The sequence below is a fragment of the Streptomyces sp. Z26 genome, from assembly GCF_003665095.1.
GTDB lineage: Bacteria > Actinomycetota > Actinomycetes > Streptomycetales > Streptomycetaceae > Streptomyces > Streptomyces phytohabitans.
Window position 1 is genome coordinate 2907672 of record NZ_RCHV01000002.1, and the last position, 114380, is coordinate 3022051.

Annotated in this window: 97 protein-coding genes, 11 tRNA genes and 2 pseudogenes (2 of these 110 cut by a window edge); 67 read left to right on the forward strand and 43 right to left on the reverse strand. The window is 72.6% G+C overall.

Features of this window, described 5'->3' with window-relative positions; genetic code table 11:
- Positions 1 to 783: the 3' portion of a tyrosine--tRNA ligase gene (tyrS, locus tag D7M15_RS12855; RefSeq protein ID WP_121517637.1), read on the forward strand. The gene continues 486 nt to the left of window position 1, outside the view; the window shows 783 of its 1269 coding nt (coding positions 487-1269); its start codon lies beyond the left edge, outside the window; its stop codon occupies positions 781 to 783.
- Positions 784 to 875: 92 nt separating this feature from the next.
- Here tyrS and D7M15_RS12860 read toward each other — a convergent pair.
- The 4 genes from D7M15_RS12860 to D7M15_RS12875 all read right to left on the reverse strand — a co-directional run bounded on the left by D7M15_RS12860 (position 876) and on the right by D7M15_RS12875 (position 4799).
- Positions 876 to 948: transfer RNA gene (locus D7M15_RS12860), tRNA-Lys, on the reverse strand.
- A gap of 73 nt (positions 949 to 1021) precedes the next feature.
- Positions 1022 to 2974: a DEAD/DEAH box helicase gene (locus D7M15_RS12865; RefSeq protein WP_121517638.1), complete on the reverse strand. Its 1953-nt coding sequence runs from the start codon at positions 2972 to 2974 to the stop codon at positions 1022 to 1024.
- A gap of 614 nt (positions 2975 to 3588) precedes the next feature.
- A complete protein-coding gene (locus D7M15_RS12870; RefSeq protein WP_121517639.1) occupies positions 3589 to 4338 on the reverse strand; it encodes a hypothetical protein in 750 nt (249 codons plus the stop codon).
- 98 nt (positions 4339 to 4436) lie between these two features.
- Positions 4437 to 4799 carry a metallopeptidase family protein gene (locus D7M15_RS12875; RefSeq protein ID WP_206337361.1) on the reverse strand — a complete coding sequence of 121 codons (363 nt, stop codon included), beginning with the start codon at positions 4797 to 4799 and terminating at the stop codon, positions 4437 to 4439.
- 408 nt (positions 4800 to 5207) lie between these two features.
- Here D7M15_RS12875 and D7M15_RS12880 point away from each other — a divergent pair, with 408 nt between their 5' ends.
- The 4 genes from D7M15_RS12880 (at position 5208) to D7M15_RS12895 (ending at position 7067) form a co-directional block, all read left to right on the forward strand.
- On the forward strand, positions 5208 to 6635 hold the full coding sequence (locus D7M15_RS12880) for a metallophosphoesterase (RefSeq protein ID WP_240649634.1): 1428 nt from the start codon (positions 5208 to 5210) through the stop codon (positions 6633 to 6635).
- Positions 6636 to 6775: 140 nt separating this feature from the next.
- A tRNA-Glu gene (locus D7M15_RS12885) sits at positions 6776 to 6848 on the forward strand.
- A gap of 43 nt (positions 6849 to 6891) precedes the next feature.
- A tRNA-Asp gene (locus tag D7M15_RS12890) sits at positions 6892 to 6966 on the forward strand.
- Positions 6967 to 6993: 27 nt separating this feature from the next.
- A tRNA-Phe gene (locus tag D7M15_RS12895) sits at positions 6994 to 7067 on the forward strand.
- An 874-nt stretch (positions 7068 to 7941) separates the two neighbouring features.
- Here the strand turns inward: D7M15_RS12895 and D7M15_RS12905 are convergent.
- A complete protein-coding gene (locus D7M15_RS12905; RefSeq protein ID WP_121517642.1) occupies positions 7942 to 9591 on the reverse strand; it encodes a bifunctional NAD(P)/FAD-dependent oxidoreductase/class I SAM-dependent methyltransferase in 1650 nt (549 codons plus the stop codon).
- A gap of 173 nt (positions 9592 to 9764) precedes the next feature.
- Here D7M15_RS12905 and rpmF point away from each other — a divergent pair, with 173 nt between their 5' ends.
- The 3 genes from rpmF to D7M15_RS12920 all read left to right on the forward strand — a co-directional run bounded on the left by rpmF (position 9765) and on the right by D7M15_RS12920 (position 12037).
- A complete protein-coding gene (gene rpmF / locus D7M15_RS12910; protein ID WP_121517643.1) occupies positions 9765 to 9935 on the forward strand; it encodes a 50S ribosomal protein L32 in 171 nt (56 codons plus the stop codon).
- A gap of 7 nt (positions 9936 to 9942) precedes the next feature.
- Positions 9943 to 11130: a GTP-binding protein gene (locus tag D7M15_RS12915; RefSeq protein ID WP_121517644.1), complete on the forward strand. Its 1188-nt coding sequence runs from the start codon at positions 9943 to 9945 to the stop codon at positions 11128 to 11130.
- Between the two features lie 79 nt (positions 11131 to 11209).
- Positions 11210 to 12037, forward strand: a complete 828-nt coding sequence (locus D7M15_RS12920; protein ID WP_121517645.1) for a class I SAM-dependent methyltransferase — start codon at positions 11210 to 11212, stop codon at positions 12035 to 12037.
- 67 nt (positions 12038 to 12104) lie between these two features.
- Here the strand turns inward: D7M15_RS12920 and rpsN are convergent, their stop codons facing one another.
- Together rpsN and rpmB are read right to left on the reverse strand one after the other, a co-directional pair.
- Positions 12105 to 12410 carry a 30S ribosomal protein S14 gene (gene rpsN / locus D7M15_RS12925; RefSeq protein WP_121517646.1) on the reverse strand — a complete coding sequence of 102 codons (306 nt, stop codon included), beginning with the start codon at positions 12408 to 12410 and terminating at the stop codon, positions 12105 to 12107.
- Positions 12410 to 12646 (reverse strand): 50S ribosomal protein L28, encoded by a 237-nt coding sequence (gene rpmB, locus D7M15_RS12930; RefSeq protein WP_121517647.1) that lies wholly within the window; start codon positions 12644 to 12646, stop codon positions 12410 to 12412. Before rpmB ends, rpsN begins: the two co-directional genes overlap by 1 nt.
- A gap of 66 nt (positions 12647 to 12712) precedes the next feature.
- Between rpmB and rpmG the strand changes: the two genes are divergently transcribed.
- From rpmG to D7M15_RS29515, 6 genes and pseudogenes are all read left to right on the forward strand, one after another.
- A complete protein-coding gene (gene rpmG, locus D7M15_RS12935; RefSeq protein ID WP_121517648.1) occupies positions 12713 to 12877 on the forward strand; it encodes a 50S ribosomal protein L33 in 165 nt (54 codons plus the stop codon).
- A gap of 35 nt (positions 12878 to 12912) precedes the next feature.
- Positions 12913 to 13167 (forward strand): type B 50S ribosomal protein L31, encoded by a 255-nt coding sequence (locus tag D7M15_RS12940; RefSeq protein ID WP_121517649.1) that lies wholly within the window; start codon positions 12913 to 12915, stop codon positions 13165 to 13167.
- Positions 13167 to 14321, forward strand: a complete 1155-nt coding sequence (locus tag D7M15_RS12945) for a GTP-binding protein (RefSeq protein WP_121517650.1) — start codon at positions 13167 to 13169, stop codon at positions 14319 to 14321. Before D7M15_RS12940 ends, D7M15_RS12945 begins: the two co-directional genes overlap by 1 nt.
- Before the next feature lie 36 nt (positions 14322 to 14357).
- Positions 14358 to 14594 carry a 30S ribosomal protein S18 gene (rpsR, locus tag D7M15_RS12950; protein WP_121517651.1) on the forward strand — a complete coding sequence of 79 codons (237 nt, stop codon included), beginning with the start codon at positions 14358 to 14360 and terminating at the stop codon, positions 14592 to 14594.
- A 471-nt stretch (positions 14595 to 15065) separates the two neighbouring features.
- Complete coding sequence (locus D7M15_RS12955; RefSeq protein ID WP_121517652.1) at positions 15066 to 16025, forward strand: ATP-binding protein; 960 nt, start codon at positions 15066 to 15068, stop codon at positions 16023 to 16025.
- A 79-nt stretch (positions 16026 to 16104) separates the two neighbouring features.
- Positions 16105 to 16256: pseudogene (locus D7M15_RS29515) on the forward strand (hypothetical protein); the annotation flags it as partial.
- A gap of 79 nt (positions 16257 to 16335) precedes the next feature.
- Here the strand turns inward: D7M15_RS29515 and aztD are convergent.
- From aztD to aztB, 4 genes are all read right to left on the reverse strand, one after another.
- A complete protein-coding gene (gene aztD / locus D7M15_RS12960; RefSeq protein WP_121517653.1) occupies positions 16336 to 17538 on the reverse strand; it encodes a zinc metallochaperone AztD in 1203 nt (400 codons plus the stop codon).
- A gap of 78 nt (positions 17539 to 17616) precedes the next feature.
- Positions 17617 to 18567, reverse strand: a complete 951-nt coding sequence (aztC, locus tag D7M15_RS12965) for a zinc ABC transporter substrate-binding protein AztC (RefSeq protein WP_121517654.1) — start codon at positions 18565 to 18567, stop codon at positions 17617 to 17619.
- Positions 18564 to 19751 carry a hypothetical protein gene (locus D7M15_RS12970; RefSeq protein WP_276314487.1) on the reverse strand — a complete coding sequence of 396 codons (1188 nt, stop codon included), beginning with the start codon at positions 19749 to 19751 and terminating at the stop codon, positions 18564 to 18566. Before D7M15_RS12970 ends, aztC begins: the two co-directional genes overlap by 4 nt.
- Positions 19752 to 19816: 65 nt before the next feature.
- Positions 19817 to 20713, reverse strand: a complete 897-nt coding sequence (aztB, locus tag D7M15_RS12975) for a zinc ABC transporter permease AztB (protein WP_121517655.1) — start codon at positions 20711 to 20713, stop codon at positions 19817 to 19819.
- Between aztB and aztA the strand changes: the two genes are divergently transcribed.
- The 4 genes from aztA to D7M15_RS13000 all read left to right on the forward strand — a co-directional run bounded on the left by aztA (position 20598) and on the right by D7M15_RS13000 (position 24615).
- Positions 20598 to 21470, forward strand: a complete 873-nt coding sequence (aztA, locus tag D7M15_RS12980; RefSeq protein WP_121520711.1) for a zinc ABC transporter ATP-binding protein AztA — start codon at positions 20598 to 20600, stop codon at positions 21468 to 21470. The genes aztB and aztA overlap by 116 nt on opposite strands.
- A gap of 885 nt (positions 21471 to 22355) precedes the next feature.
- Positions 22356 to 22991, forward strand: coding sequence for an ATP-binding cassette domain-containing protein (locus D7M15_RS12990; RefSeq protein WP_121517657.1), 636 nt, complete (start codon positions 22356 to 22358; stop codon positions 22989 to 22991).
- Entirely contained in the window at positions 22988 to 23854 is an 867-nt protein-coding gene (locus D7M15_RS12995; protein ID WP_121517658.1) for a metal ABC transporter permease, read from the forward strand. The genes D7M15_RS12990 and D7M15_RS12995 overlap by 4 nt, the downstream gene beginning before the upstream one ends.
- The gene (locus D7M15_RS13000) at positions 23815 to 24615 is read left to right on the forward strand and encodes a zinc ABC transporter substrate-binding protein (protein ID WP_121517659.1); all 801 of its coding nucleotides are present in this window, start codon (positions 23815 to 23817) and stop codon (positions 24613 to 24615) included. The genes D7M15_RS12995 and D7M15_RS13000 overlap by 40 nt, the downstream gene beginning before the upstream one ends.
- Before the next feature lie 46 nt (positions 24616 to 24661).
- Here D7M15_RS13000 and D7M15_RS13005 read toward each other — a convergent pair whose 3' ends face one another.
- Positions 24662 to 26338, reverse strand: coding sequence for a class I adenylate-forming enzyme family protein (locus D7M15_RS13005; RefSeq protein WP_121517660.1), 1677 nt, complete (start codon positions 26336 to 26338; stop codon positions 24662 to 24664).
- Positions 26335 to 28083 carry a CoA transferase gene (locus D7M15_RS13010; RefSeq protein ID WP_121517661.1) on the reverse strand — a complete coding sequence of 583 codons (1749 nt, stop codon included), beginning with the start codon at positions 28081 to 28083 and terminating at the stop codon, positions 26335 to 26337. Before D7M15_RS13010 ends, D7M15_RS13005 begins: the two co-directional genes overlap by 4 nt.
- A 117-nt stretch (positions 28084 to 28200) precedes the next feature.
- On the opposite strand from D7M15_RS13010, the gene D7M15_RS13015 reads away from it, so the two are divergent.
- Positions 28201 to 29400, forward strand: coding sequence for an acyl-CoA dehydrogenase family protein (locus D7M15_RS13015; protein ID WP_121517662.1), 1200 nt, complete (start codon positions 28201 to 28203; stop codon positions 29398 to 29400).
- Positions 29401 to 29411: 11 nt separating this feature from the next.
- Here the strand turns inward: D7M15_RS13015 and D7M15_RS13020 are convergent, their stop codons facing one another.
- The 3 genes from D7M15_RS13020 to D7M15_RS13030 form a co-directional block, all read right to left on the reverse strand.
- Complete coding sequence (locus tag D7M15_RS13020; protein ID WP_121517663.1) at positions 29412 to 30296, reverse strand: IS982 family transposase; 885 nt, start codon at positions 30294 to 30296, stop codon at positions 29412 to 29414.
- Between the two features lie 88 nt (positions 30297 to 30384).
- Complete coding sequence (locus tag D7M15_RS29520; RefSeq protein WP_346428800.1) at positions 30385 to 31125, reverse strand: hypothetical protein; 741 nt, start codon at positions 31123 to 31125, stop codon at positions 30385 to 30387.
- 338 nt (positions 31126 to 31463) lie between these two features.
- Positions 31464 to 32678: an MFS transporter gene (locus D7M15_RS13030; protein ID WP_346428801.1), complete on the reverse strand. Its 1215-nt coding sequence runs from the start codon at positions 32676 to 32678 to the stop codon at positions 31464 to 31466.
- A 183-nt stretch (positions 32679 to 32861) separates the two neighbouring features.
- On the opposite strand from D7M15_RS13030, the gene D7M15_RS13035 reads away from it, so the two are divergent.
- From D7M15_RS13035 to D7M15_RS13045, 3 genes are all read left to right on the forward strand, one after another.
- Positions 32862 to 33620, forward strand: a complete 759-nt coding sequence (locus D7M15_RS13035) for a hypothetical protein (protein ID WP_121517666.1) — start codon at positions 32862 to 32864, stop codon at positions 33618 to 33620.
- A gap of 175 nt (positions 33621 to 33795) precedes the next feature.
- Entirely contained in the window at positions 33796 to 34392 is a 597-nt protein-coding gene (locus D7M15_RS13040; protein ID WP_240649289.1) for a sigma-70 family RNA polymerase sigma factor, read from the forward strand.
- Between the two features lie 305 nt (positions 34393 to 34697).
- Complete coding sequence (locus D7M15_RS13045; RefSeq protein ID WP_121517667.1) at positions 34698 to 35789, forward strand: ABC transporter substrate-binding protein; 1092 nt, start codon at positions 34698 to 34700, stop codon at positions 35787 to 35789.
- A gap of 123 nt (positions 35790 to 35912) precedes the next feature.
- Here the strand turns inward: D7M15_RS13045 and D7M15_RS13050 are convergent.
- A pseudogene (locus D7M15_RS13050) lies at positions 35913 to 36833 on the reverse strand (citrate/2-methylcitrate synthase); the annotation flags it as partial.
- A gap of 135 nt (positions 36834 to 36968) precedes the next feature.
- Here D7M15_RS13050 and tsaD point away from each other — a divergent pair.
- The 4 genes from tsaD to D7M15_RS13070 all read left to right on the forward strand — a co-directional run bounded on the left by tsaD (position 36969) and on the right by D7M15_RS13070 (position 41735).
- Positions 36969 to 38030, forward strand: a complete 1062-nt coding sequence (gene tsaD, locus D7M15_RS13055; RefSeq protein WP_121517669.1) for a tRNA (adenosine(37)-N6)-threonylcarbamoyltransferase complex transferase subunit TsaD — start codon at positions 36969 to 36971, stop codon at positions 38028 to 38030.
- Positions 38031 to 38041: 11 nt separating this feature from the next.
- Positions 38042 to 41260 (forward strand): alanine--tRNA ligase, encoded by a 3219-nt coding sequence (gene alaS / locus D7M15_RS13060; protein WP_240649290.1) that lies wholly within the window; start codon positions 38042 to 38044, stop codon positions 41258 to 41260.
- A gap of 319 nt (positions 41261 to 41579) precedes the next feature.
- Positions 41580 to 41654, forward strand: a tRNA-Asp gene (locus D7M15_RS13065).
- A 4-nt stretch (positions 41655 to 41658) separates the two neighbouring features.
- Positions 41659 to 41735: transfer RNA gene (locus D7M15_RS13070), tRNA-Phe, on the forward strand.
- A 223-nt stretch (positions 41736 to 41958) separates the two neighbouring features.
- On the opposite strand, the gene D7M15_RS13075 is transcribed toward D7M15_RS13070, so the two are convergent.
- From D7M15_RS13075 to D7M15_RS13090, 4 genes are all read right to left on the reverse strand, one after another.
- Positions 41959 to 42834 carry a hypothetical protein gene (locus D7M15_RS13075; RefSeq protein WP_121517671.1) on the reverse strand — a complete coding sequence of 292 codons (876 nt, stop codon included), beginning with the start codon at positions 42832 to 42834 and terminating at the stop codon, positions 41959 to 41961.
- Position 42835: 1 nt separating this feature from the next.
- Positions 42836 to 43555: an alpha/beta hydrolase gene (locus D7M15_RS13080; protein ID WP_121517672.1), complete on the reverse strand. Its 720-nt coding sequence runs from the start codon at positions 43553 to 43555 to the stop codon at positions 42836 to 42838.
- 102 nt (positions 43556 to 43657) lie between these two features.
- Positions 43658 to 45649 (reverse strand): pyridoxamine 5'-phosphate oxidase family protein, encoded by a 1992-nt coding sequence (locus D7M15_RS13085; protein WP_127201746.1) that lies wholly within the window; start codon positions 45647 to 45649, stop codon positions 43658 to 43660.
- A 166-nt stretch (positions 45650 to 45815) separates the two neighbouring features.
- Positions 45816 to 46391, reverse strand: coding sequence for a TetR/AcrR family transcriptional regulator (locus D7M15_RS13090; RefSeq protein WP_240649291.1), 576 nt, complete (start codon positions 46389 to 46391; stop codon positions 45816 to 45818).
- A gap of 465 nt (positions 46392 to 46856) precedes the next feature.
- On the opposite strand from D7M15_RS13090, the gene D7M15_RS13095 reads away from it, so the two are divergent.
- A tRNA-Asp gene (locus tag D7M15_RS13095) sits at positions 46857 to 46931 on the forward strand.
- A 4-nt stretch (positions 46932 to 46935) separates the two neighbouring features.
- Positions 46936 to 47009: transfer RNA gene (locus D7M15_RS13100), tRNA-Phe, on the forward strand.
- Positions 47010 to 47255: 246 nt separating this feature from the next.
- Here D7M15_RS13100 and D7M15_RS13105 read toward each other — a convergent pair.
- Positions 47256 to 47567, reverse strand: a complete 312-nt coding sequence (locus D7M15_RS13105) for a hypothetical protein (protein WP_127201747.1) — start codon at positions 47565 to 47567, stop codon at positions 47256 to 47258.
- A 250-nt stretch (positions 47568 to 47817) separates the two neighbouring features.
- Here D7M15_RS13105 and D7M15_RS28990 point away from each other — a divergent pair, with 250 nt between their 5' ends.
- From D7M15_RS28990 to D7M15_RS13145, 9 genes are all read left to right on the forward strand, one after another.
- On the forward strand, positions 47818 to 48060 hold the full coding sequence (locus tag D7M15_RS28990) for a DUF2945 domain-containing protein (RefSeq protein WP_240649292.1): 243 nt from the start codon (positions 47818 to 47820) through the stop codon (positions 48058 to 48060).
- A complete protein-coding gene (locus D7M15_RS28995; RefSeq protein ID WP_276314450.1) occupies positions 48044 to 48379 on the forward strand; it encodes a DUF3140 domain-containing protein in 336 nt (111 codons plus the stop codon). The genes D7M15_RS28990 and D7M15_RS28995 overlap by 17 nt, the downstream gene beginning before the upstream one ends.
- Before the next feature lie 185 nt (positions 48380 to 48564).
- The gene (locus tag D7M15_RS13115; protein ID WP_276314451.1) at positions 48565 to 49878 is read left to right on the forward strand and encodes a cation:proton antiporter; all 1314 of its coding nucleotides are present in this window, start codon (positions 48565 to 48567) and stop codon (positions 49876 to 49878) included.
- A gap of 138 nt (positions 49879 to 50016) precedes the next feature.
- Complete coding sequence (locus D7M15_RS13120) at positions 50017 to 50580, forward strand: hemerythrin domain-containing protein (RefSeq protein ID WP_121517676.1); 564 nt, start codon at positions 50017 to 50019, stop codon at positions 50578 to 50580.
- A 92-nt stretch (positions 50581 to 50672) separates the two neighbouring features.
- Positions 50673 to 51671 carry a Ppx/GppA family phosphatase gene (locus D7M15_RS13125; RefSeq protein WP_346428831.1) on the forward strand — a complete coding sequence of 333 codons (999 nt, stop codon included), beginning with the start codon at positions 50673 to 50675 and terminating at the stop codon, positions 51669 to 51671.
- Positions 51672 to 51981: 310 nt separating this feature from the next.
- Positions 51982 to 53373 (forward strand): MFS transporter, encoded by a 1392-nt coding sequence (locus D7M15_RS13130; protein WP_240649293.1) that lies wholly within the window; start codon positions 51982 to 51984, stop codon positions 53371 to 53373.
- On the forward strand, positions 53370 to 54590 hold the full coding sequence (locus tag D7M15_RS13135; protein WP_121517679.1) for an FAD-dependent monooxygenase: 1221 nt from the start codon (positions 53370 to 53372) through the stop codon (positions 54588 to 54590). Before D7M15_RS13130 ends, D7M15_RS13135 begins: the two co-directional genes overlap by 4 nt.
- A 179-nt stretch (positions 54591 to 54769) precedes the next feature.
- Positions 54770 to 55519, forward strand: a complete 750-nt coding sequence (locus D7M15_RS13140) for an SDR family oxidoreductase (protein ID WP_121517680.1) — start codon at positions 54770 to 54772, stop codon at positions 55517 to 55519.
- A 61-nt stretch (positions 55520 to 55580) separates the two neighbouring features.
- Complete coding sequence (locus D7M15_RS13145) at positions 55581 to 56486, forward strand: LysR family transcriptional regulator (RefSeq protein ID WP_121517681.1); 906 nt, start codon at positions 55581 to 55583, stop codon at positions 56484 to 56486.
- Between the two features lie 49 nt (positions 56487 to 56535).
- Here the strand turns inward: D7M15_RS13145 and D7M15_RS13150 are convergent, their stop codons facing one another.
- Positions 56536 to 57150 (reverse strand): TetR/AcrR family transcriptional regulator, encoded by a 615-nt coding sequence (locus D7M15_RS13150; RefSeq protein ID WP_121517682.1) that lies wholly within the window; start codon positions 57148 to 57150, stop codon positions 56536 to 56538.
- A 92-nt stretch (positions 57151 to 57242) separates the two neighbouring features.
- On the opposite strand from D7M15_RS13150, the gene D7M15_RS13155 reads away from it, so the two are divergent.
- On the forward strand, positions 57243 to 57992 hold the full coding sequence (locus tag D7M15_RS13155; protein WP_121517683.1) for an SDR family oxidoreductase: 750 nt from the start codon (positions 57243 to 57245) through the stop codon (positions 57990 to 57992).
- Between the two features lie 175 nt (positions 57993 to 58167).
- Here the strand turns inward: D7M15_RS13155 and D7M15_RS28750 are convergent, their stop codons facing one another.
- The 3 genes from D7M15_RS28750 to D7M15_RS13170 form a co-directional block, all read right to left on the reverse strand.
- Positions 58168 to 58401 carry a hypothetical protein gene (locus D7M15_RS28750; RefSeq protein ID WP_206337362.1) on the reverse strand — a complete coding sequence of 78 codons (234 nt, stop codon included), beginning with the start codon at positions 58399 to 58401 and terminating at the stop codon, positions 58168 to 58170.
- 170 nt (positions 58402 to 58571) lie between these two features.
- Positions 58572 to 59048, reverse strand: a complete 477-nt coding sequence (locus tag D7M15_RS13165; protein WP_121517684.1) for a VOC family protein — start codon at positions 59046 to 59048, stop codon at positions 58572 to 58574.
- A gap of 143 nt (positions 59049 to 59191) precedes the next feature.
- Positions 59192 to 60349 carry an ABC transporter permease gene (locus D7M15_RS13170; RefSeq protein WP_240649294.1) on the reverse strand — a complete coding sequence of 386 codons (1158 nt, stop codon included), beginning with the start codon at positions 60347 to 60349 and terminating at the stop codon, positions 59192 to 59194.
- Positions 60350 to 60524: 175 nt separating this feature from the next.
- On the opposite strand from D7M15_RS13170, the gene hrpA reads away from it, so the two are divergent.
- From hrpA to D7M15_RS13185, 3 genes are all read left to right on the forward strand, one after another.
- Positions 60525 to 64610, forward strand: coding sequence for an ATP-dependent RNA helicase HrpA (gene hrpA, locus D7M15_RS13175; protein WP_121517685.1), 4086 nt, complete (start codon positions 60525 to 60527; stop codon positions 64608 to 64610).
- An 81-nt stretch (positions 64611 to 64691) separates the two neighbouring features.
- Positions 64692 to 64766, forward strand: a tRNA-Asp gene (locus D7M15_RS13180).
- Between the two features lie 108 nt (positions 64767 to 64874).
- A complete protein-coding gene (locus tag D7M15_RS13185) occupies positions 64875 to 65075 on the forward strand; it encodes a DUF6274 family protein (protein ID WP_121520719.1) in 201 nt (66 codons plus the stop codon).
- A gap of 766 nt (positions 65076 to 65841) precedes the next feature.
- On the opposite strand, the gene bldC is transcribed toward D7M15_RS13185, so the two are convergent.
- Together bldC and D7M15_RS13195 are read right to left on the reverse strand one after the other, a co-directional pair.
- Positions 65842 to 66048, reverse strand: coding sequence for a developmental transcriptional regulator BldC (bldC, locus tag D7M15_RS13190; RefSeq protein ID WP_027749187.1), 207 nt, complete (start codon positions 66046 to 66048; stop codon positions 65842 to 65844).
- Positions 66049 to 66563: 515 nt separating this feature from the next.
- Positions 66564 to 67472, reverse strand: a complete 909-nt coding sequence (locus D7M15_RS13195; RefSeq protein ID WP_121517686.1) for a hypothetical protein — start codon at positions 67470 to 67472, stop codon at positions 66564 to 66566.
- Between the two features lie 250 nt (positions 67473 to 67722).
- Here D7M15_RS13195 and D7M15_RS13200 point away from each other — a divergent pair, with 250 nt between their 5' ends.
- Positions 67723 to 68820 carry a Glu/Leu/Phe/Val dehydrogenase dimerization domain-containing protein gene (locus D7M15_RS13200; protein WP_121520721.1) on the forward strand — a complete coding sequence of 366 codons (1098 nt, stop codon included), beginning with the start codon at positions 67723 to 67725 and terminating at the stop codon, positions 68818 to 68820.
- Between the two features lie 312 nt (positions 68821 to 69132).
- Positions 69133 to 69393 (forward strand): DUF3073 domain-containing protein, encoded by a 261-nt coding sequence (locus tag D7M15_RS13205; protein WP_121517687.1) that lies wholly within the window; start codon positions 69133 to 69135, stop codon positions 69391 to 69393.
- A gap of 96 nt (positions 69394 to 69489) precedes the next feature.
- On the opposite strand, the gene purM is transcribed toward D7M15_RS13205, so the two are convergent.
- From purM to D7M15_RS13225, 4 genes are all read right to left on the reverse strand, one after another.
- Entirely contained in the window at positions 69490 to 70605 is a 1116-nt protein-coding gene (gene purM / locus D7M15_RS13210) for a phosphoribosylformylglycinamidine cyclo-ligase (RefSeq protein ID WP_121517688.1), read from the reverse strand.
- A 113-nt stretch (positions 70606 to 70718) separates the two neighbouring features.
- Complete coding sequence (gene purF / locus D7M15_RS13215) at positions 70719 to 72338, reverse strand: amidophosphoribosyltransferase (RefSeq protein WP_121517689.1); 1620 nt, start codon at positions 72336 to 72338, stop codon at positions 70719 to 70721.
- A gap of 112 nt (positions 72339 to 72450) precedes the next feature.
- Positions 72451 to 73257: a maleylpyruvate isomerase family mycothiol-dependent enzyme gene (locus tag D7M15_RS13220; protein WP_121517690.1), complete on the reverse strand. Its 807-nt coding sequence runs from the start codon at positions 73255 to 73257 to the stop codon at positions 72451 to 72453.
- 99 nt (positions 73258 to 73356) lie between these two features.
- Entirely contained in the window at positions 73357 to 74463 is a 1107-nt protein-coding gene (locus D7M15_RS13225) for a LacI family DNA-binding transcriptional regulator (RefSeq protein ID WP_346428802.1), read from the reverse strand.
- A 116-nt stretch (positions 74464 to 74579) separates the two neighbouring features.
- Between D7M15_RS13225 and D7M15_RS13230 the strand changes: the two genes are divergently transcribed.
- From D7M15_RS13230 to D7M15_RS13240, 3 genes are all read left to right on the forward strand, one after another.
- On the forward strand, positions 74580 to 75974 hold the full coding sequence (locus D7M15_RS13230; RefSeq protein WP_121520723.1) for an extracellular solute-binding protein: 1395 nt from the start codon (positions 74580 to 74582) through the stop codon (positions 75972 to 75974).
- A 138-nt stretch (positions 75975 to 76112) separates the two neighbouring features.
- Positions 76113 to 77084 carry a sugar ABC transporter permease gene (locus tag D7M15_RS13235; RefSeq protein WP_240649295.1) on the forward strand — a complete coding sequence of 324 codons (972 nt, stop codon included), beginning with the start codon at positions 76113 to 76115 and terminating at the stop codon, positions 77082 to 77084.
- Between the two features lie 3 nt (positions 77085 to 77087).
- Positions 77088 to 78101 carry a carbohydrate ABC transporter permease gene (locus D7M15_RS13240; RefSeq protein ID WP_240649296.1) on the forward strand — a complete coding sequence of 338 codons (1014 nt, stop codon included), beginning with the start codon at positions 77088 to 77090 and terminating at the stop codon, positions 78099 to 78101.
- 171 nt (positions 78102 to 78272) lie between these two features.
- Here D7M15_RS13240 and purL read toward each other — a convergent pair whose 3' ends face one another.
- From purL to purS, 3 genes are read right to left on the reverse strand one after another with little or no spacing between them, the layout of a single operon-like run.
- Positions 78273 to 80525, reverse strand: coding sequence for a phosphoribosylformylglycinamidine synthase subunit PurL (gene purL / locus D7M15_RS13245; protein ID WP_121517692.1), 2253 nt, complete (start codon positions 80523 to 80525; stop codon positions 78273 to 78275).
- A gap of 23 nt (positions 80526 to 80548) precedes the next feature.
- Positions 80549 to 81280, reverse strand: coding sequence for a phosphoribosylformylglycinamidine synthase subunit PurQ (gene purQ, locus D7M15_RS13250; RefSeq protein WP_121517693.1), 732 nt, complete (start codon positions 81278 to 81280; stop codon positions 80549 to 80551).
- The gene (purS, locus tag D7M15_RS13255; protein ID WP_121517694.1) at positions 81277 to 81555 is read right to left on the reverse strand and encodes a phosphoribosylformylglycinamidine synthase subunit PurS; all 279 of its coding nucleotides are present in this window, start codon (positions 81553 to 81555) and stop codon (positions 81277 to 81279) included. Before purS ends, purQ begins: the two co-directional genes overlap by 4 nt.
- Before the next feature lie 303 nt (positions 81556 to 81858).
- On the opposite strand from purS, the gene D7M15_RS13260 reads away from it, so the two are divergent.
- From D7M15_RS13260 to D7M15_RS13325, 14 genes are all read left to right on the forward strand, one after another.
- Complete coding sequence (locus tag D7M15_RS13260; RefSeq protein ID WP_121517695.1) at positions 81859 to 82176, forward strand: Lsr2 family protein; 318 nt, start codon at positions 81859 to 81861, stop codon at positions 82174 to 82176.
- A gap of 78 nt (positions 82177 to 82254) precedes the next feature.
- Positions 82255 to 82326 (forward strand) — tRNA-Gly (locus tag D7M15_RS13265).
- A gap of 72 nt (positions 82327 to 82398) precedes the next feature.
- Positions 82399 to 82471, forward strand: a tRNA-Gly gene (locus D7M15_RS13270).
- Positions 82472 to 82648: 177 nt separating this feature from the next.
- Positions 82649 to 83629, forward strand: a complete 981-nt coding sequence (locus D7M15_RS13275; RefSeq protein ID WP_121517696.1) for an ABC transporter ATP-binding protein — start codon at positions 82649 to 82651, stop codon at positions 83627 to 83629.
- Positions 83626 to 84465 (forward strand): ABC transporter permease, encoded by an 840-nt coding sequence (locus tag D7M15_RS13280; RefSeq protein WP_165906249.1) that lies wholly within the window; start codon positions 83626 to 83628, stop codon positions 84463 to 84465. The genes D7M15_RS13275 and D7M15_RS13280 overlap by 4 nt, the downstream gene beginning before the upstream one ends.
- Positions 84466 to 84640: 175 nt before the next feature.
- Positions 84641 to 86149 carry a histidine kinase gene (locus D7M15_RS29395; protein ID WP_276314453.1) on the forward strand — a complete coding sequence of 503 codons (1509 nt, stop codon included), beginning with the start codon at positions 84641 to 84643 and terminating at the stop codon, positions 86147 to 86149.
- Between the two features lie 83 nt (positions 86150 to 86232).
- The gene (locus D7M15_RS13290) at positions 86233 to 86835 is read left to right on the forward strand and encodes a response regulator transcription factor (protein WP_346428832.1); all 603 of its coding nucleotides are present in this window, start codon (positions 86233 to 86235) and stop codon (positions 86833 to 86835) included.
- Positions 86836 to 86899: 64 nt separating this feature from the next.
- Positions 86900 to 88240: a phosphoribosylamine--glycine ligase gene (gene purD, locus D7M15_RS13295; protein WP_121517699.1), complete on the forward strand. Its 1341-nt coding sequence runs from the start codon at positions 86900 to 86902 to the stop codon at positions 88238 to 88240.
- A gap of 415 nt (positions 88241 to 88655) precedes the next feature.
- Positions 88656 to 90800 carry a hypothetical protein gene (locus tag D7M15_RS13300; RefSeq protein WP_121517700.1) on the forward strand — a complete coding sequence of 715 codons (2145 nt, stop codon included), beginning with the start codon at positions 88656 to 88658 and terminating at the stop codon, positions 90798 to 90800.
- A 297-nt stretch (positions 90801 to 91097) separates the two neighbouring features.
- Positions 91098 to 92696: a N,N-dimethylformamidase beta subunit family domain-containing protein gene (locus D7M15_RS13305; protein ID WP_121517701.1), complete on the forward strand. Its 1599-nt coding sequence runs from the start codon at positions 91098 to 91100 to the stop codon at positions 92694 to 92696.
- A 200-nt stretch (positions 92697 to 92896) separates the two neighbouring features.
- The gene (locus D7M15_RS13310; RefSeq protein ID WP_121517702.1) at positions 92897 to 93856 is read left to right on the forward strand and encodes a phosphoribosylaminoimidazolesuccinocarboxamide synthase; all 960 of its coding nucleotides are present in this window, start codon (positions 92897 to 92899) and stop codon (positions 93854 to 93856) included.
- A gap of 444 nt (positions 93857 to 94300) precedes the next feature.
- On the forward strand, positions 94301 to 95056 hold the full coding sequence (locus D7M15_RS13315; RefSeq protein WP_240649637.1) for an SLATT domain-containing protein: 756 nt from the start codon (positions 94301 to 94303) through the stop codon (positions 95054 to 95056).
- Positions 95057 to 95130: 74 nt separating this feature from the next.
- Entirely contained in the window at positions 95131 to 95673 is a 543-nt protein-coding gene (locus D7M15_RS13320) for a DUF4440 domain-containing protein (protein WP_346428803.1), read from the forward strand.
- Positions 95674 to 95722: 49 nt separating this feature from the next.
- Positions 95723 to 96436, forward strand: coding sequence for an SDR family NAD(P)-dependent oxidoreductase (locus D7M15_RS13325; RefSeq protein ID WP_121517704.1), 714 nt, complete (start codon positions 95723 to 95725; stop codon positions 96434 to 96436).
- A gap of 229 nt (positions 96437 to 96665) precedes the next feature.
- Here the strand turns inward: D7M15_RS13325 and D7M15_RS13330 are convergent, their stop codons facing one another.
- From D7M15_RS13330 to D7M15_RS13340, 3 genes are all read right to left on the reverse strand, one after another.
- Positions 96666 to 97316, reverse strand: coding sequence for a hypothetical protein (locus D7M15_RS13330; RefSeq protein WP_121517705.1), 651 nt, complete (start codon positions 97314 to 97316; stop codon positions 96666 to 96668).
- Between the two features lie 196 nt (positions 97317 to 97512).
- Positions 97513 to 98181: a GntR family transcriptional regulator gene (locus D7M15_RS13335; RefSeq protein ID WP_206337363.1), complete on the reverse strand. Its 669-nt coding sequence runs from the start codon at positions 98179 to 98181 to the stop codon at positions 97513 to 97515.
- On the reverse strand, positions 98178 to 99626 hold the full coding sequence (locus D7M15_RS13340) for an aspartate aminotransferase family protein (RefSeq protein WP_121517706.1): 1449 nt from the start codon (positions 99624 to 99626) through the stop codon (positions 98178 to 98180). The genes D7M15_RS13335 and D7M15_RS13340 overlap by 4 nt, the downstream gene beginning before the upstream one ends.
- Before the next feature lie 420 nt (positions 99627 to 100046).
- On the opposite strand from D7M15_RS13340, the gene D7M15_RS13345 reads away from it, so the two are divergent.
- From D7M15_RS13345 to D7M15_RS13360, 4 genes are all read left to right on the forward strand, one after another.
- A complete protein-coding gene (locus tag D7M15_RS13345) occupies positions 100047 to 100544 on the forward strand; it encodes a MarR family transcriptional regulator (RefSeq protein ID WP_121520734.1) in 498 nt (165 codons plus the stop codon).
- A 72-nt stretch (positions 100545 to 100616) separates the two neighbouring features.
- Positions 100617 to 102680: a serine/threonine-protein kinase gene (locus D7M15_RS13350; RefSeq protein WP_121517707.1), complete on the forward strand. Its 2064-nt coding sequence runs from the start codon at positions 100617 to 100619 to the stop codon at positions 102678 to 102680.
- A 250-nt stretch (positions 102681 to 102930) separates the two neighbouring features.
- The gene (locus D7M15_RS13355; RefSeq protein ID WP_121517708.1) at positions 102931 to 104829 is read left to right on the forward strand and encodes a DUF4328 domain-containing protein; all 1899 of its coding nucleotides are present in this window, start codon (positions 102931 to 102933) and stop codon (positions 104827 to 104829) included.
- A gap of 124 nt (positions 104830 to 104953) precedes the next feature.
- Entirely contained in the window at positions 104954 to 105826 is an 873-nt protein-coding gene (locus D7M15_RS13360; RefSeq protein ID WP_121517709.1) for a methyltransferase domain-containing protein, read from the forward strand.
- A gap of 96 nt (positions 105827 to 105922) precedes the next feature.
- Here the strand turns inward: D7M15_RS13360 and D7M15_RS13365 are convergent, their stop codons facing one another.
- The 4 genes from D7M15_RS13365 to D7M15_RS13380 form a co-directional block, all read right to left on the reverse strand.
- Positions 105923 to 106690, reverse strand: a complete 768-nt coding sequence (locus D7M15_RS13365; protein ID WP_121517710.1) for a class F sortase — start codon at positions 106688 to 106690, stop codon at positions 105923 to 105925.
- Positions 106687 to 107502: a hypothetical protein gene (locus D7M15_RS13370; protein WP_121517711.1), complete on the reverse strand. Its 816-nt coding sequence runs from the start codon at positions 107500 to 107502 to the stop codon at positions 106687 to 106689. Before D7M15_RS13370 ends, D7M15_RS13365 begins: the two co-directional genes overlap by 4 nt.
- 148 nt (positions 107503 to 107650) lie before the next feature.
- A complete protein-coding gene (locus D7M15_RS13375; protein WP_121517712.1) occupies positions 107651 to 109318 on the reverse strand; it encodes an ABC transporter permease in 1668 nt (555 codons plus the stop codon).
- Positions 109315 to 110289 carry an ABC transporter ATP-binding protein gene (locus D7M15_RS13380; protein ID WP_121517713.1) on the reverse strand — a complete coding sequence of 325 codons (975 nt, stop codon included), beginning with the start codon at positions 110287 to 110289 and terminating at the stop codon, positions 109315 to 109317. The genes D7M15_RS13375 and D7M15_RS13380 overlap by 4 nt, the downstream gene beginning before the upstream one ends.
- 92 nt (positions 110290 to 110381) lie before the next feature.
- On the opposite strand from D7M15_RS13380, the gene D7M15_RS13385 reads away from it, so the two are divergent.
- Positions 110382 to 110921 (forward strand): MarR family transcriptional regulator, encoded by a 540-nt coding sequence (locus D7M15_RS13385; protein WP_121517714.1) that lies wholly within the window; start codon positions 110382 to 110384, stop codon positions 110919 to 110921.
- Between the two features lie 106 nt (positions 110922 to 111027).
- Here the strand turns inward: D7M15_RS13385 and D7M15_RS13390 are convergent, their stop codons facing one another.
- Positions 111028 to 112107: a diacylglycerol kinase gene (locus tag D7M15_RS13390; protein ID WP_121517715.1), complete on the reverse strand. Its 1080-nt coding sequence runs from the start codon at positions 112105 to 112107 to the stop codon at positions 111028 to 111030.
- A 263-nt stretch (positions 112108 to 112370) separates the two neighbouring features.
- Here D7M15_RS13390 and D7M15_RS13395 point away from each other — a divergent pair, with 263 nt between their 5' ends.
- Together D7M15_RS13395 and D7M15_RS13400 are read left to right on the forward strand one after the other, a co-directional pair.
- A complete protein-coding gene (locus tag D7M15_RS13395) occupies positions 112371 to 113654 on the forward strand; it encodes an adenylosuccinate synthase (RefSeq protein WP_121517716.1) in 1284 nt (427 codons plus the stop codon).
- A gap of 370 nt (positions 113655 to 114024) precedes the next feature.
- A protein-coding gene (locus D7M15_RS13400; RefSeq protein ID WP_121517717.1) for a M23 family metallopeptidase crosses the window boundary here: on the forward strand, positions 114025 to 114380 show its 5' portion. 157 nt of this gene lie beyond the right edge of the window; 356 of the gene's 513 nt are visible here — the first part of the coding sequence; the start codon lies at positions 114025 to 114027; its stop codon lies off the right edge, out of view.

Genomic DNA, 114380 nt, shown 5'->3' on the forward strand with positions numbered 1-114380 from the left:
ATCAGCTACACGGAGTTCAGCTACCAGCTGCTCCAGGCCATGGACTTCCTGGAGCTGTACCGGCGGTACGGCTGCACCCTCCAGACCGGCGGCAGCGACCAGTGGGGGAACCTCACCGCCGGGCTCGACCTGCTGCACCGGCTGGAGCCGGACGCCGTCGCGCACGCGCTGTCGACACCGCTGATGACGAAGGCGGACGGCACCAAGTTCGGCAAGACGGAGACCGGCACGCTCTGGCTCGACCCGGAGATGACCACGCCGTACGCGTTCTACCAGTTCTGGCTGAACACCGACGACCGCGACATCTCCCGTTACCTGCGCATCCTCTCGTTCAAGTCCCGTACGGAACTGGAGGAGTTGGAGCAGCTGACCGAGGAACGGCCGCAGGCACGTACCGCGCAGCGCGCGCTCGCGGAGGAGCTGACCACCCTGGTGCACGGCGCCGATCAGTGCGCCGCGGTGATCGCCGCGTCGCGGGCGCTGTTCGGACAGGGCGACCTGCCCGGTCTCGACGAGGCCACCCTGGCCGCCGCGCTCTCCGAGCTGCCGCACGCCCGTACCGACGAACTCGGCCCGGTCACCGACCTGTTCGCCGAGGTCGGGCTCGTCGCCAGCAAGTCGGCCGCGCGCCGCACGGTGAAGGAGGGCGGCGCGTACGTGAACAACGCCAAGGTCACCGCCGAGGACGCCGTCGTCACCCGCGACGACCTGCTCCACGGCCGCTGGCTGGTGCTGCGGCGCGGCAAGCGGAACCTGGCGGCGATCGAGTACACCGGCGCCTGAACCCGCGCACGCGCGGCGGGGCCACAGCCCGCCCGCCCCGCACGACGAGGAGCCCGGGACGACACGAGGTCGTCCCGGGCTCCCGTTCGCGGTAGGCCGTGTGGGACTCGAACCCACAACCAACGGATTAAAAGTCCGGTGCTCTGCCAATTGAGCTAACGGCCCGCCCCCGCAGCATAGCCCGCCGCGGGCCGCCCCTCGAAGGCATTGTGCCTTGTCGGCGCGGGGTTCTCAGCCGTCAGCCGTTGCGCTTCCAACGGGGCTTGTCCGTACGGCGGTCCATGCCGCGCCCGGCGCCGTCACGGTTGAACGAGCCCGTGGTGCCGCTGCGGTGGTCGTCGCGACGGTGGTCGTCACGACGGCCCTGCGGGCCGCGGTCGTTGGTGTCGCGGCGGTCGCGGCCGTACGGGCGACGGTCGTTGTCGCGGCGGTCGTCACGGCGGAAGCCGCCCCGCTCGCCGCCGCCCTCGCGCCGGTCCCGGCCGTACGGCCGGGCGCCGCCACGGGCGCCACCGCCGTCACCGCCGCGCTCGTCGCGCCGGACGTACGGGCGGCGCTCGCCGCGCGCGTCGTTGCCGCGCGGCCCGCGGCCCTCGCCGCCACGGAACCCGCCACGGTCACCGCGGTCGCCGCCGTGGTCGCGGCGCTCGTACGAGCCGCGCTCGTCACGCCGTTCGCGGTCCCGCTCCTCCTGCTTGCGCTCGCGCCGCTCCGCGCGCCGACGCTCCGCGGCGGCCTCGGCCTCGGCCTCGGCGGCCAGTTCGGCCGCCAGCGCCTCCGCCGCCTGGGCCAGCGCCTCGTCCGGGTCGTCGCCGCGCTCGCGGGCGGCGCGCACGGTCAGCCGGTCGGCCTCCTCGCGCAGCTCCGTCGCGTGCCGCTGCGCGCGCTCCAACTGCCGCTCCAGGTCCTTGACCTCGCGCTCGGCCTGCCGCGCGGTGTTCGCCGTCGACTCGGCCTGCACCTCGGTGAGGGAGCGGGCGCCGGTGATGCGCGCCACGTCGTCGTCGAAGACGTCGCCGCGCCCGATGATGTGGCGCGAGGCGTCCACGCCCGCGTCCTCCATCAGCCGGAAGATCTGCCGCCGCTGGTGCGGCAGGGCCAGCGACACGACGGTGCCGGACTCGCCCGCCCGCGCCGTACGGCCGGAACGGTGCAGGTAGTCCTTGTGGTCGCCCGCCGGGTCGACGTTCAGCACCAGGTCGATGCCGTCGACGTGGATGCCGCGCGCGGCGACGTCCGTCGCGACCAGGGTGTTGACCTGGCCGCCCTTGAAGTCGTCCAGGGTGCGCGTACGGGCGCCCTGCGTCATGCCGCCGTGCAGCGCGTCGGCCTTCACGCCGGACTCGCGGAGCTGCTCGGCGACGCGGTCGGCGCCGAGCTGGGTGCGGACGAAGATGATCGTGCGGCCCTTGCGCGCCGCGATCGCCGCCGTGACGGGCGCCTTGTCGCGCGGCTTCACGACCAGCACGTGGTGCGTCATCGTCGTGACGGCGCCCTGTGCGGCGTCGACCTCGTGGCTCACCGGGTCGACCAGGTAACGCGAGACGAGGGTGCCGATCTCCTTCTCCATCGTGGCGGAGAAGAGCATGCGCTGGCCGCCCTGCGGGATGAGGTCGAGCAGCTCGATGACCTCGGGCAGGAAGCCCAGGTCGGACATCTGGTCGGCCTCGTCGAGGACGGCGACCTCGACGTCGTCGAGGGAGCACGCGCCACGGTTGACCAGGTCGCGCAGGCGGCCGGGCGTGGCCACCAGGATGTCGACGCCGCGGTCGAGCGCGTACATCTGGTTGCTCATCGAGGTGCCGCCGCAGACGACCTTGAACTTGAGGCCGAGCGTGTCCCCGTACGGCTGGAGCGCGTCGGACACCTGCATCGCCAACTCGCGGGTGGGCGTGAGGATCAGGCCGCGCGGGCGGCGCTTCGCGGTCTGGCCGCCGGCCAGCCGGGTCAGCAGGGGCAGGCCGAACGAGAGGGTCTTGCCGGAGCCGGTACGGCCGCGGCCGAGGATGTCCTTGCCCGCCAGCGCGTCCGGGATGGTCGCGGCCTGGATGGGGAAGGGGGTGGTGACGCCGTTCTGGGCGAGCTTGGCGACGAGCTGCTCGGCGAGACCGAGGTCACCGAAGGTGACGGTCTTCTCGTCCTCGGGCAGCTGGTCCTCGGGCAGGACTGCGTCAATGGCGGAAACGGACATGCGAAATGTGAACCTTCCGGAGTCACGGCACGCGCCCATAACTCCGTGTTGCACACACGATCGCCTCAGTGCGATCAGGCCACGGCTGGAAAGGAACGCGCCACACGGCGCGCTCTGCGATGGCGCCGGGCAAATGGGATCAAACGATCTACCACCATACGCACCCCAGGCCGTAGTGCGCAAATGACCTCTCACGCGCCGGAGCGGTCCCGGCGCGCGTCCCCGTCCCCGTACCGTACCCGCCTCGACGGCTGCGCCGCAGGTCGGGCCGTACGGGGAGGGGTGACGCGTACGGGGGCGGGTGGCGCGGGGGGCGCCGGGGGGGCGGTGGACCGTCACGGAATGTGGTGACGATCACGGTGCGGACGGGCGCGGGCTCGCGCGGACGGCGGGCACGGAACGGGCACCGGGGCCGTACGGGGCGGCGTACGGCGGGGACCGTCGGAGCGTCAACCGCCTTACGGGCGCGCGCCCTTGCCCGTACGCGCCCCGCGCACCCCCGTCCGCCCGCGCGCACACCGCACCGCACGCCCGCGCACGCCACCGGGGGCTCCGGGGCTGCGGGGCTGCGGGGCTGCGGGGCTGCGGGGCTCCGAGGTTCTGGGGCTCCGGGGTCAGCCCGCGCCCGACGTGCCGCCCGCACCGGCGTCCCCGCCGCCGGACGACGGGTCCGGCGGGGGCGTGTCCGTCGGCACCGGCGGGTCGACGGGCGGCGACGGCTGCGGGCCGTCACCCCCGGACCCGCCGCTGCTCGCCGTCGGCCCGGAGCCCGGGGGCTGCGCCGTCGACCCGCCGGACGCGGCTCCGCCGTCGCCGCCACCGTTCGCCGCGCCGCCGCCCCCGCTCGTACCGGCCGCCGCACCCGTACCCGAGGCGCCGTCCGTACCGCCGCGCCGTCCGCCGTCCTCCCCGGCGCCGCCCTCGCGCGCGCCCCCGTCCGCGTCGGCGCCCCGGCTCCCGGCGCCGCCGTGGCGCGCCCCTCCGGCGCTCTCGCGCGCGCCGGGCCCGTGCCCGAAGTCCGGGTGCCAACGACCGTCGCGGTGCCGCACCGTGCTGGACGGGGCGTCCACGCGGCGCGCGTCGTCGCGGACGTCGGGCGCCGTACGGGCGGGGCGTCCCTCCGCGTCCGCCTGCCGGTCGCCGCCCCCGCCGACGGACACGCAGCCGGTGGCGGTGGCCGCCACCACGAGCGCGGCACCGACGACCGCGGCGAGCCGGACGGCACGGCCGTACGGACGCGCGTGCGTACGGACGCGGGTACGGACGTCGGTACGGGCCGCGGCGGGCGCGGTGGCGGCGCGTACGGCCGGGAGGGGAACGGTTTCGTCGCTTCGGGCACGGGTTCGGGCACGGGCTCTGCGCACGGCGGGACCTCCGGGGCTGCGGCGCGGATGCGGGCCTCCTGCCCAACTCCCGCCGTCAGCCGGAGGACACGCGCCGCGGTGGGACGCGCGCCGGGCGGTCAGCCGTAGCCGAGGGCGTGCAGGCGCTCGTCGTCCATGCCGAAGTGGTGCGCGATCTCGTGCACGACCGTCACCTCGACCTCCTCGACGACCAGTTCGCGGTCGCCGCCCTCGGCCGCGACCATGCGCAGCGTCGGGCCGCGGTAGACGGTGATCCGGTCCGGCAGCACCCCGGCGTACCACTCGCCGCGCTCGGTCAGCGGCGTCCCCTCGTACAGGCCCAGCAGTTCCGGGTCCTCGGGCGGTGGCTCCTCCTCGACGAAGACGGCCACGTTGTCCATGAGCCGCGTCAGTTCGGGCGGAATCCGGTCGAGGGCCCGGGACACCAGTTCCTCGAACTCCTCACGCGTCATCTCCAGCACCCGCCCATTGTCGGTCACCCGGCCCCGGAGGCGCACCGCCCGTACGCCACACCATGCCGCGCGCCTCCACGCGGTGCCGTACGCCGCGCGCCCCGCGCGGACGCCCGTACGGGCCCGCGCGCGTCCCGCTCCCCCACCCGGGGGCAACGGGCATGAATCCACGCGGCACAGGGCATACGGGGCGACATGGCCGGAAGGCAAGGAAGGCATCCGCTCCCGTCCCTCCAGACCGCCACCGCCCGCACCACCCGCACCGCCCGTACCGCGTTCCGCGCCGCCCGCTCCGCCGCGCACGCCCTGACCGCCCGCGCGGGACGCCGTACGGACGCCCGGCGCGCGACGGCGCGCGCTCCCGCGCCCGCCCTGTCCCTGGCCCGCGCCCCGCACCCGTTCGTGCGCGCCCTGGGGATGGCGGCGGTGGCGCTGCTCGGCGCGTACCTCGGCCTGCTGGTCGTCGGCAACGTCCGTACGACCGTCGGGCCGATGGAGACGACGATGACGCTGCGCCCGTCGTTCACCGGCGGCACGAAGATCAACGTGTCGCCGCTCGGCTCGCTGCGCCTCCAGAGCCACTACGCGCCCGTACGTCTCGACGTGGACGTCGACCAGCTCGACCCCGTGCGCTCGACCGCGCTCGTCGACCACCCGGAACGGCTGGAGGGTCTGGAGGAGGAGGTCGCCCGGGACGTCGTCGCGGGCACCGCCGACCTGGCGCTGCGCTCCGTCGTCGCCGTGGTCTCCGGCGCGACGGCGCTCGGCCTCGTCGTCTACCGGCGCCCGGGGCGCGCGCTCGGGGCGGGCGGCCTCGCGCTGGCGCTGCTGGTGGCGTCGACGGCCACGGCGGTCGCGACGTGGAACCCGAAGTCCGTACTGGAGCCGAGGTTCACCGGGCTCCTCGCCAGCGCCCCGTCCGTCGTCGGGGACGCCCGCAGCATCGTCACCGACTTCGACGTGTACCAGCAGGAGCTGGCCCGCCTCGTCACCAACGTCACCAAGCTCTACGAGGCGACGTCCACCCTCCCCGCGTACCAGCCCGACCCGGCCACCACCCGCGTCCTCCACGTCTCCGACATCCACCTCAACCCGGCGGCGTGGAGCATCGTCAGGTCGCTGGTCGAGCAGTACCGCATCGACGTGATCGTCGACGCGGGCGACACCATGGACCACGGCACCGCCCCCGAGAACGGCTTCCTGGAACCCGTCCCCGACCTCGGCGCCCCGTACGTCTGGGTCCGCGGCAACCACGACTCGATCGAGACGCAGGAGGCGATGCGGAAGCTCGGCCGCGACGTGCACGTGCTGGACGACGGCAGCCCCATCGACGTGGCGGGCGTACGGTTCGCGGGCATCGGCGACCCGCAGTTCACCCCGGACCGCTCGGTGGAGTCCGAGGAGGACGCGGTCGAACGGGCCGCCGGCGACGAACTCGCCTTCGCCCTGCGGCGACAGGAGGCCGCGGGCACTCCCGTCGACATCGCCGTGACGCACAATCCGGTGGCCGCGCGCATGACCGACGGCCGGGTGCCGCTCGTACTCGCCGGGCACACCCACAAGCGCGACAACGACGTACTCCCCCACGGCACCCGCCTGATGGTCGAGGGCACCACCGGCGGCGGCGGCCTACGGGCGGTCGAGGGCGACGAACCGCAGAAGGTGCAGGCGTCCGTCCTCTACCTCGACCAGAGGTCGCACCGGCTCCAAGCCTGGGACGAGATCACGCTCGGCGGCCTCGGCCTCACCACGGCGGAGGTCAGCCGCCACCTGCCGGGCGACGTCCGTCCCGGCTCGTCCCCGTCCCCCTCGCGGTCGCCGTCCGCGAGCGGGGACGAGGGGTGAGAGCGGGGACGGCGAGCCGCGGAACGGAGTGCGGACAGGGGTCCGGACGGGTCACGCGAAGGTGTTTTGGCGATCCGTCGCGGCATCGCCTATGCTTCTTACGTCCCCGAGGCGCCGCGAGGCGCCCAGGTGGGCCATCAGCCCTCATCGTCTAGTGGCCCAGGACGCCGCCCTTTCAAGGCGGTAGCACGGGTTCGAATCCCGTTGGGGGCACGCAAAACATTGCACACGCGAATTTTGTCGCTTGTGTAAATCTGGTCCTGTGGAGCAGTTTGGAGTGCTCGCCACCCTGTCAAGGTGGAGGCCGCGGGTTCAAATCCCGTCAGGACCGCTTGCAGATCACTCAGGTGAACTGCCTGGCTGGGTAGCTCAGTTGGTACGAGCGATCGCCTGAAAAGCGATAGGTCGCCGGTTCGACCCCGGCCCCAGCCACACCCAGGGAACGTCCCGGACGGCACGCCGTCCGGGACGTTCTCGTTGCCTGCCCGGGCAAAGAGCGCGCCCGGCCGCAATCGCGCTTCCCGGGCTTTGCGTGCTGACACGGTGCTGACACGTCAGCACCGAGCCGCAGCGGTTCCGGGCTGCCGAGACCGCTTTCTCCCGCTTAGAACCCGTGCTACTTCAACTGCGACGCATGCCGCCCTGTCAGGCCGGAGCAGGGTGACGGTGGGGCCCGGGCACGGGTGGTCCGCTCTGAGAAGCGGTCTGCGAACGGGTGCCGACGACGAGGATGGCCGTGGCCTGCCGGGCCAGAACCCCGGCCAAGGGATCAGCGCCTCTGCGTGACCCTCACGTACCTGGACAGGCAGATCGCGGAAACCGGCACGGTCGGCATCTACCTGCGCTGTCAGCAGGACGCCACACGGGACCGCGCTCACTCACGCCGAGCAGCCGACACCCAGGCACGGAAGAGCCTTTGGGAGCGGAAAGAAGTAGCACCCTCGGGCTTTGGCTGCGCGCACCGTGCCCACGTCTGGCGGGCCGTCCGGCGCATCGGGTAAGCAACTACACCGCCACGGGCGGCACCCCCACCGTCCTGTTCGACAGCGGCAACGACCTCCCGGACTCGCTGTCCGTGAACACGGGCGCCCACACTCACGTCAAATGGGGCTTCGACGGGGCGGGCACCTACAAGGCCACCTTCCAGGTCACCAACTGACCCCGGGCCGGCGCCGCCTGATGGTCCGCGGCGACGGCCCGCTCCGTTCACTGCCGCCCGGTCCGATCCCTCCGTGAGAGCGTGCGACCGGGCCGCCCGCACGAGGGAGCCTCGACCTCTCGACGCTCCGAGTCCCCGTCAGTCGCGTCAGGGGGTTCGTCGCGTCGCACGCAAGACCACGTCACGGACGTGGTGGGTGCTCGCCGCACCGGCCGGCCGATCCCGTGTCTCGTGGGTCTCGACCTGCCAAGTGGCGGGGTCCGCGGCGAGTGCGGCGGCGATCTCGTCGACCCCCACGAACGCCTCCGGGTCGTACATGCGGGTCTCGGCCGCCACGTCCACCGGGGCCTGCAGGGGGGTGAGGTCGTGGTGCACGACCAGCAGGGTGCCGCCGGGGGCGACGGCCGCCAGGAGGCTGCGCAGGCCGCGCTGGTCGGGTGTGCGCTTGAACGATCCGTACTGCAGGGAGACAAGGTCGAACGTCTCAGCGCCGAAGGGCACCGGATCGTTCGCGTCGCCTCGCACCAGTTCGACGGCGAGCCCCCGCCGTGCGGCCTCGCCGCGCACCCGGGCGAGGGCGTTGCCGGAGATGTCGGTGGCGGTCACCTGCCAGCCCCGCTCGGCCAGCCACAGGGCGTCGGCGCCCTCACCGGTACCGACGTCGAGCGCCCGCCCGGCGGCCAACGGGGAGACCTCGTGGACGAGGGTGCCGTTGGGGTTGCCGCTCCACGCCCGCTCGGCGCCCGCGTAGCGCTGATCCCAGTCGCCCTCCTCGCCCGAGCGCCGTACGGCCGCGCTCAGGTCCTCGTCGGCGAGACTGAAGGCGATCATGGCGCCGACCTGGCTGCCCTGGGCGGCCGAGGGCAGCACCTGCAGGCTCGGGTCGGTGACATTGCCGGCCGCGTAGACGCCCGGAACGCCGGTCTCGCCGCGCGCGTCGACCGCGAGGACGTCACCGGCGCCGGTCGGATGCGGCGTGGTGGCGAGTCCGACACCGGTCAGCGACTCGGCGCGGGCCCGGAAGCGCGGGCCGACCACGACGGCGTCCGCGTCGAGGACCCGTCCGTCGGCGAGCTCGACGCCGGACACCTCGCCGTCCGGTCCGGTGAGCACCCGGCGGGCCGCGTCGTGCGCGAGGGTGACGCCGGAGGCGGCGAGCGTTTCGAGGGCCTTCTCGTCGAGCCCTTCCGGGTCGTGCAGGACGACGGTCAGCCGGTCGGTGAGGTGTCGCAATAGCGGGGTCGGGTGCAGTCCGAGCGGGTGCGAGACGATCTGCGCCAGGCGTCGGTCGCGGACCTCGAAGCCGTGGCAGAACGGGCAGTGCACGACCCCGCGCCCCCACTGCTCGGCCAGACCCTCGATCGCGGGAAGTTCGTCGGACAGACCGGTCGCGGCGAGAACGCGGCGGGCCACCAGCGTGTGACCGCCGGTGAGGTCCAGACGGAACCGGCCGTCGTCAGCACGGCGCACCCCCAGGACCCTGCCGGGGAGCACCTCCCCTCCGTAGGCCCGGACCTCCGCCCGCCCGATTCCCATCAGGTCGTCGGGCGCCGCCCCCTCGTGCCCCAGGTAGCCGTGCATGTGCGCGGCCGGAGCGTTGCGCGGCGTGCCGTCGTCCACCAGGACGACGCTGCGCCGCTGGCGGGAGAGCTGCAGAGCAGCGGCCAGACCTGCGGCCGAGCCGCCGATCACGGCGACATCGGCATGGCGTTCCAGTACGGGATGCGAGGCGTGGCCGGACTTCGGCGCACCCTCGCGATGGGCTGCTCGTGGAGTCTGCGTGGAGTGTTCGCTCATGAGGCCGACGATACAGAGAATGGCCATACCGGCAAGAAAGCTTGCGGTATCAGCAAGATTTACGGGTGGACTCGCGCACCCTCCGCAACCGTCCGCCATCCTATTCTTAACGACATCCATTTTCATGTATGGTCGACAGCGCTCACCCTTCAAGCCCAGCACCGGAGATCCCTATGGCCGTTCCGAAGCGCAAGATGTCGCGCAGCAACACCCGTCACCGTCGCGCGCAGTGGAAGGCGACGACGGCGCAGCTGGTGACGATCACCGTGGACGGCGTGCCGTACCGGGTGCCGCAGCGCCTGGTCAAGGCGTACGAGCGCGGCCTGCTGCACCCCGTGGACTGATCCCGCCATGACCACCGCCTCGCCGCCGCGCCTGCCCGTCACCGTCCTGTCGGGATTCCTCGGCGCCGGAAAGACCACCCTGCTCAACCATGTCCTCGCCAACCGCGAGGGCTTGCGTGTCGCCGTCATCGTCAACGACATGAGCGAGGTCAACATCGACGCCACCTTGGTGCGCGGCGGCGAGGCGGCTCTGTCCCGGACCGAGGAGCGGCTGGTCGAGATGACCAACGGGTGCATCTGCTGCACCCTGCGCGACGACCTCCTGGAGGAGGTGGACCGCCTGGCCCGGGAGGGTCGCTTCGACTACCTGCTCATCGAGTCGTCCGGCATCTCCGAGCCCATGCCGGTGGCGGCCACCTTCGCGTTCGCCCGCGACGACGGCGCGACCCTGGGCGATCTGGCGCGTCTGGACACGATGGTCACCGTCGTGGACGCGGCGGGTCTCCTGCCGGAGCTGGCCTCCGGCGACGAGCTGGTCGAGCGGGGGCTCGACCAGTACGAGGACGACGAACGCACGGTCAGCGACCTGCTCATGGACCAGATCGAGTTCGCCGACGTCCTCGTGCTCAACAAGCTCGACCTCGTGGACGAGGACACCGCGGACCGCTTGTGTGCCACCCTCGCCCGTCTCAACCCGGCCGCCCGCGTCCTCCGCGCGGTGCGTGGCCGCGTGCCCGTCGCGGAGATCCTCGGCACCGCGCGTTTCGATCTGGAGCGGGCGCAGCAGGCTCCGGGCTGGGTGCGGGAGCTGAACGGGGATCACGTACCCGAGACGGAGGAGTACGGCATCTCCTCGACCCTGTTCCGTTCCGCCGCCGCCTTCCACCCGGGCCGGCTGTGGACATTCGTCACCGAGGCCCTGGACAGCGGGGCGTACGGGCAGGTGCTGCGTTCCAAGGGGTTCTTCACTCTCGCCACCCGGCCCCGGGTGACGGGTCTGTGGTCACAGGCCGGTGCGGTGGCCCGCTTCGAGCCCTCCACCGCACGGGACACCGACCACCCGTACGCGCAGGAACTCGTCTTCATCGGGACCCGGTTGGCGAAGAACGCGCTGCGAGCGTCCCTCACCGAGTGCCTCCTGCGGGACGGAGAAGCACCGCCCGTGTCCGATCCCTTCCCGGCCTGGGACACCTACGGGTTCGACGAGAGCTGCGCACACGAGCACGATCCCCTCGTCAGCGTGACGAGGCAGTGAGACTCCGGGCCGGACGGTGGTCGCAGCCACGGCACCGTCCGGCCCGGTGCACACCCACCAATGTCAGGGAGGACCGCTCATGGCGAAGTACGAGCCGCACCTGGGAACGGTGCAGGAAACCCTTCTCATCCCCCTGTACGCCCGCGCCGTCGACCATCGCGAACAGCAATCGGTACTCGGGGACGAGCGCGCCGAGGAGATCGCCTCCTCCCTCGACTACGACTTCACCCGCTTCGACGGACTTCCCAGCCTCTCCGGCGTACTGCTGCGCAGCCTGCTGTTCGACCACTGGGTACGGGACTTTCTGGCGAAGGCACCGGACGCGACGGTGGTCGAGATCGGCGCGGGGCTCAACACACGCTACGAGCGCGTGGACAACGGTCGCTCCCGGTGGTTCGAACTGGACCTGCCCGACGTGATCGAGCTCCGCCGCCGACATTTCTCGGACAGCTCGCGCCGCACCATGCTGGGCGTCTCGGTCACGGACCGGGCCTGGCCGGTGGACGTCGTCTCACACTCCCAGGGCCCCTACCTGCTGGTCGCCGAGGCCGTACTGCCGTTCCTCGACGAGCCCGAGGCGCGCGGGGTCTTCGATCTCCTGGCCGAGCACTTCCCGGGTGCGCTGCTCGCCCTCGACACCGCGGGGCCGGGCTTCTTCGACAACCAGGACGAGCACGACGCCCTGAGCAAGGTGCAGGCCCGGATGAACTGGTACTGCCCGGACCCCGCCGACCTGGCCGACTGGCTCCCCGGGCTCAAGGTGATGGCCTCCCACGCCGTCACCGACCTGCCCACACCCGTGATGAACCAACTGCCGCAGCGCTACCAGGAGTTGGTGGCCGCTATCAGCGCACAGCACCTCCCCCAGGTCGACGGATACCGCCTCAACCTCGTACGGCTGCCCTGAACCCCGCGGCACGGCGGAGCGGCGGGCCAGTGCACGGCGGCCCGCCGCTCGCCGCCGATCCCGCCTGCTACCAGGAGGACTTGGTGATACCGGGCAGGAAGCCCGCGTGCGCCTGCTCCCGCATCCGCACCCGGGACAGGCCGAACTTCCGCAGGTGACCACGTGGTCGGCCGTCCACGCTGTCGCGGTTGCGGACTCGTGTCGCGCTGGCGTTACGGGGCTGTCGGCGCAGCTCGGCCACCGCCTCCGCGCGTTCGGCGTCGCTGGAAGACGACCGGCGGATGATCTCCTTCAACTCCGCCCGCCGGGCCGCGTAGCGCTCCACGGTCGCCTTGCGCTTCTCGTTCTGCGCGATCTTGCTCTTCTTGGCCATCAGACCTTCTTCCCGCTGGCACGGATCCGGGCCACAGCCGCCTCGATCCCGATGCTGTCGACCGTCTTGACGCCCTTCGCGCTCAAGGTCAGCCGCACGTACCGGCCTTCGCCAGCCAGCCAGTAGCGCTTGCGCTGGATATTGGGGTCAAAGCGCCGGGAAGTGCGCCGATGGGAGTGGGAGATGGAGTTGCCGAAGCCCGGCTTCGCACCGGTCAGTTGGCAGTGGGCGGACACGTACTTGCCTACCTCTCGTCAGACAGCGGCTTTGGAAATGAAAACCGTTCCCATATAGTACCTGTCATGGCACGCAACGAGCTACGCCCGATCGTCAAGCTCCGCTCCACCGCGGGCACCGGCTACACATACGTCACGCGCAAGAACCGCCGGAACAACCCCGACCGCCTGGTGCTGCGCAAGTACGACCCGCTGGCCCGCCGCCACGTCGACTTCCGCGAGGAACGCTGACCGTCCGCCGTCGGAAACGAACCGAAGGACCCACCATGAAGCCCGGAATCCACCCCGCGTACGGCCCCGTCGTCTTCCGCGACCGCGCCGCGAACCACGCGTTCCTCACGCGCTCGACGATGACGAGCGACAAGACCGTCGAGTGGGAGGACGGCAACACCTACCCGGTGATCGACGTCGAGATCTCGAACGTGAGCCACCCCTTCTACACCGGCACCGCCCGCGTCCTGGACACCGCCGGCCGGGTCGAGCGCTTCGAGCAGCGCTACGGCCGACGCAGGGCCAACTGATGCCGTCCGACGGCGCGTTGCCCGTCGTCGTCGTCGCCGGACTGCACGGCGACGCCCGGCGGACGGTCGTCGACCACCTCCTGCGCACGGTGATCGGCAGTGTCGCGCTCCACCACGACCTGTCCACCGCGGTGGACGGCAACGTGGCACGCGAGATCCGCGACGCCTCCGGCGTACTCTCACGCGACACAGCGCCCCTGGTCAACGACTGCGCCTGCTGCGCCCTGCGCGAGGATCTCGTCCCGGAGCTGGAACGCCTCGCGGATGGCGGCCTCACCCGGCTGGCCGTCGTCGAGCTGTGGGAATCCGTCGAGCCCAAGGCCATGGCCGAGGTCGTCGTACAGCACGGCGGTGAGGCCGTCCAGCTCACCAACGTGATCACGGCGGTGGATCCGGCGCTCGTCCTCCCCTGTCTCGCCAACGGCGACGACCTCGCGGAAGCGGGGCTCGCCGCCGCGCCGACCGACCAACGCACCGTCGGCGACACCTGGGCGAGGCAGCTGGAGTACGCGGCCGTCCTCGCCGTCGTGGAGAGCGCCGAGGCCGACGACACGGACCGTGCGCTGCTCACGCAACTGCACCCCACCGCGCTCCAGGTGGACGCCGCGTCCCCCGAGCTCACCGAGCAGGCATTCGCCGGGTTCGACGTCGAGGCGGCCGCGGCGGCCCAGCACCCGGCCTGCGCGCTGCTTCCCCAGGAGGCGGACGCGGCGGGAGTGACGACGTTCGTGTGGCGCAGCCACCGCCCCTTCCACCCCGAGCGGCTCTACGAGGCCCTGGAGGACCTGTGCTGCGCCGCCGCCCGCAGCCGCGGGCGGTTCTGGCTGGCCGACCGGCCGGACACCCTGCTGGCCTGGGAGGCGGCGGGCGGGGCGTTGTGCGTGGACAGCGCCGGCCCCTGGCTCGCCTCACTCCCGGACGCCGCCTGGGAGTTGGTACCGCCCGTCCGTCGGGCCGCCGCCGCACTCGACTGGCACCCCGAGCACGGCGACCGCTGCCAGCACCTCGTGTTCACCTCACCGGCGCTCGACAGCGACGGCCTCGCCCACGTCCTCGAAGCCTGCCTGCTCACCGACGCCGAGTACGCGGCGGGACCGGAGGCCTGGAAGCGCCTGCCGCCCGCATTCGACTCGCTGCTCAATCCGGTCGCCTGACCCGGCGTCCCTTTTCCGTATCGCACAAGGAGTGCCATGCCTCCCCGTCAAAGCCCCCGCAAGCCGCTGAAGACCCGCCCCAACCCGCTGGACGCGGCCGGGATCACCTACATCGACTACAAGGACACGGACCTGTTGCGGAGGTTCATCTCCGACCGCGGCAAGATCCGCAGCCGCCGGGTGACGCGCGTCTCGGCGCAGCAGCAGCGTCAGCTGGCCCGTGCGATCAAGAACGCCCGGGAGATGGCGCTCCTGCCGTACTCGGCCCGATAGACCCGGTCGACCCGATCGAGAGAAGCGCCAGGGAGAAGAACTCCGTGTCGGCGGGGGCGCATTTTCCGCTTCACCCGGCGAGGGCGACGACCTTGAGGCCGCCGGCATCCCGCGATATCTCACGCAGTGGATCATGCGAACCCTTATGGCGCAGAGCCTCGTTCGACTCCGCACTACGCGACACCATCACCCCGTGCGGACACGACCGCACGGCGCTCCGCAAAGCCTCCTTTGGCCCTGGCGTCCGGCTCCTGACAGGCACCCGCTGGCCACCAGAGTGAACGGGCGGCCTCGGAGGGTGCGTCCGGCGTCGTTCGCACTCGCATTGGACTCCTCGTTGGGGACGTCTCATCTGCCTGCGGCGTCAACTGGTCTCGCAGCAGAGCCGGTTGCGGGCGCGGCGATTTGACACCGCCTCTCCATCCCCCCAACCTATGCACATGACATTCATTTCCAGTAGGAGTGACTGAAATGCGCGTAGCTTTCGTGGGCAAGGGCGGCAGCGGCAAGACCACCCTGTCCGCCCTGTTCAGCCTTCACCTTGCCCAGCAGGGAGCTCCGGTGGTCGCCATCGACGGCGATATCAACCAGCACCTCGCATACGCACTCGGGCTCGACGAGGACGAGATCTTCACCGCGCCGCCGCTCAGCGCCAGGACCGCCGAGATCAAGGACTACCTGCGGGGCACCAATCCGCGGATCCCGACCGCCGACGCCATGGTCAAGACGACACCCGCCGGCCGCGGCTCCCAGCTACTCCGCCTGCTCGGCGAGGACGAGATCCACGCCCACCACGTACAGGAAGTGGCAGGGGTGCCCTTGATGATCACCGGCGCCTTCGACGAGAACGACCTCGGGGTGGCCTGCTACCACTCCAAACTGGGCGCGGTCGAGATGTACCTCAACCATCTCGTCGACGAGGCCGGGGAGTACGTGGTCGTCGACATGACAGCGGGGGCAGACGCGTTCGCCTCTGGCCTGTTCACCCGTTTCGACATGACGTTCCTGGTGGCGGAGCCCACCCTCAAGAGCGTGTCCGTTTACCGCCAGTACCGCGACCACGCGGCGGAGTTCGGAATCCCGGTGGCCGTCGTCGGCAACAAGGTCACCAACGAGGACGACCTGCGCTTCCTGCGCACCCACGTGGGCGAGGACCTGGTTGCCCACTGCGAGCTGTCCCCCCACGTCCGCCATCGCGAACAAGGACGCTCACAAGGCACGTTGGAACAGCGGAACGTTCGCACCCTGGAGCAGTTGCGATCCGCCGTCGACGCTCGCTCCAAGAACTGGACCGCTTTCCAGGAGCACGCCGTCGACTTCCATCTGCGCAACGCCGCGGCCTGGGCCAACTCCGCCACCGGCCAGGACCTCACCACTCAGGTCGACCCGGACTTCCGGCACGGCCCCGAGGCCTTCACCCCCGTTGCCTGATCCCGTACCTCCCTCCCGGCCGGACACAGACCACGGTACGGAACACCACCTCGTGTGGCTGAACGTCTCCTCGCAGCTCTTGGCCGACGCCCAGAACGACCGCGTACGGGAGCAGGACTTCGTGGCTCGCCGGGCGAACTTCGCGACGACTCGGCGGAGTTCGCGGACAACCAGACTCCGCCGCCCTCCGAGAAGGAACTCGGCGAGCTGCTGCGCGCCCTGTCCAGCGACGTGAAGCGCCCCCGCGCGAGCGGGGGCGCCCCGGACAGACGGGCTGCTGACTCGAGTTGCCTGCCCGTCCGGCTTCGGCTCAGTGGCCTTCCACTGTTCCGGACAGCTCGTTGGTGCCCTTCGGCAGCGTCACGGACTTCAGTTTCTCACCCGAGTCGAGGTCGAAGGAGTGCAGCTTCCGCTTGGCCGGGTCGGAGACGTAGGCGGTGTGGTCGCGCACGAACAGGGTGGGCCGGGGCTGCTGCCAGTCCAGCGGCTCCTGCCACTTGCCGACGGCCTCGATCCGCTTCTCGATCTTCCCGGTGGCCGGGTCGATGACGTGCAGGACACCGTTGGTGCCGAGCACCAGGGCCTCGCCGTGGGGGCCCCGGGCCAGCGAACGGAAGGAGTAACTGGTGCCGAGGTCGACCAGCTTCATCTTCTCCTTCTCGGTGTCGATCAGCGATACCCGGGTGGGACGTTCCAGCTCGGCCTCCGGGTCGGTGAAGTAGTCGCCGAGCAGCACCGGGGAGTGGTCAGTGCCCGCCTGGGTGCCGACCGCTCCGTACTCGTCGGGGCTCTCCACCTTGGTGAACTCACCGTTCTTGAAGAGCAGGACGCCGTCCTCGCAGCCCAGGCCGACCACCTCGTTCTCGGCCGCCGCCTCCCCGTGGACTCCGGGGCACTTCTCGGAGCGTGCGATCTCCTTGTTGCCCTTGTCCAGGGCAAGGGCACCGGTGCGCTTCTCCTCGGTGCCCAGGGTGCTGACCAGTTCGCCGTTGGTGAGCTCGATCGCGACGCCGTGGTGTGCCTCGGCAGAGGTGTAGTCGCGGGTCTCGGGCTTCTTGCCGTCGGCGAGGTGCGCCGGGTCGAAGGCGTGGACCTCGCCCGTACCGTCGGTGAACAGTACGGTCTTCCCGCCGTGCCGTACGACGTGTCCCGGCTTGGCCCCCTTGAACTCCGTGTCCGTGAAGGCCGCCTGGGCCGCGTCGAAAAGGCGGAAGCCGCTGTCGGTGGAGACGACGACGTGGTCCTTGTCGCCCGCCGGGTTGACCCGATTGAAGCCGGGCAGCTCCACGGTCCGCTCCAGCTTCAGGCTCTCGCCGTCGAGGACGTACAGGCCCCCGTCGTACGAGGCGACCAGCGGAGCGTGGACGGGGGCGGAGGCGCTGTCCTTCTTCTTGTTCTTCTCCTCGGCGCCGGACGGGGAGTCGTCCTCGGTGCCGCAGGCGGTCAGCGCCATCGAAGCGGCGAGGACGAAGACTGTTCCCGTGAGCGCTCCGGCGCGTGTCGACCTGATCATTGCGTGTCGTTCCTCTCCGGCCCTGGGGGCGCGGGTCGTGGGTGGTGCGGTCGGCCTGTGCGGGTCGGCCGCGGGTGTTCAGCCACGGCTCAGGCCCTTGGTCATGGCCGTCGTATTGGCGCGCATCATTTCCAGGTAGGTGCCGGCGCCCTTGCCCTTCGCCGTCAGCGACTCGGAGTACAGGGGGACCACGGCCACGTCCCCGCCCATCTCCTTTCGCAGGACTTCGGCGAGGCGGGTGGGCTGGGAGGAGTCGGCGAAGACGGTGCGCACGTGCGCGTCGTCCATGGCCTCGGTCAGTGAGCGCAGGTCCGAGGAGCTCGGAGAGGCGAGCGTCGTGCCGCTGGGGATCACGGCGCCGACCACCCGGAACTCGAACCGGTCGGCGAGGTAACCGAAGACGTGATGGTTGGTCACCAGCGCGCGGCGCTCCCGGGGGATCTTCGCGAAGGACTTCTCCATCCAGGTGGTCAGGTCGTCGAGCCGGCCGTCGTATCGCTCGGCGTTGGCCCGTACGGCCTCCTCGTCCACCCCGTCCACGTGCTCGACGACCTGGTCGGTGATCTCCTCGGCCGCCTTGCGCACCCGGTCGGGGTCGGTCCAGAAGTGCGGGTCGGGCTCACCGTCCCCCTGCTCGACGCCGCCCAGCGAGGCGATACGGAAGGTGAGCGGGTCCGCCGCCTCACCCGCCGCGAAGGTGGCCACGCCCGACTCGCGCGCCGCGGCCACGTGCCGTAGCACGTTCTCCTCCAGCCCGAGTCCGTTGTGCACGACGAGGTCCGCGTTCTCCAACTCGGCGGCTTGGACGGCCGAGAGGCCGAAGGAGTGCGGGTCGGCGTTGGGCTTCATCAGGACGGTGACGTCCGCTTCGTCGCCGACGATCTGCCGGGTGATGTCGCCGAGGATGTTCGTCGTCACCACTACTTGGGGCCGGTCGTCCTCCGCCCCGCAGCCCGTCGCCGTCACGGCGACGAGCAGGGCGAGGACCACCGCCGACGAGGCCCGCTTCCGCACGCCGCGCGCCGTCATCGGCCCGTCTCCACCATCAGTGCGGGCCGGATGTCGAGGGCGAAGGTGCGGGCCACCCGTAGGTCGTCGTTGTAGTCGATCTCGTGCACACGTTTGCCTTCAGGGTCGTTGAGATAGGCACGGCTCCGGTCGACCTCGATCACCGGCGCCGGGCCCTCACCGGCGACGGTCCGTGGGGGATTTTTCAGCAGCCGCGGTGTGGCCCCGGTCTCCTTGCCGGTCGCGATGTCGTAGCCGTGCAGGGCTCCGTCGGTCTCCAGCACGACCAGCGGCGTGCCCTCGCCCGCGGTGTTCGCGGTGACGACGGGCCCGGTACGGATGCGGGTCCACCTGCTCTCGGTGACGTCGAGCACCCAGACGGCACGCGCGCCCGCGGTCGCCGTGAGCGTGCTGCTGCCAGGTCGGAGCCGGAACGCCCGCGCGCGCTCCGCGGCGGGCACGTCCTCGCCGTAGGGGATCTTGCGCGCGGTGAGCTCACCGTCCTGCTCGTGGATCAGCAGGGCTCCGTCGGCGCAGCCCAGCACGGCTCCTCTGCGCGTCACCGCATCGCCCCGGGGGTCTCGGCACGTGGCCTTCGGCGTGTCGACGGCCTTGCCCGAGCGGTCGAGCACGGCCAGTTCGGCAGGGGCGTCGTCTCCCCCGGTGAGGGCGATCAGATGCTCGGCGTACGGGACGACGGCACCGGCGTAGCCGCCCGGGAGCTCGACGGGTGAACCAAGTCGGGCTTCTTCCAGATCGGCCCGGCGGTACACATCGGCCCGTCCGTCCGCGCCCGTGGCCACGGTGACGCCCGCGTCGCTGCGAATCGTCACGCGGCGACCGTCGGGCATTTCGCCCACCTGCCGGATCTTCGCCCGGTAGTAGTGCACATGATCGCCGTGGTCGACCATCCACGCACCGCTGTCGAGCACGTGGACACCGTCCGGCGTGTGGAAGTAGCCGAAACGGCCGTCGGTGGTGAGGGCCGAGGCGTCCGGTCGGCGGTCGGTGTGGTGCACCTTGCCGGTGATCAGGTCGAGGACTCTCGTCTCCCCGCCCGCCGGATCACCGAGCAGAAGCCGGGACTGCTGCTCGGCGGCCTCCGACGCGCCTTCGACGTAGCCGTGCGGCGTGGCGGCGGAAGAACCGCTCCCCGACGGGGACTTGGAGTCATCGCTCTGACCGGTGCACCCGCCGACGAGCAGGATCGCCGCGGCCGTGGCCGCCGCCGGGCCTATGAGCTTGTTTCGGACAGGCAAGGGGGATCGCCTCAGGTTTCGGTCGGCTGAAGGGCAGATGCGTGTGCGGTGTCGGCGAGTGGTCGCACGGTCCGCGGTCCGGGGCGCGCGGTGTGGCGACGCCGGAGTCCGGAAGCCAAGTGGGACAAGAAGAAGAACCCGACGGCGAGCCCCGAAACCGTCGCACCGGCGGCGGTGCTCAGGTGCCAGGACAGCAGGAGCCCACCGAACGTGGCGGCCGACCCGATGGCCGCGGCCAGGGCCATGACACCGCCCACGCTCCGGGCCCAGGGCAGAGCGGCCGCCGGCGGAGCGATCAACAGACCGAGCACGAGCAGTGTCCCGACGACGTGGAAGGACGCGACGATCGCCAGGGCCAGCAGACCGAGCAGCACCGCGTGCGCGAGGCGCGGCCGCAGGCCGAGCGTGCCGGCCTTGCGCTCGTCGAACGCCAGGGCCAGGAAGGCCCGGTGCCCGACTGTCGCGACGCCAGCCGCCAGGAGCAGGGCCACCACCAGGAGGAGCAGGTCACTTTCGCGCACGGCAAGGACGTCCCCGAAGAGGTAGCCGGTCAGATCCACCGCGAACGACTGCGATCTGGACACGATGACGACGCCGAGCGACAGCATGCCGACGAACAGCAGCCCGATGCCCGTGTCCTGCGAAAGACGCGGGGTGCGGCCGAGGACGGTGACGCCGGCCGTCATCACGGCCGCGCTCACCGCCGCGCCGAGCAGCAGGTTGCCCCCGAGCAGCGCGGCGACCGCGACGCCCGGAAGCAGCCCGTGGGACATGGCGTCACCGAGGAAGGCCATGCCACGCAGAACCACCCAGGTACCCGCGAGTGCGCAGACCGCCGACACCAGAACCCCGGCCCACAGGGCCCGTTGCACGAAGGCCACCTCAAAGGGGGCCGTCAACCACTCCATACGAAGACCATACAATGACAATCATGTTCAAAAAGACCCTCCACTGCCCGCGGACGACGGAACAGCGAGCGAGCGCATACGTTTCCGCGGACTGTGCGCGGGCTATCCCGGGCGCCCCGTGCTCCATCAACTGAGCGCCGCTGTACCGGCGTTGGCGATGACGGCTGTCGTCGGCCCCAACGGCAGCGGGAAGTCCACGCTGTTGGGGGTCCTGTCCGGGGTGATGACCGCCACGTCCGGGTCGGTGCTCCGCGCTGCGGGCTCCCCTCCCGCTTTCGTGCCGCAGCGGGGAGCCGTCGGCGACGCTCTGCCCCTCACGGTCCGGCAGACGGTCGAGATGGGGCGCTGGGGCGAGCGGGGGCTGTGGCGACGCCTCACGGCGGAGGACCGCGAAGTGGTCGACCGGTGCATGGAGCAGCTGGGCATCGCCGATCTGGGACGCCGCCAGCTCGGCGAACTGTCCGGAGGGCAACGTCAACGTGCCCTCATCGCACAGGGATTGGCGCAGCAGTCCGATCTGCTGCTCCTGGACGAACCGACCACCGGCCTCGATCCGCAGGCTCAGGCGGGCATTATGTCGGTCCTGGCCGGTCTGGTCGCCGACGGCACCACCGTCGTCCAGGCCACGCACGACCTCCAAGCGGCCCGATCGGCGGATCACTGCCTGCTCCTTGCCGAGGGGCAATTGGTCGCCGAAGGCGATCCAGGTCGGGTCCTGCACCCCGAGACCTTGTCCCGGGTGTGGCAACCGACCTGAGCAGACCCGTCCCACCAGAACGGGCCGCTCTTCGAGAGCGTTCCGCCCCTACTCCGTACGACGCCTCACCAGGCTGAGCGTTCCCGGCGCCGGCGAAGGTGCGGCGGCAGCCCGCCACCGGCATCCGAGGCACGACAGCCGACGCAGCGAGCAGCACCGTGAGCAACCCGGGACCGAGCAGTACAGCCGAGGACTGCTGGTTCTTCTTCGGCGGGATCTCCAGTACCGGCCACGCCTCGTTCAGGGCCGCCTCGCGGCCGGGCAGGACTCGAACCGGCACGGTGCCGGGCCACCTGTGCGGGTACCAGCTCGCGCACGGCGTCATCCCTCGACTCGGCTGGGGAACCGACAACCCAACCGTCTGTCACACCTGCGACAACCGCTCCTGCCAGCAACCGACACGCCTACGTCTGGGCACGCCAGCGGAGAACAGAGCGGAATGGTTGACCCGCCGTCGAGACCCGAGCAGTCCGCTGGCTGATCTCCGTGACCCAGCCGGCCGTTCGCGCGCCATCGGCGAAGCCATACGGAACGGACTCGCGGACGGCACGCCCCGGCCGCAGACGGCCCTCCGTATCCGGACAGCAACGGCGGCGGGCCGCCCTCTGAGCCTGTGGTGAGCCCGCCGTCTCAACGGACCGCCACAAGCTAACTGGCCGTTGAAGGCACTGAAGTGGCCCACGCCCATCTCACGCGCGGGACAGGACGGCGCTCCGGGAACGCCCCGGCCGGGCCTCGGGAGTGCCCCTGCGTACTCCGGCCGGAGTACGCGTCGCCCGGCTCCCAAGCACCGGGGCTCTGCCCCCTTCGGTACGGCGACAGGCCGGTGCCGGGAACCATCCGGCTTCTGCCACCGACTGCTGAGGCGAGTGGAGGAGAGGTGGCATGGAGGGGCTGGACGTCCGGATGCGGGGTGTTGTCTGCCGTCACGGCCGTGCGGAGGTGGTCTGTGACGTCGACCTCGACGTCGTTCCGGGGCAGCGGGTGGCGCTGACCGGAACCAACGGTTCGGGGAAGACGACGCTGCTGCGTGCCGTTCTGGGTCTGCACCGTGATGTCGCGGGTCGGATCCTGGTGGGCGGGCGGGGTACCGCGAGCGCGGCCGAGTGGGCGTGGCGGCGCCGGGCGTGCGCGTGGATTCCACAGAAGCCCGCGGGTGGGCGTTTTCCGCTACTGGCAGCCGAGTTGCTGAACAGTTGCGGCGCAACCACCGAAGCGCGGGACGCCGCGGACAGACTCGGGGTGGGGTCGCTCACTGACCGACCGCTGCACACGCTGTCCGGTGGACAGTTGCAGCGTATGTACCTGGCTCGTGCGGTCGGTTGCGCGGCTGCCGGCGCCGGAGTGCTGCTGGCGGACGAGCCGACGGCCGCACTCGACTTCTCCGGTCAGGAGGAGGCTGCCGACGTACTTCTGTCACTGCCGGTGACGGTTGTGGTCGTCACCCACGACCGGGCGCTGGTCGAGCGCTGCGACCGCGTCCTGGAGATGGCGGCGGGCCGGATGCAGGAGATCCGGTGAATGTGCTGGCCGCCGCCGACATCGTTGAGTTGCTGCGACTCGTGCCGGTCCAGCGTGCGGGAGGCGCGCTGCTGCTGGCCGCGATCGGGCTACCGGTCGTCGGCGTCGTGATCGTCGGTCTCGACATCATGCCGGTTCGGTTCGCGATGATGCACGTCGCTTTGCTGGGGATCGCTGTCGGCCTGCTCACCGGGCTGGATCCGATGCTGTGCGCGCTCGTCGCGTGTGCGCTCGCGGGGGCGGGTGTCGCGCCGTTGGCCCGTACGCAGGACGGTCTTTCGGGAGCCATGGGGCTGTTGATGAGCCTGGCGATCGCCGCCGCACTGCTCGTCCTGTCGGTCTCGGGCGTCAACGCGGCGGGAGCGTTCGCGTTGCTGTGGGGTTCCATCCTCTCCGTGGGCAGTGCCGATCTGTGGGTCCTGGCCGCGCTGGCATTCGTGGTGCCGGGTCTGTTCCTGCGTCGGCGTCGCGATGTCGCGTTGCTGCTGTACGACCGTGAACTCGCTCTCGTCTCCGGCGTGCGGGTCGAGCGTCTGACCCTCTTGCTGCTGGTCCTGGTCGCGGTGTCGGTGGCGGGGGCCATCAAGCTCACTGGAGCCCTGCTCGTCGACGCCTTGACGCTGCTGCCCGCGCTTGCCGCCCGACGTCTGGGCAACTCACTGAGATCCATCACCGCCTGGGCGATCGGCATCGGCATCGTCGTGAACCTCACCGGGTTCCTCGTCGCGCTTCGTTTCGATCTGCCGCCCGGGCCCGTACTCGTCCTCACGGCCGGTTCGGCGGTCCTCGCCGTCCACCTCGTTCCCGAATGGAGAATCGCCTCATGGCGCACACGCGCGTCCGCATACCCCTCCTCGCACTGACCCTCGGCGCGGGGCTCTCCCTGACGGTCGCCGGCTGCGCTAGCGGCTCCGGTGACAAGGAAGGGGGAGCAAAGGGCGGTGCTCCAGCCGTCGTCGCCACCACCACCTGGGAAGGAGCCTTCGCGAAGGCCGCCGGTGCGAAGAACGTCGAGGTCATCGTGCCGTCGTCGGCGCAGCACGCACCCGACTACGACCCCAAGCCCTCCGACCTGGCGGCAGTGGCCGACGCCGACTTCGTACTCTACGCCCCCTTCGAACCTTATGCGGAGAAGATCAAGGAAGCCGCCGGTTCCGACGCGGAGCTGGTCGAGCAGGCACTCGACAACGACGCGGGCAAGGTGCGGGCCGAAGTGACCAGGCTGGGCAAGTTGTTCGGCACGGAGGACGCGGCGGCTGAATGGAACAAGTCCTTCGACACCGGGTACGCCACGTTGCAGAAGGACCTCAAGAGCGCGTGGCCGGACGGAAAGGCTCCCGGCGTCGTGGCTCAGGTCTTCTCCGTGTGGACGGCGAAAATGGCGGGAGCGGAAGTTCTCGGCACGTATGGCCCCGAAACCGTGACAGCGAAGCAGTTGTCGGAACTCTCGAGGAAGAAGCCCTCGTTCGTCCTGGACAACGTGCACATGTCGTCCGGTGAGGTGCTGCCGGGCTCGGGCGCACGTCAGGTGGGCGTCGTCAACTATCCCGGCGAGGACCTTGACCTGCTGAGCGTGTACCGCGATGCGGCGCGGACGCTGGAGAAGGAGATGAACGCGGCCTGAACGTGGTGGGGGCCGCCCGGCCGGACGGCCCCCACCACACCGGGACTCACCTCGGCGAAGCCGGGAGCGGGCCCGGAACCGACTGCGGTTGATCCGCGAACTGCTCGCGCAGCGCCGTCCGATCGGGTTTCCCCGCCGGGGTCAGCGGTAGCGCGGACAGCGTCAGCAGGTGTTCGGGATGTTTGCGGCGCTCCAGGCCGCGGGCGTCGAGGTGGTCGCAGAGGTCCCGCAGTGTGGGAGCCGTGTCCTCCCGCGGCACGACGCAGGCCGCGAGGCGCTCGCCCATCAGAGCGTCGGCCACCCCCACGCAGACGACGTCGCGTACCCGGGGGTGGGCGGCCAGCTCCAGTTCCACCTCCGCGGGGCTGATGTTCGCGCCACCCCGTACGATCACGTCCTTCAGTCGCCCGACGACGCGCAGCGCACCGTCCTCACCGATGACCCCGAGGTCACCGGTGCGTACCCAGCCCCCGTCCGTGCGGTAGCGGGCGTCGAGATCGGGTGCGGCGACGTAGCACAGCGGGGTCATGGGCCCGCGTGCGACGATCTCGCCGACCGCCCCAGGGGACACGTACACCAGCGGCTCCGTGCCGGGCACGGTGATGCGTATGTCGGCGACACGCGGGTCGGGGCGCCCCGCGAGGGTTCCCTTGTCCTCACTTCCCGCCCCGGGTTCGGCGAGTCCTGTGTGGCAGTTGACTCCGTCTGCGGAGCCGTAGAGGTTCACGACCGGGCAGCCGAAGACGTCGCGTGCTTCCGCTGCCGTGGCTTGGTCCAGGGGTGAGCCGCCCACGACGAGCGCCGTGGGCGGAGACAGCTCCGTGCCGGGGTTCTCCGCCAGGCGGTCAAGGATCATGCGGACCATGGTCGGCACGCCCAGTACGTGCGTCGGTACGTGCGAGGCGAGTGCCTCCAACGCGCTCTGCGGCGTGAAATGGTCGAGCAGGACGAGGGTACCGCCGTGTCGGGCCAGAGCGACGGCGGTGCCGTTGCTGCCGAAGGCGGAAGCCAGGGGAACGAGGAACAGGCAGCGCGGAGGCCGACCTCCTGGCATCAGGGACGCGAGGAAGTTGCCGCGCCCGCCGGCCAGGGCGTTGTGCGAGTACGCCACCATCTTCGGCTCTGCCTCGGAGCCGGAAGAGACCAGGATCCGGGCGGCCGAGTCCGGGTCGGGCCGTGCCGGTACGAGGTCCCCCGGGTCGGTACGCAGCAGGGCAGCGAGCCCGATGCTCCCCGGCGGGGCGTCGCCTGCGGCTATCACGGCACGCAGGAGCGGGAGTTCGGCACGTCGGTCCACGAGATCCGCCGCGTGGGTGTTGCTCCGGTACGCGACCGCGGCGATCACCGCGACAGCCTCGGACCTCCGGAGCAGTGAGGCCGCCTCGAGCCCGCCCCTGCCTACCGGGAAGGGAAGCGCGACCGCTCCGAGTGCGGCCAGTGCCAAGTCTGCGATCACCGCGTGGCGACCGTTCGGCAGCTGGATGCCGACCACGTCGCCCGCCCGTACGCCGAGCTTCGCAAGGCCGGCGGCCAGACACCGCACCTGGCGGTCGAGTGCGGCATAGCAGATCTGCCCTTCCGCGTCGATGACCGCGATGCGGTGGGGGTCGGCCACGCGGTGGGCCCGGTAGAGGCTGTAGATGTCCAGGTCGGGACAGGTACCTTCCACCGCCCAGGCCCGACGCAGCTCGCTGGGCAGCAGGTCGGGCAGGATCACGCTCATCGGAAGCTCCAGGGGTCGGGCACGGCGGGAGCGCCGTGGGCGTCATGGGTGACCGCGTCGGAGGACAGGAGCGCCGAGAGGTCCGTGACGACGGGAGTGGCGACCACGCCGTGCTCCCGCAACAGCTCCAGGGCCCGCGTGGTGGGCAACTCACGCACGTCGTACGGAAGACCCCGATGGTCCGGTGCCGCGATCCAGCCGTCCGCGGTGCGCGTCGGGTACCGGAATCCCGCGGCGCTTCGGTGCTCCTGCCCGCGCGCGATCGAGGCGCGGGCGGGAGCGGTGAGTACGTCGGCGGCGCCGAGCAGGGACGAGTCCGTGCGGATGCCGCGTCCCGTGCGCTCGCGCAGCAGGAGACCCGCGAGAACTGCTTCGGCTCCGAGCAGTCCACCGAGCACGTCGAGCAGCGTCATCAGGGACGGCACGGGCGGTTCACCGGCCGGCCACACCACCTCGCCGACACCGGTACGGGCTTGGACCATGAAGTCGGTGCCCATCGGGGCGTCGGGCAAGCGATCCGCCCAGCCGCTGGTGTGGGCGTACACGAGGCCGGGGTTGCCGACGGCCAGGTCCTCGCGCTCCAAGCCGAGTTGAGCGGCCTTGCCCGGGGCCCAGTTGTGCAGGAAGACATCGGCTCCGGCCGCCAGGTCGCAGAGCTGTGCGCGCCCCGAAGCGGACTTGATGTCCACCTCCACGGCCTCCTTGCCCCGGTTCAGGGCCAACCATCGCGCTGAGACGCCCGAGCAGGTGGGCGGCATTCCCCGCAGCGGGTCACCGGCCGGAGGCTCGACACGGACGACGTCGGCGCCGAGAAGGCGCAACAGGTGAGCCGTGAGCGGGGCCTGGATCCGTCGTCCCGCCTCCAGCACGGTGATCCCGGAGAGCGGCATGCCCGTCGGCGGGACAGCGCCGAGGGGACACGACGCGTCGTACGTGGTCATGGCCCAGGGCCCCAGCCCGTCGTGCTCGGCGGCCCGTTCCGCGAGAGTACGTATCCGGCACACCTCGGCACCCGAGGTGTCGGCCGCGCTCCGTACCGTGTCCCACGTGCGAGCACGCGTCACGTCGTGCAGCGCGTTCGGGAAGGGAGCACAGGCGGTCGCGTATCGGAACTGGAACGGACGCCAACCGCGACGCGTCGCTTCTTCGGGAGCGTCGAGCGCACGCCAGAAGGCGGCCCAGGCTCCGGGATCGAGTGTCTCCAGCTCGAAGACCGTGCCGTCGGCGGAGGTGAAAGGCGGTCCGCCGGGGCCGGGTTCGGCGGCCTCGTCCTCCTCCGCGCCGGAGGCGGCCAGGTACTGGGAAACGGCCAGTAGCCCGGCCCGTTCGGCGCTCACCTCCACCTGGGAGGTGAGCCCACCACGTGCTCGGGCCAGCAGCGCGGCGAGCAGGCCCTGCACGGTCAGGATTCCTGTGGTGGCCGCGACGTAGTCCACCGCCAAGCCGCGCGGAGCGCCGAAGCGGCGGCCGTGCACCGCCATGATCCCGGTGGCGGCCTGGACGGCCGTCTCGTCGCGGAGTTCACTTCTCCCGCTCCAGACCGAACGGGCGGAGACGGTGTCGAACTCGCCTTCCCCCACGGAGATCAGGCCACCGGAGGAGCCGACGCCCTCTGCACCCAGCAACCGCAGGTGCTCCGCGGCCAGTGCGTCACCCGGGCCGGGAGGCCCCGAGTGCTCCGCACGCAGACCCTTCAGGACCGTGGCGGTCCGGGCCCGTGTACCGGAGGTGATCGGTGTCGCCATCCTTCTCTTCTCCCTTTTCGTCCGCGCGGGAACCCGGGGGTCCGTGCTCCCGACCAGTTGCATGCAAGGAAGTCGGACGGTCGACGGGGAGAGTTCCCGCATACAGGGATATATGTGATGAGAGATCAGGCGTGGGACATCAGAGGGGAACCTTCCTGCCCTCACGGTGTGGCGCAGTTGCGCCACAGGGTCGGCGCGTTCGTGCACGAGCACGTCGTGCCCTGCGAGCCGGTCCTCGACGGCGGCGGCCGCGCTGCCGCGGACGAGCTGCGCCGCCTCCAGGGGGAGGCGAAGGCCGCCGGACTGTGGGCGTTGCCGCTCCCCGTGGAATTCGGCGGCCAGGGACTGTCCCTGACCTCGTACGCGCATGTCGCGGAGGCGGAGGGCGCCAGCGATCACGGGCCGGCTGCCCTCGGTTCCGCTCCACTGCTCGACGTCCTCATGCTGGGCCGACACGCCAGCCGGTACGCCCGTGATCGGTACACCGCCCGCCTGACGGCCGGAGAACTGCGCGCGTGTTACGCGATGACCGAACCGGACACCCCCGGCACCGACCCCTTCCTGACCGCGACCCGCGCCGAACGGGGCCCCGGCGGGACGTGGCGGGTGACCGGCCGCAAGTGGTTCACCAGCGGAGTCGTGGACGCCGACCTGGTCACCGTTCTCGCTCGTACGGACGGAGTGGACGGTGATCGAGAAGGCTTGTCCCTCTTCCTGGTGCCCACGGACTCCGAAGGGTTTCGTGTGGTCAGGAGCCTCCCCGTCCTGGGCGCGCACGGCCAGGGAGAGATCACGCTCGACGCCGTGCGCGTCGGGAACGACCATGTGGTCGGTGAACCGGGCCGGGCACTCGCGGTTGCCGGTGAACGTCTCCAACTCGGCCGTACCCTCCGCTGCCTGCGCTGGATCGGACAGGCCCATCGTGCCTTCGACCTGATGCGCGGACGCGCCGCCACCCGCTGCCGTTCGCGCGGCTCCCTCGGTGAACTGCAGCTCGTCCAAAGCCATCTCTTCGAGTCCCTGCTCGCGTTGCGCACCACCCGACCTCTCGTGTACGAAGCCGTGGACCTTCTCGCCGAAGGGGCCGACGCCCATGTCGAGGTGGGCCTGGCGAAGGTCGCCGCCGCGCGGACGCTCCAGCAGGTCGCGGACTCGGCGATCCAGGTGTTCGGAGCGGCCGGCCTGGGTCCGGACACCCCGCTGCCCGCTCTCTTCCGCACGGGCCGCGTCGCCCGCATCCTAGACGGCCCCGACGAACTGCACGTCACGTCGGTGGCCCGCCGTCTGCTGCGCCCCGGACACCACCTAGATGAATGAGTCCGATGTCTTCAGTGGTCGTAGGCGATCAGTGATCGTTTGATGGGTGCGCCGGTGGTCCAGTTGTGCCAGATGCCGGCGGCGAGGGCGAGGAGTCGTTGTCCGGTGCGGGCGAAGACTCCGGCCGGGGTTCTGCCGCCGTGTTGTTCGAGGCTGAGCTGGCCTTTGAGGGTGTCGATGACGGCTTCGATCCACTGGCGGACCCGGGCGATCTTCCCGTGCCGGACCGGTTCGTCCTTGCGGTCCGGCCGCACCAGGTGTGCGCCGAGCCGCTCGGCGACGAACGCTTCGAACTCCTTGCCCGCGAAGCCCTTGTCCGCGAGGATCACCTGCCCTTGGCGGACGAGGTGGTGTTCGCGTTCCAGGAGCGCGGTCATCACCTCCCGTTCGCCGAGTTTCGGGTTGGCCAGGCACCAGGTGACAGGCATGCCCTCGGCGGTGGTGACCAGGTAGAGGCGGAAGCCCCAGAAGAAGCGGGAGTGGCTGCGGCAGAAGCCGTAGCCGCAGTGCCCGGCCAGGTCGGAGCGTTTGACGGTCTCGCGGGAGGCCGCGCAGGGCAGCGGGGTGGAGTCGATCAGCCGCAGGTCGTCGTTCCAGGTCGGCACCTGCCTGGCCAGTGCCTCGATCACGCGGCTGATGAGCGGACCTGCGGCGTTGAGGCGCTTGTTGTAGGCGGACTGTTGGGGCAGGTAGCGGAAGAGGTGGCCGAGGCGGGCGTGGGCGAAGCGGATCCAGTGCCGGGTCGAGGGGAACCCGAGGAGGACCTGGGCCACGGCCAGGCACATCAGTTCGGCGTCCGTCAGCTTCGGCGGTCGCCCGATCCGGCGACAAGGCGCCACGTGGTCGTCGATGAACACGTACAGTGCCGCCAGAAGGGCGTCCAGGTTTGTCTTCACACACTGACCAACGGGCGCCCTTCGCCATGGTCGCGACCAGGACGGACATCGGACTCACTCATCTAGGCGACGTCCGGGCAGACGCCACCTATGCGGAGTAGGCACCGATGCGGCCGGTGAACACCGCCAGCGCGCAGGCCAGGAAGAAACTTCCCCATACCAACTCGTGTCGTACGGCCGTTCCGGAGCCGAGGTCGTAGCAGCCGTCCAGGAGGCGTCCGTCCTGGCTCAGGTGACCGCCGACCAGCTCCGAGAGAAGATCGGCGGCCTGGTCACGGTGGCCGAGCTTCAACAGGGCGAGTGCCGAGATGGCCGCGGCCGAGGTGTCGAGGGGCCCGCAGGGCCGTCCCTCGTCAGCCACCGGCACGCCACGCGGTGGCAGCAACTCGGCCGCGACGGAGCGGAATCCCTCCGGGCCCAGGTGCCGTACGGCGTCCGCGAGGGCCAGCAACAACCAGGGGCGGCCTCGACTCCAGCCCGGCGGCGGGTCCCGACGGGCGGTCCATCCGGTCCGCGGCTCGTACCGCCAACACCAGCCGGATCCTCCGGCGGGCAGGCAGAGTTCGAGGTGACGCCGTAGAAGCGACCGGGCGGCACAAGGATCAACCGTCGCCAGCAGTGGCACGAGCCCCGGCACGCCGTCGACCCGAGCCAGCAGCCGTGGACCGCCGAAGGCCGAGCCCCAGGGCACGAGGCCGAGTTCATGGTCGTACGCGTCGAGGCAGGCTCGAGCAGCCCGCTCACGGAGCACCTGCGAGGCGGAGTCGTCCGCGAGAGCGGTTCCGTACCAGAAGATCAACCCCCGGGTCGCCGTGTCCGCGTCCAGCATCGTGGCGAGCCGGGCGGTACACCGGACGGCGGCGGCGTGATCCGCCTCGTTCCCCGTGTGGGCCGCACGCAGCCAGAGCAGTCCGGCCCAGAACCCTCCGGTCCACGATCCGCGTCCTGATGTCGTCCAGGTCCCGGTGTCCGGGGCGGCGAAGAGAGGGAAGCGGTCGCCGACATGCGCGTGGGTGACGGAGACCCGGCCGAGGAGCGCGGAGAGGGCACGGTCCGCCCAGGCAGGAGCCCCGTGACGATCGCCGCGTTCCCGACCGGACGCGGAGGAGACGTCGGCGGCTCTCCCCTGGTTGCTCGCGTCGAGGGGGTACCGATCGCGTGACGCCGTCACCGGTCCACCACCCCCGGCCGACGTTCCCGAGCCGCCCACCACAGAGCCACCGCCCCCGCCGCGGCGAACTCGACCGCGACCAGCAGCCACCCGACGTCGTATCTCCCCGAGGAGGCCAGCGACCCGAACAGCGGCGGTCCCAGGGCGAACCCGGCGAAGAAGCCCGCCGACACGAGCGCGGAGTCCTGGCCGGCGCGTCCCGGTGCCGCGCGCTGCATCACCAGGACCATGGACACGGCGTTGGCCGCCACCGCGAAGATCCCGACGCCGACCGCCGCGAGCCACACCAGGGGCCGCGCGTGCGCCGAGACCGCGAGGAGAAGCGCGGCTGCCACGGCGCAGCCGGCCAAGCCGCCCGGCAACCATGGGGCCCGCCCCGGCGCGTCGGCCGCCTTCGACCAGCCGAGGCGACCTGCGATGCCTGCGATGCCGAGGACAGCCACGAGCGCGCCGGCCCCCGTCGGGCCGATTCCGAGGCGCTCGGTGCCGTACAGCGCCAGATAGGTGTTCACGGACGCGATACCGCTGCCCAGGAGCAGGGAGTACGCCGACAGCCACACGATGGCTCCACGTGGCGGCCAAGCGGTCGGGGTGAACCGCGGTGGCGGATCGACCGGCAGGGCGCGAGCGGCCCATACGGCCGCAATCACCGCCGCCACAGCGGCGGTCCACAGAGCGCCGCGCCATCCCACCAGGCCGGCGAGGGCGCTGAGCGGCAGCCCGGCGGCGAACGCTCCGAGCTGCACACCTGACTGCTTCCGGCCGGTGGCCCGACCTCGCCGAGCTTCGGGAACGACAGCCAGAATCGCCTTGTTGGTGGCCGGGTTGGCGAGGGCTTGGGGAAGGCCTCCCAGGGCGACCGCGGCCAGCAGGAACCCGGCTCCGGGTGCCGCGCCGATCAACGCCAGAGCGGCGGCGGAGGCTCCGAGCAGCGCGACGAGGCAGCGCCGGGGCCCCACCCTGTCGACCACGCGCCCCCCGACGGGGGAGAGGAGGGCTGCCGCGCCGAAGCCCACCGTGGTGGTCAGGCCCAGTACGGTCGGCGAAACCTCCAGGTCGCCGACGATCCGTGGTCCGAGCGCCCCCAGCAGAAAAAGCTGCATCATCGAGAAGGCCATGGCGCACGTCAGCAGAGCTGTCAACGCGACCTCGCCCCTGGTACGTCCGCCCGCGCCTTCCGTCTTTCCCGCATCCCGGGGTCCGACCGTCACAGACGCTCCCTCGCTTCGCAGAACACCTCTCCGTGCCACGACCAGTAGTCGGCCCGGGCCCGTGCCGAGTTCCGGTCGCGTGATGTGACCTGGGCCATGGCCCCTGCTCCCGTAACGGTGGGCCGCGGGGTTCGTCAGGGCCGTCGAAGGCTTCCTCGGCGTGGGTGCGAGGATGAAAAAGCTATGACTCCTGGGTGGTGTTCCCGTGCGGCACGGGCCGCGGTGTTCGCGGCCGTGTGCGTGCTGCTCGCCGCCTTGGGGCACGTGATGATGTCGGGCACCGCGGTGCCGTGGCGGACGCTGGGCGCCGCGGCCCTGGCGACCGGTGCGGTGTCGTGGGGGTTGGCAGCCCGGGAGCGGGGACCGTTGTTGGTCGTCTCCGTCTCCGTCGTCGTCCAAGGCCTGCTCCACTCCTCCTTCGCCTTCGCGCAGGCCCGTGCCGAAGAGGCCGGGACCGCGGGAGCGTCGCTCGCCGAGCAGTGGGCGCGTGACCTGCTGTGCGGTCCCTCTGCGAAACCTGAGGATCTGGATCCGGAGGCCACGTCGGCGCTGATGCACGCCATGGGCCACGGGACAGGCGGAACGGGGGGCACGCATGCCACGCATGCCGTGGACTCCCTGGGCCACGGCACCCCCGGCACGGGTTCCATGGGCCATGACATGGTCGGCATGAACTCGACGGGCATGCTCGCGGCCCACCTGGCCGCCGCACTGCTGTGCGGACTGTGGCTCGCCCACGGAGAGCGCGCAGCGTTCAGGATCCTGCGTGCCCTGGCCGGCCGGTTCCTCCCACCGCTCCGCGTCGTGCTCCGCCTGCCCGTACCCCCGGAGTGCCCACGTGTCCACGGCCGTAGGGGCCGTTCGGACCGGGGGCCGCGCAGCGTCCTGCTCGTCCACTCGATCACCTCGCGGGGCCCACCGGCCGGAACCGCTGTCCTCTGACGACAGCTGGTTACCCGGCCCCGACGTGCTCGTACGACGGCCCGGGCATCGGTCGTGCCTCCGCGTACGGCCGCTTCCACACCGGATCTGTGATGCGCCGCGCCGTGCGTGCTCCGAGCGCGCCGATTCGCCACGTGTCCGGTCCGGACATCCCGGAACCCCCGAAGGACACAAGGTGATCACTCCTGCCCTGCCCGACTCGCGCGACGCCGCGACGACCGCTCTCGCGCTCGCCGCGCGCGGCGGCGACCCGGAAGCGGTCGAGCAGTTCGTACGCATGTTGCACCGCGACGTACTGCGCTACGTCGCGTACCTGTGCGCGGATCCACAGGCCGCCGACGACCTGGCCCAGGACACCTTCCTGAGAGCCCTGGGCAGCCTGCACCGCTTCGAAGGCCGCTCCTCGGCCCGTACCTGGTTGCTGTCCATCGCACGCCGGTCCGTCGTCGACAGCTTCCGGCACGCCGCCGCCCGACCTCGCATTGCGGACACCCCGGACTGGGAGTTCGCGGCGGAACGCGAGCACTCCCGCGGAACGTCTCGCTTCGAGGAGGGTGTCGTACTGGCCGGCCTGTTGGAGGCGCTGCCGAAGGAACGGCGAGAAGCGTTCGTCCTCACCCAGCTCGTCGGTCTGCCCTACGCCGAGGCCGCTCTGGTCACCGGCTGTCCGGTCGGTACCGTGCGTTCACGGGTCAACCGCGCCCGTACGACCCTCATCGAGCAGATCCGCGAGTCCGAACGCGCCACTCTCGTGGACGAGGCGGCGGCCTGAGATCTGACCGGCCTCGGATCAAGCCTCCGTAAAGTGCCTGACGGCCCGGACGGTGCGGGGGCGGAAAGCGGACTACCGCTGGCCGCCCCCGCCATCGCCACCGTCGGCTGTCCGCAGACGACGGCCACGGCCCGACGACGACAGCACGCCGGTCCATGGGGGCGGACCGTGGACCACTGCACCTCCGCGCGTGTGTGCTCCCGAAGAAGGGGCCGCCCGGAGGGAACTCGTCACTCCGTCGAGGCGACTACTGATCCGAGCGCCACGGCAGCCCGTTCGTGCGCCGGACGCCCCGAGGAGAGCTGATGCGTCCAACCGTACGGTGGGCGGCGGTCGTTGCCGTACTCCTCCTGCTCGCCACGGGCTGTTCGGGGGACGACGGGAAAGAAGCGCGAGCCGACGCCGACAAGGCGCCCGGTTATCCGGTCACGGTGACCGACTGCTCCGGTGCCCAGACCGTCTTCGACAAGCCTCCGGAGAAGATCGTCACCAGTAACGCCTCCAGCCTCGAACTACTGCTGCGTCTGGGCGCCGGTGACAGGGTCGTCGGTACGGGATGGCCACCCGGCCGCGGCACCCTGCCCAGCGAACTCGACGCACAGGCGCAGAAGGTGAAGGTACTCAGCCGCACCGTCATCCCCCGGGAGAAGCTCCTTGTGTCCGGCGCGGACCTTTACGTCAACACCTTCGCCCCGGTGGGCGAGGGTGGCGGGATGGGCGCTCCCAGCAATGCCGAGTTCAAGGCCGCGGGCATCAAGAGATTCCAGCTCAAGTCCACGGCGTGCGCACCGACGGGCGATGCCCCGGTGACGGACCTGGACGCGGTGGAGACGGACATCACCCGCCTCGGCGCGGTCACGGGCAGGAGCGAACGCGCGCACCAACTGATCGACGGTATGCGGAAGAAGGTCGACACCGTACAGAAGGCGGTGCGCGGTATCGCGCGGAACGAACAGCCCAGCTACTTCCTGTTCGACATCGACGGCGGCACCAAGGAACTCACCGTGGCGTGCAACCGGCAGGTCGCCAACGCCGTCATCACTCTCGCCGGTGCACGCAGCATCTTCTCCGACTGCGACGACGACCACCGCCAGGTGGGCTGGGAGGAGGTGCTCTCCAGGAACCCGGACTGGATCCAGCTGGGCGTGCGCAACCGAGGCAGCGTGGAAGCGAACGAGAAGGCATTCGACGACGCCCGGAACTGGCTCCGCACGAACGAGGCGACCAAGGGGCTCACCGCTGTGAAGAAGGGCCGCCTGTTGCGGATCGGGCTGGAGCGGACCACCATCGCCGGAGTGGAGAACGCCGAAACGGTCGAGAAGATCGCCGCCGCCCTGCACCCGGACAGGCTTGCGGCAGCGGCACCCGCTGCCGGCGACCCGGCCGACCTGGGATGACAGGTCACGCCGTCAGAGCCGACGACCGAGCGGAGAGCTGCGCTCGTCTATCGTTCGGAACCCGTGCTACTTCGAGTGCGCAGCACACCGCCGACCGGTGCCCCTTGTTCACCTGACAAAGGATCACGCGGCGTCCGGTATCGGGCACTGCCCCGAGGCGTCGTACGCGGCGAGCGGGTGGTTCAGGGCGTTGTGCGCGAGCTGTTCGGTGATGTGGGCGGTCCAGCCGGTGAGGCGGCTCAGCACGAAGAGCGGGGTGAAGGCCGGGGTGTCGAAGCCCATGAGGTGGTACGCGAGGCCCGCGGGGTAGTCCAGGTTCGGGTGGATGCCCGTACGGTCGGCCATGGCCTGCCGCAGTTCGGCGAGGCGGGTCGCCTCGGGGTCGGGGGAACGCGCCACGAGCCGGTCGAGGGCGTCCTGCATGATCGGTACGCGGGAGTCGCCGTGCTTGTAGACGCGGTGGCCGAAGCCCATGATCTTCCGTCGGGACGCCAGCGCCTCGTCCAGCCATGTCCCGGCGCGCCGCGGGTCGCCGATCTCCCGCAGCATGTGCATCACGGCCTCGTTGGCGCCCCCGTGCCGGGGCCCCTTCAGCGCGCCGATCGCGGCGGCCACCGCGCTGTGGAGGTCGGAGAGGGTGGAGGTGACGACGCGGGCGGTGAACGTCGAGGCGTTGAAGCTGTGTTCGGCGTACAGGACCAGGGAGATCTCGAAGCAGCGGACCACGGCCGGGTCGGGCACGCTCCCGAAGCACATGTGGAAGAAGTTCTCGGCGTACCCGAGGGAGGGGTCCGGCGGGACCGGGGCCAGGCCGCGGCGGCGGCGCTGGTCGGCCGCCACGACGGTGGGCAGCCTGGCCAGCAGGGTGAGGGACTTGGCGCGATTGACGGCGGGGCTGCCGTCGTCCTCCGCGGAGTCCTCGGCGCCGAAGAAGCTCACGGCCGTACGCAGCACGTCCATCGGGTGGCAGGTCTCCGGCAGCCGGGCCAGGAGTTCCAGCGTGGTGCGGTCCAGCGTACGCAGGGCGCGTTCGCGGGCCCGGAAGTCGCGGGCGTACGGGCGGGGACGCGAGAGATCGCATGCGGACGGAGCCGCACACACCGGGGGCACCGACCTCGCCCCTTATTGCGTACTGTTTGCAACAACTCAATGCGTGCAGGAGTACGGGAGGGGGTCGCCGTGGGTTCTCCGGTCGTGCTCGGCATCGAGTCGTCGTGCGACGAGACGGGCGCGGGAGTCGTACGCGGCGGACGGCTGCTGGGCCACGCGCTGGCGTCGAGCATGGAGGAGCACGCCCGCTACGGCGGCGTCGTGCCCGAGATCGCGGCCCGCGCGCACGTCGAGGCGCTGCGGCCCGTCGTACGGGAGGCGCTGGATGACGCGGGCCTGGGCTTCGCGGACGTCGGGGCGGTCGCCGTGACGACGGGGCCGGGCCTCGCCGGCGCGCTCCAGGTGGGGTTGGCCGGTGCGAAGGGCCTCGCGTACGCGCTCGGTGTCCCGCTGTACGGCGTGCACCACCTGGCCGGGCACGTCGCCGCCGACACGTTGGAGCACGGGCCGCTGCCCGACCCCTGCGTGGTGCTGATCGTCTCCGGCGGGCACACCTCGCTGCTGCTCGTACGCGATCTCGTACGGTCCCCGATCGCGCACCTCGGGGACACCCTCGACGACGCGGCCGGGGAGTGCTTCGACAAGGTCGCGCGCGTCTTCGGCCTGCCCTACCCCGGCGGCCCGGCCGTCGACCGGGCGGCGCGTACGGGGAATCCGCGCGCCGTCGCCTTCCCCCGCCCACTGGCCGGGTCGCCGGACCATCCGTACGACTTCTCGTTCTCCGGGCTCAAGACCGCCGCCGCCCGCTGGGCGGAGGGCCACGCGGGCCGCGCCCTGCCGACGGCGGACGGCGCCGCCTCACTCCAGGAGGCGGTGGCGGACGTGCTCACCCGCAAGGCCGTCGCGGCGTGCGCGGAACACGGCGTGGGCACGCTGGTGGTGGTCGGCGGCGTCGCCGCGAACTCGCGCGTACGGTCCCTCGCCGAGGAACGCTGCCGGGCGGCGGGTATCACCTTGCGCGTACCGCCGTTGCGCCTGTGCACCGACAACGGAGCGATGATCGCCGCCGTCGGGGACCTCCTCGTACGCTCCGGTGCCGAACCGGCGCCACTCGATCTGTCGGTGGACCCGTCGGCACCGCTGGAGTACGCCGCCCTCCACCCCGTCGGCGCGCGGGTGGCGACGCGGTGACCGTACGCGTCGTGGACAGTGCCGTCGTGCTGCGTCACGCCGCCGGGCTGCGGGCCGTCCACGTCGGCGCGTTCGGCGCACCGCCGTGGAACGAGGGCGCGGAGCAGACGGCGGCGTTCGCGGCACGCCTCCCGGCGGACGTACGCCGCCCCGGCTTCACCGCCGCCCTCGCGTTCGACGCGGGGGAGGTCGTCGGCTTCGCCACCGCGTTCACCACCGGTACGCCCTTCCCCACCGGCCGCTGCTACCCCCAGGCCGCCGCCTCCCTCGGACCGCGGCGCACCGCCGACTGGCTCTGCGGCGCACGGGAGATCGACGAGTTGGCCGTCCTCCCCGACCACCAGGGCAACGGAATCGCCACGGAACTGCTCGCCACCGTGACCACGGACGCGCCGAAGGGCCGCGCCTGGCTCCTCACCTCCGTACGGTCCGCCCCCGCCCTGGCCTTCTACCGCCGCCAGGGCTGGACCCAGGCCACCCACCCCGCCCCGAGGGCCACGGGATCGCCGTGTTCCTCGGCCCCCGCCACCCCGCCCGGCATCTGGCCGCCCGGCCCCTGTGACCACCGGAGACCCCCCTTGCTCACCGCCGAGATCCGCAACCGCTTCCTCGACTTCTTCGCCGCGCGCGGCCACACCGTGGTGCCCAGCGCACCGCTGCCGACGCCCGATCCGACGCTGCTGTTCGTCAACGCGGGCATGGTTCCCTTCAAGCCGTACCTGACCGGCGAGGTCGCCGCGCCCTGGCCGCGGGCGGCGAGCGTGCAGAAGTGCGTACGCACCCTGGACATCGAGGAGGTTGGCCGCACCACCCGGCACGGCTCCTTCTTCCAGATGAACGGCAACTTCTCCCTCGGCGACTACTTCAAGGAGGAAGCCGTCGCCTACGCATGGGAGCTGTCCACCACCCCCACCGCCGACGGCGGTTACGGCCTGGACCCGGACCGCGTCTGGGCCACCGTCCACCACAGCGACGACGAGGCCCGCGACCTGTGGCGCCGGGTCGCCGGACTGCCGGACGAACGGATCGTGGCGCGAGGCGACGAGGACAACTTCTGGTCCATGGGCGTACCCGGGCCGTGTGGCCCGTGCTCCGAGCTGTACTACGACCGGGGCCCCGCCTTCGGACCCGCGGGCGGCCCCGCCGTGGACGAGGACCGCTACATGGAGTTCTGGAACCTCGTCTTCATGCAGTACGAGCGCGGTGAGGGCACCGGCAAGTCCGGCTACCCGATCCTCGGCGACCTCCCCCGCCGCAACATCGACACCGGCATGGGCCTGGAACGCATGGCCACCCTCCTCCAGGACGTCGACAACCTCTACGAGACCGACGAGACCCGCCCCGTCCTCGACCGCGCCGCGGAAATCGCCGGAGTCCGCTACGGCGCCGACCCCGAGAACGACGTACGCCTGCGCGTGGTCGCCGACCACGTCCGCACCGCCCTCATGCTGCTCACGGACGGCACCTCACCGGGAAACGAGGGCCGCGGGTACGTGCTGCGCCGCATCCTGCGCCGCACCGTGCGTTCCATGCGCCAGCTCGGCCACCAGGACCCCGTACTCCCCGAGCTCCTCTCCGTGGCCCGCGACCGCATGGCGCCCGGCTACCCCGAGGTCGCGGAGTCCTATGCCCGGATCGCCGACCAGGCGGCCGGGGAGGAGGACGCCTTCCGGGCGACGCTGCGCCAGGGCACCACCGTCCTGGACAGCGCGGTGGCGCAGGCGAGGGCGGCCGACGGACGCCAACTGCCGGGCGCGCAAGCGTTCCTGCTGCACGACACGTACGGCTTCCCCATCGACCTCACTCTGGAGATGGCCGCCGAGCAGGGCGTCGAAGTCGACCGCGACGGCTTCACCGCCCTCATGCGCGAACAGCGCGAACGCGCCCGCGCCGACGCCCGCGCCCGCAAGTCGGGCGGCACCGACACCTCCGCCCTGCGCCCCGTCCTCGACGCGCACGGCCCCACCGACTGGCGGGCCTGGGACACCCTCACCACCGACTCCCGCGTCCTCGCCCTGCTGGGCACGGACGGCACCGTCCCCACCGCGGGCGAGGGCGAGATCGTCACCGCCGTCCTGGACCGCACCCCGTTCTACGCCGAGTCCGGCGGCCAGGACAGCGACGCCGGACACCTCTCCGGTACCTCCGTCGAGGCAGAAGTCCTCGACGTGCAACGGCCGTTGCCCGGTCTGGTCGCCCACCGGGTCCGCGTCACGGCGGGCGAGTTGGCCGTCGGGGACGGCGTGCACGCCGCGGTGGACCCCGAATGGCGGCTCGGCGCCCGCCAGGCGCACTCCGGCACCCACGTCCTGCACGCCGCCCTGCGCCAGGTCCTCGGGCCGACCGCGCTCCAGTCCGGCTCGTACAACCGCCCCGGCCACCTCCGCCTCGACTTCCCCTGGCGCGGCGGTCTGTCCGCCGCCACCCGCGACGACGTCGAACAGGCCGCCAACCAGGCGCTGCGCCGCGACCTGCCCGTCGGCGTGCGCTGGATGACACTGCCCGAGGCGCGTGAGATCGGCGCGCTCGCACTCTTCGACGAGACGTACGGCGAGCAGGTCCGCGTCGTCGAGATCGGCGGCTCCTGGTCCCGCGAACTGTGCGGCGGCACCCACGTCGACCACGCCGCACAGATCGGAGTGGTCACCCTCACCGCGGAGTCCTCCGTCGGCGCAGGCATGCGCAGGCTGGAGGCCGCCGTCGGCGTCGAGGGGTTCGGCTACCTCGCCCGCGAGCGCGACCTGGTCTCCCGTATCGCCGAACAGCTCCAAGCCCCTCGGGCCGAACTGCCCGACCGCGTCGCCGGGCTGCTCGACCGGCTCAAGGCGGCCGACCGCGAGAACCAGCGCCTCCGGCAGGAGGCCACCCGTACCCGCGCAGCCGAACTGGCCGCACACGCCGAGGACGTACACGGCGTACTCGTCGCCACCGCCACGACCGGCGAGGGCGCCGCACCAGCCAGGGACCTCGCCGGCGCCGTACGCGACCAACTGCCCGCCGGCCGCCCCGGCGTCGCCGTGGTCGGTACGGAAGCCGGGCGGACCGCCGTCGTCGTCGTGGCACTCAACCAGGCCGCCCGCGACGCCGGGCTCGACGCCTCGGCGCTGGTCAAGCGGCTGCTGTCCGGGCGCGGCGGCGGCACACCCGAACTTGCCCAGGGAGGCGGCCTCCCCACCTCCGAACTGACACGGACCCTCGCGGCCGTGCCAGGGCTCGTCTCCGGCAACTGACCCCGGCACCCTCCGTTCCGAACCGGGAGCCCCGCGCCGCCTTCCGCCCCGGCGCAGAGCCTCCCGTCAACGCCCGGAACGGGAAAGTCGCCCCCAGGCGACCTGAAATTCGCAACAGCAATCACATAATTCCCGTGCTGACATGTCAGCACGGGGACAGGATCGAGGGGGATCGAGCCGACCCCAGGAGGACACAGAAAGGCGTAGCTGCTGGGCTTCGCCGCATCTCCGCAGGTCAGCGAGGTAACGATTTCGGGTTCGAATCCCGTTGGGGGCACGCAACACCTGTGCGAGACTTGCTCTCGCATGCACGACGCTTGGTCCTGTGGAGCAGTTTGGAGTGCTCGCCACCCTGTCAAGGTGGAGGCCGCGGGTTCAAATCCCGTCAGGACCGCTGCGGCTGGGTAGCTCAGTTGGTACGAGCGATCGCCTGAAAAGCGATAGGTCGCCGGTTCGACCCCGGCCCCAGCCACCATCAAGGCCCCGATCCCCGGATCGGGGCCTTTCTCAGCGGTCAGACGACGTCGTGGCACACGGCCTCCCCGCGCGGACAGCCACCCGCCCTCGACGTCTCGGGCAGCACACAATCGCACCGCCCTTGCAGGCCGAAGCAGGTACCCATGACGACACACCCCCGGCTCCGCGTGCGAGCCCGGGGCCGGGGCCGGGGGCCAGGTCGGCTCCGAGAGGACTCCGGATCAGCCGCCTCCGCTGGCTCCCGCGCGGGAATCCGCCGAGGTGCTCCCGTCCTCGGCGATGGAGGCGCTGAAAGCGGTGGCAAGCTCTGTGAGCCGGGCCACGCCCCGGCCCCCCAGGTACTCGTACGGGGCCGCGTCCAGGCGGTCGGTATCGGCCTCGATCTTCTCACGAAGCTGAGCGCCCGCCGCCGTCAGCACGTTATCGCTGGTGAGCAGTCCACGGTCGCGGAGACGCCGCTCAGCAGCCTGCCAGTCGTGGGTGCTGAGACCACGGGTCTCGAGGACCCACTCGACAGGCCTCCCCTGTCCGGTCGCGGTATGCGAGACCAGTGCCTCAACCGGGTCCAGGCCGGAGTTGACCAGGGTGATCACGTGACTGTCACCGCGGTGTTCGCGCAACAGCGTGGCCGCGTACCACAGAGCCAGGTGCGGCGGCTCCGGCACGGGCAGATCCGCGTTGGCCGCGTAGAGAGGACGTGCTTGCCGGGTGCACGCCTGAGTGGCGAGCAGAGCCAGATCCGCAGCTTCGATCATTTCCTGGGAAGCGATGAGCACTTCGCCCAACCGCCGCCTCAGCATCTTGTCCACGGCCCGCAACCGGGCTGCCAACGCGGCTTCGGGGGAAACGACGTCCCACACCGCGGGGATGTGACGGGCCACCAGCGCGTGGTCGAAGACGAAGAAGGCCGAGGTGATGATCCCCGCTCGTACCCTCCCGAACGGCGCTGCGCGGCCGACGAAGTAGGCAGCAGCTCGGTCCTCAAGTCCCAGTTCGGCAAGTTCCGTGCCGAATTCGGGGGAGAAGTAGAAAGCGGAATGGATCTTGTTGACGACGTCGTGACATCGGCGAAAGGCGAACTCGGGGAGGACCGCCATCTCAACTCCGCCTTTCCGTCGCTTCGCGAATGAGGGCGACGGCGACTTCGGGATGGGCGATGTGCACCGCGTGGGAGCTGAGCACGGAGGCGGTGGTGGCGTTCATCCGGTCCGCCATGAAGGCTTGTGCTTCGGGGACAAGGGCGCGGTCCTGCCCGGCGAGGAGGTACCAGGAGGGGATCGTGTGCCACGCGGCTGCCGTAGCAGGTTCGGTGAGCGCCGCATGGGCGATGGGCCGCTGCGAGGCGGCCATCACCGCGACGGCTTCCGCGGGCAGATCGGCCGCTACGACCTCGGGAAAGAGGTCGGTCGCGAGGTAGACGTCAGGGCCTCCGGCCGACCCGTGCGCTTCGTAGGGCGTGGGACGGGCTGCCTTCCCGATGAGGGAAGGCGGGAACGAATGCTGGGAACTCATCACGCTCTCCCCGGCTTCCAGGGCGAACCCGGCGAGATAGACCAGGCCCGTCACGTTGGTGAGGTTGGCGGCGGCCTGGGATATGACGGCTCCTCCGTAGGAATGGCCGACCAGGACGACCGGTCCGTCGATCGCCTCGACGACAGCGCCGATAGCGGCCGCATCGGTGTGCAGTCCGCGAAGGGGATTGGGTGCGGCCACGTGCGGTATGTGGGCGTGATCGAGCAGCGTGCTGAGCCTGGCGAACCCGGAGGAGTCCGAGAACGCTCCATGGACGAGGACGACACGGGGAAGCGTGGCGTTCATGGTTCCGCTTTCCGTAGAGGGATGGATCTTTCGGGGAATCGCGACGGCGCGTCGCCGAGTGCCGAGTGCCGGAGCGGAGGCTGCGGAGGAAAGGGAGGCCGGTCAGTGGTTGAAGCTCTCGAACCGCACGTCTTCCCCGGCCGCCCATTCCAGGATTGAGTTCCGAAGCCCTGGCCCTGTGCATACATGGAACCGTCGGCGCCCTGCCGCACCTTGGGACAGGAAGTCAGCCTTCTCGATTCTTCGTGTGTGTACGTGAGCACCGATCCGGACCAGGGTTTGGATTTGCGTCTCGTGCCCGGAGGCAGGAACACGGGTTACGAAGAGGTTCGTCGCCGCTCCGAGCCCGTCGTGCCGTTTGAGGGTGTCGACGGCGAGAGGCAGATCCTCCGCACTCAGGCTCCAGAGGACGGAGAGCTTAAGCCCTGATCTCCACACCGCTCGCACCTGTGCCAGCAGCGGAGTGACTCCCACTCCGGCAACGACTACGACGAGTTCTGCGTCAGGGTCGGCGTTCGCGGCGCCGACGTAACTCGCGTCCTCTTCGCCCCCGAATCCCAGGACCGCGGCCTCAAGCGTGGTTCCAGGCGTCCACCGGGCGAGGAGTTTCGTGACGGGGCCGTGTCTGCGTACCGTGATGTCGAACTCGGCGCCGTACAGCGGCCCCTGTGGTTCCGATCCGTGAGTGGTACGGGGAGCCGGAGGCGCGGGTGGGCTCGAAATCGTGAAGGATCTGACGTAGTCGTCGTTGAGTGACCCAGGGTCGTGGTCTCGCATGTGCGACCAGCCGCGGTCGAGTGCGGCGGAGAAGTCAAACGTGACGTACTGCCCTGCGCGCCAGGGCCTGAGTTGGGCGAACTTCTCGCGCGCCGACGAAGAGGACGGGTCCGGAGTGAGCCGGAAGGTGTACCGGGATATCGTCGGCGTCACTCGGGTCCCGCGGATCAAAGTCGCGTTCGCCACACCCACCGGATTCCCTTCCGCGTCGGTACCGCCGGCGACAGCGGGGTCCGATCCGTCGGTTTCGCAGGCCAGCTTGCGCACCGGTGGGTTGTAGGGCGACTGGTCATACGACTTCCCGCGGAACGGCAGTCCCGCCCTCACGAAGCGTGCCGCTTCGACCGTGACGCGCACCGCCAGCTTCGTGTGCGGCAGCAGCGCCGCCGCGTCAGCCCCGACCAGCACCTCTGCCCGTCCAGTGACGTACAGAACATCGCCACTCTCGAAGTCGGGGAAGGTGATTCCGACAGCAGGGTCGGATTTCAGGTTCCCCAGCGTCTGGAAGAGCCGGTTACCCGAGTACTCCGGATATACGAGGGCGACCCCCTCGTCGGAGTTCCTGAGGATTCGCGCGAACCCGGGTGCGCCGCCTCGGTTGTTGGTGTCCATGCTTTCGCCACCATGGCGACTGGAGATGAACAATATGTCCGATCTCCCCACGAGCTCCACCGCGTCGGGCGGCAAGGGGAGGAAGTCGCTCGTGCTGCCTGATGGCCCATCATGAGGCCATATCCTTTTCCTGTTCAGGTACTTGGGGCAGTTACCCAGGGATTCTTCGACAGCGACGGCCAGTCGCACGTCCACCGGCTCCGTACCGCCGGCGGGAACCGTCCCACCGGCCGGCTGCTTTTCCAGGACCGCGCCGCGGATCGCCCTGCCGGCCACTTTGACGCGGGTCCGTGTCTCCAGGTCGAGCGCCAGACCGGATACCGTCTTCCCGCTGAGGTCGATGGGCTGTCCGTCACTGGAAGGCGTGCCGGAGACCAGTGCCTCCAGTACGGGGTCCGGGCCGACCCAGCCACCGCCCTCCTCCACGGGCAGACGTCGTAGCCGCGCCGGGAAGGCCAGGCCCAGAACTCCGCTCGACACAAGCCCTGCCGTCCCCGGTCGGCCACCGAACAGTGTGGTCCACACACGGTCGTGGCGATCCACCGCTCCCAGAGCGAAAAGCGGGAAGTGAGGCAGAGTGGATCCGTACACGGCTGGCAACCCGCGGGTCGTGGGATTGTCCTCGTACGGCACCCGGAGAAGCCGGTGCATCGCCTCCTCACCGGCGTGCCACTGCGGCCGTGAACGGGGAAGATCCGTCGACATGCTCACCCTCCTTGCTTCTTCTGCCCGGCCGCCCGGGCGCACGGTTGTCAGTGGGCGGTTACGACAGTCCGCGAGGCCCAACGCTGCTCCTCGCTCGCCGCACGTGGATCGATCCGTATCTGAAAGTACAAAAAGCAGGCAGGCAAGAGCCCACGTCAGCGCGAGCTCACGCTCTTACTGAGTCGAGGTGCAGGTCTGCGACCCTGCGCAGCTCGTCGAGCGTGGCACCCGACTGCGACAGGACCCGCATCCCGAAGGTCGCGGAAACGATCGCGAGTGCGGCATCGCCAGGCGTGACGTCTGCTCGCAGACTGCCGTCGCCTCGTCCGATCCTCACCGCACCAGTCACGAGGGAGAGATGGTAATCGTGGAAGCGGTCGAGGATCCGCTGCACTCGAGGCTCGCGAGCACCAAGATCGGGCGCCATCCGCGAAGCTACGATCATGCAACCCGCAGCATGGCCTTCCTTCCTTGCCTCGGCTTCCTCCTCAAGGATGGACGAGAAAAGGGCCTCGAGGCGCTCGATCCCCGATCGCCCGGGGCTCGTCAGGACCGCCTCCAACTGCTCCCGGATGAGGGAAACGCTCCGTTCCAGGGAGCGGACGAACAACTCGTCCTTGGAGACGAACGTGTTGTACAGGCTGCTACGCCGCACGCCGGCCGCCACGCACAACTGCTCCGTGGTCGTGTCCGCGAACCCGTACACGCGGAACTGGCCGACCGACGCGTCCAGCACCGCCACCTCATCAAACCCTCGCGGTCTACCCATACGGAGACCGTACATCATTGTGTATTCTGATGTCCAAAACAGGGTGACCGGTGCGATCGCGAACAGGTACGGCGAGGGACCACGAGCCGGCTTCCCGTTTCCCGTCGACCAAGAGAGCCAGCTGCTCGGCACGGGCGAGGCGAGCCACACGTACCGACCGCGAGGCTGCCGGACACCCTTGCCGACCCCGCCTTCCACACGCGATCAGCCGGCCCGATAACCGATCTTTGCAATCACAACGGCACGCAGCCCCGTGCTGACATGTCAGCACGGGGGCAGGATCGAGGAGGATCGAGCTGGACTCGGGGGGACGCGAACGGGTGTAGTTGCCCGGCCCTCGCGAATCTCCGCAGGTCAGCGAGGTAACGATTTCGGGTTCGAATCCCGTTGGGGGCACGCAACACCTGTGCGAGACTTGCTCTCGCATGCACGACGCTTGGTCCTGTGGAGCAGTTTGGAGTGCTCGCCACCCTGTCAAGGTGGAGGCCGCGGGTTCAAAGCCCGTCAGGACCGCTGCGGCTGGGTAGCTCAGTTGGTACGAGCGATCGCCTGAAAAGCGATAGGTCGCCGGTTCGACCCCGGCCCCAGCCACACCCAGGGAACGTCCCGGACGGCATGCCGTCCGGGACGTTCTCGTTGTGCGGCGGGTGCGGTTGGTGCCGCCGTCGGGGTCGATGAAGCGACGGCGGCCTTTGACCGACAGCGGGGCATTACGGTGAGACATCAGGCGGGTCCTTCACGCCGATGGACGAGTGATTTGGCAGTTCTCATCCTGCCGCCGAAAAACCCGACACTCACGTACCGACTCCGCGTCTGCAACCTCATGCCCCGCAACACCTAGCTGTGGCTCTTGCGTGCATTTTCTACGCGCGCGTTCAGCAATTCGACCCACGGGTTGCCACTGTTCTCACTATATACAGCCGTCATGGCATTCGGCGCGGTCTCGATGAGATGAAGCAAGGTCCATGAGAGTCCGTAGCAATCATCGAAACCGAATGATTTCGTGAGGACCTGCGCCTCTTCGACAGTGACCGGAGCGGTGATTCTTTCGAGCAGGCGCTGCGTCTCGGCGATCTCTTCTTCGGCGGCCTCTTCGGACGGGAAGGCTCCCGCGTCGACGAGGTCTTCCACTTCACGTCGGATCGACATGCAGACTCCCTAGATCATTCCTATGCGACGATCGCCTGAAAAGCGATAGGTCGCCGGTTCGAATTCGGCCCCAGCCACACCAAGGGAACGTCCCGGACGGCATGCCGTCCGGGACGTTCTCGTTGTGCGGCGTGGCCAGGCGACCGAGCGGCGGCCGTCGATACCGCCCCCGGGGAGGACGAATCCCCGCGTTTCGCCCCGGACGCCCCGGAGACCCGCCACGGGAGTTCCCCTCCCGGTTGGAGTCGCCATGGCGAAGCACAAGAAGTTCGAGAAGAACGAACGAGTGGCCTGGGCCAGTCACGGGAGCCAGGCCCTGGGGCGCGTCAAGAGGAAGATCACCGGGCGGGCGCGCGCGGGCGGGCGGACCGTGGACGCCTCGCCGGAGGAGCCGCAGTACGAGGTCGAGAGCGAGAAGTCGGGCGGCCGTGCCGTGCACCGGCCCGAGGCGTTGCGCCGGAAAGGGGAGGGCAGCCGTGGACGCGGCCGCTGAGCGGACCGTCACCGCCTTCCGCGACGCGGTGAACATGCGGCCGCGCGAACTGGAACGCTGGTTGGCCACCGACGCCTCGCAGGAGGTCGGCCAGAAGAAGGGCGGCGGCGAGAGCACCGGGCACGCCTCGGGGCGCCGTGTCGTCACCCTGCTGCGTACGAGGAAGGGCGACCTCACGGAGGACGACGTGGCGCACATGCGCGAGGTCGTCTCGTACGTACGCCGCCACCGCGCCCAGTCGCCGTCCGGTGACGCGCGGGACTCGCCCTGGCGGTACTCGCTGATGAACTGGGGCCACGACCCCCTCCGGAACTCCTGACGCGGCCCTCGTGCCGTCATGACGCGCGCGCCGACGCCCCGCTGCTCGGGCCCCGCGTTCGCGTCCCCGGCGGGTGCGCGAGTCGATCACGGGGTACCCGGCCGCGGGCGCGCGACCGACCGGCCGCGCCCCGTACGAGGGTCGGCCGCGCCGCTGCGCTCCCCGGCCCGGGAGCGGGATGTGGCGTGGTGAAGGAACTGGCGGGCACCGGACTGTTCTACGCGATCCTGGGCCTCGGCGCCCTGGGCGCGGCGATCCTCCCGAGGGTGGTGGCCAACCGACCCCTGTCGGCACCGATGATCTTCCTGGCCACCGGCTTCGGGGTCTTCCTCCTCCCGTACGGCGGGCTCCCCGACCTCGACCCCGTGGCGTCCGGCAGCGCCGTCACCCACCTCACCGAGATGTGCGTGATCGTCGCCCTGATGGGCGCGGGGCTGGCCATCAACCGGCCGTTCGGCCCGCGTTCCTGGGCGACGACCTGGCAGCTGCTCGGTGCGGCGATGCCCCTCACCATCCTCGCCACGGCGCTGGTCGCCTGGGGGCTGCTGGGTTGGGCGCCCGCCGTCGCGCTGCTCGTCGCGGCGGTCCTGGCGCCGACCGACCCGGTGCTCGCGGGCGAGGTGCGGGTGGGCGAGCCGACCGACGCGCGGTACGACGAGGACGAGGTGCGTTTCGCCCTCACCAGCGAGGCCGGGCTCAACGACGGTCTCGCCTTCCCGTTCGTGGCGGCGGCCGTCGCGCTGACCACCGCGTCCCCCGAGGGCTGGTCCGGGTCGTGGGTGGGGCACTGGGCCTGGTACGACGTGCTGCTGCGCGTCGCCATGGGCACGGTGGTCGGCATGGCCTTCGGCCGCCTCCTGGGCCGCCTGTTCTTCCAGGCGCGGAACGAGTCGCTGCGCCTGTCCGCGCACAGCGAGGGCTTCGTCGCGCTGGCCACCGCCTTCGCCGCGTACGGCCTGGCCGAACTCCTCCACGGCTACGGCTTCCTCGCCGTCTTCGCCACCGCGGTGTCCCTCCGGGCCGCCGAACGCCCCCACGGCTACCACCGCGTCATGCACACCTTCATGGACCAGATCGAACGGCTGCTCACGGCCGCCCTCCTCTTCCTCGTCGGCGGGTACGTCGCCCAGGGCGGCCTCTCCGCCCTGACCTGGCAGGGCGCCACCCTCGCCCTGCTGCTCCTGCTGGTGATCCGGCCCGTCATCGGCTTCCTCTCCCAACGCCCCGCGACGGGCGCCCCGTCCGCGCGGCTGGTGATCGCCGGCTTCGGCATCCGGGGCATCGGTTCGTTCTTCTACCTCGCGTACGCCCTGGACCACGCGGAGTTCGCCGCCCCGGCCGCGCAGTTGTGGGCGCTGGTCACCTTCACCGTGCTCGTCTCGGTGTTCCTGCACGGCGCGGCGGCGACGCCGGTCGTGGCCCGCCTCGACCGCCGGAACCGCCGCGACCGCCGGGACGGCGCCGGGGCCGAGTCCGACACCGCCCCGGAGGGCCCCTGACCGGAGCACCCGCCGCCCGGCCGCGCCACCACCCGTACGCCCCCCGCGGGGTTGAGGCACCGTCCGCCAGGGCACCCCGGGGTGCGTGCGCTGCGTACGCCCGCAGTCGCCAGCCGAGTACCGAGGGAGATGGGACAGATGGGGCACGGCGGAACCGTCGTCGACGAGCTGATGACCGACCACCGCGAGGTGGAGGAGATCTTCGGCCGTATCGAGGCCCTGCCGCCCGGGGACGAGCGGCGGAAGGAGTACGTGCACGAGGCGACGATCGAGCTGATGCGCCACTCGGTCGCCGAGGAGCAGCACCTCTACCCGGCGGTGCGCGAGCACGTGACCGGCGGGGCCGACCTCGCGGACCGGGAGATCGACGACCACGCGACGGCCGAGCAGCTGATGAAGGACCTGGAGACGCTCGACGCCGACGCCCCCGGTTTCGACGCGGCCGTGGGGAAGCTGATGCGGGAGGTCCGCGCGCACATCGCGGACGAGGAGCGGAACCTCTTCCCCCGGCTGGAGGGCGCGGTCTCCGGCGCGTACCTCGACGAACTGGGCGAGAAGGTGCGCCGGGCGAAGAAGACGGCGCCCACCCGGCCGCACCCCTCGGCGCCGAGCACTCCCCCGGCGAACAAGCTGCTCGCCCCGGGAGCCGGCCTCGTCGACCGGGCGCGCGACGCGCTGACCGGCCGCGGAAAGTCGGGGTGAGAGCCGTCCCACCGGGCTCCGCCGCGCGCACGGGGGCCGGTCCACGGCGACCGGCACCGGGCGCCCCGGCCGTACGTGAGCGGCTCGGCGTCCTGGACGCCGGGTCGAACGGCGTACGGCTCCTCGTCGCCGACGCGCGCGGCAGCGCGCCGCGCGCCGTGCACACCGCCAAGTATCGGCTGCGGCTCTCCGCGCAGGTCGACGTGTACGGGCGGCTCCCGGACCGGTCCGTCCGGCGGCTCGGTGAGGCGGTCGCCGCGGCCCGCGAGGAGGCCGAACGGTGGGGTGTCGACCGGCTGTTCCCCGTGGCCACCGCCGTCGTGCGCGACGCGCCCAACCGGGCGGAGGCGCTGGCCGCGCTCAACTCCCGTACGCACACCTCCCGTACGCACGCCTCCCGTACGCCCGGCTCTCCCGCGTACGCGCCGCTGCGCGTGATGCCCGGCCGCAGGGAGGCCGAACTGACCTTCCTCGCCGCCCGGCGCTGGATGGGCTGGCGCGCGGGACCGATGGTGCTGCTCGACATCGGAGGAGGCACCTTCGACATCGCCTTCGGGCGGAACGGCGTACCGGACTTCGCCGTGTCCGTACCGCTCGGCGCGGGCCGCCTCACCCGCGAACACCTCAACGGCGGGGACCCGCCCGCCAAGGGCGACGTACGGTCGCTGCGGCGCACCGTACGGCACCGGTTGCGGGAGCTGGCCGAACGGGTCCGCCGGGAGGAGCCGCACACGGCGGTCGCCACCTCGCGCACGTTCCAGCAGCTGGCGAGGTTGTGCGGCCCACCACCCGGCCCGCCGCACGGCCACGGGGGCGCCCTCGCCCGACAAACTGTGCGCACGGGCCAGTTGCGGGCGGCGGTACGGCAGTTGGCGGGGCTCAGCGCGGCGGAACGCGCCGAACTCCCCGGCATCTCCGCGGCGCGCAGCAGGCAGTCCCTCGCCGGAGCCGTGGTGGCGCACACCGCGATGAAGCTCATGGACGTCGAGGAAGCGGTGCTGTGCCCCTGGGCGCTCCGCGAGGGAATCCTGCTCGAATACCTGGAGAACGGCCGCTCCACCGCCTGGTGGAACCGGCTTCCCCACTCCTGAGGCACGCCCCGGACCGCCGGACGTCCCGCGGGTGACGCGGCCCCGATCCCCGGATCGGGGCCTTCTCGTGCGCCCGCGCCCCGGCCAAGGCCGACCCGACCGTGCGGGCGTCCCCTCTGGTGCCCACGCACTACGGCGGCCCGGCGTCCGGTCCCGGCGCACCAGGGGAAGACGGCGACGCCGCACGATGCCGCCCGTACGGCCGGGCGGGAAGAGTACGGGGCGCGCCGCCCGGCCGGGTGGCGGAACCGTACGCATCGGGTGGTCGGCGGACTCGTGCCGGCTTCCGACGACGACGAGGAGAACCACGGTGAGCACCACTCACTCCCCGTCCCTGACCGGGAAGCTGCCCGTCGCCGCACTCGGGCTCCTCGCGCTCGCCCTCGGCACCTTGCAGACGGTGGTGGACCCCGCCCTTCCCTTGCTCCAGCGCGAGTTGGACGTCGGCCCCGGCGACGGGGCCCTGGTGTCCAACGCCGTCCTGGTCACCGGTGCGGCCGTCGCGCCGATCGCCGGGAAGCTCGGGGACTGCCACGGCGGGAAACGGGTGCTGCTCCGGTTGATGGTGCTGGTCGCGGCCGGTGGGCTGCTGGCCGGTGTCGCGCCGAACCTGCCGGTGCTGCTGCTGGGCCAGATCCTCCAGGGGTTCATGGTGGGGGCGCTGCCGCTGTCGTTCGTCCTCGTGCGCAAGCACCTGCCGGGTGACGCGTCCCGGCTGGGGATCGGGGTGGTGATGGCGCTGTTCACGAGCGGCGCCATGGTGGGGACGTTGACCGCCGGGCCGATCGCGGACGCGCTGTCCTGGCACTGGATGTTCGCGCTGCCGACGATCGTGATCATCGCGATGTCGCTGGCGGTGGCGTGGCTGATGCCGGACGATCCGCCCGCCCGCTCGCGCCCACGGATCGACTGGCCCGGTGCGCTGCTGCTCAGCGGCGCGCTGCTCGTGTTCATGGTCGGTCTGGTACGGCTGACCGGCGACGGCCTGTCGGCGCCCGCGGCCGGGGCCCTCCTGGTGCTGGTGGTCGGCCTGGTGACCGCGTGGGTGACCGTGGAGCGCCGGACGGCCGAGCCGATGGTGGATCTACGGGTGCTGGCCCGGCCCGCGGTCTGGCACGCGTGCGTGCTCACGTTCGTCATCACCGCCGGGTTCGGCATCGTGGCCTTCCTGCTGCCGCAGATGTTCGCGCTGCCCGCCGAGGGGCACGGTTTCGGCTTCGACACCACCGACATCGGCCTGCTGTTGCTGCCCGGTGCCGTCGCGGGGGCGGTGAGCGACTCGATCGGTGGTGTCGCGGGGCGGCGCTTCGGGTTGCGTGCCGTGATCACCGCGGGCGCCGTGGGCACGGTGGTCACGCTGCTGACCCTGATGGCGGCGCACGGCGCGCCCTGGCAGCTGGTCGTCGCGAAGGCGTCGGTGGCGGTGGCCGCGGGCATGGCGACCACCGCGTTGCTGATCAGCGCGGCCGGTGCCGTCGCGGAGGAGGACACCGGGGTCATCACCAGCCTGCTCGTGGTGACCCGGGTGATCGGCATCGCGCTCGGGGCGCAGACCGGCGGCGCGATCCTCGAGGCGGGGGCGGAGGCGGCGACCGGCCTGCCGTCCGAGACGGCGTTCGTCACCGCTCTGGGCGTCGCCGCCGCCGTGGCGGCGGTGTCCCTGGTCCTCACCCGTCTCACCATGAGGGGAGCGCGGGCATGAGCACGCGCGGTGTCCTGATCTCCGGCGCCGGCATCTCCGGCCCCGCCCTCGCGTACTGGCTGCGCCGTGCCGGGTACGCGGTCACCGTGGTGGAGAGGACCGACGCGCTGCGCGCCGGGGGCTATCCGATCGACATCCGGGGCAGCGCGGTGGAGGTCGTACGGCGGATGGGCATCCTGCCGCGGCTGCGGGAGGCGCACACCGGCACGCGGCGGTACACCTTCCTCGACACGGACGGTGCCACCGTGGCCTCGCTCGGCGGCGCCGCGGGCCACGGCGGCGGCGAGGACGGTGACCTGGAGGTACGCCGCGGCGACCTGGCGGAGAGCCTGTACGCGCTGGTCCGCGACGACGTCGAGTTCCGTTTCGACGACGCGATCGACGTACTCGACCAGAGCGGTGGCGCGGGGGTCGACGTGACGTTCCGCAGCGGCGCGCGGCGTACGTACGACCTGGTGGTGGGCGCCGACGGCATGCACTCGCAGACGCGGGAGGGCCTGTTCGGGCCCGAGGAGCGGTTCCGCCGCGACCTCGGCTACTCGTTCGCGGTGTTCACCGTCCCGAACACCTCCCGGCTCTCCCGCGAACTCGTCATGTGGAACTCCCCGGGCCGGGCCGCGGCGCTCTACGCCCTCGGCGAGGACGACCCGCCGCACGCCTTCCTCACCTTCCACCAGACCTTCCACCGGCCGGACCCGCCGCACGACGCGCTCCGTGACCCCGACGCCTTCCGGGACCCCGACGCCTGCCGCGAGGTGTTCGCCCGGGTCTTCGCGGACGCGGGCGGCGAGGTGCCCCGGCTGCTCGACGCCATGCGGCACGCGGACGACCTGTTCTGCGACACGGCGGCGCAGATCCGCATGCCCCGGTGGTCCAGCGGTCGCGTCGCGCTGGTGGGCGACGCGGCCCACGCGCCGTCGTTCCTCACCGGCCAGGGCTCCAGCCTCGCGCTGGCCGGTGCCTACGTCCTCGCGCACGCGCTGGCCGGGCACCGGGAGCACCCGGCGGCCCTCGCCGCGTACGAGCGCGGCCTGCGCGGGTTCGTCACCGCGAACCAGGCGCTGGTCGACGACGGCGGCGCCCGGCTCTTCCCGACGACCCCCGCGGCGCTGGAGCGGCGCGACGCCGTGCTGCGCGGCCTGGACGCGATGCCCTCGATGACGACGCACCCCGCCCACACGGCGCTCACCCTGCCCCCTCCGCCCGGCGGGCGGTGACGGGTCGGCGGGGGCGCGCGGCAGGTGACGCGCGTGAACGGTCCGCGTGACCTGGGGGTATCGACGACGCTTGTGGGGCGACCCGGAACTTCTGTTACCCGATGCCCGGAATGTCCCCCTAGGCTCGGCCGTGCCGGTGGTCAGGTCGGCCACCGGCGAGGACGTGAGGAGAACGCACCATGAGCGAGGACACGCTGCGGGACGAGGTCGCCGTCATCGGCGGTGGCGGCAAGAACCTGGGCGGGCTGCTCAGCCGTACGTTCGCCGCGGACGGGGCCAGGGTGGTCGTGCACCACCACAGTTCCGCGAGCGACGCCGAGCAGACCGTGCGGGCGATCCGGGAGGCCGGGGGCGAGGCCGTCGCCGTACAGGAGGACCTGACGGATGTCGCGGGCGTACGGCGCCTCTTCGACACGGCGGTGGACACGTACGGCGGTGTCGACATCGCGGTCAACACCACCGGGATGGTGCTGCGCAAGCCCATCCTGGAGACCACCGAGGAGGAGTACGACCGGATGTTCGGCATCAACGCCAAGGCGGCGTACTTCTTCATCCAGGAGGCCGGGCGGCGGCTGAACGACCACGGCCGGATCATCAGCCTGGGCACGTCCCTGCTGGCCGCCTTCACCGACGGCTACTCCACGTACGCCGGGGGCAAGGCGCCGTTGGAACACTTCACGCGGGCGGCGGCCAAGGAGTTCGCGGACCGGGGCATCTCCGTGAACACGGTCGCGCCGGGGCCGATGGACACGCCGTTCTTCTACCCGCAGGAGACCCCGGAGCGGGTGGAGTTCCACAAGTCGCAGGCGCTGGACGGCCGGTTGACCCGGATCGAGGACATCGTCCCGGTCATCAGGTTCCTGGCCACCGAGGGCAGGTGGTTCACGGGGCAGACGATGTTCCCCAACGGCGGCTACACCACCCGCTGACCGCGTACGGCCCGACCCGGCCCGTACGCCGTCCACCCGCGAACCGAGAGGCGTCGACGACGTGCCACTGGACCTGAACAAGCTCGGCCACCTGGTCGCCGTCGCCGAGGAGGGCAGCCTCACCCGGGCCGCCGCCCGCCTCCACCTGTCCCAGCAGGCGCTGTCGACCTCCGTCCGGGTCCTCGAACGGGAGGTCGGCGTGCCCCTGTTGGCCCGCGACAGCGGCGGCGTCACCGTGCTGCCCGCCGGGGCGGCCCTGCTGGAGGACGCCCGCGTCCTCCTCGGGATGAGCCGGACCGCCCTGCGCCGCGCGCGGCAGCTCGGCCGGGGCGGGACCCGTACGCTCCGCGTCGGCCACACCCCCGCCGTCACCGGCGACGAACTCGTCGCGCTGCTCGCCCCGTCGGCGGCCGGGGACGCCGACTCCGACGCCGACCCCGACCGCGCCGCCGCGCTCACGCCGGAGATCCACCAGCGCTACCCCGCCGAGCTGACGGCCGCCCTGCTCGCCGCAGACCTGGACGTCGGCCTGTGCCGCGGGATGGCCCCGGCGTACGGTCTGGCCCGCACCACCCTCCGCCACCAGCGGCTGCACCTCGCGGTCGCGTCCGACCACCCGCTGGCCGCCCGCGACACCGTGGCGTTGTGGGCGCTCGCCGACGAGACGTTCATGGTCTGGGGCACCCCGGGCTACTCCGACTACACCGACCTCCTCCTCGACCACTGCCGGAACGCCGGTTTCGAGCCGCGCGCCGAACGGACCACCCGCCAGGGCACACCGCCGGTCACCGCCGTCGTCGGCACCCGCCACCTCGCGTTCGTCACCACGCCGCCGGGACCCGCCGCGGGCGGCGGAGCGCGGGTCCTCGCCCTGGAACCGCCGATCCACGCGCCGCTCCACGCGCTTCACCTCCCGCACACCACGGACCCCGAACGGACCGCCTTCCTCGCCCGGTTGACGGCGTGAACTCCCGTACGCCGCGCGCCCCGTACGGGCGGACGGCCGCGCCCCCGGGTCAGGCCGGGGGCCAGTCGCGGAGGGCCGCGTCCGCGACCGGCTGGAGTTCCTCGCGGGTGGCGCCGCTGGCAGCCTGGACGGCGATGCCGTTCGCCACCGTCATCAGGTAGCGGGCGAGTACGCCGGGGTCCGCGCCGGGGGGCAGGTCGCCCTCGTCGACGGCGCGGACGAAGCGGTCGCGGAGGGCGGCGACGCCCTCGTTGCGCCAGGCGATCAGGGCGTCGCGGGCGTTGCGGCCGGGGCCGCCGGCGGCCAGCGCGCTCTGCACGCCGAGGCATCCGGCGGGGCTGTCGGGGCGGGTGGTGGCCCGTACGGAGCCGGTGAGGAACGCCGTGGCCGCGTCGCGGGCCGTGGGTTCCTCGGCGGCGCGGGCGGCGTACGAGGCGGGGCCCTCGGTGTAGCGCTCCAGGGCCTTGCGGAACAGCTCCTCCTTGTTGCCGAAGGCCGCGTACATGCTGGTGCGCGTGATGCCCATGGCCTCGGTGAGGTCGGTGAGGCTGGCGCCCTCGTAGCCCTGTTCCCAGAAGACGCGCATGGCGCGTTCGAGCGCCTCCTCGGCGTCGAAGCCTCGCGGGCGGCCGACGGCGGTCTTCCCCTTCCGGTGGGTCTCCATGGGGTCAAGCCTACTCTTACGCACCGATCGGTACGGAAGTGCTACGCTCTCGTTCTGTACTGATCGATACGCAAGTATGCGGAGGTCACGCCATGGGGAATCTGGAAGGAAAGACGGCGGTCATCACCGGGGGCGGCACCGGGATCGGGCTGGCCAGCGCCGTACGGCTGGCCGCGGAGGGCGCGCACGTCTTCGTCACCGGCAGGCGCAAGGCCGAACTGGACGCCGCCGTCGAGGCGATCGGCGCCGCCCGCGCCACCGCCGTCGCGGGCGACATCACCGACCAGGGCGACCTGGACCGGCTCTACGACGCCGTGCGCGCCCGCGGCCACGGGCTCGACATCGTGTTCGCGAACGCGGCGACCGCCTCGCTCGTCACGCTGGAGGAGACCACCGAGGAGGACTTCGACCGCACCTTCGACGTCAACGTGCGGGCCGTGCTGTTCACCGTCCAGAAGGCGTTGCCCCTGCTCAACCCCGGTGCCTCGGTGATCGTCAACGCCTCGACCGCCGCCGACAAGGGCACCCACGCCTTCGGCACGTACGCCGCCTCCAAGGCCGCGCTGCGCGCCTACACCCGCACCTGGGCCAACGAGTTGAAGGACCGCGGCGTCCGCGTCAACGCCGTCTCCCCCGGCCCCGTCGACACCCCCGGGATCACCGGCCTGTTCGGCGCGGAGAACCTGGCCGCCGTACGGGAGAACCTCGCCGGGGACACCGCGCTCGGGCGGATGGGGCGGCCGGAGGAGGTGGCCGCGCTGGTGGCGTTCCTCGCCTCGGAGGAGAGCAGCTTCGTGCTGGGCGCCAACCTGTACGTGGACGGCGGCGCCAACCAGGTCTGACGGACGGGCCGGTGCCGCCGCGCGGACCCGACCGGCGGGCGGCACCGGGCAGCGGAACGGCCCCGGGAGGCGATCCTCCCGGGGCCGTTCCCCGTCCGTACGGCGTGGCGGGACGTCGGCTCCGCGCGCGCGGAGCCCTACGTGTCACCCGTCCCGTACGCCGACGGGCGCGCGTTCAGCAGCCGCCTCCGCCGCCGCCGTCACCGCCGCCCCCGCCACCACCGCTGTCGCAGCTGCCCCCGCCGCCGCCACCGTCGAACCCGCCGCCGGAGCCGCCGTCGAAGATGCCCCCGCCGCTGTAACTCCCGCTCGTCCGGCCGCCACCGGTGCCACTGCCGCTCGCCCTGGCGGCCCAGTACAGGACGCCGACCCCGCCGATCAGCAGGGCGACGACCACGCCGATCATCATCACGGATCCCCCGTTCTCTCCGCGGCGGCCCCGCCACCCGCGCCGTGCGGGGTGGGCCGCCGTTCGTGAGAGCCGTATTGCCGCTGCCGGACCGCTTCACACCGGGGTTGAGGAAGACCAGAGCTTCCCCGTCGGTACGGCCGTACGGGGTACGGCCGGGACCCCGGCGGTCAGGCGGCGGCCACCGCGTCCTCCAGCGCCCGTACGTCGATCCTGCCCATGCCGAGCATGGCCTCCATCGCCCGCCGCGCGCGCTCCGGGTCGGGGTCGGCCAGCAGCTCGGGCAGGCGGCGCGGGACGATCTGCCAGGACAGGCCGTACCGGTCGCGCAGCCAGCCGCACGGGCCGGGTTCGCCGCCGCCTTCGGTGAGCCGCTCCCACAGGGAGTCGACCTCCTCCTGCGACGCGCAGTCGACGGAGAGCGAGATCGCCTCGGTGAAGTGGAACTGGGGGCCGCCGTTGAGCGCGGTGTAGCGCTGGCCCGCCAGCTCGAAGGTGACGGTCATGACCGAACCGGCCGCGCCCGGACCCGCCTCCCCGTAACGCTGGATCTCCACGACGCGGGAGTCGTCGAAGAGCGAGGTGTAGAACCGGGCGGCCTCCTCGGCCTGCCCGTCGAACCACAGGAACGTCGTGATCTTCTGCATGGCCTGCCTCCGTACGGGCGGACGTACGCGGGGCGCGTACGCGACTGTGTGAGGGACCGACGGGTGGCGACCGCCGAACTCATCGCCCCGCGCGCGGCGACCACGCGCGGACCACGCGGGAACCGCGCGCACACCACGTACGCCTACGCCGCCCGTGCCCCCTCCGCCGCGCGCCCGCCCGGGTGCCGGTGGCGCCAGGTCCAGAAGACCGCGCAGGACAGCACGGCCCACCCGGCGAGCACCAGGTACGGCTGCGCGTGCTGGTGGCCGGGGAAGTACACCGCCGTGTGCTGCGCGTTGACCGAGGCGCCCGGCGGCAGCCAGCGGCCGATCGCGCCGAGGGCGGACGGCAGCAGCGGCCACGACACGGCGCCGCCGGACGACGGGTTGCCGAGGAGCACCATCAACCCCCAGGTCGGCAGCACCGCCCAACGCCCGAAGAGGGTGTGGAACATCGTGAAGACCATCCCGGACGCGAACATCGTCAGCGACAGGATCGACCACGACTGGAGGAAGGGCAGGTCGAGCGAGCCCAGCAGCCAGTCGACGACGGCGCAGATCGAGAAGCCGCCGAGCAGGGCGTACGCGACGGTGAAGGCGATGCGCTCGGTCGGGTCCAGCGCGCGGGCGTGCACGCTGAGCTGGACGGCGCCGAGGAAGCCGATGATGACGGCGGCGAGCGAGATGTAGAAGAGGGCGAGGCCGCGCGGGTCGCCCCGGTCCAGCGGTTTGAGGTCGTCGATCCGGACCCGTACGCCCGTACGTTCGCCCACCTTCGGCGCGGTGCTGGTGAGCAGCTGCGCCACGGAGGCGCCGGCGGCGCTCGCCACGTCGAGCCGCACCTCCCCGGCGCCGGACGGGCGCAGCACCGCGAACACCCGCTGCGCCTCCACCGCCCGCTTCGCGTCCGCGAACGTCGCCTCGCGCCGTAGCTCCAGCGACGAGCCGAGCGCCCGCTCCAGGCCCGCGACGAACCGCGCGCGCTCGTCGGACCGCGCGCCCCCGCCCGCGTCGGGCGCCCGCCCCACCACGGCGGTCGGGATGCGGTGCGGGGTGGGGTCGGCCATGGCGTACGTGTACGAGCCCGCGAACAGCCCGGCCGCGGCGGCGAGGATCAGCGCGACGACCGTGGCGGGGAAGAAGGGCGAGGCGTGGAAGGCCGCCCACCCGGAACGGGCGCGCGCCCGTTGGGCGGACCGGCGCGCGGGCGGCTCCGGCTCCGGCTCCGGCTCCGGCTCCGGCTCCGGCGATGAAGGCGGAGGCGGAGGTTCCGCGGGAGGCCCCGGCGGCTGGTCACTCATGCGATTCACCCCAGATCGGCGGTAATCGGACCGTACGCACCCGCGCCCCGCCCCGCACCCCCACCCCGGGGCGCCCGCGCCGGGAGCGGGTGGGTCGCCCGCGCGCCCCCGTACGCGCTGTCGCGGGGGAATTCGTTCGCCGTCCCGTTCCGGGAGGTGCGATCCTGGGGTGCGTATGTCCACGACTCCCGACGCCCCCACGCTCCCCGCCCTGCTGGAGCGCCTGCCCGAGCTGATGCTGCGCGACGAGCAGCGGCTCGGCCGCAGGCTCGACGGCGCGCGCCGCATCCGCAAGCCCGCCGCGCGGGCCGCCGTGCTCACCGAGATCGCCGCCGGCATGGACGCCTCCGCCCGCCGGGTGGCGGACCGCCGCGCCGCCGTGCCCGCGATCACGTACCCGGAGCAACTGCCCGTCAGCCGCCGCAAGGACGAGATCCTGGAGGCGATCCGCGACCACCAGGTGGTGATCGTCGCGGGCGAGACCGGTTCGGGCAAGACGACGCAGATCCCGAAGATCTGCCTGGAGCTGGGCCGGGGCGTGCGCGGCCTGATCGGCCACACGCAGCCGCGCCGTATCGCGGCCCGTACGGTCGCGGAGCGCGTCGCCGACGAGCTGGACTCGCAGCTCGGCGAGGCGGTGGGCTGGAAGGTCCGCTTCACCGACCAGGTGAAGGACCACACGCTGGTCAAGCTGATGACGGACGGCATCCTGCTCGCGGAGATCCAGACGGACCGCGACCTGCGCCAGTACGACACGCTCATCATCGACGAGGCGCACGAGCGCAGCCTCAACATCGACTTCCTCCTCGGCTACCTCGCCCAGCTGCTCCCCCGCCGCCCCGACCTGAAGGTCGTGATCACCTCCGCGACGATCGACCCGGAACGCTTCTCGCGGCACTTCGGGGACGCGCCGATCGTGGAGGTGAGCGGCCGTACGTACCCGGTGGAGGTGCGCTACAGACCGCTGCTCGACGGGGACGACGACGAGGCGGACGGCGGCCGCGGCGACAGCGGGCGGGACGGGAACGACCGGGACCAGGTCACGGCCATCTGCGAGGCCGTCGACGAGTTGCAGGCGGAGGGCCCCGGCGACGTGCTGGTCTTCCTCTCCGGCGAACGGGAGATCCGCGACACCGCGGACGCGCTCACCAAGCGGAACCTCGCGGGCACCGAGGTGCTCCCCCTCTACGCCCGCCTGTCGCACGCCGAGCAGCACCGCGTGTTCCAGCGCCACTCCGGCCGCCGCGTCGTGCTGGCGACGAACGTCGCGGAGACGTCGCTGACCGTCCCCGGCATCAAGTACGTCGTCGACCCGGGCACCGCCCGCGTCTCCCGCTACAGCCACCGTACGAAGGTCCAGCGGCTGCCCATCGAACGGATCTCGCAGGCCAGCGCGAACCAGCGCAAGGGCCGCTGCGGCCGTACGTCCGACGGTGTCTGCATCCGGCTCTACTCCGAGGACGACTTCCTCGCCCGCCCGGAGTTCACGGACGCCGAGATCCTGCGCACGAACCTCGCGTCCGTCATCCTCCAGATGACCGCGGCGGGGCTGGGCGAGATCGAGAGGTTCCCGTTCATCGACCCGCCGGACCACCGCAGCATCAAGGCGGGCGTGCAGCTGCTGGAGGAGCTGGGCGCGCTGGAGGGGCGGCGGCTCACCGCCGTCGGGCGGAAGCTGGCGCAGCTGCCGGTGGACCCGCGACTGGCCCGTATGGTGCTCGCCGCCGAGGCCAACGGCTGCGTACGCGAGGTGATGGTGATCGCGGCGGCGCTCTCCATCCAGGACCCGCGCGAACGCCCGGCGGAGAAGCAGCAGCAGGCGGACCAGCAGCACGCCCGTTTCCGGGACGAGACGAGCGACTTCCTCGCGTTCCTCAACCTCTGGCGGTACGTACGGGAGCAGCAGAAGGCGCTGTCGTCCTCGGCGTTCCGGCGGATGTGCAAGGCCGAGTTCCTCAACTACCTGCGCATACGCGAATGGCAGGACATCTACGCGCAGCTGCGGCAGGTCGCGCGCGGCATGAAGCTCCCGTACGACGAGGAGGCGCCGCCCGCGCCGGACGACCAGGTGCACCGTTCACTGCTGGTGGGGCTGTTGTCGCACCTGGGGCTGAAGGATCCCGAGAAGAACGACTATCTCGGCGCGCGCGGCGCGAAGTTCGCCGTGTTCCCCGGTTCGGCGCTGTTCAAGAAGCCGCCGCGGTGGGTGATGTCGGCCGAGCTGGTGGAGACCAGCCGCCTGTGGGCGCGGGTCAACGCGCGCATCGACCCGGAGTGGGTCGAGCCGCTGGCCGAGCACCTGGTGAAGCGGACGTACAGCGAGCCGCACTGGGAGCAGAAGCTCGCGGCGGTGATGGCGTACGAGCGGGTGACGCTCTACGGCGTGCCGCTCGTCGCCCAGCGCAAGGTCACGTACTCCCGCATCGACCCGGAGACCTGCCGGGACCTGTTCATCCGGAACGCCCTGGTGGAGGGCGACTGGCGGACGCACCACGAGTTCTTCCACACCAACCGGAAGCTGCTCGGCGAGGTCGAGGAGCTGGAGCACCGGGCGCGCCGCCGGGACATCCTGGTGGACGACGAGACGCTGTACGACTTCTACGACCAGCGCGTCCCCGAGGACGTCGTCTCCGGCGCGCACTTCGACGCGTGGTGGAAGAAGCAGCGCCGCGAGGAACCGGACCTGCTCAACTTCGAGAAGTCCATGCTCATCAACGAGCGGGCGCGGCAGGTCACCGAGTCCGACTACCCGGACACCTGGCAGCAGGGGCGGTTGCGGTTCCCCGTCACGTACCAGTTCGAGCCGGGCACCGACGCGGACGGCGTGACCGTGCACGTACCGCTCCAGGTGCTCAACCAGGTCACCGCCGAGGGCTTCGACTGGCAGATCCCGGGGCTCCGCGCCGACCTGGTCACCGAACTGATCCGCTCGCTGCCCAAGCCGATCCGGCGCAACTACGTGCCGGCGCCCGACTTCGCGCGCCGCTTCCTGGCCGCCGTGTCCCGGCCGGACGGGCCGCCGGACGCGCTGGGCGAGCCGCTGCCGACCGTGCTGGCACGGGAGTTGCAGCGGATGGTGGGGGTGCCGGTCACGGCGGACGACTTCGACCGCGGCAAGGTGCCGGACCATCTGCGGATCACGTTCCGCGTCACCGACGAGCGCCGCCGCAGGCTGGCGGAGGACAAGGACATCGAGGCACTGCAACTGAGCCTCAAGTCCCGTACGCAGGCGGCGATCTCACGGGCGTTCGACTCGTCCGCGCGGTCCCGGAACGGACGCCGGGCGGGCGGCCCGCAGGAGGGCGCCCCGGCGGGCGCGTCCGGCGGTACGGGCGGCCCCGGCGGTACGGACGCGGGCGGGGCAGCGGGACCGTCGCTCACCTCCCGTACGGGGCTGACGAGTTGGACGCTCGGCACGCTGCCCCGCACCTTCGAGACCCGGCGCGGTGGCCAGCCCGTACGGGCGTACCCGGCGCTGGTCGACGACGGCGCCTCGGTGTCGGTGAAGCTGTTCGACACGGAGGAGGAGCAGGGCGAGGCGATGTGGCGCGGCACGCGGCGGCTGATCCTGCTCAACATCCCGTCCGATCCAGCGAAGTTCGCCCAGTCCCAGCTGGGCAACCAGCAGAAGCTCGCGCTGTCCCGCTCGCCGCACGGCAGCGTCGCCGCGCTGTTCGAGGACTGCGTCGCGGCCACCGCGGACCGGCTGATCGCGGCGCGGGGCGGCCCGGCGTGGGACGAGGAGGCGTTCCGGAAGCTGTTCGACGCCGTTCGCGCCGACCTCGTGGACGGGACGCTGCGCACCGTACGGCAGGTCCAGGAGGTGCTGGCCGCCTGGCACGCGTGCGAGCAGCGGCTCCAGTCGGTGCGCAGCGCGGTGCTGCTGACGTCGCTGACGGACGTGAAGGAGCAGTTGGCGGCGCTGATCCGGCCGGGCTTCGTCACGGAGCACGGCACGGGGCGGCTGCCGGACCTGATGCGCTACCTCGTCGCGGCCGACCGCAGGCTCCAGCAGCTGCCGAACAACGCGGAGCGGGACCGTACGCGCATGGCGAAGGTGCGGGAGATGCACGACGAGTACCTGTGGCTGCTGGAGCAGTTCCCCGCCGGGCGGCCGGTGCCGAGGGCCGCGCGGGACATCCGTTGGATGGTGGAGGAGCTGCGCGTCAGCTACTTCGCGCACGCGCTGGGCACGGCGTACCCGGTCTCCGACAAGCGGATCATGAAGGCCGTCGACGCGCTGGTCCCGGCGGGGAGATGAGGCCCGGCGACCGATTGGCATCGCCGGGCTGACCTGCTGTAGAGTCTGCCTTCGCGCCGGACGCACAGTATGGCGTGGCAAGGTCCTGTGGAGCAGTTTGGAGTGCTCGCCACCCTGTCAAGGTGGAGGCCGCGGGTTCAAATCCCGTCAGGACCGCACGAGTCGCACGAGAGACACGGCCCGCATCCCCCAGGGAGCGGGCCGTTTCGCTGTCTTGACGCGCCCACGGGGCGGGAGTACCTCTGCACGGAGGAGGTGAGCGGCTTGGCCGACCCCGCTGCCCGTCCGCGCCACCACCAGACCCGTGCCCTGCTGCGTGCCCACCTCTCGGCGGCGTCGGCGTACCGGCACGCCATCCGCCACTGCCCCGTGTGCCTCCGGCTGCTGCGGCTCGCGCTGGAGTCGGGGCCGGAGCGCGGACCCGAGCAGGCCCCGGGGCCGGAGGCGCGCCCGGAGAGGCGGTAGCCGGGAGCGGCGGACGGTGTCCGCCGCTCGGCCGCGTGACATTCACCGGCGCCACGGCGCTGTCATGAACGGAGCCCTTCTCCCGTCCGCGCGGGCGAAGGATGCCAGAGTCGCCCCGGCGCCGCCGGGAAGTGGCCGAAGTCGTCCGAGTGCCCCCGTCCCGGAGACGGTCGGTGGCACCGTGGACGGACGGGGGGAGGCACGGGGACGTACGGGCGGGGATTCCGGTCGTAACGGCGCGCGAGGGGACGGCAGTTCTCCTTTACCGCGCCTACCAGGCACGGGGCAAGAGGGGTGCTCTGTGACGGGTGTCACCGAATCGACGGGCGAAACAAGGGAACTCGGGGCACCTCCACCCACCGTCGATTTAATATGTGCAATTGCACTGCCGGTTCACGGGCCTCCACGGGCCCTCCGACACACCCCCGAAGCACCGCCGGGCACTTCCGGAACGCACCCGGAACGCACCTGCGGCACCCCTCAACACGAGCCGCCAGCAGGCCAGTTGGGGCCGCCCCCGGGGGTGCCGTACGGGCCCCCGTGAGTCACTCGGAGCACCTCCGACGGCCGCCCCGTACGCCGCCCCCGCCGAGCCCCGGGGGCGCGGCGGGAGACACCCGCGCCGGGCGCGCGCGAAGACGCGCTGGACCCGGCGGAGTCCAGCGCGTCTTCGTCGTGCTGCGGGCGTCCGACCGGGAGGGGGTCCCGGAAGACGCCGGATTATGCGGTTATTTCGCGGTACTGCGGTACTGCGGGTTCCTCTGATTCAGACTTCGCTGCGCTGCTGCGGGATGCCCGCGAGAAGCGCGCGGACCTCCGCCTCCCGGTAACGGCGATGTCCTCCGAGCGTGCGGATGGACGTGAGCTTGCCTGCCTTGGCCCAGCGCGTGACCGTCTTCGGGTCCACGCGGAACATGGTGGCAACCTCAGCCGGGGTCAGCAGCGGCTCGGCATCAGGGGTGCGAGCGGTCATGAGCGGCCTCCTCGGGAGAACCGAACCATCACGGTTCTTTCCTCTAAATTCTGCACCTTGACCCGCGTTGCCCGAAATGGAGCAAGCGGGCCGAGTCGGTTATAGGACGAACGGCTTGTCCTCGGCACTACAACTACACCATCCGTCCAGCCACGTCGGCCAAACCGATGGAATTGCCCTCTCAGGTGTTCAACCTCGACGGAAGACGATGGACCGTGTCATAGCGGACAGTTACTCCGCCGTAACGATCAGTCACAATGTGGTCAGGAGTCACCAGACCTTCACAAGGAGCGCATAACGAACTCTCCATCCCGAACGGGATGGAAGGAACCCCTCCGGACTCCTTGTCCTATTTTGACACGAGGGGTGTCTCTGGGCGCAAGACCCTGAAACGTGCTATCCATCACGCTTGGGTCATTGGCCCGGTTCGAGAAGAACGTCCCCACTGCCCGGACCACCCGGCCCAGTTGGCGACCGGCCGGGCCACGAGGACCCGACCGGCGGCCGGACGGCGCTCAGTTGGCGAACTGCAGCTCGCGTACGGCACGCCAGCGGTCCGTCAGCCGCTCGTACGCCGTGCCGGCCCGCTCACCGTCCCCGTCCCGCAGGGCCGCGATGCCCTCGGCGGCGTCCGCGGCGGAGTGGTCCTCCGCGAGCTGGTCCTCCGGAATCACGTGAGCGAGGCCGCCGTAATCCAGTTCGACGAGTGAGCGCGGATGGAACTCCTCCAGCCACCGCCCCACGTCGATCAGACCGTCGACGAGCGGCCCCTCCTCCAGCTCCTCGCGGAGCACCCGCAGACCACGCGCGACACGGCGTCGCGCCTGGACCATGGGCGTCCGATACCGGAGGACGGACTGCTGGTCGCTCTCCTCACCCGTTTCCGGCTTCGCAAACTCCCTTTCCGCGTCCGCGAAGAGGACGAACCAGCGCACCGGCACGTGCCACAGCGCCGTACGGATCCAGGGCCGCGCGTCCGGGTTGCGCTCGCGCCACGCCTCGTAGTCGGCGACGGCCTGGCGCCGTACGACCGGGGGCAGCGCCGCGTCGAGCACCGTGCGCGGCATGTCCAGCTCGGGGACGCCGTGGCTGTTCGCGGCGACGCCGCCGCTGCCCGCCGCCGCGGACGAGAGGGCCGCCAGCGCCTGCCAGCCGCGCAGCCGCGTGCGCCACGGGCACACGCACGTCACGCCGTCCACCTCCGCGACGAACGCGTCCGCGCTCTCCCGCACCGGCACCACCACCGGCGGCACCGGCAGCAGGTCCGCGAGCGCGCGCCGCAGCTCCTCCTGCGCGGTGGGCGCCCGGCCGCCCTTGGCGTACCGCACCCAGTGCGAGCGCTCCGGCTCGGGGAACGCCGCCAGCGGCTCGTAGACCCGCAGGTACGCCGCATACGGGATCGCTGCCGTCGGCCTCTGCCCCACACCCACTCCACTCGCCCGTGCCGCCCGTGCCGCCTTCCCCCGGTCTGCTCCGGGGGCCGCACGGGACGCGGAAATCCGCCTGCCCCGATCGTGACACTCCGACGATCCCCGCGGTACGTCTCCTCTACGCTCGGAACACCAGGCCCTTCCGCCGCCACCTGCCACAAGCGGCCCGGCGGGGGCGTCCACCGCGACTACAGGAGTCACCACCGTGACTGACGTACGTCACCCCGCCGTCAGCGCCGACGGCGTGCCCGCGCACCCCGGGAGCAGCGCGCTCCACACCCTCTTCGCCTCCGAGCAGGGCGGCCACGAGCAGGTCGTGCTCTGCCAGGACCGGGAGAGCGGCCTCAAGGCCGTCATCGCCGTCCACTCCACCGCGCTCGGTCCCGCCCTGGGCGGCACCCGCTTCCACGCGTACGCCTCCGAGGAGGAGGCCGTGCTCGACGCGCTCAACCTGGCGCGCGGCATGTCGTACAAGAACGCCCTCGCCGGGCTCGACCACGGCGGCGGCAAGGCCGTGATCATCGGTGACCCGGAGACCCTCAAGTCCGAGGAACTGCTGCTGGCGTACGGCCGGTTCGTGGCCTCCCTCGGCGGGCGCTACGTCACCGCCTGCGACGTCGGCACGTACGTACGGGACATGGACGTCGTCGCGCGCACCTGCCAGTGGGCGACCGGGCGTTCGCCGGAGCGGGGCGGCGCGGGCGACTCGTCCGTGCTGACCGCGTTCGGCGTCTACCAGGGCATGCGGGCCAGCGCCCGGCACCTGTGGGGCGAACCGTCACTGCGCGGCCGTACCGTCGGCGTCGCGGGCGTCGGCAAGGTCGGGCACCACCTGGTGGCGCACCTCCTGGAGGACGGCGCGCGGGTCGTGGTCACGGACGTGCGGGCCGAGTCCGTCGACCGGGTGCGGGCGGCGCACCCGGAGGTGGCCGTGGCCGCCGACACGGACGCGCTGATCCGTACGGAGGGCCTGGACGTGTACGCGCCCTGCGCCCTGGGCGGGGCGCTGAACGACGCCACCGTGCCCGCGCTCACCGCGCGCGTGGTCTGCGGCGCCGCCAACAACCAGCTGGCGCACCCGGGGGTCGAGAAGGACCTCGCGGACCGCGGGGTGCTCTACGCGCCGGACTACGTGGTGAACGCGGGCGGCGTCATCCAGGTCGCGGACGAGCTGCACGGCTTCGACTTCGCGCGAGCGAAGGCAAAGGCCGAGAAGATCTTCGACACGACGCTCGCGATCTTCGCCCGCGCCGAGACCGACGGCGTACCCCCCGCGGTCGCCGCGGACCGCATCGCGCAGCAGCGGATGGCCGAGGCGCGCCGGGCGGAACCGAGCGTCTAGAACGGGCGGCGGACCGGGTCCCGGCCCGGTCCGCGTGGCGGGCCCGGGTGCGGGAGAGGCACGTCACCCACCCCCGGGCGGGTCCCGGATGTACGGACGGTAAAATCGCGGGTGACCAGCGAGAAACTGGTCGCGGAAGACTGCGGCGACCTGCCGTGTCGTGCGGGCGACGTACCGCCCGGCGGCTGGAGCAGGTACCGTTGAGGACCTACGGACCGGTTTCCCCTGTCGGGAGCCGCTCGTCCGGTCGGAAACATGAACGCGTGTCAAGACTCTGGGGCCGTCGAGCCCCGTCGTTGAGGGGGTCGAGCCATGGGGCGCGGCCGGGCCAAGGCCAAGCAGACGAAGGTCGCCCGCCAGCTGAAGTACAACAGCGGCGGGACAGATCTGTCGCGCCTGGCCGAAGAGCTGGGTGCATCGCCGTCGAACGAGCCGCCGCCGAGCGAGCCGGTCGACAGCGAGGAGCTGGACGACAATCCGTACGCACAGTATGCGGAGAGGTACAACGACGACGAGGACGAGGACGACGACCCGTCGTCCGAGTCACCGTCGCCGTATCGACGTCGCGCTTGACGTGACGCCTGAGCACACGGGCCCGGTACGGCACGCGCCGTACCGGGTTCTGCGCTGCACCGCCGGGCGGTGCGGCGCTTCCGGCGCCCTCCCGGGTCAGCGCGCATGGTCCCCGGTGAGCGTGACCGCCTCCGCGCGGTCACCGCGTTCGGTGATCCCGCCCGCCACCCAGGATTCGACGCCCCGTTCGCGCAGCGTCTCCAGCGTGGCGTCGACCGACTCCTGAGGCACGACGGCGACCATGCCGACGCCCATGTTCAGGGTCTTCTCCAGCTCCGGCCGTGCCACCTGCCCGACCTCCCCGACCAGCCCGAAGACGGGCGCGGGCGTCCAGGTCGAACGGTCCACGTGGGCGTGCAGCCCCTCGGGCACGATCCGGGCGAGGTTCCCGGCCAGCCCGCCGCCGGTGATGTGCGAGAACGCGTGCACCGTGGTCGTACGGGCCAGGGCGAGGCAGTCCAGCGAGTAGATCCGGGTGGGCTCCAGCAGTTCCTCGCCGAGCGTCCGGCCGAACTCCTCGACCCGCCGCTCCAGGCTCCAGCCGGCCCGCTCCAGGAACACGTGCCGGACCAGTGAGTACCCGTTCGAGTGAAGTCCGGAGGACGCCATGGCGATCACCGCGTCCCCCGTACGGATACGGTCCGCGCCGAGCACGGCGTCCGCCTCGACCACGCCGGTACCGGCGCCCGCGACGTCGTACTCGTCCGGGCCGAGCAGGCCCGGGTGCTCGGCGGTCTCGCCGCCGACCAGGGCGCAGCCCGCGAGGACGCAGCCCTCCGCGATGCCCTTGACGATCTGCGCGACCTGCTTCGGGCGGACCTTGCCGACGCAGATGTAGTCGGTCATGAACAGCGGTTCCGCGCCGCACACCACCAGGTCGTCGACGACCATCGCGACCAGGTCGTGCCCGATCGAGTCGTGGATGTCGAGCTGCTGCGCGACGGCCACCTTGGTGCCGACGCCGTCGGTCGCGGACGCGAGCAGCGGGCGCTTGTAGCGGGTGAGCGCGGACGCGTCGAAGAGTCCGGCGAAGCCGCCGATGCCGCCCAGCGACTCGGGGCGCTGCGCCTTCGCCACCCACTCCTTCATCAGCTCGACGGCGCGGTCGCCCGCCTCGATGTCGACTCCGGCGGCGGCGTAGCTGGCACCGGCGGAGGGCGCTCCGGCGGACGGGTCGGACGCGGGGTCCGGCACGGGTGCGGGGTCGGTCATCGCGAGGTCTCTCCTGGTCGGGAAGGCGTCGGGGACAGCGGTGCGCGGCGGGACGGCGGCGGAAGGGGACGCGCGCCACGGCGAGCGCGGGAACGTACGGGCCGCCGCCCGCGCTACGGCCGCCTCAGCGCGTCCGCGCCACCGGGACCGGCGGCCAGCGTCGGCACACCGTCCACGTCGGTCTGGGCGGCCTCCGCCGCCTGGGGCTCCAGCAGGTGCTTGCCGAGCAGCTCCGGGTCGGGCAGCTCCATCGGGTACTCCCCGTCGAAGCAGGCGCGGCACAGGTCGGGCTTGGCGATGGTGGTCGCCTCGATCATGCTCTCCGTGGAGATGTACGCGAGCGAGTCCGCGCCGAGCGACGTGCCGATCTCCTCGACCGACAGGCCGTTGGCGATGAGCTCGGCGCGGTTCGCGAAGTCGATGCCGAAGAAGCAGGGCCACTTGATCGGCGGCGAGCTGATCCGTACGTGGACCTCGGCGGCGCCCGCCTCGCGCAGCATGCGGACCAGGGCCCGCTGGGTGTTGCCGCGCACGATCGAGTCGTCCACGACGACGAGGCGCTTGCCCGCGATGACTTCCTTCAGCGGGTTCAGCTTGAGGCGGATGCCGAGCTGCCGGATGGTCTGCGACGGCTGGATGAAGGTGCGGCCCACGTACGAGTTCTTGACCAGGCCGCTGCCGTACGGGATGCCGCTGGCCTCGGCGTAGCCGATGGCGGCCGGGGTGCCGGACTCCGGCGTGGCTATGACGAGGTCGGCGTCGGCGGGGGCCTCGGCGGCGAGCTTGCGGCCCATCTCGACGCGGGAGAGGTAGACGTTGCGCCCGGCGATGGTGGTGTCGGGGCGCGCGAGGTACACGTACTCGAAGACACAGCCCTTCGGCTTCGCTTCCGCGAAGCGTGTGGAGCGGAGTCCGTCCTCGTCGATCGCGACCATCTCGCCCGGTTCGATCTCCCGGATGTACGAGGCGCCGCAGATGTCGAGCGCCGCCGTCTCCGAGGCGACCACCCAGCCGCGTTCCAGCCGGCCGAGCACCAGCGGGCGGATGCCCTGCGGGTCGCGGGCGGCGTAGAGGGTGTGCTCGTCCATGAAGACGAGCGAGAACGCGCCCTTCACCGCGGGCAGCACGAGCGGCGCGGCCTGCTCGACGCCGAGCGGCTTGCCGTCCTCGTCGGTCTGGCCCGCGAGCAGGGCGGTCACCAGGTCGGTGTCGTTGGTCGCGGCGAGGCGGGGCGCGCGGCGGGCCGGCCCGTTGCGCTTCCCGTCGCCGCCGCGCGAGCGGCCCTCGGCGTCCGCCCGGTCGCGCGGGTCCGCGAGACCGGCGACGAGCCGGGTCAGCTCGACGGTGTTGACCAGGTTCCCGTTGTGGCCCAGCGCGATCGAACCGTGCGCGGTCGCGCGGAACGTCGGCTGGGCGTTCTCCCAGACGGAGGAGCCGGTCGTCGAGTAGCGGGCGTGCCCGACGGCGATGTGGCCGCGCAGGGAGCCCAGGGAGGTCTCGTCGAAGACCTGCGAGACCAGGCCCATGTCCTTGAAGACGAGGATCTGCGAGCCGTTGCTCACCGCGATGCCCGCGGACTCCTGGCCGCGGTGCTGCAACGCGTACAGACCGAAGTAGGTGAGTTTCGCGACCGCTTCTCCCGGAGCCCAGACACCGAAGACGCCGCAGGCGTCCTGGGGACCCTTCTCGCCGGGGAGCAGGTCGTGGTTGAGTAGTCCATCGCCACGTGGCACGTTTCCGAGTCTAAGCGCAGCCGCCGCGTTGCTCCGAACCGGGTACGTGTGCGGTACCCCTCACCTGCGGCGGGGCGCCGCTCGCGGGGCGGTCGCCCCGGCGGGTACGGGCTCAGCCCAGGACCGGCAGGTACGGCCCGAGGTCCGCGCGCGTGCCACCCGCCGAGACGCTGCCGTCGGCGAGCGCCGCGTCCCACGCCGTACGGCCCGTGGCCAGCCGCAGCCAGGTCAGCGGGTCGGTCTCCACCACGTGCGGCGGGGTGCCCCGCGTGTGCCGTGGGCCGTCGACGCACTGGGTGACGGCGAACGGCGGGACGCGCACCTCCACCGTGTGGCCGGGCGCCTTCGCCGCGAGGGCGTCCGCGAGGACCCGTACGGTCGCCGCCAGCGCCTGCCGGTCGAGGGTGACGGGGGTGTCCACGGCACGCGACAGGTCGTCGGTGTGCACGACCAGTTCGACGAGCCGGGTGACCGTGAAGTCCAGCGCGCGCATCGCGCCGAACCGGTGGGGCAGCAGCAGGTCGGGGCGTACGGCCGCCTCCAGCACCGGCTCCAGCTGCTCGACCGCGGCGTCGATACGGGCCGCCGCGTCCGTCGCCTCCACGGCGTCGGCGCGGGTGTCCTCGTCGAGGACGGCCGCCCAGTCCGCCGTGGAACGCACCCACGCGGAGAGGTCGACCGACGGGGCGGTGGCGTCCGGTTCGGGCATGGCGAGGAGCAGGGGGACGGCGTCGATCTGGCGGGCGATGTGCACCAGGAGGTGGTGCACGTCCCAGCCGGGCAGTCCGGAGGGCAGCGCGCGCTGCGCGCCGGTGAGTGCGTGCGCCGCCGCGGCGAGGGCCTCCACCTGGGCGGTGAGCGCCTTCCGGACCCGTACGGGCTCATAGGTGCGGGATCTGGTGCGGTTCGCGGGCGGCATGGCGCCGAGCTTACGGCCTCACCCCGGGCCGTACGCCGTCGCTCGGGGGCGTACGGCGCCACGCGCGCGGGAGCCCGTACGCGGGACCGCAGGTGGCGGTCACCCCGCCGTGGGCAGGGTGCTGCTCTCCCGCCGGACCAGCCGGTGCGTCGCGTGCCGCGTCGTGTGCGGCGCGTCCGGGTCGCCCGCGATCCGGCCGAGCAGCGCCTGTACGGCGAGCCGCGCGAGCTGCGGCTTGTCGGGCGCGACGGTGCTGAGGGAGGGGACGCAGAAACGCGTCTCCTCGATGTCGTCGAAGCCGACGACCGCCAGGTCCTGCGGTACGCGCAGGCCGTGGTCGTACGCGGCGCGCAGCACGCCGGAGGCGAGCAGGTCGGAGAAGCAGAACACCGCGTCGGGCGGCTCGGGCAGCGCCAGCAGGGCGCGCATGGCGGCGGCGCCCTCCGTACGGCTGAAGTCACCGACCGGCGGGGTCAGTTCCGGGTCGTACGGGACGGCGGCGGCGTGCAGCGCCTCGTGGTAGCCGCGGGCGCGCTGCTGGGAGGTGGCGTGCGGCGGGTTGTTCTGGAAGCCGATGGCGGCGACGCGGCGGCGGCCCAGCGCCAGCAGGTGCGCGGTGGCCTCGCGGGCGGCGGCGACGCTGTCGACGAGGACGTGGTCGGCGGGCACCTCGTAGTCGCGTTCACCGAGGAGGACGAGGGGGACGCGGCGTTCGCGGCGGGCGAGCGCGTTCTGGTCGAGGTGCTGCGGGGAGAGCAGGACGCCGTCGATGAGGGGGTCGGACAGGCCGCAGGCGGCGCTGAGTTCGGCGGCCGGGTCGCCGCCGGTGTCCTCGATCAGGACGGAGACGCCGCTCTCCGCGGCGGCGGCGATGACGGCGGCGGCCAGCTCCGCGAAGTACGGCTGGACCAGCTCCGGCACGGCCAGCGCGATGACGCCGCTGCGTCCGGTGCGCAGGTGGCGGGCGGAGGCGTGCGGGCGGTAGTCCAGCTCGTCGATGGCGCGCAGGACGCGCTGCCGGGTGGGCTCCGCGACGCGCACCTGGCCGCGTACGACGTTGGAGACGGTCTTGATCGACACGTCCGCGCGCGCGGCGACGTCCTTGAGCCGGGCGCCCTTCGACGGCCGCTGGGCCATGCCGTTCCCCTCCGCCCGGCTGTCGCGGCGGTCCGAGCCGTTGCGCGTGCCGAGAAAGCTTGGTGCCATGTGTTGACGTCAGCTTACGCGGTGGCTACAACGTTGAAATACACCTCGAAGGCATATGCAGGGGTATCGCAGGCCGCTTTCTTACAACGTTGTAGACCGTTCTTGTGGAGGCCCCGATGCGCGACCGTCCGCCCCCGCCCGGGACACCCCCGGGCCCGCCCCCGGCAGCCCCGCGTACGGCACCCACCCGGCGCGCGCTGCTGCGCGCCGCGGGCGCCCTCGGCGCGACGGCCGCCACGGGCGGCCTCCTCACCGGCTGCGGCACCGCCATCGGGCAGGGCTTCACGGGCGGCGCCGGACCGGCGTCGAAGCTCGACTTCTGGAACCCCTTCACCGGCGGCGACGGCGCCCGCATGGTCGAGATGGAGCGCGCCTACCGCGAGCGGCACCCCGGGATCGACCTCAACGCCACCACGTTCGTCTGGGGCGACCCGTACTACACCAAGCTCACCCTGGCCACGCTCGGCGACCGGCCGCCGCAGGTCGCGATCACCCACCTGTCCAAGATCCCCACCCTCGCGGGCGCCGGACTGCTGCGGGAGATCGGCGACGACGAACTGGCCGCCCAGGGCATGACCGCCGACCGGTTCGACGAACGCGCCTGGCAGAAGGCCCACCACGACGGGGCGCTGCGGGCGATCCCGCTCGACACCCACCCGTTCGTGCTCTACGTGCGCACCGACATCGCGAAGAAGGCCGGGCTGCTCGGCCCCGGGGGCGCGCTGCCGGACGTGGACGGGCCGGAGGAGTTCCTCGACGCGCTGCGCGCCGCGAAGGAGGTGACCGGCGCCTGGGGCTGCTCGATCGCGTCCACCAAGGACCCGTCGACCTGCTTCCGGCTGTTCTGGTCCCTCTACCGGCAGCTCGGCGGCCAACTCGTGGCCGACGAGGGCCAGCGGGTCGTCATCGACATGGCCGCGGCCGAGGAGGCGTTCGCGTACGTCCAGCGGCTGACCCGCGAGAAGCTCGTCCCCACGGGCGTCGACAGCCCCGGCGCGATCACCCTGCTCACCTCGGGCCGGGCGGGCTTCCTGCTGGACGGCGTGTGGCAGATCCTCGCCGTGCAGGACGCGAAGGTCCCCTTCGACATGCGGCCGTTCCCGCGGATCTTCCGCGAGGCGGCGTACGCGTGCCACGCCGACTCGCACGGGCTGGTGCTGCCGAAGTCGCCCTCCGAGAAGGCGCAGCGGGCGGACACGGCGCTGGAGTTCGTACGGTCGCTGCTGGACGCGAGCGACGCGTGGGCCGGTGGCGGGCACGTACCGGCGTGGCTGCCGACGCAGCGGTCGGCGGCCTACCGGAAGCTCGAACCGCAGTCGCACTACGCGGCCGCCGCGGACGGGGCGGCGTACGACCCCTCCGCCTGGTACTCGGGCGCGGGCAGCAGCCTGCACAACCGACTCGGCGACGTGTGCGCGTCGGTGCTGGGCGGGCGTACGGCGCCGGGGCGCGGGGCCGCGCGCATGCGGGAGGAACTTCGCGAACTGGCCGCCACGCCCTCGCCGTTGTGACCGCGAGTGGTGGGTACGAGCCGGATTCGAACCGAGCGTGACGAAACGGCCCGCCCGTTGTCCAACTTCCAGGACCGCATCAGCAGCGCGCTCAGCAGCACGTCAAGCACCGCACACCCTCGGACGAAAGGCCGCGCCGTGGCCACCACCGCACCCACGAGCACCGCAGCGCCACCCGGGCCCGCACGGCCGGGCGGGCGCGGCGGCAAGGGACGCCCGCCGGGCGGCTCCGGACCGCGCGCGGACCGCCGGGTCGGGCCCGGGATGCTCGCCCCGTTCGGCTTCTTCTACCTGGTCTTCCTGATCGGTCCGCTGCTGTATCTGCTGGTCGCCGGGTTCTTCAACACCAGCCTGGTCAAGGGCGGTCTGGGCGAGTGGGTCGGCCTGGAGAACTACCGGCGTGCGATGAGCACGGAGGAGTTCTGGACGAGCCTGTGGCACAGCATGTGGTTCACGGTGCTGACGACCGTGCCACTGGTGCTGCTCGCGCTCGTGCTGGCGCTGCTCACCGACCGCTTCTCGCAGGGGCGGTGGTTCTTCCGGCTCGCGTTCTTCGCACCCTTCGTGCTGCCGTCGTCGGTGATCTCGCTGATGTTCATGTGGATCTTCGCGGACCAGATCGGGCTCGCGCAGAGCTGGGCGAAGTCCCTCGGCAGCGAGACACCACCGTCCTGGCTGGGCGATCCGGACTGGGCGATGCTCTCCATCGCGGCCGCCACCGTGTGGTGGACCATCGGCTTCAACTTCGTGATCTACCTGGCGGCGCTCCAGGAGATACCGCGCGACGTGCACGAGGCCGCCGCGCTCGACGGCGCCGGACCCTGGCAGCGGATACGGCACGTCGTCGTGCCGATGCTGGGCCGCGCGACCACGCTGGTGACCGTGCTCCAACTGGTCGCCTCGCTCAAGGTCTTCGACCAGATCTACATGATGACGGGCGGCGGCCCGGACCGAGCGACCGAGCCCGCGCTGCTGTACGTCTACAACACCGGCTTCACGGAGGGCCGGGTGGGCTACGCCTCGACGGTCTCCCTGGTGCTGTTCGTGGTGATCCTGCTGATCTCGCTGGTCTGGTTCGCCCTGCTGCGCCGCACCGAGAAGGAGGGCTGACCGATGGCAGCGAGCACGAGCGCGAGCGCCGACACGGGTACGGGCACGGGCACCGGCGCGACCACCGGCCCCGTCGGCCGGCCGGGCGTACGGGGCCTCGGCGGCGGTCGCGGCCCCAAGGGCCTCCGGGGCGGCGGCCCGTGGCGCCGGTCCCGGGAGCCCGAGGGCGCGCCCCTCTCCGGCGCGATGCGCGCGGTCGGCGCGGAACGCCTGTTCAACCGCGTCGCGTTGGGCGTCCTGATCGCCCTCGCCGTCCTCTGGCTGGTCCCGCTGGCCTGGGCGTTCGCGACGTCCGTCCGGTCCTCCGACGAGATCGCCACCGACCCGACGGCGTGGTGGTCGGGCAGCCCGACCTTCGCGGCGTACGGGGACCTGCTGACCGGCGGCAAGCTGCCGTACTGGTACGCGAACAGCTTCATCACCTCCGCGCTCACCACCGTGCTCACGGTGCTGACGGCGTCGCTCGCGGCGTTCGCGCTGTCGCGGCTGCGCTTCCGCTACCGCAGACCGGCGTTCCTGCTGCTGCTCGCCGGGCTGATGGTGCCGCCGCAGGTGCTGATGATCCCGCAGTTCCTGGCGTTGCAGGAGACCGGGCTGCTGAACACGTACTGGGCCGTGGTGCTGCCCCAGGTGCCGAACGTGGTCGCCGTCTTCGTCTTCAAGCAGTTCTTCGACGGCATCCCGGAGGAGTTGACGGAGGCGGCCCGCGCGGACGGGGCCGGGTGGCTGCGTACGTACTGGCAGATCGTGATGCCGCTGTCCAAGCCCGCCATCTCGGCCGTGACGATCTTCGTGTTCGTCTGGGCGTGGAACAACTTCCTGTGGCCGCTCCTCGTGGTGACCGACCCGGAGATGATGACGCTGCCCGTCGGACTCACGTCCGTGCAGGACGCGTTCGGCATACCGCAGGCGCAGCTGATGGCGTCCGCCGTGCTGGGCGGGGTGCCGCTGCTCACGGTGTTCCTGCTGTTCCAGCGCCGGATCGTGGAGGGCATCGCGGGCACCGGCCTGAAGTGAGGCGGCGCCGTAGGCGCGCGGGACACGGAACGGCGGGACACGGAACGGAAGGGTCCCCCTCCACGGCGGCGAGCCGTGGAGGGGGACCTTCGGGGTACGGCGTCCCGGGCACGCGACCCGCGCCCGTACGCACGCCTACCGCGTCCGTACGTGCGCCACCGCGTCCGTGGCCTACGCCAGCAGCTCCGGGATCGTCCGCTCGTGCGTCCGGCGCAGCTCCGCCAGCGGGATCGTGAACTGGCCCTGGACCTCGACCGCGTCCCCGTCCACCACGCCGATACGCGTCGCCGGGAGTCCCCGGGCGCCGCACATGTCGTTGAACCGGACCTCCTCGCTCCGCGGGATCGCCACCAGCGCGCGCCCCTGCGACTCCGAGAACAGGAAGACGAACGGGTCCATGCCGTCCGGCACCACGATCCGCGCCCCGCGCCCGCCCTTCAGGCAGGACTCGGTGAGCGCCTGGATCAGCCCGCCGTCGCTCAGGTCGTGCGCCGCGTCGGCCATCCCGTCCCGGGAGGCGGCGACGAGGACCTCACCGAGCAGCCGCTCCCGTTCCAGGTCGACGGCCGGCGGACGCCCGCCCAGGTGCCCGTGCGCCACCTGCGACCAGGCGGAGCCGCCCAGTTCCTCGCGGGTGTCGCCCAGCAGGTAGACGAGGTGGCCCTCGTCCGCGAAGGCCATGGGCGTACGCCGCGCCACGTCGTCGATGACGCCGAGCACCCCGACGACGGGCGTGGGGTGGACGGCGACGTCGCCGGTCTGGTTGTAGAGGGAGACGTTCCCGCCGGTGACCGGCGTGCCCAGCGTCCGGCACGCGTCCGCGAGCCCCCGGCACGCCTCCGCGAACTGCCACATGGCGGCCGGGTCCTCCGGCGAACCGAAGTTGAGGCAGTCGGTCACGGCGAGCGGCCGGGCACCCGTGGTGGCGACGTTGCGGTACGACTCGGCGAGCGCCAACTGCGCGCCCGCGTACGGGTCGAGCTTGGCGTAACGCCCGTTGCCGTCCGTGGCGAGGGCGACGCCGAGGCCGGTCTCCGCGTCGATGCGGATCATCCCGCCGTCCTCGGGCTGGGCCAGGACGGTGTCACCGAGGACGTAACGGTCGTACTGGTCGGTGATCCACGACTTGTCGGCCTGGTTCGGGGAGCCGACCAACGCCAGTACGGCGGCGCGCAGTTCGTCCCCGTCCGCCGGGCGGGGCAGCCGCGCCGGGTCGTCGGCCTGGAGCGCGTCCTGCCAGTCGGGGCGCGCGTACGGGCGCTGGAGCACCGGCCCGTCGTGCGCGACGGTGCGCGGGGGCACGTCCACGATCTGCTCGCCGTGCCAGAAGATGCCCAGCCGGTCGCCGTCGGTCACCTCACCGATGACGGTGGCGGTGACGTCCCACTTCTCGCAGATCGCGAGGAAGCGTTCCACCTTCTCCGGCTCCACGACGGCGCACATGCGCTCCTGCGACTCGCTCATCAGGATCTCCTCGGGGGAGAGCGACGAGTCGCGCAGCGGTACGGAGTCCAGCTCGACGCGCATGCCGCCGGAGCCGTTGGACGCCAACTCCGAGGTGGCGCAGGACAGTCCGGCCGCGCCGAGGTCCTGGATGCCGACGACGAGCCGCTCCTGGAACGCCTCCAGGGTGCACTCGATGAGGAGCTTCTCCTGGAACGGGTCCCCGACCTGGACCGCCGGGCGCTTGCTCGGCTTCGTGTCGTCGAACGTCTCGGAGGCGAGGATCGACGCGCCGCCGATGCCGTCGCCGCCGGTGCGGGCGCCGTACAGCACCACCTTGTTGCCGGTGCCGGACGCCTTCGCGAGGTGGATGTCCTCGTGCCGCATGACGCCCACGCAGAGGGCGTTGACCAGCGGGTTGCCCTGGTAGCAGGAGTCGAAGACGACCTCGCCGCCGATGTTGGGCAGGCCGAGGCAGTTGCCGTAGCCGCCGATGCCGGAGACGACGCCGGGCAGCACCCGGCGGGTGTCGGGGTGGTCGGCCGCGCCGAAGCGGAGCGGGTCCATCACGGCGACCGGCCGGGCGCCCATCGCGATGATGTCGCGCACGATGCCGCCGATGCCGGTGGCGGCGCCCTGGTGGGGCTCCACGTACGAGGGGTGGTTGTGCGACTCGACCTTGAAGGTGACGGCGTAGCCCTGGCCGACGTCCACGACGCCCGCCTGCTCGCCGATGCCGACGAGCATCGCGTCGGACTGCGGGGCCTTCTCGCTGAACTGCTTGAGGTGCACCTTGCTCGACTTGTACGAGCAGTGCTCCGACCACATCACCGAGTACATGGCCAGCTCGGCGCCGGTGGGACGGCGGCCGAGGATCTCGCGGATGCGGCCGTACTCGTCCTCCTTCAGGCCGAGTTCGGCCCACGGCAGCTGCGTGTCGGGGGTCTGCTCCGCGTGCTTGACGGTGTCCAGGCTGTGCATGACGGTTCGTTCGCTCCGCTCGCTCACGACGCGGCGACCAGGGACTTGAGCGCCGAGGTGAAGAAGCCGAGGCCCTCGGTGGTCGGGCCGGTCAGCGCCTCGACGGCGTGTTCGGGGTGGGGCATGAGGCCGACGACGTTCCCGGCCTCATTGGTGATTCCGGCGATGTCACGGCGGGAGCCGTTCGGGTTCCGGCCGACGTATCGGAGAACGACCCGGCCTTCGGCCTCCAGCGCGTCGAGCGTGTGCTCCGACGCGACAAATCCGCCCTCGTTGTTCTTGAGCGGGACGGTGATCTCCTGACCCTCCGTGTAATCCCCGGTCCAGGCCGTGTTCGCGTTCTCGATACGGAGTCGCTGATCGCGGCAGACGAAGTGGAGATGGTCGTTACGGGTCAGCGCCCCGGGCAGCAAGTGGGATTCGCAGAGCACCTGGAAACCGTTGCAGATCCCGAGCACCGGCATTCCCAGCCGGGCCTGCTCGACGACCGTCCCCATCACCGGCGAGAAACGGGCGATGGCGCCGCAGCGCAGATAGTCGCCGTACGAGAATCCGCCGGGCAGGACGACCGCGTCGACCTGCCGGATGTCCTTGTCGCGGTGCCAGAGGGCGACCGGCTCGCCGCCCGCGAGGCGGATCGCGCGCTGGGCGTCCCGGTCGTCGAGGGAGCCGGGGAAGGTGACGACGCCGATGCGGCCGAGGCCGGAGCCGCCGCCCGTACCCGCGTCGCCGCCCGCGCCCGTACCGACGCTCACGCCACGGCTCCCGCGTCCGGCGCCGGGTCGGGCTCGGCTGCGCGGACGGTGAAGTCCTCGATCACGGTGTTGGCGAGGAAGGTCTCGGCCATCTCTCGGACTCGGGCGAGGACCGCGTCGTCGACGGGGCCCTCCACTTCCAGTTCGAAGCGCTTGCCCTGACGGACGTCGGTGATTCCCTCGAAGCCCAGCCGGGGCAGCGCACGCTGGACGGCCTGTCCCTGGGGGTCGAGGATCTCCGGCTTCAGCATGACGTCGACTACGACGCGAGGCACGGGTACTCCCGGTGAGGTGGGTGCAGCTTGGTACGGGCAGCGTACCCGGCGGCAGGATCTACGCGGGTAGATATCCGACCCCCGGCAACGTGCGACTCGCTCGCACTGGGAAAACGGCGAAGGAAAAAGTAGGGTCACTGGTACGGCATGACACGCGAGCGGAATTCTCCCCGCCCGCAAAGGAATGCCCGCCACTCGTACAAGAATAGGCATTGATCCCAATCAACCGGATCGCCGACTTCCCGCACGTCATCGGACGGCCGGAAGACTTCTCCGGCGATCCATACCGAAGGGCCGATATCCGTGGCGCAGCGCGTAGTGGTCACACTCTCGGACGACGTCGACGGCGGCGAGGCGGCGGAGACGGTGGCATTCGGCATCGACGGGAAGTCGTACGAGATCGACCTCAGCGCCGCGAACGCGGAGAAACTGCGGGGCGCGCTCGAACCCTTCGTGGAAGCGGGCCGCAAGCGGTCCAAGTCGGGCAAGACGTACCACCGCACCTCCGTCGCCCCCGACCCCCGCGCCGTACGCGCCTGGGCGGAGTCGAACGGCTTCAAGGTGCCGCCGCGGGGGCGCATCCCGAAGAAGGTCTACGAGGCGTTCGGCGAAGCCGGCTGAGTCAACTTGCCAGCACCCCGGGGTGGTCCGCTAGAGTTCAGCACACGCCGCGAGGGAAGCGAAAAACCTCCGGAGCGCGCGGGTGTAGCTCAGTAGTAGAGCGCCCCCTTTCCAAGGGGGAGGCGCAGTGTGCGATCCCTGTCACCCGCTCTCCACTCGTCCGATCCCTGGGATCGGATAGAGTGGCAGCCGCGCCACTCGGTGAAAGCCGGGTGGAGGCGTGCGGACGTAGCTCAGCTGGTAGAGCGCAACCTTGCCAAGGTTGAGGTCGCGAGTTCGAACCTCGTCGTCCGCTCAGCGAAGGAAGGGCCCGGTCGGGAACGACCGGGCCCTTCTCGTGCGTTCACCTTCCGTACGCCCTTCTCCGCCTCTCTCCCCCGTGGCCGGACGCCCCCGGCCGCATGACGTTTGTCATCCGCGCTCGTGACACGGCGCACTGCCACCCCGGCGCCCCGCCCCCGAGTCTGGACGCATGGACGTGATCGAGGCCGTGGACGTGCGCCGGCGGTACGGGACGGGGTGCGAGGCCGTGCGCGGCGTCTCGTTCGCCGTGCGCGAAGGGGAGGTGTACGCGCTGCTCGGCGCGCACGGCGCGGGCAAGACGTCCACCGTCGAGCTGCTGGAGGGGCTCGCCAGACCGAGCGGCGGCCGGGTGCGGGTGCTCGGCCTGGACCCGCGCGCCGAGCGGGCGCGCGTCCGGCCGCGTACGGGCGTGCTGCTCCAGGACGGCGGCCTCGCCGCGGAGTTGACCGTGGCCGAGACGCTGCGGATGGGCGCGGGCTGCGTGAGCAGACCCCGCGCGACGGACGAGCTGCTGGAGCGCGTCGGGCTGGCCGGGCCCCGGGCGGACGTCCGGGTGAAGCTGCTCTCCGGCGCCGAACGGCGGCGGTTGGAGCTGGCGTTGGCGCTCGTCGGGCGGCCGGAGGTGCTGTTCCTGGACGAGCCGACGGCCGGTACGGACGCGGAGGGGCGGCGCGAGATCTGGCGGCTGGTGCGGGAGTCGCGCGCGGCGGGCACGACGGTGCTGCTCACGACGCACCACCTGGCGGAGGCCGAGGAGCTGGCCGACCGCCTCGCGATCATGCGCGGCGGTCGGATCGCCGCCGCCGGTACGCCGGAGGAGGTCACGGCAGCCCGCCCGTCCCGTATCCGCTTCACGCTGCCGGACGGGGTGGCACCGGCCCATCTGCCGCTGTCCGTACCGGCCGCCGTGGACGGGCGGCGGGTCGAGATCCGTACGGAGCGGATGCAGGAGGCGTTGACGGAGATCCTGCTGTGGGCCCGCGCGTTGGACGTCACGCTGGACGGACTGGACGCGCGGGCGGCCTCGTTGGAGGAGGCGTTCCTGGACCTGGTGTACGCGGGGGCGGCGGACGATCGCGACGGCGAGGGGTGGCCGGGACGTACGGGGTACGGCGGCGGGCACGGGAACGGGCCGGGGGTGTCGGCGTGAGGCCCGTCGCAGCGGGGGCCGACGGGGACGCGGCGGCCGGGTTCGCGGCGGGCGGTACGGGCCGGGGCCGCGCCGCCGCGGTCACGGACCGGACGCTGTCGCTCGCCCGCGCCGAACTGACCCTGCTCCTGCGGAACCGCACCGCCCTCTTCCTCACCTTCGCGGTCCCCGGCCTCTTCACCGTGGCCGCCCGGGGCGCCGTCGCGGATCTGGACCTGTCGGGCACGGGGCTGTCCACCGGGACGGTGCTGGTGCCCGCGTCGTTCGGCTTCGTGCTGCTGCTCGCCGTGTACGCGACGCTGGTCCTCACCTACACCGCGCGCCGCGAGGAGCGGGTCCTCCAGCGGTTGCGCGCCGGGGAGCCGGGCGCCGCCGAGATCCTGCTCGGCGCCGCCCTGCCCGCGCTCGCCCTCGCGGTGGCGCAGACGGCGCTGCTGGCCGTGGCCGGGACGGCCGCGTTCCACCTGGCCGCGCCCGCCGCGCCCGTACTCCTCGCCGCCGGGCTGCTGTCCGGCCTGGCACTGACGGCGGTCGCCGCGGCCGTCACCTCGACGGTGACCCGCTCGGCGGAGTCGGCGCAGGTGACGGCGTTGCCGCTGGTGCTGGTGTCGTTCGTGGGCTCGGAGGTGTTCGTACCGCTCGACGGCTGGTCGGCCACCGCGCGCGAGGTGTGCGCGTGGCTGCCGATGAGCCCGGTCATGGAGCTGCTGCGCGGCGGTTGGACGGGCGACCTCGGCGCGGGCGGCGCGGTACGGGCGCTGGCCGTGGCCTGGGCCTGGACGGCGCTGGCGGCGTGGACCGTACGGGCGGGCTTCCGGTGGGAGCCGCGGCGGTGAGGCGTACGGCGGGCGGACCCGTGGCGGGCGGGCGTACGGCCGTCGGACCTGGAGCGGGCGGGCGTACGACGCCGGGGCGCGGAGCGGGCGGGCGCGCCCCCGGCGGGCGTACGGTCGCCGCGCGGGGCGGTCGCGCGGCGGGGCGGGACGGACGGCACGGGAAGGGAGCGCGCGCATGATCGACTGGGCGCAGGCGAAACAGCGGGGCTGGCAGGCGCGCAGCAGTCACGCGCAGGTCGAGAAGACCATCTGGTGGTCGCTGGGCGGACTGCCCTGGATCATGTACGTCGCGGGGACGCCGCAGCTGCTGCCGCGGATCGCCGCGGAGCCGCTGCCCCGGGTGCTGGCCTGGTCGCTCGTGGCGCTGACGGCGGTGACGTGCGCGGTCGGCGTACGCGCGCTGCGGCAGGCGCTGGAGTGCTACCTCGGCGCCGCGCCCTTCCCGCGCACCAGCGTCCTCGTGCTGACCGCGGGCACGACGGTGACGGTCGCGCTGCTCACGGCCCTCGTCGCCGTCGACGGGATCACCAACATGGGCGCGGTCGCCGCCATGTCGTTCGTCACGGTGACGCCCCTCCTCGGACCGCTGGCGCTGCTGCTCCCGCCGCGCCGGGCCGTACTCGGCTCCGTGGCGCTCTCGGTGGTGCTGCTGGGCCTGTTCGGCGCGGTCGGCACACCCTGGAGGGCGCTGCTGGTGACCGCGGCGCTGCTGACGTTCAGCGGCGTCGTCGTCCTGAGCACGGCACGCATGTCCGGCTGGCACCTGACCGTGATGCGGGAACTGGACGAGGCCCGCGACGTGCAGGCCCGGCTCGCCGTCGCCGAGGAGCGCCTCCGCTTCGGCCGCGACCTGCACGACGTGATGGGCCGCAACATGTCGGTGATCGCGCTCAAGAGCGAGCTGGCCGTACGCCTCGCGCGGCGCGGCGCCGACTCCGCCGCCGACCAGATGGTCGAGGTGCAGCGGATCGCGCGCGACTCGCAGCGCGAGATCCAGGACGTGGTGCGCGGCTACCGCGAGGCCGACCTCTTCACCGAACTCGCGGGCGCCCGCAGCATCCTGCGCGCGGCGGGCATCGACTGCCGTACGGAGGTGGGGCGTACGGGCGCCGGAGGCGTCGGCAGCGGCGGCCGCCGTACGGGCGTCGGGGCGCGGGACGGCGGCGTGGCCGGGGCGGAGGAGCTGCCCGCGCCGGTGCGTTCGGCGCTGGGCTGGGTCGTCCGCGAGGGCACGACGAACGTGCTCCGGCACGCGAACGCGTCCCACTGCGTGGTCCGGCTGCGGCTGACCGGGGAGGGGGCCGGTACGGCGGTGCTGACCATGGAGAACGACGGCGTCGGTGACGACCGTACGGGCGGGAGCGGTGCGGGCGGGGTCGGCGCGGGCGGTGCGGTGCCCGGCGGGTCCGGGCTGGCGGGGCTGCGCGAACGCCTCGCGGAGCTGGGCGGCACGCTGAGCACGGAGCGGGTGGGTGACGGTAACGCCTACCGGCTGACGGCGTGCGTACCGCTGGCGGGGCCGGGCGGTGCGGTGGGTACGGCGGACGGTGCGGCGGTCGCGGGCGGTGCGGTCGGAACGGGCAGGGGTACGGCGCCGGGGGACGACGCCTCGTACGACAGCGGCGGCCACGACGGAGGAACGAGCGGCGGCGGCCGACCGTTCCAGCGAGGAGAGGCACGATGACGCAGCACCACGGGAGCGGACACACGGAGCCGGCCACGGCCGACGGGCACGGCGCGGCGGGCGACGGCACCCCGGCGCCCCCCATCCGCGTGCTGCTCGCCGACGACGAGCACCTGATCCGGGGCGCGCTCGCCGCCCTGCTGGCCCTGGAGGACGACCTCGCCGTCGTCACCGAGGCCGCCTCCGGCCCGGAGGCGTTGGCCATGGCGCGGGCGCACGAGCCGGACGTCGCGGTCCTCGACCTCCAGATGCCGGGCGCCGACGGGGTGGCCGTCGCGACCGCGCTCCGCGGCGAACTGCCGGGCTGCGCCGTCATGATCGTCACCGGCCACGGCCGCCCCGGCCACCTCAAGCGCGCGCTGGAGGCGGGCGTGCGGGGCTTCGTACCGAAGACGGCGTCCGCGCAGCGCCTGGCGGAGATCATCCGTACGGTGCACGCGGGCGGCCGCCACATCGACCCGGAACTCGCCGCCGACGCCATCAGCTCCGGCGACTCGCCGCTCACCGCCCGCGAGGCGGAACTGCTCGAACTGGCCGCGGACGGCGCCCCGGTGGCGGAGATCGCGGAACGGGCGTCGCTCGCCCCGGGGACCGTACGGAACTACCTCTCCTCCGCCGCCGCGAAGCTCAACGCGGAGAACCGGCACGCCGCCGTACGGCTGGCCCGCGAACGCGGCTGGCTGTGAGGGCGGGGCCGGCGGGCGTGACGTCCGGGGCGGCGGCCACGGGCACGCCCGTTAGGCTGCTCCCGTGAAGGTCCTCGTCATCGGCGGCGGCGCCCGCGAACACGCCCTGTGCCGCTCCCTCTCCCTCGACCCCGACGTCACCGCGCTCCACTGCGCCCCCGGCAACGCCGGGATCGCGGAGGTCGCGACGCTCCACCAGGTCGACGTGCTGGACGGGGACGCCGTCGCCGCGCTGGCCGCCGAGGTCGGCGCCGGACTCGTGGTCGTCGGCCCCGAGGCACCGCTGGTCGCCGGGGTGGCGGACACCGTACGCGCGCACGGCGTCGCCGTCTTCGGGCCGTCCGCGGAGGCGGCGCGGCTGGAAGGCTCCAAGGCGTTCGCCAAGGAGGTCATGGCCGCCGCCGGTGTGCCCACGGCCCGTTCCTACGTCTGCGTGGACGACGCCGAGGTCGACGCCGCCCTCGACGCCTTCGGCCCCCCGTACGTGGTGAAGGACGACGGCCTCGCCGCGGGCAAGGGCGTCGTCGTGACCGACGACGTCGAGGCGGCCCGCGCGCACGCGCGGCAGTGCGCGAGCGTGGTGATCGAGGAGTTCCTCGACGGGCCGGAGGTGTCGCTGTTCGCGGTGACCGACGGCGAGCACGTCGTACCGCTCCAGCCCGCCCAGGACTTCAAGCGCGCCCACGACGGCGACGAGGGGCCGAACACCGGCGGCATGGGCGCGTACTCGCCGCTGCCCTGGGCCGACCCCAAGCTGGTCGACGAGATCGAGCAGACGGTCCTCCAGCCGACGGTCGACGAACTGCGGCGCCGTGGCACCCCGTTCTCCGGCCTGCTGTACGCGGGGCTGGCGATCACGTCGCGCGGGGTGCGGGTGATCGAGTTCAACGCGCGCTTCGGCGACCCGGAGACCCAGGCCGTACTGGCGCGGCTGCGCACCCCCCTCGGCGGCCTGCTGCACGCGTCGGCCACCGGCACGCTGGCCGGATTCCCACCCCTGCGGTGGCACGACGGCGCCGCGGTGACGGTGGTCGTCGCCGCGCACGCCTACCCCGGAACGCCCCGTACCGGCGACCCCGTCGAGGGGTTGGACGAGGTGCTGGCGGAGGACGGGCCGAAGGCGTACGTCCTGCACGCGGGCACGCGGCGGGACGCGGACGGCCGTACGGTCAGCGCGGGCGGGCGCGTGCTGTCGGTGACCGCGACCGGCGCCGACCTGGCGAAGGCGCGGGCGCGGGCGTACGCGGCGGTGGCGCGCGTACGGCTGGACGGGTCGCACCACCGGACGGACATCGCGGAGTGGGCGGCGGCCGACGCGGCGGAACGGGCCGCGGCGGAGCCGGACTCCGGCACGGGCGGTCCGGCGGGGACGGGCCCCGGGGTGGGGACCGCGCCGCTGCGGTGACGGGCGGCGCGCGTACGCGGGCGTACGGGCGGGCCCGTCGGTACGGCGGGGCGCGGGCGTACGGGCGGGCCGCGCGTGGGGCGGTCGCCCTAACAGGTACGGGGTTCAGTCGGCACGGTTTTCGGTCAGGCACGCGGGGTGGACATACCCCCGCACAAGGGGCACTCGCACCAACCCCCTCTGACGCAACATCTCTCCCCAAAGCCATTCCATCGAGTGACGGCTGACGGACCGGCTGACTGCCGTGCGAGGCCCAACTATGGTTCCCCGCAAGCCTTGAGCAGCCGATCCGGCCCGTCAACCGACTGGCCCTCCGCACATTGCGCTGTCGGTCCGTGATGCCACAGTGGGGAACGTCGCGGTAATCGACAGACCGTTCCCATGTCTCCCACGTCGCTCCGGGGGTGAGCAGTTCGTGCCAGGGCAGCAGGAGAACACCCCCACGGCGCGCGGCCACGCGCTCGCCGTGCTGCGCGTCCGCGGCACGGTGCTCGGCATCGCGCTGCTGCCGGCCGCGTTCGCCGTCATCCTTCTCGCGGGCGGCTCCACCGGGCAGTTGGGCGGCGCGTGGGACGGGCTCCGCTGGGCGGTCTGCGCCGTCGCGGTGGTGACGCTCGCGGTCGCCGCCGGTGTCGCCACCGTCATCGCGCGGGCCCGGCCCGCGGTCACGCCCACGGTGCCGGTCGCGCAGTCGGCGGCGCCCGAGCTGTACGCGCTGGTGCGCGACCTCGCGCGGCGCCTCGACGTGCCCGCGCCGTCGGCGATCGCGCTGACACCGGACTGCGACAGCTGGCTGGAGGACCGTACGCACCGGGCGCACGCCGGGGCGGACGGGCGCGGCGGCGTGAGCCGGAGCGGTACGGACACGGACGCCGGTGGCACGGGCCCCGGCGGCACCGGCCCCGGCGGTCGGCTGGCCGACCGCGTGCGCCGACGCGTACGCCGTGGGGCGGCCGAGCCCGAGGCGCCCGTACTGGTCATCGGCTCACCGTTCCTGTGGTGGATGCGGGTCGCGGAACTGCGCGCGCTGCTGGCCCCCGTGGTCGCGGGCACGGGACCCTCCGCGCACCCCGACATAGCGGCGGCCCGGCGCTGCGTCCGCAGCCTCGACGCCGCGGTGGCCGCCGCCGACCACGCGCGCGCGACGGCCGGCCGACCGGACGGCGGACCGGGCACGGTGCGCGGCGCGGTGCTCCGGTTCGCGGGCTGGATCGCGCGGCAGATGCTCCGTTCCTGCGGACCGCACACGGCCGAGATGGAACGGGGCGTGGCCGCCGCCGCGGCGGACCGCGCGAAGAGCACCGACAGGAGACTGCGGACGACCGCGCAGGAGCAGGTCGGGCTCGCGTACGCGGGCTGGGACCGGCTGTTGACCCGGGTGGCGCTGCCCGCCTGGCGCACCGGCCGCTGGCCCTCGCGGCTGGACGCCGGTGTGGTCTCGGCGCTGACCGAGCTGTCCCGGCGCGACCGCCTCGCCGAGGACTTCTCGGCCCGCCTGGGCGAGCGTCCCGCGTGTGACCTGCTGGAGGAGCCCGGCAGCATGGACGAGTCGATCTCGCTCCTCGCCGCGCGGCTGTTCCACGGGGAGCCACGGAGCCACGGCGCGGAGGGGGGCGGCTGGGCGCCGGTGGACTGGGCGCAGTATCCGGAGGAGGTCGTCGACCGCGTGTGGCGGACCGAGGCGTCCCGGCTGTTCGACGCCCTGGACGCCTACGAGGCGTCCGACGCGGACGACGCCACCGGCAGCACGGCTGGCACGGGCAGCACGGGCAACACGGGCAACACGGGCCTCGGCGCCACCACGGGGGCCGACAGTTCCGACGGTCCCGGGGGCAGCACCGGCATCGGCGCCGTGAGCACCACGGGCACCAATGGCGGTTCCCGCGCGTCGGGTTCCCCGCGTGCGGACGGCGCGTACGCCCCGGGCGGGCGGATACGCGGCGCGGAAGCGCCCCCGTACGGCGCGACGCTCGCCCGGGTCATGGACCGGCTCACGCGCCCCGGCGCGGACGGCTGCGGGGACGCGGGCGGCCCCGGCACGCACGGACCGGACGGCGTCGGCGGTGCGGGGGACGGCGCGTTCACCCCGGACGGCACGGACGAGCCGGACGACTCGTACGAGCCGGACGACTCGTACGACGACGGCGACACCGGCCTCGGCGGCCCCGGCGAGGCGCTCGCCGCGCGGGTCGGCGCGGCGGCCGCGCGCGAGGAGCTGGCGCGCGGCGCGGTGCCGGGCGCGGGAAGCGCGGCCGACCCGGCGCAGCCCCTCGACGGCCTGCCGCAGCCCATGGGTCTCCCGCTCCAACCGCCACGCAGCGGCCGCGAGTTGCTCGTCGAGCACGTCACCGCGGCGGTGTGCTGCGCCGCCGTCGACAACGCCGGCGCGGCTCCCGGCCTGGACTGGCTGGACGGGCCCGTGCTGCTCGTCGGCGACGAGCGGGCGGCGGATCTCACCCGGCCGGTTCTCGCCCTCGTCGAGGACGGCGATCCGCGCCCCCTGCGGGGCTGGCTCGCCAGCGCGGGCGTGCGACCCGACAAGCCCGTACGCCTGGTCTGACCGCCCGCGCGCACCGGCCCGCGCGGCGGCCGTACGGACCGTTCCCGGCCAGCTCGGACGGCTCCCGGCCGCGCCCCGTACGCGCCCGTACGCGTGCGCCGTCCCCCTTCCCCGGCCCGGCGCGGGGCACCCCGGCGGCGCCGGGCCGATGCCGTACGCGCCCAACTGCCGTACGCGCGAGGGCCACTCGGCACAGGGCGGGCACTCCAGCCATTTTCGCGACGAACGGTGACGGACCGCTCGCTTTATGTGATGTGCTGGTTCCGTGAACACGGGGGATCCGGAGGGGAGCTGGACGTGGGGACGCAGCAGAGCGGCCGTTGGGAGTCCGGCGCACTCGCGCACGCCGTCACCGATCCGTTCGGGCAGGGCCCGGTGCCCTGGCTGCGCGGCAGCGAGCACTACTTCGAGGACGGCCGCGTCGTCCCCTGGTACGTCGACCTGGCCTCCGGCCACCCCGTCGCCACCGGCCACGCCGCTCCCCCGGGGACCACTTCGGGCGGCACGCACCTCCGAGGCCTCGACGGCGCCCCCGCACCCGGCCCGCGCGAGGCGCACGCCCCCGACGGCGCGCGCCTCGTCCCGGCCCAGCGCGCCGTACGCGGCGGCCCCCGCACCTCCGACGACGTGCACTGCCAGATCAAGGGCTTCGCGTCCGCCGACGGCGGGGTCCTGCCGGGCGGCTCCATCGACTTCCGGGTGACGGTGAACCCGCCCCAGCCGTTCAGCGTCGACGTGTACCGCATCGGCCACTACGGCGGCGAGGGCGCCACCAAGATCACCACCAGCCCGCGCCTCTCCGGCATCGTGCAACCGGAGCCGCTGGCCGCCGAACGCACCGTCTCCTGCCACCACTGGTGGCTGTCGTGGCGGCTCCAGATCCCGGACTACTGGTCGACGGGCGCGCACGTCGCGGTGCTGACGACGGCGGACGGACACCGTTCCCACGTACCGTTCACCGTTCGCGACCGCGATCCGGCCGATCTGCTCCTGCTGCTGCCGGACATCACCTGGCAGGCATACAACCTCTTCCCGGAGGACGGCCGTACGGGCGCCAGCCTCTACCACGCGTGGGACGGCGAGGGCCGCCTCCTCGGCGAGGAGGACGCCGCCGTCACCGTCTCGTTCGACCGCCCGTACGCGGGCGCGGGACTCCCGTTGCACGTCGGGCACGCGTACGACTTCATCCGCTGGGCCGAGCGCTACGGCTACGACCTCGCGTACGCCGACACCCGCGACCTGCACGCCGGTCGCGTCGACCCCTCCCGCTACCGCGGTCTGGTCTTCCCCGGGCACGACGAGTACTGGTCGGCGTCGATGCGCACGGCCGTGGAGAAGGCGCGGGACGGCGGTACGGCGCTGGTGTTCCTCTCCGCGAACACCATGTACTGGCAGGTGGAGTTGGGCCCACTGGCCAACGGCGCCCCCGACCGCCTGCTCAGCTGCCGCAAGCGGCGCGGCGGCGGCCGGTCGGCGCTCTGGCGCGACCAGGGCGAGCCGGAGCAGCAGTTGCTGGGCATCCAGTACACGGGCCAGGTGCCGGAGCCGCACCCGCTCGTCGTGCGGAACGCGGACCACTGGCTGTGGGACGCGACCGGCGCGGCCGAGGGCGACGAGCTGCCGGGGCTGGTGGCGGGCGAGGCGGACCGGTACTTCCCGCGTACGCCGTTGCCGCCGCACACGGATCGCATCCTGCTCGCCCACTCCCCGTACCGCACCCACGCGGGCACCCGGCGACACCAGGAGACGTCGCTGTACCGCGCGGCGAGCGGCGCCCTCGTCTTCGCCTCCGGCACCTTCGCCTGGTCGCCGGCGCTGGACCGGCCGGGGCACACGGACGCCCGGGTGCAGCGGGCCACGGCGAACCTGCTGGACCGCATCTGCAAACGTGACTGAGCGGGCGGTGGGCCCCCACGGGCACGTCACAGGCGTGCGCGGGGCGCGTACGGACCGTACGGCGGCCGCTCCGCGCACCCTGGCGCGCTCGCCCCGTACGCATCAAGGACAATGCAGGTGTCCGCGTGCAGGAGTCCGCGGCAGGGCCGCCGGGCGGACGTCCGCGCGCGGGGCCCGCGTGCAGCCGATGGGAGAGCGCCGTGTCCGGATTCGTCGACAAGCCCGAGCCCGTACAGGTGCCCGGCCTGGTGCACGTGCACACCGGCAAGGTGCGCGACCTGTACCGGAACGAGGCGGGCGAGCTGGTCATGGTCGCCAGCGACCGGATCTCCGCGTACGACTGGGTGCTCCCCACCGTCATCCCCGACAAGGGCCGCATCCTGACGCAGCTGTCGCAGTGGTGGTTCGAGCAGCTGGCCGACCTGGTGCCGCACCACGTGCTCTCCACCGAGCCGCCGCCCGGCGCGCCCGCCGACTGGGCGGGCCGTACGGTCGTCTGCCGCCCGCTGCGGATGCTCCCCGTCGAGTGCGTGGCGCGCGGCTACCTGACCGGTTCCGGGCTGGCGGAGTACGAGCAGACGCGCACGGTCTGCGGGCTCGCGCTCCCCGAGGGCCTGGTGGACGGGTCCGAGCTGCCCGCGCCGATCTTCACCCCGGCCACGAAGGCGGAGGTCGGGGAGCACGACGAGAACGTCGCGTACGAGCATGTCGCCCGGCAGGTCGGTGCCGAAGTCGCCGCCCGGCTGCGGCAGTTGACGCTCGACGTCTACGATCGGGGCCGGGTCCTCGCCCGCGACCGCGGGATCATCCTGGCCGACACGAAGTTCGAGTTCGGCTTCGCGGCGGCGGGCGGGAGCACGGACGCGACGGCGGAGGGGCTCGCGGACGGGACCGCGGACGGCGGCGGGCAGCTGGTCCTCGGCGACGAGGTCCTGACACCCGACTCGTCCCGCTTCTGGCTCGTGGACGACTGGGAACCGGGCCGCGCGCAGGCGTCGTTCGACAAGCAGTACGTACGCGACTGGCTGTCGGGGCCCGAGTCCGGCTGGGACCGCCGTTCCGAGCAGCCGCCGCCGGAGCTGCCCGCGCACGTCGTCGAGCGGACCCGGCAGAAGTACACGGAGGCGTACCGGCTGCTGATCGGTACCCCCTTCGAGTGAGGGTTCCGGAACACCGGAACCACGGTCAGCGCCCCGCAGGGGGCGGAAATCACGTACCGTGCCTTCGCCGCCCCGGGCTGCTGGCGGTAAAACGTACGGGCGCGACGGAGGGCGTACGTGCGCGACGAGGCAGCGCGGCAGGCACCCGCGGAAGCGGTGCGGCAGACGCCGACGGACACGGCCGGAGCGGGGGACGCGGGCACCGCGTCCGGTGCGACCGGCGCGCGGGCCGCGGCGGGCGGGACGAAGGGGGCGCCGGGCACCGCGGGAGCGGTGGACGGCGCGGACGGCGCGGCTGCCACGGGCGGCGCGCGGGCGACAAGCGCGACGGGTGCCGCGGAAGCGGCGACGGGTGCGGCGAAGGGGGCGGCGGCCGGGTCCGGAGGACCGACCGTACGGCCGGAGGCAGGAAGTACGGCCGGTGGCCGGAAGTGGAGTTGGCGGGTGAGTCAGCCGGAGATGCGGCCCGAGGAGACCGCACGACAGAGTGCGGTGAAGCGTGACAGGCGGCGGGGTGACCTGCTGGGCAGGGCCTTCCCGGGTGGGGACTGGGAGGAACCGGCGGAGCGCCTCGACGAGTTGTACCAGTGGGTCGAGCAGGGCGCGCTCGGCGTCGTCGACTGGTACTTGGCGGATCGGCGCTGGAAGCGCCGGGCGGCGCGCACGCTGCGCTTCGGTACGGCGGTCGGGCTGACGGCGGGGGCGACGCTGCCGCTGCTGGAGCTGACGGACACGTTCGGCAACGACCTCGCCCCGTGGGGCTTCGTGGCGCTGCTGGGCGCGGCCGCGTGCGCCGGGTGCGACCGCTGGTTCGGGCTGACCTCGGGCTGGATGCGGTCGGTGGCGACGGCGCAGGCGGTGCAACGGCGCCTGGAGACCCTCCAGTACGACTGGGCCACGGAGAGCATCCGCGAGGTGCTCGGCCCGACCGAGGGCACCGCGAGCGAGGCCGCCGAGCGCTGCCTCGGGGTGCTGCGGCGCTTCGCGGAGGACGTCACGGAGATCGTGCGGGCCGAGACCGTGGACTGGATAGTGGAGTTCCGTACGTCCCCGGCGGCGCTGCGGGCGCCGTCCGGTGGGAGCGGCAGCGGCGGGGCCGGCGGCCGTACGGACGGCGGGCCGATCACCCGCTTCCCGCTGCTGCCCGGGACGAACCGGCCGAACATGCCGCGTCAGCGGCCGCCGGACGGGTCGCGGTGACGGCGTAGGTCCGGGCTCGGCGGGCCTGTGGGGCACGTCGGGCATCGGGCACACGTCGGGCGGGAGCGGGAACGGTGCGCGAGGGCATGCGGGAGCGGGGCCGGGAGCAGGTACGGGCGGCAGTCGAGGGCGAGTTGCGGCTGCTCGATCCGGCGGTCCGCGCCTCCGCACGGCTGGTACGGGAGCTGCTGGACCCGGAGTTCACGGAGTTCGGCGCGTCCGGGCGGTGCTGGGACCGCGACTCGGTGACGGCGGCCCTCGCGCTGGAGTCGTCCGGGGAGGCCGGGCCCGGTGGCGGGCCCGGCGATGAGGCCGGGCCCGGCGGTCCGGCGGGGCCGATCACCGCGACGGAGCTGGTGGGCACCCTGCTCGCCCCCGACATCGTCCACCTGACCTACGTCTCGGAACGGAACGGCCGCCGCGTACGCCGCAGTTCCCTCTGGCGGCACCGTACGGGCGCGGGCTGGCGGCTGTACTTCCACCAGGGCACGCCCACCGACCCGGCGGACCCGGGCCCGGCACGCCCGGCGGCGGCCCCCGCCACGGCCGCTGGGGCCGCCGCGGGCCCGCCCACGGCGGACGGGACGCGGGGCACGGCGGACGGGACCACCCCGTAGCGCGCCGGGACTTGCCTTGGAGCGCACTCCAGTACCTAGCGTGCCGCCCATGACCGCACCCCATGTCACTCTGATCACCGGCGGCTCCGGCGGGATCGGTGCCGCGACCGCGCGGCAGCTGCTCCGGCAGGGCCGCAAGGTCGCCGTCACCGGGCGGGACGGCGACCGGCTGAAGGCGTTCGCGCAGAGCGTCGCCGGTGAACTCGGCAGCGAGCACGACCTGTTGACCCTCGTGGGCCACGCGGCCGACGAGGACGCGGTGGAGTCCGCCGTGGCCACCACCGTCGAGTGGTTCGGACGGCTGGACGCCGTCGTCGCCAACGCGGGCTTCGCCGACCCGGACAACCTCGGCGGCGACGACACGTCGGGCTGGCGCGAGATGGTGCTGACGAACGTGCTCGGGCCAGCGCTGCTCATCAGGGCCGCACTGCCCGCGTTGAAGCGCACGGGCGGGCGGATCGTGCTCGTGGGCAGCGTCGCGGGCCTCGTCCACACGCCGGGCAACCTCTACGGCGCCACCAAGTGGGCCGTGACCGGGATCGCCGAGAACACCCGGCTGATGGTCACGGGCGACGGCGTCGGCGTCACGCTCGTCGCCCCCGGCCGGACGGACACCGGTTTCTGGGACGTCGTCGGCCAGGCGCCGGAGGGGCGGTTGTTGACGGCGGATCAGGTCGCGGACTCCTTGACCTGGGCCGTCAACCAGCCCAGCGGCGTCGACGTGAACACCGTCGTGATCCGCCCCCTCGGCCAGCCGGTCTGAGCAACGCACGGCGCCCGACCCGGCGGGGGCCCACGTCCCGTACCCCCGCGCGCCGCTCGGTACGACCATGCGGGGTGCGCGCGAGGTACGGGCGCGGGGGTGCGGGCGTGGAGTGCGATGCGGCGTGCGGTACGTCGTGAACGGCACGGACCGCACCCGCCCCGACGGTCCTCGCCGGGGCGAGGACCGGGCGGCACCCACGTATGGGCGGTGTCCGGGCGGACAGCGCCTAGCTGAAGATGATCATCGAGCCCTGTGCCAGGCTGCGCGTCGCGGCGGCGTGCAGGCCGAGCCACACGTGCCGTTCACGGGCGAACAGGCTGTCGCCGTACGCGATCGGCGCCGCGGGTTCCTCCAGCTCCGTGGGTCGCGACGGCGGCTCCGGCGGAGGCGGCGGGTTGGCCGGGTCGATCCCCAGGAAGGGCGCGACGGCGTGGAGTTCCCGCAGGAGTCCCTGCGCGGAGCCCAACGGGCCGCCGCCTTCCAGAAGTTCGTCGTTGGACAGGGGGGCGGCGAAGTCGATGGGCACGTACGCCCCCGCGTGGTCGTAGTGCCAGACCAGATGTGACTGCTGCGCGGTCGACTCGAACATCTCCAGCAGCTGCTCGTAGTCGCCGCCCAGGGCGTCCACCGGCGTGACCTCCAGACCGCACAGCTGGAGCAGGTGTGCGCGGCGCAGCAGGTGCAGCGCGTCGTAGTCGAAGCCCGCGACCGGGGCCACGTCGCCGGAGAGCCCGGCGACGTAGCCGTAGACCGGCACCGGGGGGAGGCCCGCCTCGGCCAGCGCGCGGTCGTAGCTCGCGATCTCCTCAGCGAACGGGTTGTCAGGGCTGTGGCACAGCACGTCGACCAGGGGGACCAGCCAGAGATCACAGGCCAAGGGGTGCTCCAATGCACGACGGTCGTCGGCGCAGCCTAGTGCTGCACACAGGACAGTTGCAGTCTGCATGCGGTCACATACGGACTGGAACAGCTTGTTCACCCAGGTTCGCAGACACGCAGGAGTGTCCTACGGACAGCGACGACCGGGAACGGGCCGGACACGACCAGAACGAATCAGATCACGCCAGATCCGTTCAAGAGCGTTCCGTGAGCTTCTGGACGAGCGTCACCGAGTGCGCGTTGTACTCGGCGACGATCCGCTCCGCGTTCGCCTTGTCGTGCCGTTCGACCGCGACCAGCAACTCCCGGTGCCCCGACCACAGCTGTCCGGCCAGTCGCTCCTCGCGGCGCAGGTACGGCACGGCGAACGCCCAGCACTGGACGCGTATGCGGTCCAGGAAATCGGTGATGTAGCGGTTCCCGACGATGCCTCCCAACTCCCGCCAGTACCTCAGGTCGTAGCCGATCAGCACGTCCAGCTCACCGGCCAACGCGGCCCGTTCCGCCGCCTCCGCGCGACGCCGCACGGAGGCGAGTGCCGCGGCGTCCGGCGCGCGCGGGCGGCCCTGCCGTCCGGCGGCCCGCCGCAGCACGCCGTCCACCACCAGCGTGCGCGCCTCGACCATCGACCGGAAGTCGTCCAACGTGAACTCGTGCACGCGGAAGCCCCGATGCTGCTCCACCTCCAGCAGCCCCTGCGCGGCGAGATCGACGAGCGCCTCGCGTACGGGCGTCGCGGACACGCCGTACTGCTCGGCGATCTCCTTGACCGTGAAGTCGCGGCCGGTCGGCAGCCGCCCGGCCAGGATCTCGTCACGCAGTGCGACGGCGATCTGCGCGCGCAGGGTGCTGCGCCGGATCACAGCACGCGCCCCGCTGCCCCGGCCGCACCGGCCGTCGTGTGGGCGTCGGCGGCGTTCAGCGCCTCGTCGAGGGCGGCCAGGCCGTCCTTCGCCTCGGCCTCGGTGACGGTGCAGGCCGGGACGACGTGCGTACGGTTCATGTTGACGAACGGCCACAGCCCCTGCTTCTTGCAGGCCGCCGCGAACTCGGCCATGGGCTGGTTGTCCGCGCCCGTGGCGTTGTAGGGGACGAGCGGCTCGCGCGTCTCCCGGTCGCGGACCAGGTCCAGCGCCCAGAACACACCGGCGCCCCGCACCTCACCGATCGACGGGTGACGCTCGGCCAACTCCCGCAGCCCCGGGCCGAGGACGTCCGCACCGATACGGGCGGCGTTCTCGACGATGCCCTCCTCCGCCATGGTGTTGATCGTGGCGACGGCGGACGCGCAGGCGAGCGGGTGCCCGGAGTACGTGAGACCGCCCGGGTACGGGCGCTGGTCGAAGGTCGCGGCGATGGCACCGGAGATGGCGACGCCGCCCAGCGGCACGTAACCGGAGTTGACGCCCTTGGCGAAGGTCAGCAGGTCCGGCGTGACGTCGAACAGGTCGGCGGCGAACCACGTGCCCGTACGCCCGAATCCCGCCATCACCTCGTCGAGGACGAAGACGATGCCGTACCGGTCGCAGATCGCGCGGACGCCCGCGAGATAACCGGCCGGGGGCATCAGCACACCGGCCGTGCCGACGATCGTCTCCAGGATGATCGCGGCGATCGACTGCGGCCCCTCGAAGAGGATCGTCTCCTCCAGGTGCGCGAGCGCGCGCTCGCACTCCTCCGCCTCCGTGGTCGCGTGGAAGTGCGAGCGGTAGAGGAACGGGCCCCAGAACCGCACGACTCCGGCGGTGCCGGTGTCGGACGCCCAACGGCGCGGGTCACCGGTGAGGTTGATCGCGGCGGCGGTGGCGCCATGGTACGAGCGGTAGGCCGACATGACCTTCGGGCGCCCCGTGTGCACCCGGGCCATCCGCACGGCGTGCTCGACGGCCTCGGCCCCGGCGTTGGTGAAGAAGATCTTGTCGAGGTCACCGGGGGTGCGCTCGGCGATCAGCCGGGCGGCCTCGGCGCGCACGTCGACGGCGAAGCCCGGCGCGAGCGTGCACAGGCGGCCCGCCTGCTCCTGGATCGCGGCGACGACCTTGGGGTGCTGGTGGCCGATGTTGGTGTTGACGAGCTGGGAGGAGAAGTCCAGGAAGCGGTTGCCGTCGTAGTCCCAGAAGTACGAACCCTCGGCACCGGCGATCGGCAGCGGGTCGATCAGGCCCTGCGCCGACCAGGAGTGGAAGACGTGCGCGCGGTCCGCGGCGTGCACCGCCGCCTTGGCGGCCGGGTCCGGCTGGAACTGCGCGAACCGCTGGCCCGGCGCGGCTGCCGACCCGGACTGCGACGGGGTGTTGTTGCTGGTCATGGCTCTCATCTCTTCATTCGAACCGCGCCCCCGGAACGGTGGACGCCGACACCCCAGCCTAGAGAGCGGCCCGTGCGCACGTCTGCGCCGTGGGCCCAGGTGTGGGGATTGCATGGATCACCATAGACCATTGACAGCAGGCTGTCCAATTGACAGAATGCTGTCGTAGGGTCCAGAATCGGCAGGGCGGCACGCGAAACCCGGTCGCGAGGGCGACGCGGCGGGGTCGGAGCGGACGAAGAGGGTCGCGACGGCACAGGGCAGGGCGGCCCGGGAAGCGAGTACGGGGACGGGAGCGCGGCATGGACCGGTGGAGCGGGTGACGGGCGAGACCAGCCACGGAAGGAAGGAGAGCGGGTTGACGGACGAGGTGGTGACGGCGTGAGCGACGAGGCGGACGGGGCCGTGGCCGCGACGCCCCTGGAGCAGGCGTTGCAGCGGTTGCTCAGCGACTCGGCACTGACGGCTTTCCGGCTCAACGGCCAGTACCTGTCGGCGACCGAACGGCTGGCGCGGCCGGCGGGGCTGACGGCCGCCTGGTGGCAGGTGCTGGGCGCGGTGCTGGCGGAGCCGCTGCCGGTCGCCGGGGTGGCGCGCGCGCTGGGCACCACACGGCAGAGCGTGCAGCGGATCGCGGACCTGCTCGTGGAACGCGGCCTGGCGACGTACGAGCCCAACCCCGCCCACCGCAGGGCCAAGCTCGTCACACCGACCGCGGCGGGCCGGGAGGCGATCGCCCGGATCACCCCCGGGTACACCGAGTTCGCGGCCCGGCTCGCGGACGAGCTGGGCGGGGAGGCGGAGTTCGCGGAGGTGCTGGCGGCACAGGAACGACTGACGGCGGCGCTGGAGGCACTGGAGAGAAGGGAGGCAGCCGGAGAGGAGGACGTGGAGACTGCCATCGGGCGTGGCGGATAACGGATCAGCGACGGACTGTCCGACCCCCCTCACGAGCACATACGCTCCGTGTCGGGGAAGGGGACGAACTGTATGGAAAAGCTTGAGGCCAAGGACCCGCGGCGGATCGGCGGTTACCGGCTGATCGGGAGACTCGGCGCGGGCGGTATGGGCCAGGTCTATCTCGCCCGCAGCGACCGGGGCCGCACGGTCGCGGTGAAGCTGGTGCGGGACGAGCTGACCCAACAGGAGGAGTTCCGGGCCCGTTTCCGGCAGGAGGTGCGGGCCGCACGGCAGGTGGGGGGTGCGTGGACCGCCCCGGTGCTGGACGCCGACACGGAGGCCGAGACTCCGTGGGTGGCGACCGGGTACATCGCGGGCCCCTCTCTCCAGAGGGTCGTCGGTGACAGCAAGAGGCCCCTGCCCGAACGGTCCGTCAGGCTACTGGCGACCGGTCTCATCCGCGCGCTCCAGGCCGTACACGCGGCGGGGATCGTGCACCGTGACCTCAAGCCCTCCAACGTCCTGATCACCATCGACGGCCCCCGCGTCATCGACTTCGGCATAGCGCGCGCACTGGAGGCGACCGCTGCGGACGGCGGTCTCACCCAGACCGGTTCGATCGTGGGCACGCCAGGGTTCCTCTCCCCCGAGCAGGTCCGCGGCGAACGGATCACACCCGCCAGCGACATCTTCAGCCTCGGGTCGGTGCTGGCGTACGCGGCGACGGCGCATCTCCCGTTCGGGGGCGCGAACAGCGGCGTGCACGCCATCCTCTACCGGGTCGCCCAGGAGGAAGCGGACCTGGAGGGGCTGCCGGACGGGCTGCGCGAGCTGGTCACCGGCTGCCTCGCGAAGGACCCGGCCGAACGCCCCACGCTGGAGCAGCTGTTGGAGCGCATGGAGGACCCGGAGGTCGCGCCAGACGCCTTGGACGGGCCCGACGAACCGTGGCTGCCCGGCTGGCTCATCGCCCAACTCGGGCGGCACGCGACCGAGTTGCTGGAGGCGGAGTCGCCGAGCGGTGACACGGACGGCCGCGGCGCGCAGCTCGCCCTGCCGCCCGCACCCGCGGGTGCGGGCACCGGCGCGGGCGCGTCGGCGCCACCCGGCGGTGCGAGCGCGGGGGCCGACGGCGCGGGAGCGCCGTCCGGCGAGCGGCCCGCAGCGGGCGCTGTCGCTGGCGCGGCCGGTGCGTCTGGCGGTGCGGGAGCCGCGGGCAGCGCGCCCGACGCCGCCCCGCCGCCTGCGGGCGCGCCCGCAGGCGGGACCCCGGCCGGATCGGCGGCCGTACCGGCGGGGGTGCAGGACCCGAACGACCCGCCGACCCTGCACGGCATGCCGACCACGGTGAGCGGGCGCAGTCCCGTACCACCGCCGCCACCCGTTCAGACGCCCCGACCCGGCCACTCGTCCCCCTCAGCGCACCCGTCCCACTCGGCACAGCCCTCCGGCTCCGGGCATCCGTCCTCCTCCCCCCACCTCTCCTCCCACCAGTCCCACCCCTCCCACTCCCACCCCTCCCACCTCGCCGTGACGCCGCCGCCAGGGGCCTATCCGTCGGCGGGTTACGGCGCGTACCAGCCGCCGTACGGTTCGCCGCAGGGGTCCGCGCGGGGGCGTTCCGGTACGTCGGTGGCGATCGGCGTCCTCGTCGCGCTGCTGCTGGTGGTGAGCGGGGTGGCGGCCTACTCGATGTTCGGCGGTTCCGACGACAAGAACGACAGCGCGCAGAACGGTTCGGGGAGGCGGGGTGACGACAACTCGTCGAAGGCGGACACCGACGTCGACGACTCGTCCGACCCGGCCGATTCGCAGACCGGCGACAGGATCCCGTCCGAGATGGTCGGGATGTGGCGGCGTTCGTTCGGGACCGGCGAGGCCAACGTCTTCCGACTGCGGCTCCAGCAGGGGAAACCGGGGGAGACGGTGGTGACGATCACGGGTGACGGGCCCACGTACAGCTGCGAGTTCCAGGCGGACCTCACCTCGTACGGTCCGCCCGTGCGGCTGGGCCCCTCGCGCGTCACCCACAAGTCGGCGGAGGAGGACTGTGCGGAGGGCCCCAGCACCGAGTTGGAGCTGACCGAGGACGGCATGCTGCGCCGGACGTTCGCGGACGGACGCGAGCCGCAGATCTTCGCACCAGCCGGATAGCCGCACCGACCGGGACGCCGACGCGAGCCGACAGAACGGCGGACGAGCGGGACGGCAGAAGAGAGGCACGGCGGTCGGGCGGGAGGACGGGCAAGCGGGGCGACGGGCGTGCGGGACATGGCCGTGACGGCGGCCCGGCGGCAGGCAAAGCGGCTGGTAACGGAACCGAATCGGGATGACGGTCCGTCCCTTCGGAGGACGGGACGCACCTATCCTCGTCCCAGCGGCACACGGGGGAAGGGCAACGCAGATGGAGCGGCTGGAGACCGGAGATCCGCGCTGGATCGGCGGTTACCGCCTGCTGGGCAGGCTGGGCGAGGGCGGCATGGGCCGCGTCTATCTGGCGCGCAGCGAGCGCGGCCGTACGGTCGCGGTCAAGGCCGTCCGTAGCGAGCTGGCCCGACAGCCGGACTTCCGCCGCCGTTTCGCGCAGGAGATCACCGCGGCCCAGCGTGTCGGCGCGACCTGGACCGCCCCCGTGCTGGACGCCGACACGGAGGCCACCGAGCCGTGGGTCGCCACGGGTTACATCGCGGGCCCCTCCCTCACCGAGGTCGTCGACCGGGACTACGGCCCGCTGCCGGACCACTCCGTACGGGCCCTGGCGACCGGCCTGGTCAAGGCGTTGACGGCGATCCACGCCGCGGGCCTGGTCCACCGCGACCTGAAGCCGTCCAACGTGCTGATCACCATCGACGGCCCCCGCGTCATCGACTTCGGCATCGCCCGCGCGCTGGACGCCACCGTGCAGTCGTCCGGCGGCCTCACCCGCACCGGGGCGGTCATCGGTTCGCCGGGCTTCATGTCGCCGGAGCAGGTGCGTGGCGAGACGGTGACGACGGCGGCCGACGTGTTCTGCCTGGGCGCGGTGTTGGCGTACGCGGCGACGGGGCGCATGCCGTTCGGTACGGCCGACAGCGGGGTGCACGCGCTGCTGTTCCGTATCGCGGAGGAGGAGCCGGACCTGGGTGGCCTGTCCGGCCCTCTGTACGAGCTGATCACCGCGTGCCTCGCCAAGTCCCCTGCGCAGCGGCCGACGTTGGAACAGCTGACGGCGCGTACGGACGGGCAGATAACCGGCACCTGGCTGCCCGGCGAGGTGCTGGCGCAGTTGGGACGTCATGCCGTGCAGCTGCTCGACAGCGAGGACCCGGAGGCGCAGGCCGCGACCGCGGCGGGCCCGCTCGGGTTCCCGGGCGGCACGGGGAACGGCGACGGCAACGCGAACGGAAGCGGAAGCGGAACGGGAAGCGGCGCGGGGAACGGTACCGGCGGCGCGCCCGCCACCCCGCCGCCCTCCTCCCCGTACCACTCGGCGTACCACTCCCCGCCCCCGCCCTCGCACGGCGTGCCCGCGACGCCGTCCTCCTACCAGCCGGGCCCCTACGGCTATCCGCAGCGGCCCTGGCCGGGCCAATCCGGCGTCGCCCCGACCGGCTACCAGCCGGTCAACGCCTACGGCGGCCGACCCGGCGCGGGCGGCCCCCGCGTCCAGTCCCCGCGTTCGTTGGCGACGCCCACCTGGGCGCTGCTGGCGGTGACGCTGGTCTGGATGGTGGCCCACTTCTTCTACGTGGCCCACATCGACAGCACCCTCGACGACCTCCCCACCACGTACTCCCCCAGGGACCACTCGGACTTCAGCGGCATGCGGAACGTCAGCCAGCTGCTGGACGCGCTCGGCCTGGTGATCATCCTGCCGACGGCGCTGCTGTGGGTGCTGTGGTTCGGGCGGCTGCGGACGAACGCGGAGGCGTTCGCGCCGGGGCGGCTGCGTTACGAGCCGGGGCTGGCGTACGGCGTCTGGTTCATCCCCGTCTGCAACTTCTTCATGCCGAAGCAGATCGCCAACGACATCTGGAGCGCGTCCCGGCCGGTACCGCCGGGCGCCTGGTACGGCGGCGGGAAGGCACCGGCGCAGCGCGGGCTGCTCAACGGCTGGTGGTGCACGTGGGTGGGGTGGTTCTTCCTGTCGTTCCTGGGGTCGTGGGAGAACTGGTACGACGACCCCACCGTCGAGGGCGCGGGCGAGACGCTGTCCGTCGCGATCCTCGGTGACCTCCTCGGCATCGCCTGCGGCATCCTCGCGATCCTGCTGGTGCTGCGGCTCACGAGGTTGCAGGACGACCGCATCGCCGGTCGCGTCTGACGGCCGCCGCCCCCACCGCGTATCCCCACAGCCGTACCACCGCACGCCCGCCCCACCACGGCACCCCGGTCGTATCGTGAGACGTGGCTTCTCGGCATGCGGGACGGGCGCCTAGCCTGCCCGTATGCCCGACGACGACTCCGCCCACCCCGAGAGCGCCCACCTCGGCTCCGACCGTCACGACACCGCCGTCTACACGCACGGCCACCACGACTCGGTCCTCCGCTCGCACCGCTGGCGTACGGCGGCGAACTCCGCCGCGTACCTGCTGCCGGAGCTGCGCCCCGGCCGGTCCGTGCTCGACGCGGGCTGCGGCCCCGGCACCCTGACGGCGGACCTGGCGGCCGCCGTCGCGCCCGGCGGCCGGGTCACCGGCGTCGACGCGGCCGCCGGAGTCCTCGACTCGGCACGTGCCCTGGCCGCCGAACGCGGCCTGGACAACGTCCGGTTCGCGACCGCCGACGTGCACGCCCTGGACCTCCCGGACGGCGCGTACGACGTCGTGCACGCGCACCAGCTGCTCCAGCACGTCGGCGACCCGGTCGGCGCGCTGCGCGAACTGCGCCGGGTGTGCGCGCCGGGCGGTGTCGTGGCCGTACGGGACGCGGACTACGCGGGCATGACGTGGTACCCGCGGGTGCCCGCGCTGGACGACTGGCTCGACCTGTACCGCCGCGTCGCCCGCGCCAACGGCGGCGAGCCCGACGCGGGCCGCCGCCTGCACGTGTGGGCCCGCCGCGCGGGCTTCGCCCCGGAGGACGTCACGGCGACCTCCGGCACCTGGTGCTTCCGTTCCGCCGCCGACCGCGCCTGGTGGAGCGGCCTGTGGGCGGAACGCACCGTCGCCTCCGACTACGCCCGGCTCGCCGTCGCGGGCGGCCACGCCGACGAGGCGGAGTTGCGGCGTATCGCGGACGGCTGGCGGGAGTGGGGCGCGGACGGCGACGGCTGGTTCTCGGTGCTGCACGGCGAGGTGGTGTGCCGGGTACGGCCGTGAGCACCGGCTCCGTACGGCGCGCCCGTACGGCGTGACGCGTACGCCGTGACTCGTACGGTGTGCCGCCCGCGCGGGCGTACGGCGTACCGGGTGCGGCTACGGGTCGGCGAGCACCATGTGGGCGGACACGACGATGCCCAGCCGCGCGGGCTCGCCCTTCTCCGCCGGGGCCGCCTCGGCGACGAGTCGGAGCTGCGGGTCGGCGGTGGGGCCGTAGACGCGCTTGTCGGGGTAGCGGACCTGGGCGTAGCGCTCGACGCGGTCGGCCTCGAAGTGGACCGTACGGCCGTCCGCGCGCACCACCTCGATCCGCGCGCCCGGCCGCAGGTCCTCCAGCCCGTCGAGCGCGGCGCCCTTCCCGCCGCGCTTCCCGTCGCCCTTCCCGTCGGCGTCCTCCGCGCCCTTCGCCTCCTTGGCTTCCTTCGCCTCCCCGCGTGCCGTGCCGTCGAGCCGCCCGACGAGCAGCGCCGGGCCGCGTTCGCCCGGCGCGGGACCGCTGCGGGCCCAGGCGACGCGCGCCGCCCGCGCCTTGGACGGCACCGGCGGCCCGCCGTCGACGGCGGTGTCGGCCGTGAACACGGCGGCGTCCGTACCCGTACCCGGGATCCGCAGCCGCTCCGGCGCGGAACGCGGCAGCGCCAGGACCCCGTGACCGCCTTCCGGGTCGGCGCCGGACCCGTCGTCGCCGGGCCGCGAGTCCACGTCGGAGGACGCGCCCGCCGTGCCCGTGCGGTCGTCGGCGGCGTCGGCGACGCCCGCCGGTACGAGTCGGCCGAGCCCGACCGTCAGCAGTACGGCCCCGACGACGGCCGCCACCTCCAGCCGTCGGCACCAGGTGGCACGCCGTTCGTGCCGGGTGGTCACGGCTCGCCCCCGTCGGCGGTGGCGGGGCGGCGGTCGCCGTGTGCGCCGCGGCGCATGGTGAGGACGTAGCCCGCGAGACCGGCGGTGGTGAGGCCGCCGCCCATGGCGAGGGCGGCGTTGCCGACGCTGCCCCGCTCGTAGTGGCCGGACGCGGTCCCGTGCCGGTCCGGCGCCGCCGTGCCGACGGCCGGGCCCCGGCCGTCGGTGGGTGGCTTCCCGTCCGCCGGGGCCGTTCCGCCGGGGATGCCGGTGCCGGTGCCCGTACCGCTCGCGGGGGTGCGGTGCGCGGGGCCGCCGGTGTGGAGGAAGGAGGAGGTCAGGGGGGTGTCGGCGGCGCAGGTGGCGACGACGACGTAGCGTCTGCCCGGTTCCAGGCCGGACTTGACGACGGCGTGCGCGACGCCGCCCGTACGCTCCCCGGCTGCCGGACCGTCGCCCGTACGCGCGTCCGCGTCCGCCTCCGCGCCGGTACGGGAAGCCGTAGCCGCGCCCACCTCCGTACCCGCGCCCGTCGTCCCCGTGCCCGGCATCGGGCCGTGGGCCGTGCCGCGGGTCGTCGGCGCCGCCGGGTGGAGCGTGGCCGCCGACGTGAAGGCGGGCGAGAGGACGGTGCCGCCGTCACCGGCGCAGTCGGCGCGGATGTCCACGCGCGTACCGGCCGGTGCCGACGCGGGATCGATCCGCAGCCCCTCGCCGGTGGCGGCGCCGTCGCCCGCCGCCGACGCCGGACCGGCCGGGCCGAACACGAGTGCCGCGGTCGCGGCGGCCAGAGAGCAGGCGCGGAGAGTGCCCGCACGCGGGGTCGGAGTCATGGGCCCATGCGATCAGCACGTCCCGGACCCCGCACCCGCAACGCCGCCCAACGGGTGGCCGGTTGCGCCACCCGTGCCCGTACGACCCGAACGGCCCCGACCCGCCACCGGACGCCGACCCCGCGCCTCCGCCCCGGGCCCCCGCCCGCTACTTCGTGTCCAGGTCCCGGCGGCGGAAGCCCGCCAGGCCGAACGCCACCAGCGCCGCCGCCAGCGCGGTCAGGGCGACCACCGGCGTCCAGCGCATCTCCTCGGCGGGGAGCCGCGGCACGTACCCGAACGGGGAGAGGTCGCCCGTCCAGTCGGGGAAGCCGAGGACGGTGCCGAGGTAGCCGACGACGAACGCGTACACCGGCAGCGCCCACGCCGCCGCCGTCGCCCGCGGCAGCCAGCCGAACAGCACGGCCGTGACGCCGACGGTCACCCACAGCGCGGGGGCGTACGCGAGCGGCGCGAGCAGCAGGTCCAGGAAGAGGCCGCCGTCGCCGGTGGCCGCCGCGCCCGCCGCGCCGAAGCCGAGGCCGGACAGGGCGAGCAGCGCCGTGCCGCCCGCCATGGCGACGGCCAGGTGCGTGCCCGCCCAGCGGGTCCGGGACAGGCCGGTGGCCAGCAGGGGTTCCGCGCGCCCCGACGTCTCCTCGCTCTGCGGGCGCAGCGCCGCCATCACCACGTACACGGCGGCGACGACCGCGAGCACGATCATCACGGTCGACGCGAACGACTCGGTGACGCTCGCGCCGCCGATCTCCCGCAGGGCGTCCCGGAGTTCGGGGATGTCCTCGACCATGTCCGCCGCGTCGCCGAGGATCGACCCGTACATCATGCCGAGGAGCAGCAGCCCGGCGCCGAAGCCGGTGGCGGTGCCGCGGTGCAGCCGTACGGCGAAGCCCAGCGGGTGGGTGAGCGCGCGCGACGCCGCGGGGCGGCCGGGGCGGGTCGCGCGGAGGCCGGCGCCGACGTCGCGGCGGGTGCTGAGCCGGTACGCGACGGCGGTCGCGGCGGCGGCCAGCGCGAGGGCGGGCAGGAGGGGCCACCAGCGGTCGTCGACGTAGACGTACGTGCGTTGGGCCCAGCCGATCGGGGACAGCCAGCTCAGGGTGGCGTTCCCGACGTCGCCCGCGGCGCGCAGCGCGTACGCGGCGCCGATCGCGGCGAGCGCCATCCCCGACGCGCCCCGCGAGAACTGGCTGACCTGCGCGGTGATCCCGGCGACCGCCGCGAAGACGAGGCCGACGGCGGTGTGCGCGGCGCCGTACAGCAGCGAGCCGCCCCACGTCACGCCCTCCGCGCCGGACGCGCCGAGGCCGACGGCGAGGAGAAGGCCCAGCGCCGCGTTCGCGAGGGCGGCGGCGCAGAGGGCGGCGGTCAGCTGGGCGTGGCGGCCGACGGCGGCGGCGCGTACGAGTTCGGCGCGGCCGGTCTCCTCCTCGGTGCGGGTGTGGCGGGTGACCGTCAGCACGCTCATCAGGCCGACCATGACGAGGACGAAGCCGAGCATCTGGTGGCCCATCATGGCGCCGTGGCCGTAGTCGTCCAGGTAGTGGCCGGGGCCGGTCATGGCGAGTCCGGCGGGGCTGTCCATCGTCCCGGCGGCGGCCCGCCGGTCGGCGGCGTCCGGGTACTGCGTGGTGAAGCTGGACAGGGTGCCCACGGTGGTGAGCGTCAGGGCGCCGATCCACACGGGGAGCCGTACGCGGTCGCGCCGCAGGGCGAACCGGAGCAGCGGGTACGTGCCCGCCAGCGGGTGCCCGCCGCGCCGCGCCTGCCGCCCGGACGCGGGCGCGGGGCGCGGGGCGGCGGCGGTCGCGGCGCTCATCGCGGGGTCCCGGAGGCGGGGGTGGTGCCGGTACCGCCGACGACGTCACCGTCATCCACGGTCACGCCTCCGGCGTCGAGCACGTCGCCGTAGTGCCGGAGCATCAGCTCCTCCAGCGTCGGCGGGTGGCTGACGAGGCCGCGGACGCCGCTGTCGAGGAGAAGCCGCAGCGCGCGGTCCAGCTGCGGGCCGTCGACGGCGAAGTGCACGCGCCCGTCCGTACGGCGTACGTGGTGCACGCCGTCGATCTCCTCCAGCCCGGTGACGGGCCGGTCGGTCTCGGCCTCGACGGTCGTACGCGTCAGGTGGCGCAGTTCGCCGAGCGTCCCGGACTGCACGACGCGGCCGAGCCGCACGATGCTGACGCGGTCGCAGAGCTTCTCCACCTGGGCCAGGATGTGGCTGGACAGCAGGACGGTCCGGCCCGCGTCCTTGGCCTGCTGGATCACGTCCTGGAAGACGACCTCCATGAGCGGGTCGAGTCCGGCGGTGGGCTCGTCGAGGAGCAGGAGTTCGGCGTCGGAGGCGAGGGCGGCGACGATGGCGACCTTCTGCCGGTTGCCCTTGGAGTAGGTGCGGCCCTTCTTGGTGGGGTCGAGGTCGAAGCGTTCGAGGAGTTCGGCGCGGCGTCGGCGGTCGAGGCCGCCGCGCAGCCGGGCGAGCAGGTCGATGGCCTCGCCGCCGGTGAGGTTGGGCCAGAGTTCGACGTCGCCGGGTACGTACGCGAGGCGGCGGTGGAGCGCGACCGCGTCGTGCCACGGGTCGCCGCCGAGGAGCGTGGCCGTGCCGGAGTCGGCGCGCAGGAGTCCGAGCAGGACGCGCAGGGTGGTGGACTTCCCGGCCCCGTTGGGGCCGAGGAAGCCGTGCACCTCGCCGGTGGCGACGCTCAGGTCGAGTCCGTCGAGGGCGCGGGTGCGGCCGAAGGACTTGGTCAGTCCGGATACCGAGAGGGCGGTGGTGGCCTTCGTCATGGCTCCGAAGCTACGCTTACTTCAGAAATTTGTGAAGTTAAGGAAGCGTTAGGATCGTCCGTGTACGCGTGAACTGGGGAGATGCTGGAACGATGACCGCGCAGCACCACCCGGAGCGCCGACCGGAGGACTACGACGCGCGCGTCTCCCCCTTCGTCGAACGCTTCGCCGCGGACCTGACCGAGGCGGGCATGCAGCGCATGGCCGCCCGCGTCTTCGCCTGTCTGCTCGCCTCCGAACAGGGCGCGCTCAGCTCCGCCGAACTGTCCGAACGGCTCCGGTGCAGCCCGGCCGCCGTCTCCGGCGCCGTCCGCTACCTCTCGCAGGTGCACATGATCAGCCGCGAGCGCGAGCCGGGCTCACGGCGCGAGCGCTACCGGCTGCACCAGGACATCTGGTACGAGACGTTCACCAACCGCGACGCGTTCCTGGACCGTTGGACGGCGACGCTGCGGTCGGGCAGCGAGGCGCTGGGGCCGGACACCGAGGCGGGGCGGCGCGTACGGGAGACCACCGAGTTCTTCGACTACCTCAAGGGCGAACTCGGCGGCCTGCTCGAACGGTGGCGCGCGCAGCGCGACGCCACCGGCGGCGGGCCCGGCGGCGCGGAGCCGCCCCGCGCCCGCGACTGACCGGGCCGTACGCCGGGCGCGCACCGGCACCTCGTACGCCCGCACGCCGTACGCCCCGCCCCGGCACCCGCCCGCGCCGTACGCCCCGCCCCGCCCCGCACGCCCGCTACGGCGCCGGGGCCGCCGGGAGCGTCAGCCGCCACGCGCCCGCCAGCGCCCGCCAGGTGCGGACCCGGACCGGGCCGCCCACCAGCGCGTCCGCGCGGTAGCGGAAGTCCGGCCCGGAGACGGTGACGGTGTGCGCGCGCGCCCGTACCGGCGTGTCCGACGCCCGCCGCCGTACGACGACCTCCGCCAGGCCGTCGCTGCCCGGCGCCAACGACACCTGCGCCACCGGCCGGTCCAGGTCCGCGAGGAGCGTCCCGTCGGCCTCCACCCGGAGGCGCTGCGGGCCCCAGTCACCGCCCGCGCCTCCGTCGCCCTCGTGGCCCTCGTCGCCCTCGCGCGCGCCCGGTCCGACGAGCGACGCGAGCAGCGGCAGCGGCCGGGCCAGGGTCCGCGCCAGCGAGCGGTAGCCGCGGAGCGGCTGCGCCCGCGCCCACTTCGCCGCGTCCGCCCCGGCACCCGCGCCCGCGGCGCCGCCCGCGCCACCGCCGTACGCCGCACCCGTCCCGTACGCCTCGCCACCGCCGTACGCCCCACCCGCGCCGCCCGTCCCGCCCGGGGGCACGCACCCGCGCGCGCCGTCGCCGCACGCCCCGTCGCCGTCCCGTCCGCCGTCCGGCGAGCCGCGCGCGCCCTCGTACGGGCCGGGCGCGGGCGGCACCCGGAGGGTGCCGAGCACCACCCCGCCGCTGTCGTCGACGAGCAGGTCCAGCGGGTGCTCCGTCCCGTGCAGCACCGCGCGCGAGGCGGCGACGGCCGTCGTCGGCACGCCCAGCGCGGCGGCCAGCGCGATCCCCGCGGGCGGTCCCACCGGGACCATCGCCAGCGCGCAGGCGGCCAGGTCACGGTCGCGGTGCAGGAGGCGGACCGCACGCAGCAGCGCGCGGTCGTCGCCCACCACCACCGGGCACCTGCTGCCGCGACGCGCGAGCGCGCGGGCCACCTCCTCGGGGCGTTCCGGCAGGCACACCTTGGTGCCCGGGGCTCCCGCGCACAGCACGTCCCGGGCGATCCGTACGGACTCGGGGTCCGTCAGCCGCGCCCCCGGGTCGATGACCACCAGCAGGTTTGGAGCCGTCACCTTGTTCCTCTCTCGGGCGCTCCGCGCACACGGACCGCGCGCACGGACCGCCGGACCGAGCCGGAGCCGCGCACCCGCCGCGTGGCGGGCCGGGGTTCTCCTGTTCGCACCCCGGGAAACAGTTCCGGTAATCTCTCGGTGCAAGAGCCCCTGCCGCTGTTGCGTCAGGGGCTTGATCTATCTGGGGCACCGGTTCACGGCTCTCGCGATGGCGAAAGCGCCACGCACGTGGGACATGCCCCGCCCGGAAGGGGTGTACGCCTGTGCCCGCACTTGTGCTGCTCGGTGCTCAGTGGGGTGACGAGGGCAAGGGAAAGGCCACCGACCTGCTCGGCGGCTCGGTCGACTACGTGGTGCGCTACCAGGGCGGCAACAACGCCGGTCACACCGTCGTCGTCGGCGACGAGACGTACGCGCTGCACCTGCTGCCCTCCGGCATCCTCTCGCCGGGCTGCACCCCGGTGATCGGCAACGGCGTCGTCGTCGACCCGGCGGTCCTGCTCTCCGAGCTGAGCGGACTCGAAGCCCGTGGCGTGGACACCTCCAAGCTGCTGCTCAGCGGTAACGCGCACCTGATCACGTCGTACCACGAGACCCTCGACAAGGTGGCGGAACGCTTCCTCGGCAAGCGGAAGATCGGCACCACGGGGCGCGGCATCGGGCCGACGTACGCCGACAAGATCAACCGCGTGGGCGTCCGGGTCCAGGACCTCTTCGACGAGTCGATCCTCTTCCAGAAGGTCGAGGCGGCGCTCGACCACAAGAACCAGATGCTGGCGAAGCTCTACAACCGCCGCGCCATCGCCACCGAGCAGGTCGTCGAGGAACTCCTCGGCTACGCCGACCAGTTGCGCGGCTACGTCGTCGACACCACGCTCGTCCTGAACGACGCGGTGGACGCGGGCAAGGTCGTCCTCTTCGAGGGCGGGCAGGGCACCCTGCTGGACGTCGACCACGGCACGTACCCCTTCGTCACCTCCTCCAACCCGACGGCGGGCGGCGCCTGTACGGGGTCGGGGGTCGGGCCGACGAAGATCAGCCGGGTCATCGGCATCCTCAAGGCGTACACCACGCGTGTCGGCGCGGGCCCGTTCCCGACCGAACTGCTCGACGCGGACGGCGAGGCGCTGCGCCGCATCGGCGGCGAGCGGGGCGTGACGACCGGGCGCGACCGGCGCTGCGGCTGGTTCGACGCGGTGATCGCGCGCTACGCGACGCGCGTCAACGGGCTCACCGACTTCTTCCTCACGAAGCTCGACGTGCTCACCGGCTGGGAGAGCATCCCGGTCTGCGTCGCGTACGAGGTGGACGGCCGACGCGTCGAGGAACTGCCGTACAGCCAGAGCGACTTCCACCACGCGAAGCCGGTCTACGAGTACCTGCCGGGCTGGACCGAGGACATCAGCGGCGCGAAGACCCTCGGTGACCTGCCGAAGAACGCGCAGGCGTACGTGAAGGCGCTGGAGGAGATGTCGGGCGCCCCCATCTCGGCGATCGGCGTGGGGCCGGGCCGGGACGAGACGATCGAGGTCAACTCCTTCCTGTGACCGGGTGACCCGGCGCCTCACCGGCACGCGAACGGCCGGGTCCGCTCCCCACCACGGGGCGCGGGCCCGGCCGTTCGCGTGCCCGGCCGTACGCGTCGCCGCCGCCGTACGGCCCGTTTCACTGGTCGGACCAGGGAAAGCCGGGTCCGTTTCGCGGCCCCCTGCGGCAATCGCCACGGCCGTTTCCTTCACGGGCGCGAGAAAACGGTGCGGGTTGGCGTCGTGGGGTTGTTGCGCCGGTCACGCGGTGCCTTACTGGGTACGCGCTCGGCAGCTACGCGCGTCACACCGCGGACCACGTGTCCCCGGGCCGCGCGCGCTTCCCGCGTACTTCCGACGCACCACCGAACGGCAAACGGAAGGAAGCCGGATGACCCGCACCCCCCACACCACGGGCCGCACGCTTCGTCTCCTCGCCCTCGCCGCCGCCGGCGGCGCACTCGTCGCGACCGCCGCCGCGGCACCCGCCACGGCCGCGCCCACCGCCGCGTACCAGGGCTCCTGCCCGACCGACGCCCGGATCAGCCAGGGCTACAGCGACAGCCATGACGGCGTCGACCTCGCCAACGCCCTGGGCACGCCGATCTTCGCGGCCGGCCCCGGCACCGTCACCGAGTCCGGCCCGGCCAGCGGCTACGGCCAGTGGGTCCGGATCCGGCACGACGACGGGTCCGTGACCGAGTACGGGCACATGTACGAGCGTTTCGTCGCCGTCGGGGACACCGT

Bases quoted from the DNA above. Each gene is read 5' to 3' on its own strand.
- D7M15_RS12865 (WP_121517638.1), bottom strand. From the start codon at position 2,974: ATGTCCGTTTCCGCCATTGACGCAGTCCTGCCCGAGGACCAGCTGCCC.
- D7M15_RS12880 (WP_240649634.1), top strand. From the start codon at position 5,208: ATGGCGGCGGTGGCGCTGCTCGGCGCGTACCTCGGCCTGCTGGTCGTC.
- D7M15_RS12905 (WP_121517642.1), bottom strand. From the start codon at position 9,591: ATGAGCGAACACTCCACGCAGACTCCACGAGCAGCCCATCGCGAGGGT.
- rpmF (WP_121517643.1), top strand. From the start codon at position 9,765: ATGGCCGTTCCGAAGCGCAAGATGTCGCGCAGCAACACCCGTCACCGT.
- D7M15_RS12915 (WP_121517644.1), top strand. From the start codon at position 9,943: ATGACCACCGCCTCGCCGCCGCGCCTGCCCGTCACCGTCCTGTCGGGA.
- D7M15_RS12920 (WP_121517645.1), top strand. From the start codon at position 11,210: ATGGCGAAGTACGAGCCGCACCTGGGAACGGTGCAGGAAACCCTTCTC.
- rpsN (WP_121517646.1), bottom strand. From the start codon at position 12,410: ATGGCCAAGAAGAGCAAGATCGCGCAGAACGAGAAGCGCAAGGCGACC.
- rpmG (WP_121517648.1), top strand. From the start codon at position 12,713: ATGGCACGCAACGAGCTACGCCCGATCGTCAAGCTCCGCTCCACCGCG.
- D7M15_RS12940 (WP_121517649.1), top strand. From the start codon at position 12,913: ATGAAGCCCGGAATCCACCCCGCGTACGGCCCCGTCGTCTTCCGCGAC.
- D7M15_RS12945 (WP_121517650.1), top strand. From the start codon at position 13,167: ATGCCGTCCGACGGCGCGTTGCCCGTCGTCGTCGTCGCCGGACTGCAC.
- rpsR (WP_121517651.1), top strand. From the start codon at position 14,358: ATGCCTCCCCGTCAAAGCCCCCGCAAGCCGCTGAAGACCCGCCCCAAC.
- D7M15_RS12955 (WP_121517652.1), top strand. From the start codon at position 15,066: ATGCGCGTAGCTTTCGTGGGCAAGGGCGGCAGCGGCAAGACCACCCTG.
- aztD (WP_121517653.1), bottom strand. From the start codon at position 17,538: ATGATCAGGTCGACACGCGCCGGAGCGCTCACGGGAACAGTCTTCGTC.
- aztC (WP_121517654.1), bottom strand. From the start codon at position 18,567: ATGACGGCGCGCGGCGTGCGGAAGCGGGCCTCGTCGGCGGTGGTCCTC.
- aztA (WP_121520711.1), top strand. From the start codon at position 20,598: ATGCCACGCAGAACCACCCAGGTACCCGCGAGTGCGCAGACCGCCGAC.
- aztB (WP_121517655.1), bottom strand. From the start codon at position 20,713: ATGGAGTGGTTGACGGCCCCCTTTGAGGTGGCCTTCGTGCAACGGGCC.
- D7M15_RS12990 (WP_121517657.1), top strand. From the start codon at position 22,356: ATGGAGGGGCTGGACGTCCGGATGCGGGGTGTTGTCTGCCGTCACGGC.
- D7M15_RS13000 (WP_121517659.1), top strand. From the start codon at position 23,815: ATGGCGCACACGCGCGTCCGCATACCCCTCCTCGCACTGACCCTCGGC.
- D7M15_RS13005 (WP_121517660.1), bottom strand. From the start codon at position 26,338: ATGAGCGTGATCCTGCCCGACCTGCTGCCCAGCGAGCTGCGTCGGGCC.
- D7M15_RS13010 (WP_121517661.1), bottom strand. From the start codon at position 28,083: ATGGCGACACCGATCACCTCCGGTACACGGGCCCGGACCGCCACGGTC.
- D7M15_RS13015 (WP_121517662.1), top strand. From the start codon at position 28,201: ATGAGAGATCAGGCGTGGGACATCAGAGGGGAACCTTCCTGCCCTCAC.
- D7M15_RS29520 (WP_346428800.1), bottom strand. From the start codon at position 31,125: ATGCTGGACGCGGACACGGCGACCCGGGGGTTGATCTTCTGGTACGGA.
- D7M15_RS13035 (WP_121517666.1), top strand. From the start codon at position 32,862: ATGACTCCTGGGTGGTGTTCCCGTGCGGCACGGGCCGCGGTGTTCGCG.
- D7M15_RS13045 (WP_121517667.1), top strand. From the start codon at position 34,698: ATGCGTCCAACCGTACGGTGGGCGGCGGTCGTTGCCGTACTCCTCCTG.
- D7M15_RS13075 (WP_121517671.1), bottom strand. From the start codon at position 42,834: ATGGCGGTCCTCCCCGAGTTCGCCTTTCGCCGATGTCACGACGTCGTC.
- D7M15_RS13080 (WP_121517672.1), bottom strand. From the start codon at position 43,555: ATGAACGCCACGCTTCCCCGTGTCGTCCTCGTCCATGGAGCGTTCTCG.
- D7M15_RS13085 (WP_127201746.1), bottom strand. From the start codon at position 45,649: ATGTCGACGGATCTTCCCCGTTCACGGCCGCAGTGGCACGCCGGTGAG.
- D7M15_RS13105 (WP_127201747.1), bottom strand. From the start codon at position 47,567: ATGTCGATCCGACGTGAAGTGGAAGACCTCGTCGACGCGGGAGCCTTC.
- D7M15_RS28990 (WP_240649292.1), top strand. From the start codon at position 47,818: ATGGCGAAGCACAAGAAGTTCGAGAAGAACGAACGAGTGGCCTGGGCC.
- D7M15_RS13120 (WP_121517676.1), top strand. From the start codon at position 50,017: ATGGGGCACGGCGGAACCGTCGTCGACGAGCTGATGACCGACCACCGC.
- D7M15_RS13135 (WP_121517679.1), top strand. From the start codon at position 53,370: ATGAGCACGCGCGGTGTCCTGATCTCCGGCGCCGGCATCTCCGGCCCC.
- D7M15_RS13140 (WP_121517680.1), top strand. From the start codon at position 54,770: ATGAGCGAGGACACGCTGCGGGACGAGGTCGCCGTCATCGGCGGTGGC.
- D7M15_RS13150 (WP_121517682.1), bottom strand. From the start codon at position 57,150: ATGGAGACCCACCGGAAGGGGAAGACCGCCGTCGGCCGCCCGCGAGGC.
- D7M15_RS13155 (WP_121517683.1), top strand. From the start codon at position 57,243: ATGGGGAATCTGGAAGGAAAGACGGCGGTCATCACCGGGGGCGGCACC.
- D7M15_RS28750 (WP_206337362.1), bottom strand. From the start codon at position 58,401: ATGATGATCGGCGTGGTCGTCGCCCTGCTGATCGGCGGGGTCGGCGTC.
- D7M15_RS13165 (WP_121517684.1), bottom strand. From the start codon at position 59,048: ATGCAGAAGATCACGACGTTCCTGTGGTTCGACGGGCAGGCCGAGGAG.
- D7M15_RS13170 (WP_240649294.1), bottom strand. From the start codon at position 60,349: ATGAGTGACCAGCCGCCGGGGCCTCCCGCGGAACCTCCGCCTCCGCCT.
- hrpA (WP_121517685.1), top strand. From the start codon at position 60,525: ATGTCCACGACTCCCGACGCCCCCACGCTCCCCGCCCTGCTGGAGCGC.
- bldC (WP_027749187.1), bottom strand. From the start codon at position 66,048: ATGACCGCTCGCACCCCTGATGCCGAGCCGCTGCTGACCCCGGCTGAG.
- D7M15_RS13205 (WP_121517687.1), top strand. From the start codon at position 69,133: ATGGGGCGCGGCCGGGCCAAGGCCAAGCAGACGAAGGTCGCCCGCCAG.
- purM (WP_121517688.1), bottom strand. From the start codon at position 70,605: ATGACCGACCCCGCACCCGTGCCGGACCCCGCGTCCGACCCGTCCGCC.
- D7M15_RS13220 (WP_121517690.1), bottom strand. From the start codon at position 73,257: ATGCCGCCCGCGAACCGCACCAGATCCCGCACCTATGAGCCCGTACGG.
- D7M15_RS13225 (WP_346428802.1), bottom strand. From the start codon at position 74,463: ATGGCACCAAGCTTTCTCGGCACGCGCAACGGCTCGGACCGCCGCGAC.
- D7M15_RS13230 (WP_121520723.1), top strand. From the start codon at position 74,580: ATGCGCGACCGTCCGCCCCCGCCCGGGACACCCCCGGGCCCGCCCCCG.
- D7M15_RS13240 (WP_240649296.1), top strand. From the start codon at position 77,088: ATGGCAGCGAGCACGAGCGCGAGCGCCGACACGGGTACGGGCACGGGC.
- purL (WP_121517692.1), bottom strand. From the start codon at position 80,525: ATGCACAGCCTGGACACCGTCAAGCACGCGGAGCAGACCCCCGACACG.
- D7M15_RS13275 (WP_121517696.1), top strand. From the start codon at position 82,649: ATGGACGTGATCGAGGCCGTGGACGTGCGCCGGCGGTACGGGACGGGG.
- D7M15_RS29395 (WP_276314453.1), top strand. From the start codon at position 84,641: ATGATCGACTGGGCGCAGGCGAAACAGCGGGGCTGGCAGGCGCGCAGC.
- D7M15_RS13325 (WP_121517704.1), top strand. From the start codon at position 95,723: ATGACCGCACCCCATGTCACTCTGATCACCGGCGGCTCCGGCGGGATC.
- D7M15_RS13340 (WP_121517706.1), bottom strand. From the start codon at position 99,626: ATGACCAGCAACAACACCCCGTCGCAGTCCGGGTCGGCAGCCGCGCCG.
- D7M15_RS13350 (WP_121517707.1), top strand. From the start codon at position 100,617: ATGGAAAAGCTTGAGGCCAAGGACCCGCGGCGGATCGGCGGTTACCGG.
- D7M15_RS13355 (WP_121517708.1), top strand. From the start codon at position 102,931: ATGGAGCGGCTGGAGACCGGAGATCCGCGCTGGATCGGCGGTTACCGC.
- D7M15_RS13360 (WP_121517709.1), top strand. From the start codon at position 104,954: ATGCCCGACGACGACTCCGCCCACCCCGAGAGCGCCCACCTCGGCTCC.
- D7M15_RS13370 (WP_121517711.1), bottom strand. From the start codon at position 107,502: ATGACTCCGACCCCGCGTGCGGGCACTCTCCGCGCCTGCTCTCTGGCC.
- D7M15_RS13375 (WP_121517712.1), bottom strand. From the start codon at position 109,318: ATGAGCGCCGCGACCGCCGCCGCCCCGCGCCCCGCGCCCGCGTCCGGG.
- D7M15_RS13380 (WP_121517713.1), bottom strand. From the start codon at position 110,289: ATGACGAAGGCCACCACCGCCCTCTCGGTATCCGGACTGACCAAGTCC.
- D7M15_RS13385 (WP_121517714.1), top strand. From the start codon at position 110,382: ATGACCGCGCAGCACCACCCGGAGCGCCGACCGGAGGACTACGACGCG.